Source organism: Pseudomonadota bacterium (assembly GCA_039028155.1).
In the GTDB taxonomy this organism is placed as follows: domain Bacteria; phylum Pseudomonadota; class Alphaproteobacteria; order SP197; family SP197; genus JANQGO01.
This window is the reverse complement of sequence record JBCCIS010000002.1, coordinates 56,419-171,761: the sequence shown is the minus strand read 5'-3', so window position 1 is coordinate 171,761 and position 115,343 is coordinate 56,419. Positions and strand designations below refer to the sequence as shown.

Below are 115,343 nucleotides of genomic sequence, written 5' to 3'. Positions count from 1 at the left end.
CGTAGACGTCGAAGCCGAGCGCACCGGACGGATCGGCCAGATACGCCCGTTCCGGTTTGTCGTAGCCCTGTTCGAACCAGACCGCCTCCTGGCGGAAGTCGTTATGGGACTGGTAGTCAACGTGGGTGTTCGCCTTGTCGCCCAGGAACTCGCCGTCAACGATCGATGCGCGGTATTGGCGACCCACCCCATCCTCGTTGCGGCATTCGTGATATTGAATGACGAAATGGTCCTTGCGTCCGATCAGGTTCATTCTGTCGCGCAACCCGTCGGGACCGTCGATCAGATCCATGCCTTCACCGATGTTGGTGTGCGTCGGGCGCAACAGTACCGGCCACGTGAAGTGGGTTTCGATCTCTTCCACGACTGCGTCCAATGTCTTGGCGTCAGCCGACAACGGCCGGGTCTTGGGAAAAATGAAGTCTGTCTCACTCTCGAACTTACGGTAGTTCTCTTCCCGTCCGCATTCGAGAACCCTATCAATCGGATTGACGACAGGAACACCGTCGAAGTTGTCGATAACGGTTTGGTAATGCTCCTGGGTCTCGTCGTGGACGAGTTCCTTGACCGTCAGGTTGTTGACGATGATGTCCGGACGAAGTCCGGATCTCGCCAAACGCTTGGCCGTCCCCGCTGTAACAGGGGCGTGCACCACGCGCAGGTCCGGCGCCGTCAAGTAGGCAATGAAGTTATGCTCCTGGTACTGAGCAAAGTCCGCGCGCATGAAAAACGCCGCGCTGGCAAATTCGGGCACCAGCACGGTCAGGCCCGATCCGTCATCCAGGCCAGTGGGCGCGCGGACGCTGAACGGCTTGAGGTCAAGCGCGCGTTCGACGTCGACCGTGGCACCGGCACTGTCACCCGCGCCACACCGCGCCACTGACAGCAAGGCCATGGTATCGAAGTGGCCGGGCTCGGATTCATCTGCTTCGTGCAGTATGGGCACCGCTTCACCATACCTTTCCAACTGGCAGAGTGCCGCTCCCAGAAGACGCGCATTCGCTGTCTGGGTCATGCCGAGATCGCGCGCCTGCTGCGCCGCCTCCGCCGCTTCCTCCAGTCGGGCGCTCCTCCAATAGAGACCGGCCAGACGATGATGCAGAGGACCGTCGCCACCATGGCGTGACACCACAGCCTCAAGCTTCGCGATCGCGTTCTCGTAATCTGATTGAGCAGCGCAGATATCGGCGAACAAAAGGGCTGCGAACGTGCTCGTGGGAAACCGTGCTGAGAGCTTGTCGACCGCTTTCCTGGCGGCCTCCAGACGGCCGCGTCTAAGATGGACATAGGCCGTCACATAGCCCGCAGCCAAGCTGTCCGCGTGCTTCGAACGCAGTGCCTTCACGACCGTCTCGGCCGCTTGCTCCTTGTTGCCGCGCAATGCCATGTCGATGGCTAGACGCGCGATCTCGGCCCGGTCCGGGTTCTCAACCGCGAGACTCCGCGCGGCCTTCACCGCATCCGCGATCTTGCCACCGGCCTCAAGCTTCAGGACCTCGTCAACACGCAAGAACAACGCAGGCGACGGTGATGATATGGGTTTCGTGCTTCGCTTCTTCGCCATGTAAGCAGATTTCTGTTGCCGGTGCTTGATACTGCGCCCGTTGACTTCAGTCTGTCGACGCCGCGTTCGCTCTGCTGCGCAGATAGTCGACGACCACGTCGTTCAAGAACTGATAGTGGTCCTGCAGGTAGGGCGACCACGCGGCGTTGGCCTTGTTGAACAAGTTCATCGACGCGTTGACCTCGAACACAATGGGACGGCCATCGCGCGTGATGCTGAAATCGAACCCGAAGATGTCGAGTGGTGTGCGCTCGATGATTGGCGCGAAGACGGTCTTGTAATCAAAACCCAGGGCGCTGTCGGGATCGGCAAGGAAAGCCTGTTCGATCTTGTCGAACCCACGCTTCTGCCAGACGGCTTCGCGGCGCAGGTTGTCGTGAGACTGGAAGTCCAAAAAGCTGTTCACGCGATCGACGTAGGCGATATCGCCAATCACCAGGCCACGGTATTGGTGCCCGACACCCTCCAGGCTGCGGCACTCGTGGTACTGGATGATGAGGCAGTTCTTGAGCTCGATCGCCTCGATCTGTTCGCGCAAGGAGTCCGCATTGTCAACGAGACTCATGCCGATGCCTTCGTCCGTGTAGGGCGGGCGAAGCAGAATAGGCCAATCAAACTCTGTCTCGACCAGAGTTAAGACGTCGTCGAACGCCATGACATCGAGATTGACATGGCGCGTCTTCGGAAAGATGAACCCGCTCTCACCTTCGAACCGTCGGCTGTTCTCCACCCGCTCACAATGGATCACGGCCTCAGGTGGATTGACGACAGGTACGTCGCCATAGAGCTCCATGATGTTGCGGTGATGCTGAAGCACCGCGTCGTCAAAAATCTCGCCGACGACAACATTGTTGACGATGACATCCGGATGCAGTTCCGACGCTGCCAGGCGCGACACGCTATTCGACGTCACCGGCGTATGCGCGATGCGCAAGCCCGGCGATGCGAGATAGGAGATGAAGTTCTGCAGATGGTAGTTGGCGAAGTCGCTGCGTACATAGAGCGCCGGGCTACCGTTCTCCAGCGCAAGCACGGTAAACGGTCGCTGGCCATCGGCCGATGGCGTTTCCCTGATGCTGAACGGTTGAAGGTCCAGCGCGCGCTCGACATCCGCCATCGCGCCATCGACGTCGGCCATGCCGACACGCGCGACTGACAAAAGCGCCAGGGTCTCGAAGTGGTCGGGATCGACGGCATGGGCTTCACGCAAAACATCGACGGCTTCGTCGTGCCGGTTCAGCTGGCTGAGCGCCGCGCCGAGCAGGCGCGTGTTGGCTGCGGCGTCGAGGCCCAGATCCTTTGCCTGCCGCGCGAACGTGACAACCTCCTCGAACTCGCCGGTACGCCAACAGAGACCGGCGAGCTGCTGGTGGATCCGAGCATCCTGACGATGGTGCTGCAGCACGGCCTTGAGAACGTCGATCGCCCCGGCCCAATCGTCCTGTGCGGTAGCAATCTCCGCCAGCAACTGTGCGCCACGCAGGTTCGTCGGAAAACGTTCGATAAGATCCGCGGCCGCCTTGCGCGCCGCGGTTACGCGGTCACGTCGAAAGTGGACATAGGTCGCCGCATAAGCGGCCGCGAGACTATTGGAGCTCTTCGCCCGCAGTGTCTTGACGAGGGTGTCGGCGGCTTGACGTCTGTTGGCGCGCAGTGCGACGTCGATGGCCAGGCGCGCGGCTTCGGCCCGGTCTGGGACTTGCAACGCCAGATGGCGCGATGCGGCAAGCGCGGACGTAACATCACCTGCCTGTTCCAGCCGGCTCACGTCGTTCATGCGCGCAAACAGCTCGTGCGGCTGCAGTGTTTGCTGTGGCGAAGGTTTGGCCTTTTCAGCACGTCTTCTGGCCATATCTGCGTCAACCCTATTCGGCGGCACCGATCCAGTTGGCCGCCGCCCGCTCACCGAAGACCTATCGTGCCGCGCACTATAGGTCACGTTCAGTGACCGTTCCCCCAGGAAGGTCGGCTTACCCCCTATGACCTGGGGTGCGATCAAATCGCTGGACGCGCGCGCGCAACCCGCTAGCCTCTCGTCATGGTTGCGCACGTGACGACGGTGGCCCTGGCGGGCATCCAAGCGGTGCCGGTGGAGGTCCAGGTCTCCGTTGCCGGCGGCATGCCGTCCTTTGCCATCGTCGGGCTGGCCGATAAGGCGGTCGCGGAGAGTCGGGAGAGGGTGCGCGCCGCGCTTGGCGCCGTCGCGTTGGCGCTGCCGCCCAAACGCATCACCGTCAACCTGGCGCCGGCCGATCTGGTCAAGGAAGGCAGCCACTACGATCTGCCCATCGCCGTCGGCCTGATGGTCGCCCTGGGCGCCTTGCCCGCCGATGCCGCGGAGGAACATCTGGTCCTCGGCGAACTGGGTTTGGATGGGCGGATCAGCCCAGTCGCCGGCGTGCTGCCCGCCGCCATCGCCGCCGGCCGGGTCGAGAAGAACCTGATCTGCCCGGCAGCCAACGGCTCGGAAGCCGCCTGGGCAGGGGCCGTCGACGTCGTCGCGCCCGATCACCTGCTGGCCCTGGTCAATCACCTCAAGGGCAACCAGGTTCTGGCGCCGCCGGAACCCCGGCTTGCCGACGACACGGTCGACGTCCCCGACCTCATCGACGTCAAAGGCCAGGAGACGGCCAAGCGGGCGCTGGAGGTTGCGGCTGCCGGCGGCCACAACCTCTTGATGATCGGCCCGCCGGGCGCCGGCAAGTCGATGCTGGCCCAGCGCCTTGCCGGCATTCTGCCGCCGCTGGCCCCGGAAGAGGCGTTGGAAACCAGCCTGATAGCCTCGGTCGCCGGTGAACTGGCGGGCGGGCGTGTCAGCCGGCGCCGGCCATTCCGCGATCCCCACCATTCCGCCAGCATGGCGGCGCTGGTCGGCGGCGGCTTGAAGGCCAAGCCGGGCGAGGCGGCGCTGGCCCATAACGGCGTTTTGTTCCTGGACGAGCTGCCGGAGTTCCAGCGCCAGGTCCTGGACGCGCTGCGCCAGCCGGTCGAGACCGGCCAGTGCGTGGTCGCGCGCGCCAACCATCACGTCACCTACCCCGCGCGGTTCCAGCTGATCGCCGCCATGAACCCCTGCCGCTGCGGCACCGGCATCAACTGCACGCGCGGGCCGCGTTGCGCCGCTGAGTATCAGGCGCGCATCTCCGGTCCCATGCTCGACCGCATCGATCTCTATGTCGAGGTGGCGGAGGTCGCCGCCGCCGACCTCGCCCTGCCGCCGCCCGCCGAAGGCTCGGCCGAGGTCGCCCGCCGCGTCGCCGCCGCGCGCGCCATTCAGGCCAGCCGTTACGCCGACACACCGGAGGTCCGCGTCAACGCGCGCGCCGACGGTCAAGTGTTGGAAGCTGCCGCCAAGCCCGACGACGCGGGCCAGCAGCTCTTGAGCGAGGCCACCGACCGCCTGCGCCTATCCGCGCGCGGCTACCACCGCGTCCTGCGCGTCGCGCGCACCATCGCCGACCTGGCCGGCGCCGATCGGGTCGGCCGCGTGCATCTGGCCGAAGCGCTCAGCTACCGGCGTATTGTGCAGGAGCGGTAGAGCGGTTTGGGCGCCGTCACGGCGCAGGCTTCTTCTTGCGTGGCGGCAGCGTGAACGTGAGCCCGACGGCCAGCGCCACGACGGCGATCCAGACATGGGCGTCGTGCCGCTCGCCGAAGATGACCCAGCCCCAGGCAATGCCGGCGAAGAGCGAGATATAGAGGCTGAAGTTCACAAGCACGCCGCCGGTGCGGCTGATAATGAGGAAGTAGAGCAACACCTCGACGAGCAGGCAGGCGGCGACAACCAGGATGGCGAGTTGGCCGATCGGCCATTCGGGGTCCCACGGTATGGGTTCGCCGAGGACGAGGTGAATCGGCAGCATCGTGAGCAGCGCGACGACCGACTGACCGGCCGCGACCTGCATGGGTGTCAGGTTCTTCGGCCATGCGACCGAGACGTAGACGGACTCGATGCCATAGGTGAGCGGCACAACAAAGACGACCAGCAACCAGATGACGTTGCCCCATTGCGGCAGCTGGCTCTCCGGCACCAGAACCAACAGGGCGGCGGCCATGCCCAGCAGGACGGCGGTCGCGCGCCGCCAGGAGACGTGCTCGCTGCGCAACGCCAGCGCACACGCCACCGACACAACCGGTGTGAACGACGCGATTAACGTCATGATGCCCGCGGGCACATAGGGCGCAGCCCACAGTGCCGCCAGGAGCGGCAGCACGTAGCCCAGCATCGCGATCACGAACAGAAATACGACGACCTCGCGTGTCGGCCGAAACCATGTTCGCTGGATCGTGACGATCGCCGAAAAGACGAGGGCGACAAGGGCAAGGGTGATCAGCAACACGCCGGTACCGGGAAAACCAGCCTCGGCGGCAAGCTTCAGCATCGAGAACTCGAGCCCCCAGGCCGCCCCCATCAACAGCAGCAACCCGATGGTTGCGAGCGAGGCTGGCCCGCTGCGTTGCGCTTTCACGGGTCACAAATCCCGTACGCCGTCACGCCGCCCCGCGCGGCGGTCAGGCCATGGGGGGCGCCGCAGTCGACGCCACGCGTTCAACCATCGACGGCGTCTAGCTCGCCGTCGCGCCGGCTCCGGTGCGCAGTTCGCTGATGAGTTCGTCCGGCAGATCGTTCTCGCCGTAATCCTCAAGCGGCTTCTTCGAGTGAAAGGTCTCCCACACGACGCCTTGCGGATCGGAGACCCAAACCTTGGTCTGCTCGGCGTAACCGCAATTGGATTCGTTATCGTCCTTGGCCAGATAGCCTGCATCGCGCAGACGCGCGCCGGCTTCAGCAACATCGGTGTCGCTCTCAACCTGGATACCGACATGATCGATCCCCGGGGCAGGACCCTGCACATTGATGTTAAAGTTGACGCGCGGATCATCAAGCATCCAGCGCGCGTAGCCGTCCTTCAGCAGCGTCGGTTCGGCATCAAAGAAATCGGTGTAAAACTTGAGCGACTTATCGAAGTCTTCAACGACAACACCCATGTGGATTCGTTTCATGTCACGGTCCTCTCTTTGCTGATGATGACGACGGGCAAGGCCATCTATGAGTTCTTCGATTTTTTCGGTGCGCAGCCGTAGCGCGCACCTTCCGTATCGTCGGGCGCGTAGGCGGGATCCTCGAAGCAACACTCGTGAAGCAGAAACGCGGCGAGTGATTCGATACGGGCGAAGTTGGCGCGGTTGACAACCGTGCGGCCCGACTTCTCCTGCTCGACCAATCCTGCGGACGTTAAGAAGCGCAGGTGGTGCGACAGCGTCGAGCCTGGCATGCCCAGTCGGTTTTGGATGACGCCGATTGACAAACCGTCCTCGCCGGCGCGGATAAGGTCTCTTAGGACCTCCAGCCGCGGCTCCGAGCCTGCGGCCGCAAACGCCTGCGCGGCCTCTTCAAGGGAGAGCTCGTCGTCGCGGGTCGACAGGTGGCGCAGCTTCGCCCATTGGTCAGCCAGAGCACCCATTGCCTCAGTCCCTAACCGCAGCCACAGCCGCGTTTGCCGGAGATAACCTCGCTCCAATCGCCAATGACGTCATGCGTCCAGCAGTCGTCCGCGCCCGCCGCTTCTCGCATCACCAGCGCCAGGATATAGGCGAGGTCATACTCGTTCGCGCCGGCATCAATCGCGCCTTTGAAATGCTTGAGCACACAAGGCTGCGATCGCGCCTTGACCGACAGAGCGAAGCGGATCAGCTCATCCGTCTTGTCGTCGATAGTCCGGTGTTCGTCATAGACCTTGTCGAGTTCGCTGAGCGCACTGGTGAACGCAGGGAAGTGCTGGGACAGAAATGACATTTGTGGAGACCTCTGCTTATCAATGGTGTTCAAGATCGCGGCCCGGACAGGCAGTGCAGCGCGCAAACGCCTACTTCCAGCCGAACCAATGTTTGCTGCCGAACGGATGCACGCGGAAGCCTACGCGCCGAACTGTGATCGACGAGACATCGTCTTTGGCCAATTCGATCTCGGTCGACATCAACTCGTCGGTCGAGAATTGATGACCGGCCTTTGCACCCAGCGCCACGATGTCGTCCGGCGAGGTTGCGGTGCGGATCGCTTCCTTGATCTCATTATCGTCGCGGGCCTGCGCGACAAACGCTTTCAAGCTTTCCACCGTCATGGCCTAACCTTTGGCAAACCAGCCGTTGTCGACATAAAGCGCTGTGCCGTTGACAAAACTGGCCTCGTCCGACGCCAGGAACAGGGCAGCAGCTGCCACTTCATCGGGGTCGCAGATTCGAATCTGTGAATCAGCAAGCGACGCGTCTTCCCAAGTCTCGCCTAGCGCATCCAGTTCTTTGATCTCGCGCAGACCGTGCGCCGTTTCGACAAAGCCCGGACACACGGCGTTGCAACGAATGCCCTGTGTGCGGTACTCGCTGGAGATCGATCGCGCCAGCTGCAGAACGGCGCCTTTCGACACGCAGTAGACGCTCTCCAGGGCGAACCCCTTCTCGCCACCGATCGACGACGTGATAACGATCGAGCCGTGCGTACCGGTGCGTAAGAAGTGCCGAATGGCTTCGCGGCAGCTCAGAAACGACGACTTGGCGTTTATCGCCATCAGGCGGTCATAGTCGGCCTCATCGGTCTCGTGGAGCGGTTGGACGATGATCGTCCCGGCGTGACTGAAAAGAACGCCTATCTCACCAAACGTCGCTACGGCGGCGTCGAAACCGTGTGTGACGTCGTCGGCATTGGACACATCGGCTTCAACGAACGTGGCCTGGCCGCCGCTCTGCTCGATGTCCGCGACTGTCGCGCGACCGTCATCGGCCTGCACGTCAAGGATGGTCACTGCAGCGCCCTCCTTCGCGAACAGCAGGGATGCAGCGCGGCCCATGCCGGCGGCGCCGCCGGTGATGACGGCGTTCTTGCCCGCCAGTCTTCCATTATCTTGAACGTTCGCCATGCCCGGCTCTCGGTTGTCGTGGGTTTGCCTACATCACGTCCAGCAGATGTTCGCGGTCTTCGCCGTAGTCCTGCTCATCGTGGCCGTGCGTAAAGAACGCTTCCCACTTCTCCCCGGCCGGGCCCTTGACCCACGCCTTCTCCATGCTGGCGTAGCAGCAGGTGGTGTTTTCCAGATCCAGATAGGGGCGCCCCGACTCGCGCATGCGGTTCGCAATGGTTTTCAGCTCGTCTTCGGACTCAGCCTGAATGCCCAAATGGTCGACGCGGACGTCGTTGCCCAAGGCTTCGACGACGAAGTTGACGTTCGGGTCGTCGACGTCCCACTTCGCGTAGCTGTCCTTGGATATGGTCGGTTCTTGGCCGAACAGTCCCGAATAGAAGTCGACGGCCTTGTCGAACTCTTCAACCTGCATGGAAATGTGCAGTTTCATGGTCGCTTCTCCCGCGATGACAGGTCTGCCGTTACCGAATACCGGATCTCTATGTATCTAGATATCTAGTGATATAGAGAGAGTCAAGAGCTTTCGAGTCAAGCGCCCGGCTGACGGCCAATGATGCTGAAACAGTAGGCGCCAAACCGCGCCACTGGTTACCGCGGACTAAAACCCCGTCAACTCTTCGGCATCGAACGGTTGCTTCGGTTTGCCGCCCACGATCGTCTTCAAGATGTCGTTCATGGTGTTGGCATCGTTGTCGAAGCCGCCATGGGTCGTACTGGCGCTTTTTTTGCCGTCGCCATCGGAATAGATGAACGTCGGCACCCGCTTGCCGCGCAGTCTCTTTGAATAGACCCGCATGCCCAGGACCGGTTTCTCGCGTGACCTTTCGAGCGCGCGGGAGACGAGGAAGAGCAACGACTTGCGATAGGCCGAGGCGACCGTGTCGTCCTCTTCCAGCTTCTCGCTCAGGTTATAGACCTTCATGACCGGTAGGCGTACGCGACCGGCGTCGCCGCCGCCGAGCCGCGGCCGGAAGTGTTCCTTATAGAAGTCGATCGTGCAGGCCGGCGCCATCAGGCTGCACGAGGCGACGATGTCGGGACGCCCCAGGCGGTCTAGGGCGTCCAGCAGATGGCCGAGTAGGATACCGCCGGTGCTGTGGCCGACCAGGTGGATCGACTTGCCCGTGTCCGCGAGTGCCGTTGCGAACGCGGTGATCGCATCGCTGCCGTCGCCGCCGACCTCGAACGGCAAACGGGCGTCGCGCTTCATCTCTTCCCAGATCGGCGTGACCGGCTTTCGCGCCATGTCTTCGATGATGCCGTCCCAGAAGTCGGAGAAGCCGCCCACCCGTTTCTCGGCAAGACCCAGGGCCCGCTTCACCACGTCCTTCACCTCCTCGACCAGGCCCGTGTCGTACATGATGTGATAGGGATAGATGCCGTTGCGCTTGAATCCGTCCTTCAGCGCGCGCACCCGTCGCGCCGAGGCTTCCGGGCTGTTGAGGCCGCCATGGGCATAGATCATCAGGTGGCCGTACTTGTCGTTTTCCGCCGACGCCAGACGTTCCGCGGTTTGGCGGACATCGTCACTGTTGCTCCAATAGTCGCCTTTGGGCTTGTAATGGCCGTCGTCAAAATGGACGAAGTGGCCGGCGATCTCGTGGCGTTCCGGCGCCGGGCTCTTGGCCTCCTCGGCGGCGCCGGGCAGCTGCTCGCGGCTTGGCTGCAGGTTGAAGATCTGCGCCGTCGGCAGAGCCAGACGGAAGACCCAGCCGTCCATGATGCTGGCAAGCCAATCCTCATAGAGCCAGAGCGCAAACCCCTTATCGCCCCAATCGGGCCCCCACGAGTTCTGTACGATGAAACCGTCGGCCATGTAGCCGACGATGGCGAAGGCGTGGCCGCCGGTCTCGTTGCGGCTTGGCTTGATCAGCGCCAGTTTCTTGCCGTCCTCCGATCGTGGCCGGTTCCAGCCGCTGTGCACCTTGGCGGATACATAGACGGCACCGACTTCATTGATCGCGGCGTGGTAGTCGGTGATCTCCGGCCTGAGGCGGTAATAGGCGCCGAGCGTGTTGTGGCGCGCCTCGCGCGCGCGCTGGACGGTTAAGCGGTTGTCGGCGGTACCCGCTGCATAGGGCCAGCTTCGTTCGCTGCACACGCCCATGTTCATCCAGCCGCGTATGGCGCCGCGGCAGCTTGACCCCGCATAGTCCTCGCCGGGCCAGGCGTCGTGCTTCTTGGCCATTTCGTAGAGCATCCGCGCGCTTGCCTTGAAGCTGGGCGTGCCGCGGCGCTTGTTCAGCAGGTTGATCACCGCGGCAAGCCCGAAACCCGTACAGGCGCCTTCGCGACCTTGATCAAGAACCAGCCTGGGCTCCCGGTTGTCGACCGTGGGATCCAGTTTCACCAGGGCCGGCTCATACATGCGATCCCTAATGTCAGGGAGATCGCCATAAACATTGAGAATGCGCCGCGTGTTGGCGGCCGTCATCGTCGGTTGTTTCTGCTGCGCCATCGGAACCCCCCAATCTTTCGGATGTCACAGTCCGACTCTACGCCTCCAGGCAGATCCGGTTAAGCGCACATGAAAAGATTGTTGCAACTGAGACCCGCAACCAGCCCACGCCGGACCAAATCGACCCCTTCCTTGTACGCTAGAGCGGTTTGAGCGCTGTCGCGTAAAGGACATCGGTGGTGACCTTGTCGATGGCGCGTTCGCGGATCTTGCTGAGGTTGACCTCTTTGACGCGCTCGACCTCGGCAGCCGTCATCTGCTCGACGGTCCAGCGGAACCCGGCACCCAGTATCAAGGTCCACCAGTCCTCTGGGCAGGTCAGCGGTTGGTGGCCGTCTTCGGCGACGACCAGGCCACCGGGGATGTCCGCCTTGTTCATCATGGCGAGCAGCGTCTCCGGCTCGACGATGGAGTCCCAGGGATTGAAGCTGCGGGCGAGGTCGGGCCGAACTTCGCTGATGCTCTGCCACCAGATCGACGCGCCCGGTTCGACGAAACCTCTGGCCCAGGTCGTTATCGCGAGCGTGCCGCCCGGGCGCACAAGACGCCATAGCGCGCTTGCCTGGCGCGCGATATCGGGCACGAAGAAGATCGAGAAGGCACTGACGACCGCATCGAAGCTCTCGTCGTCGAAGGCGAGCGAGGTCATGTCGCCGTAACAAAACGTCGCCTGACCGAGGCCGCGCCAGCGCGCCTTGGTACGCGCCTTGTCCAGCAACCGATCGGCGACATCGACGCCGATCACCCGGCCGCTTGGTCCGACCCTCTCGGCCGCCGGAATGGCTGATGCGCCGGAACCGCATCCGACGTCGAGCACGCGAGCGCCCGGCTTCAAACTGATCCGATCGACGGTGCGGCGCCCGTAACGGTCCCAGAACGCCAGCGGCGTATCATCGAAGTGATCGGCGGCGGCGTTATAGGTGGCGGCCGACCTTGCGCGAGCCGCCTCATAGGGGTTCTGCATCGTGTTGTCCTCTTATCGAGCGAGGTTGGTGGGGCCCGGCCGCCATGACAGGACCGGGCCCCATCCCTTCCGGTGGCGTTCGTCACCCCTCGGCCTCGACGACCACGGGCAGATCGCCCGCCGTGCCCCATTCGGCCCAGGAGCGGTCGTAGCTGCGCACCTGGGGGAATCCGAGCAAACGCAGGGTAAAGTATGTGTGACCGGCCGCCTTGCCATTCTGACAATGGACCGCGACCACCGTGTCCTCGGTAACGCCATGCGCGGCGAAATGCGCGATCAGCTCGTCGGCGGACCGCATGACACCGTCGTCGGTCAGGTTCTGTTTCCACGGAATGTTCTGCGCCCAGGGAATGTGACCCTTGGCGTAAGCGGAAACCGGCCTGACATCGATCACCACGACATCGTCATCATCGCGATGGGACAAGAGCCAGTCGGCGGTCGCAATGCGGCGCGGTGTCAACGTGACGGCAAAGGTTGCGCTTTGGACGTCGGGTGTCTCGGTGCTGACCGCATAACCCTCGCCGAACCACTTGGGCCAGCCACCGTTGAGGACGGCGACGTCGCGGTGACCGAGGTATTCCAGCATCCAAAACAGCCGTGAGGCATGAAAACCGCCGTTGTCGTCATAGAGGATGACGCGGCTGTCTTTGTCGATGCCACGCGCGCCCAGCATGACCGCCAGCGTCGCCGCGTCATAAAGCGCGCCGTCGACATGGCTCGACGGATCGATGACATCGTCGGCGCTCAGATGGATGGCGCCTGGGATATGGCCGTCGGCATAGTCCTCGGCCGGCCTTACATCGATGATGCGTAGATTGTCTGTAACGCCAAGACCCGGCTCGTTGAGCAGGATGGCCAGATCGCCGGTCTCGACCAGCAGGTGGCCGTTGGCGTAGCCGTCGGCCAGCGGCGCGCGTATGCCCCAGCCCGCCACCAAAAGGACGGCAAGGAACAAACGACCGAAGGCGCGTCTATAGGGTGTCATGGGATTTCCCTCCTTCTCCCAAGTGCCGGTTCAAGCCGGCTGCGCGACGACGCGCATGTAGGGTTTCTTGGCGTCCCAGCCTTCGGGGAACTTTTTCTTGGCTTCCTCGTCGGAGACTGCCGGGACGATGATGACGTCTTCGCCCGGCTGCCAGTTCACCGGCGTCGCCACCTGATGGCGGGCGGTCAGCTGGAGAGAATCGATGACGCGCAGGACCTCATCGAAGTTGCGGCCTGTGCTCATCGGGTAGGCGATCATCAGTTTGATGCGTTTGTCGGGACCGATCACGTAAACGTTACGAACCGTCTGGTTGTCGGCGGCTGTTCGGCCCTTCGACGACTTCCCGGCGTCTTCGGGCAGCATGTCGTAGAGCTTCGCAATATCGAGACCGTGATCTCCGATGATCGGAAAGTTCGGCGCATGTCCCGTTAGATCCTTGATGTCGTTGGCCCAGCCCTCGTGGTCGGCGACCGTGTCGACGCTGAGACCGATGATCTTGCAGTCGCGTTTGTCGAACTCGTCCTTGTGGCTGGCGACATGGCCAAGCTCGGTCGAGCAGACCGGCGTGAAGTCCTTGGGGTGCGAAAACAGCACCGCCCAGGAATCGCCGATCCAGTCATGAAAGCGGATCTCGCCTTCGGTCGTCTCGGCAACAAAGTCCGGTGCGAAACTTCCAATTCTAAGAGTCATTTCCATCTACTCCTGTTTAGAGGTTGGACCCGACACCGGTCGTGGTCGCCGGTTCGTGTCGAATGGCGGGTAGATGGGAAGCCTTGTCCCAGGCCGCTTGGCGGCAACCTGGAGATTGCATGGAGAAATCGTGGATTCTTGCTATAACCCGCACATTCCGCCTGATCGGACGCTAGATGGTCTCGATCAGCGCCGCCGCGGCGCGCCGGAAAGATGATTTGCCATGAAGTTCGTTTTTGACGGATGCGTGATCGACACGGACGCCTACGAAGTGCGCCGTGATGGCGACCGTGTCCATGTCGAGCCGCAGGTCTTGGATCTGCTAATCCTGTTGGTCGAGAACCGCGACCGCCTGGTCAGCAAAAGCGAGATCATCGACAAGGTCTGGAACGGCCGCACGGTGTCGGAGACGGCACTGACCAGCCGCGTCAAGTCCGCGCGTCGCGCGATCGGTGACGACGGCACGACCCAGCGCTTTATCCGTACCATCAAAGGGCGCGGTTTCCGTTTTGTCGGCACCATCGATAACGACGTCCCCCACGGGCCGGCCATCATGCCGGCCAGCCCCGTGCAAAAACCGTCGCTGGCGGTTCTGCCGTTCGACACCATGGGCGGTGACCCCGAGCAACGTTACTTCAGCGACGGCATCGTCGAAGACCTGATCACCGAGTTGTCGCGATCGCAGTGCATCACCATTGCGTCGCGCGGCGCATCGTTCGTCTACCGCGATAACGACGTCGACATGAGCGAGGTCGGCAACGCCTTGGGCGTCGACTTCGTGCTCGAAGGCAGCCTGCGCCGCATAGGCGAGCGGATCCGTATCACAGTCCAGTTGATTGAGGCCGCCAACGGCCATCATCTGTGGGCCGAACGCTACGATCGTACGTTGACCGAGATCTTCGATATTCAAGACGAGATCGTCGCCACCATCGTCACCACGCTCTCGGGCGAACTCGCGACCGCGGCACTCGGCCAGGCGCATCAGCGGATGCCGGGCGATTGGCGTGCCTATGATCACTACCTCGTCGCGCGCCACGCCTCGCAGCAGGCACGCACCCTGAAGAACCTGATGACGGTCAAGGCCGCCGCCGAACGTGCGATCGCGATCGACCCGCACTACGCACCTGGTCTGGGCATGCTGGCCAACGCAACGCGCTGGCTTGCCACGCTGACCTGTTTCGGCGACACCGCAGCGATCACCGAGACGTTCCGGCGCGCGCATGCGCTTGCCGAGAAGGCCTACGACATCGAACCGACCGACGCCCAGACTCTGCGCGCGCTCGGCTGGTGTCACATCCTGGATCGCGACTATGCTGAGGCAGAGCGCTGCCTGCAGCGCGCGTACGCCATCAACCCGCACGACGGCGACGTCATCATGGGTTGGGTCACAGCACTCGTTTATCTGGGGCGGCCTGGCGAAGCGCTGGCGCTGGCGCAACAAACCATCCGCCGACTGACCACGTTTCCCGATTACTTCCTGTTCGACCTGGGCGAGGCGCTATTCTTCGCCGGCGAGCCCGAAGCCGCCGCGGCGACATTCGAGTCGATCCCGGAGGATCAGCACGACGAGAACATCACCGTGGTCGTCGCTGCCTTCGCCCATGCCGGCCGATTGTCCAGCGTCGCGCCCTATCGCGACCGCTATGTTCGCGAACTCGAAACACTTTGGGCCGGTGATCCGGCAACCGCCCTGAGCGAACGCATCAACTGGGACTTCCAGTATCGCCACGTCTACCGGCGCATGAAGGATGTCGAGCTACTGCGCGGCGGCCTGCGCAAGGCGGGGTTGCCGGCGTGACACCGCTCGGTCGCGCTGTCACCGAGCCCGCGATGTCGACAGGTAGTGCCTTTCGGACAGGCCGGCCTAATCTACGCTAACCGTCAAACTGCGCCTTGCGCCACTTGAGCGCCGCCCGCAGGCCGTCCTTCTGGGTAATCGCTTCGAACTCGCGGCGAATGTCGGTGTGGATGGCATAAAGCGGTGCGTATCCCTCGACGCTGCCGTGCATGGCATTGTCGAACCCGGCGGCCTCCGCGCCACGGTTCAACACGCGTTTCATGGTCGAGAGCGTTTCCGCGCCAATCAGGCTCAGGCGTTTCGCGTAGGCCATGGTGGCATCCTGCAGTTCATCGAGCGGCACCACCTTGTTGACCATGCCGATATCGAGCGCGCGTTTCGCATCAATGAGGTCGCCGAAATAGAGCAGCTCGCGTGCGCGTTTGTAGCCGATCAGCCACGGCATCACCGCGACAGGCCCGGGTTCGGAGAAGCGCGACTCCGGCTCACCGAACAAGCAGTCATCGGCCGAGATCGTGAGGTCGCAGAACATGGCGAACTGGCAGCCGCCGCCCAGCGTGTGACCCTGAACCGATGCAACAACCGGCTTACTGAGATGCCAGGGCAGCATCTCAAAGGCCAGGCATTCGTCCAGCAGGGCCTGCCATTGCAGGGCGTCCTGGTCGGATACGTCGTCACCGACTTCATCCGCGCCGATGTCGTAACCGACGCAGAAGCTGCGCCCTTCGCCGCGCAGCACGACAACAGAGACGGCGTCATCCTCGTCGGCGCGCAAGAAGGCCTCCTTCGCTTCCGCGCGCACCGCCGCGTTGATGGCGTTCAGCTTCTCCGGCCGGTTCAGGGCGATAACGGCGATCGAACCATCGGTGTCATAGGTCACGCACGCTTCGGCCATGGGAACCTCTCAACGGATGTCATTGCTGGTGGCACACAGTGTCAGCCCCGTCCGACCAACGGCATCTTTGTCGCCATGACGGTCATGAAGAGGACGTTGGAAGCCAGGGGCAGGCCGGCCATGTAGCCCACCGCTTGGGCCACATGCTCCACGTCCATGCGCGGCTCCGGCATGATGTCGCCATTGGGTTGCGGCATGCCGGCGACCATATCGTCCGTCATCTCGGTCGCCGCGTTGCCGATATCGATCTGGCCGCACGCGATATCGTAGGGACGCCCGTCCAGCGCGATCGATTTGGTCAAACCGGTGATCGCGTGTTTCGTCGCTGTATAGGCCGCCGACATGGGTCGCGGCCGGTCCGCCGAGATCGAGCCGTTGTTGATGATTCGCCCGCCCATCGGCGTCTGGCGTTTCATCATGCCGAAGGCATGGCGCGCGCACAGGAACGAACCTGTCAGGTTGACGTCGACGACGGCTTGCCAGACCTCATCAGTGAGTTCGTCAAACTCGACCTCGGCTGCACCCATGCCGGCATTGTTGAAGAGCACGTCAAGTCGACCGAACGTCTCTTGCGTTTTATCGAACAACGCGCGGACGGAGTCGGGCTTGCCGACATCGGTGGGCACCGCCAGGCATCGAACGCCTGCGGCTTCGATCTCGTTGGCGGTTGCGTCGAGCGCCTCCGGCCGGCGCCCTACCAGCACCATGTTGAACCCCTGCTGTGCCAGCGCCCGTGTGGCGGCGCGGCCAATACCGCTGCCCGCGCCCGTCACCATGGCGACCTTCTCCATCGCTACCTCCCCGGTTGATGTGAACCTGATGTGATCCGGCGACCAGCCCTAGAGCAAGTTCGGTTCGAATTGAACCTATCTTGCTCGATGTAAACATGATGAGGTGCCGAACAACGCATCCATACGTTCGACAGACAAGACCCGGGCCCTAAAGCAGCGCCAGGATCAAACCAAGAGCCGTGAATGCAGCGATGACAGCCAGGAAGATCCGCACGCTCCACTCAGAGCGGTGGCGCTCGGCCGGCCGGGCGTCGAGCACTCTAAGCGGCAAACGTTTGGCGTCGGCGACCTCGCGGCGCGCCGCCTCGGCGGTCTCGGCTTCGATGCGATAGGCGCGTCCATCACGGGCTTCGACGGTGAAGAGCGGCATGACGTCGGCTCCGGCCTGTCCGGTTACGTGATCGGCAGGTTGTGGAGTTTCAGAAACGACAGCTTGTCCCAGTAGCCACGCTGAAAGTCGATCCGCCCGTCGCGAACGGTGAAAAAACCGCAGCCGCGCAAACCCAGGGGATCGCGCCATTCTAGAATGGCCACGTCACCGGCTTCATGAAGGGTCTCGGGGATACAGGTCATCTCGGCCGTCGCGAACTCACACGCGAACATTGCCTCGATGGCGCGACGCCCTTCGACCGGCTCCTGCGTGACCTGATGGTTGACCGCGTCATCGTGATAGAGCGCCGCTAGGCCAGCCACATCGGCAGCATTGAATCGTTTCACCCACTCTTCGACGACCTCACGCGGTGTCATGGCGCAATCTCCGCTGAACCCTGTATGGAGTCGGAAGGACAATACGTCTTGCCGGGCTGGCCATCGAGTGTCTAGAGACTGGGTTGCGCACGCCGAAACCGGACCGGGAGACATCTACGATGAACGTCGAAGGCACCTGCGACGACGCGTTCAAAGCCTGCCGCGAGTCGATGGCAGTCAACCTGGCGGACGGCCACGACCTGGGTGCTGCCTTTGCGGTCGTCCACGATGGAAGCCTGGTCGTTGATCTCTATGGCGGCTATGCCGACGCGGCGCGTACGCGGCCGTGGGCGCGCGACACACTGGTCAATGTCTGGTCGACCACCAAGGGCGTCATGGCGCTCGCCATCGCCATGGCGGTCGAGCGCGGCCAGCTTGCCTATGACGCGCCGATTGCTGGCGTCTGGCCCGAGTTTGCGGCAAACGGCAAGGACGACATCACCCTCGACCTCGTGATGTCGCATCGCGCCGGTCTCAATGGCCTCGACCGGGCGATGGATATCGATGGTGTCTACGCTTGGTTTCCCGTGGTCGAGGCGCTTGCCGAGATGGCGCCCTTGTGGCCGCCGGGCAGCCGTTGCGCCTATCACGCGATGACCTATGGACATCTGGCGGGCGAAGTACTGCGCCGGGCCGACGGCCGCATGCCCGGACGTTTCATCGCCGAGGAGATCGCCGGGCCGTTGGAGATGGCGTTCTTTGTCGGCCTGCCGGAGAGCGAAGACCACCGCGTGGCCGAACTGGTGGCGAGCGACGATGCCAGCGACTGGCTCGCGGACATCAAGGAAAACGGTTACCCCCACGCCATGGAGAACCCCACCGTCACCGCGTTGACGCCGAACGAGCGGGCCTGGCGGGCCGCCGACATCCCCGCCGGCAACGGTCAGGCCGATGCGCGGTCGCTCGCCAGACTTTACGGCGCCCTGGCGACCGGCGGCGGCGACTTGATTTCTGCAGACGGCTTGGCCGCCGCCACGGCCGAACGGTATCGCGGCCCCGACGTTTCCATGGGGTTGCCGACCGCGTTTGCCGCCGGTTTCCGGCTGGGCGACGATACCGGCGCGTTTGGACCCAGTCTGAAAGCCTTCGGTCATACCGGCTGGGGCGGCGCCTTCGCTTTTGCCGATCCCGAGGCCAGCCTCGGCGTGGCGTTTGTGATGAACCGCATGCTGGGTTCAGGCGACGACGCGATCACCCGGCACACCCGCCTGATCGACTCCGTCTACAGCGCACTCTAGGCCGCCGCGTGTTGACGGCGACAGCCATGCCCCGAACCGCTAGACTGTCACCTGAGCGCACCAGGAGACCGCCGTCACCGCCGCCGTCCGTTGCGGCGCGCGATGGAAGGCTCCGACATGATAAGGACGTGCAGGCCACTCGCGGCGGCATGGATCTGCCGTGATGGGATTGCGCCAAGGGACGGGGTGTGCAGGCCATGATCCAGTGGATCAGGCAAAGCGTATTGCAGTGATGGGGAAAATTCAGAAACAGCCGGAGATCGGTCAGGTGATGACCTCGATCCGGCAGCGCGTGGATGATCGGCTCGACAGGCTCGTGCCGGACGGCGGCAGCCGTCTGGAGTCGGCCATGCGATACAGTCTCTTGGGCGGTGGCAAGCGCATCCGCCCGGCGGTCACCATGATCGCGGCCTCCAATTTCGGCTGCGACGACGATGCGGCCTTGGATCCAGCCTGCGTCATCGAAATGGTGCATTGCGCCGCGCTGATCATCGACGATCTGCCTTCCATGGACGATGCCCAACTGCGCCGGGGCCAGGCCGCCAACCACTGCGTTTGGGGCGAGGATATCGCGACGCTTGCCGGCATCGGCCTCTTAAACCGCGCCTATGGCGTCATTGGCGCGGCGGCCCTGCCGGCCGAGACCAAGGCGCGGCTGATCACCACCCTGGCCGATGCGGTCGGCGCCGAAGGCCTGGTAGCGGGGCAGGAGCAGGACCTGCACGACACCAAGGATCTGAGCGGCGTCGAACGGCTGGAGGAGCTTCAGCACCTGAAGACTGGCGCGCTGTTCGTCGCCGCCGCCGAATTCGGCGCCATCGTCGCCGGCGTCGACGACGAGAGGTTGGCGGCGGTGCGCGAGTTCAGCCGCTTGTTGGGTCTGGCCTTCCAGATCCTGGACGACCTGCTGGACACGCTGGGCGAGACGGCGGTGATCGGCAAGGATGTCGGCAAGGACGAGGGGCGCGCGTCCTTCACCTCTATCATGCGCCCGGCCGAGGCCCAGGCGCGCGCCGAACGCCATGTCGCGGCGGCGATTTCCGCCGTGGCGCCGTTCGGCTCCGAAGGTCAGGAGTTCGCAGCCCTTGCCGAGATGGTGCTGCACAGCCACCGTGAACGCCTGGGCAGCGCCACCCCAACGGGCGCGACCGCGACGATCAACGCCTGATGGCGTCGGAGGCGATACCGCTTCACGTTGACTCTGCGCGCCTTACCCGGGGCGATCGCCATGTGCTCGACGGTATCGATCTCTCACTTCAGCCCGGATCTATCTATGCCCTTCTGGGCCCCAACGGCGCCGGCAAATCGTCGCTGGTAAGGGCCATCGCCGGTCTCGTGGCGCTCGATTCCGGGACCATACGGCTAAACGGCCGCGACCCGCGCCAAGACCCCGGCGTACGCCGCTCGCTCGGCGTGGTACCGCAGGAGATCGCGCTTTACGAGAACCTGACGGCGATGGAGAACCTGATGCTGTTCGGCCGCATCGCCGGTCTTGGCGCCGCGCCGGCTCGCCAACAGGCCGCCGCGACCTTGCAGGCGGTTGGCTTGGCCGACCGGGCCGACGACCGCATCGCGGTGCTGTCAGGCGGTATGTGCCGGCGCCTCAATATCGGCGCCGCGCTGGTTCACAACCCCGAACTCGTTCTGCTCGACGAGCCGACCGTCGGTGTCGATGCGCCGGCGCGTGGCGCGATCGCTGAGCTTCTGATCAGCGTGCGCGGGCGCGGCGCCACCGTCCTGATCGCCACCCACGATATGGCCGAGGCCGAGACCCTGGCCGACCGCGTCGGCATCATGGTCGACGGACGACTGGTTGCCGAGGGCACGCCCCAGGCACTGACCGCCGAGGTCTTCGGGACCGGCCAGGACGTGCTGCTGCATCTGGCGGCCGCCGCCGACGAGCCAGCGGCAGCCGCGCTGGTGGGCGCCGGCTTGGCGCCCAGTGACCAAGACCCGCTGACCTGGTACGGCACCATCGACGGTGGTCTTGCCGCGCTGGCGGCGCTGTCGAATGAATTGAGCGCGGCGGGCGTCGCGGTCGACGAAGCCCGCCTGCGCGAGCCTGGCCTGGCCGGCGTCTACCTGCATGTGGTCGGACGCGAGTTCGACGCGTGAGCCGCGCGGTCTTTATGGCCCTCTTAAAGGCCCTGGTGCGCGATCGCGGATCTCTCGTCATGGCCTTCGTTCTGCCGGTGACATTCTTCCTCATCTTCGCGCTGATCTTCGCCGATACCGGATCGGACGATCTGGTGCTGAAGGTCGCGATCGCCGATCCCACGGCCAGCGAGGCGAGCGCCCGTCTGGTTGTGGCGCTGGAGACCGACCCGACGATTGAGCGCGTCGACGGTTCCCTGCAGCCGGACGACGTTCGGACTTTGGTCGCCGATGGCGACGCCGATGTCGGGCTGATCCTGCGCGACGATCCGGCGGTTCCCGGCGAGCACGCGCCGCTGTTGTTGATCGTTGAGCCAGCCCGCGGCGTCGCCGCCGGCATGCTGATGGGCCGGGTGCAGGACGTCTGGACCGGGACCATGGGCGATGTCGCCATCGGTCGTTTCATGGCGATGGTCGGCGCCGATTTGATTGACCTCTCCGACACCCAGCAGCGCGACCTCGAACAGCGCCTGGCGCAGATGCGCGATGGCGGTGGCCAGGCGGCGGGCGACGACTTGTTCGACCACGAGGAGGTCGCGGGTACCGGTCGGCCCGAAGGTGGCGGTGTCACCTACTATGCCGGCGCCATCATGGTGATGTTCCTGCTGTTCACGGCCGCCAACGGTGCCGTCGCCATCCACGAGGAGCGCGAGATGGGGATCCTGGCGCGCATCCTGGCCGGCCCCGCCGGCATCGCGCCCTTGATCGACGGGCGCTTTCTGTTCCTGACCGCGCTCGGCTGTGTTCAAGGCGCGGTGATCTTTCTCGTCGCCTGGCTTGGCTTCGGCGTCGACCTGCCGAGCCATTGGGGGCCGTGGGCGGCGACCACCGTGGCGACGGCAGCGGCGGCTAGCGGCGTCGGTCTGGCGCTGGCGGCGCTAACGACAAATCGACGCCAGGCCCAGGGCGTCGCGACCATCACGGTCCTTATCCTATCCGCTCTCGGCGGAAGCATGGTGCCGCGTTTCATGATGCCGCCGGCGATCCGCGAGCTCGGCTGGCTGACGCCCAATGGCTGGGCGGTCGAGGCTTACACGGTCATCTTCTGGCGCGACGGCGTGCTGGACGAACTCTGGCTGCCCTGGGGGGTTCTGGCCGGGACCGCCCTTGTCGGCTGGGCCCTGGCGCGCGGTGCCGCGGCAAAGCGAATGTTGGTATAGTGCCGGCCATGGATGACATCCTCAGACACGCCGCCCTGTTCCTGGTCGCGCTGATCGGCATGGAGGCGGTCGCCTGGGCGACACACCGCTGGGTGATGCACGGCTTCTTGTGGTCCCTGCACAAGTCACATCACACGCCGCGCAAGGGCTGGTTCGAATGGAACGACCTGTTCGCGGTGATCTTCAGCCTGCCCTCGATCGTCCTGATCTGGTTCGGCGTCCACGGCGGCCAACCCGATCTGCTCTGGATCGGCCTCGGCATCGCCGGCTACGGCGTTGTCTACTTCGTCTTCCACGACGTCATCGTGCACCGCCGCGTCAAACACCCCTATCGGGGCAAAAGCGCCTACATGAAACGCATTATTCAAGCCCACCGTCTGCACCACGCAGTGCACACCAAAGAGGGCGCGGTGTCGTTCGGCTTCTTGTGGGCGCCGCCGGTGCGCGTCTTGAAGGATCGGCTTCGGGCCAGCGGCACCACGGTCGGCGAACCGGGCGACTGAGCACAGCTCTTCTCGTCAGCAGATATGCCGGTGTTGTGCGCTTCGCGCTTCCGGCATGGTCCACAGACCGGCTCGCGAGGCGTCGCGGTTGAGCGGCATGGGCGCGCTGGTGCGCGCCGAGATCGCCAGGCCACGCAGCGCCAGATAGATCTTGCGTGGCTTGGGCACGACCGCGCGTTGATCCCACGCTTCCGTGCCTTCGCGGCGCACCCGCCGCCCGATGTCGCGATAGATGCCACGCGCCGCCGCGATAGCCCAGGCCGAGCGGAAGTCGAGCGCCTGCAGACCCAGGACGGCGGAGTCGTAGTAACCGTCGGCTTCGTCGAGCAGATTACAGACAACGCGGTGGACGCCGGCGCGTGACGCCGGATCGGTGACTGTTTCCGGTGTCACGCCTTCGGCGGCGAGCCAATCGGCCGGCAGATAGACCCGGCCGGCGCCGGCATCTTCCATCACGTCGCGGCAGATGTTGGTGAGCTGGAAGCCGATACCCAGATCGGAGGCACGGTTCAGGGTCGGCTGATCACGGACGCCCATGACCATCGACATCATGACACCAACAACGCCGGCCACGTGGTAGCCATAGCTCAGGGTGTCGGCCAGCGTGTCATAGCGGCGCCCTTCGATATCCATCGCGAATCCCTCGAGCAGTTCGAGCGGAAATCGCTTGGGAATGTCATGGCGTCTGACGACGCGGTGGAACGCCGTGAATACGGGATCCTCAGGCGGCGTGTCGCCCATCGCCTGCTCGGTCAGGTGTGTCAGGGTGGCCAGGCGTTCGCGTGCGGTGCTGGCGTCGGCCGGTTTCATGCCGAAACCCAACGTCTGGCCGTCGATCACATCGTCGCAATAGCGGCACCAGGCGTAGAGCATCCACGCGCTTTCACGGGTCTCGAGCGGAAACAGCCGCGCGGCCGATGAAAAACTGCTCGATCCCTGCTGGATCGTCTCCCGGCTGGTTTCGACGACGTGGTCCACTACGCTACCTCCGCATCCAACGTGATGCCGGCATCAGCCAGCATCAAGGATGCCGTTGCGCGGGCCGATCCGACGACGCCGGGAATGCCGGCGCCCGGGTGCGTCCCCGCCCCGACAAGATAGAGCCCCTTTAGCCGGTCGTCACGATTATGCGGCCGGAACCAGGCGCTTTGGGTCAAGACCGGCTCCAGCGAGAACGCCGAGCCCAGGTGGGCGCCGAGTTCGCTCCTGAAATCCGCGGGCGTGAAGATCCGGCTGGTGACGAGTCGCTGTTTCAGCCCCGGCAGACAATGGCGCTCCAGGTGATCGAAGATGCGGTCGCGATAACGCGGCCCCTCTTCTTCCCAATTGATCGCCGCATGACCCAGATGGGGCACCGGCGACAGCACGTAGAAGGCCATGCAACCGTCTGGCGCCAACGACGGATCGGTCACGGAGGGCGCGTGGAGGTAAAGCGAGAAGTCATCGGCCAGTTGCGTTCCGCCATATATCTCCTTCAGCAGACCCTTGTAGCGGGGCCCGAAGACGATGGTGTGGTGCGCCAGATCATCCGCCCGGCCCTCCAAGCCAAAATAGGCCACAAACAAGGATGGACTGAAGCGCCGGCGCTTCAGCTTGTTGGCGACCTCGCGCCCGCGCGCATGGTGACCGAGCAAGCGGTCATAGGTCGTGACGACGTCGCCGTTGCTGGCAACCAGATCGAACCGTTCCTCGCCGCCCGCCGCCGTCGCGACACCGCACACGTTGTCGTCCTCGACCAGGATGCGCTCGACCGGGGTCGCCAGTCGCACCTTACCGCCGAGATCCTCGAACAGGCGCACCAGGCCCTGGACCAGCGCGCCGGTGCCGCCAATCGGGAAGTGGACGCCCCAGCGTCGCTCCAGTGAATGGATGAGGGTATAGATCGCCGAACTGGCAAACGGGTTACCGCCGACCAAGAGCGAATGGAAGCTCATCGCCTGACGCAGCCGCTCGTCCTTGATGAAGTGCGACACCATCGCATAGACGCTGCGAAACGCTTGCAGGCCGATCAGGTCCGGCGCGACCTTGATCATGCTTTTGAAGTCAAGAAATGGCACGTGGCCGAGTTCGATATAGCCTTTCTCGAACACGCGCTCGGCGTAATCCAGGAACCGGCGGTAACCCTCGACATCGGCGGGGCTCATGGCCTCGATCTGCGCCATCAAACGGTCATCGTCGTTGGTGTAGTCGAAGCTTGAGCCGTCCGGCCACAAGAGCCGATAGAACGGCTGGATCGGCACCAAGGTGACGTAGTCGCGGAGCTGGCGTCCGGAGAGCGCGAAGAGAGCCTCCAGGCAGGTCGGATCGGTGATGACCGTGGGCCCGGCGTCAAAGGTGAAACCGGCGTCTTCATAGACATAAGCCCGCCCGCCGGGGCGCTCGCGCGCCTCAAACAGCGTTGTCGCGATGCCCGCCGATTGCAGGCGGATGGCAAGCGCCAGGCCGCCGAAACCACTGCCGATCACCGCCGCGCGCTGGCGTTTGGTCGCCGTCATATTCATCGTGCGGCCTCCGCGGCGGCCGGTTTCAAACACCCCAGCGCCGGCAGGATCGGCACCGGCGGTTTGCCCATCAGAATGCGCAGTTTGTCGCCCATCGTGAGCCGCCCAGCATAAAACCGCTCGATCAGGCCCTCGGAGAGACCATAAAAGCGGCGCAGGACGACCCAGCGCCGCTCCGGCGATGCCGCACGAAACAGCATGCGGTTCAGAAAACGGAAGTACGCCTGTCGGCGCCAAAGGGTGAGCGAGGTCCGGCGTGACAGTTGCGCCAGAGCGGACGCGTCCAGCGTGGGCAGGGCGGCGACCGCGTCGGCGAAACGCACCGCCTCGACCAGGGAGTAGCCCGTGGTCGCGTGAAACAGCAGGGCAGCGATGCCGGAACGCGCAACATTGTCGGGCGCATCGGCCCAATGGCCATGGGGATCGCCAGCCAGTGTGATTGGCAGCGACCCCGTCTCTTCGCGCACGACGCGCTCGATCGTCCAGCCCTGGGCCGCCGCATAGTCGGCGATGGCCTGGCGCGAGGGCGCGGGATCAAGCGACGGCCAGTCGCTGTAATAGGTATCCTCGATCAGCATGCGCCGCTCACCGAACGGCAGCGTGTAGACGAAACGATAACCGTCGGTCTGATCGACCGTGGCATCCATGATGACCGGGCCGCTGCGCCCGTGTGGTGCCGCGAGTTCGACCTCCTGCCCGAGGAACTTCTGATAGCCGAGCAGCAGGTGATCACCGCCCCGGTCGCCCCGTCCATCGATGACCGCACCGGCCTCAATCCGCTCACCGTCACCAAGCGTTACGCCGCCGGCGTCGATCTCGCTCACGGTGACACCATGCCGCACCGTCTCGCCCAAGTCCCCGCCAATGACCGCGTCAAGGCGTTCGGAAGGAATCGAGCGGTATCCGGTTGGCAAACGGCGGTCAAGACCGGGGAATCGCACGTCGTAATGCGGCCAGCGGTGCGCCACCAGGGGATCGATCCAGGCGCGTTGTTCGGGTTCCAGGTCCGTCTCATAGAACGACCAGGTATGGTTGCCGCCCAGCCGATCGCCCTGTTCCAGCACCAATAGCCGCAGCGCGGGGTGCCGCTCCTTGAGCCGCCACGCGACAAGACTGTTGGCCAGCCCGCCCCCGACCAGAATGAGATCCGTTGACACCCAGGCTCCGTATGTGCTGTCGACACCGACCGATAGACCCTACCATGTTCATCGTCCTGTTACGCGCGGACAGGCGAGACGGATTGGCGGACATCTGGACGCGATGGACGAACTGCAAGCATTGGGTGGCCCGGCGGGTTTCGCGATCACCTATGTCGCGCTCGTGGTCATCATCGCGCTCCGGTACTTCGCCATTGCCGGTCTGTTCCACTGGCTCTTGTGGTCGCGCGAGGGGCCACGGGTTAAGACCCGGCGCCTGACCGACGGCCGGCCCCGCCCGGCGACGGTCAGGGCGGAAATCGGCTGGTCGCTCATTTCGGCCCTGATTTACGCGCTGCCCGGCGTCATTGTGATCGAGGCCTGGAAGGACGGCGGTACCTTGCTTTATACGGACTGGCGGCCGATCGACTGGATCTGGATACCCGTCAGCATCTTCATATGCCTGTTCGTCCAGGATACCTGGTTCTATTGGACACACCGGCTGATGCACCATCCGCGCCTGTTCCGCATCGTGCATCTGGTGCACCACCGCTCGCGCCCGCCAAGCCCGTTCGCCGCCTTCTCGTTCCACCCATACGAGAGCCTGGTCTATGCCTGGCTGCTGCCGCTGCTCGTCTTCATCATCCCGATCCACGTCGCCGCGGTACTGTTCATCCTGACGCTGATGACCATCGCTAGCGTCTTGAACCATTCCGGCCAGGAGATCCTGCCGGACCGTTGGCTCAAGGGCCCAATCGGCCATCATCTGATCACCGCCGCCCACCACGACATCCACCACCGCGACTTCACCAAAAACTTCGCGCTTTACTTCCGCTTCTGGGACAAGGTGATGGCGACCGACGTGATGGAGGAGGTCTACCCGTTCCTGGAGACCGGGCGACAGCAGCGCGAAGGCGCGGACTGACATCTGCCTATGGCGGTGATCTGTGCTAGATCGTCAAACCGGTTCATCGTCTCTCCCACCGCCTGCCAGATCCCGCCATGACACGTGTCGCCGTTGCCGCCAGTTCGCAGATTGCCGCCGATGCGGGTGCCGAGATCGCTAGGGCCGGCGGCAATGCCGTCGATGCGGCGATTGCAGCCAATCTCGTCCAGCTGGTGACCGAGCCGGGCGTCGTCTCGCTGGGCGCCGGCGGCTTTATCGTCGTTTCGCCACCAGGAGAAGCAGCCGTGATGATCGACGGCGCGGTCGAGATGCCCGGCCGCGCGGCCTCATCGGAGCAATTCGGCCGAGGCGGCATCGATGTCATGCTGCCCTATGGCGGCGGCGCGCCGACCACGGTCGGCTATGGCTCGGTCGGCACGCCCGGCATGCTCGCGGCCTATGACCTTGCCGCGCGCCGATTCGGGTCGCTGCCCTGGAAGGTGCTGGTCGAGCCGGCCGAGCGGCATGTCAGGGCGGGCTTCCCGTTGCCCAAGGCCTCGCACCAGTACATCGCCAACAACCATGACTGGGTCTATGGCTGGAATCCGGCGAGCCTGAAACCACTGCAGAGAGACGATGGGTCGATCAAGGATGTCGGCGACGTGGTTCATGTCGACGGGCTCGACGACACGCTGGCGACCATCGCCGAGCAAGGTGCCGACGCGTTCTATCGCGGCGACATCGCCAGGGTCATCGCCGACGACATGGCGGCCCATGACGGTCTGCTCGGCCTTGCCGATCTCGAGGCTTACGAAGCGAGGCTCTGCCCGGCACTGGACGTCGCCTTGGACGATTGGCTCGTGGCGACGGTCTCGATACCCAGCGTCGGTGGCGCCGTCCTGGCGGCCATGTTGTTGATGCTGCGCGGTACCACCCACGAAAGCTGGACGCCTGACATGGCGCGCCAGATGATCGACGTCCAGGCTCGCGCCATTGGACACCGCCGCAGTCGGCTCGATATCTCCGACGATCTCGATAGCGATGTCGCGCGGTTCCTGGACATCGCCGCCACGAACCCCACCGGCCTGACGTCACCCTCGACCGTCCATGCGTCGACGGTCGATGCGGCGGGCTTGGCTTGCGCGGTCACCGCGTCATCCGGCTACAACTCCGGCGTCATGACACCAGGCGCGGGGATCTGGATGAACAACAGCCTGGGCGAAGTCGAACTTAATAAGCGCGGCTTTCACACGATGACGCCGGGGACGCGCGTCTCGTCGAACATGGCGCCGACTGTCGGGCGCAGTGGTAGTGGTGCAGTCCTGGCCATCGGCTCGCCGGGGGCCGACCGCATTACGACCGCCATTCTGCAGACGGTTGCCAACATCGTGCACTTGGGTATGCCCTTGCAGGAGGCGGTCAACCATCCGCGCCTGCATGTCGAGTGGTCCGCCGATGAGTCCTGGTGCGTCGCCTATGAAGCCGGCGTGCCGGTCGATCAGTTGGACGTCCCCCAGCGGCGCTTCGATGATGTCGACATGTACTTCGGCGGTGTCAGCGCGGTGCGTTTCTCGCCTGACGGCGGCTTCGAGATGGCGGCGGATATCAGGCGCACCGGCGGTACGGCGGTGAGCGGGACCTGAGCCCTAAGCGACCGCCACCGCGTGCGGGTGAACCATGGCGTAGACGTAGCCGCCGTTGTTGAACGGCTGGTCGAGCGCCTGACTGTCGCCGGCGGCGTCATAGGCGCGGGTCATCAGCGCGTGGTCGCCGGGTGTGGCGTCCCAGGTGAACGCGAACTCCACCCAGGCATAACGATCGCAGGGCGACAACAGCTCGGCGTCCTGCCATGTCGCACCCTTATCGGCGCTCCACGTCACCCGCACGATCGGTTCTTCGGCGCCGCGCGCGTAACCGCGCAGGCGCTGCGGTCCCGGCGTCAGAGTCGCCGGCCAGGGCAACGCCAGCGAACTGCGGAGCGGGTGCTTGGTGATCAGCGGACCCTTGGCCGGCGCGTAGTCATTGGCGTCCCAGGCCTCGCCCATCAGGACATAGCGTTCGGTGTTGCGCTCGACCCAGCGGTGCTCGCGCGTTACCTCGATGCGGTCAAGCCACTTGATCGAATAGGTGCCGACCCAGCCCGGCACGATGGTGCGCGCGGGAAAGCCGTGATCAGGCGGCAGCGTTTCGTCGTTCATGCGAAGCGCGATCAGCGTGTCGGGATGCGTGGCCTTGGCGACCGGCATGGGCATACGAATACCGTCCACGCCTTCCCGGCCTCGGTCGAGGCCGACCGGCATGACGTGATGCGCCTCATCGCTGATGCCCGCCATGGTCAGGACATCGGCAAGCCGCACGCCCTGCCATTCGGCCATGCCCAGACCGCCCAGATGCCAGCGCAGTTCGGTGACGTGCGGCCGGCGGTTGAGCGGTTCGCCCATCACGTCCTCGAAGAGCTGGCGATGGTTGCCCGCGCATTCAATCAGCACTGGCAGGGTGACCTGCTCCATCGCCTCAAGATCGGCGCGCGTCAGACGCAGCGGGCTGGTGACGGCGTCGCCTTCGACCGACAGGCTCCAGCCTTCGCCGGCGATGACCGGCGTCGGCGCGTCATGGCAGATGAAGAAATCCGCGTTGGGCGTGATGATGCCCTGCTGCTTTTCCAGCGGCATCTCCAGGCCGCCGGCCAGGTGCACCAGACCGGAGACGTCCTTGTAGAAGCCGTCACCCATGAGACCCCGACGAACGGTTCACCGAAAGCGGACGAACCCTAGCCGAGCAGTTCGACGGTGTCGCCGGTCCGCACGGTTCCTTCGATCAAAACCGCGGCATAAACGCCGGTGTACCCCTCGTGGTCGTCGGTTACTTTCTTCAACACCGAGGGATCGCGATCGGCGGTATCGGGATCAAGCGTGATCATGGCGCAGCGCGGATCGCGCTCCAACACCTGAACCGTCACCTTGTCGCCGATGCGCAAGCTCTTGCCGACATAGGCGTTCTCGGCGTAACCGGCAGCGTCCCCCAGATCGAGATAGACGTTCGCGCGGAACCGGCGCTTGTCGACATCCTTGCCCAGTTCTTCACCGAGCTGCGCGGCGGTCGCCAGCGAACACAGCGAAACCGGTCGGCAGTCGGTGAAGGCGCGGTCGGAGCGCAGGACGGAGAGTCCGTGCTTGCGGCCGATGTTTTCGTTCAGCTTTTCCATCAAAGCGGGATCGTCGATGGCGAAGGTCTCGCCGTCTGGCGTTTCGATGTCGACCGCCAATTCATCGTGATCGGGATAGACCGCCGTCATGCCCGGCGCGATGCTCTCGGCATCCACCAGGTTGGGTGGCATGACGGCCTTGTCGGGATGGCGGAAACGAGGTGTGTAGAGCACCATCTTGCGCTGTTCGCGGCCGGTCAGATAGGGGAAGCCCTTGTGCGCCTCGTCGCTGCCGATGGCATAAAGACGGTCGCCATAAACGCCGGCGAAGCCCAGGTAGACCGCGTCGACCTCCTCACCGCGCATGCTTTTGACCGGATAGCGCCACAGGCTCTCGACCTTGCCGACCGTGCTCATCACCGTCTCCCCATGTTGACTGTCTTTGGTTTCACCGACACACCAGCACGGCAGCGGTCGTCAGACAACCGGCACGCGGCGCATGGCGGCCTTTTCATGACGCCGGCGCGCACCTAAGCTCCCGTGTTCGGAAGTCCGAGGGAGGACGCCATGGCCGAGCAGGCCTTTCCGCATCTGTTTTCGCCGGTCAAGCTGCGCGACAAGGAGCTGAAGTGCCGGATCGTGTTCGGCGCGCACACCGCAAACATGGCCGAGGACGGCCTGCCGTCCGACCGCCACTTCGGCTATTACCGGGAACGCGCGCGCGGCGGCGCGGCGATGATCGTGGTCGAGCCGACGCCGCCCCACGAGACCGCGATCCTGACCCGCGGCAACCTGCGCCACGACGACAGCGTCATCCCCCACTTCCGCCGCATCACCGACGAATGCCACAGCCACGGCACCGTGATGGTCCACCAGATCTATCATGTCGGGCAGCACGGCGATCAGGACAACTCGTGGACACCCTATTGGTCGCCGTCGGGCGGGCCGAGCTTCCACGACCCCTGGGGCAGCCATGCGATGACCGAGGCGGAGATCGAGGAACTGATCGCGGCCTTCATCGAGCAAGCCCAGCGCGACCAGAACGGCGGCTTCGACGGCGTCGACCTCTTCGCCGGTTACAACTGCCTGATCGATCAGTTCTGGTCGCCCCTGACCAACAAGCGTGACGACCAGTGGGGCGGCAACCTGGAGAACCGCGTGCGCTTCGCCGCGCGCATCGCAGACGGCATCCGCAAGACCTGCGGCGACAACTTCATCATCGGCATGACGATCTCCGGCGCCGAGCCCTATCCGGGCGGCCTGACCATCGAAGACAAGCAGGAGATCATTGCCTGGCTCGATGAACGCGGGCTGATCGATTACTTCTCCTGCGGCACCGGCAGCTATCTGAACCAGTTCACCAAGATCGTGCCGAGCTTTCACTACGGCATGCTGCTGGGCCCACCTGATGCCGCGGCGTTCAAAGAGGTCACCAAGCATGCGCTGGTCACCGCAGAGGCCCGGGTCAAGACACCGGCCAATGCCGAGGCGGTGATTGCCGACGGCAAGGCGGACCTGGTCTCGATCGTGCGCGGCCAGATCGCCGACCCGCATCTGGCCAACAAAGCGCGCGAAGGCCGCGCCGAGGACGTGCGCCCGTGCATCTCCTGCAACCAGCTTTGCATCGGCCGGCGTATGCGCGACTACCACATCTCCTGCCTCGTCAACCCATCGGTCGGGCGCGAGAGCGAATGGGGCGGCGACAAACCGCCGTCATCCGAGAAGCCGCGCCATGTGGTCGTTGTCGGCGGTGGACCGGCCGGTCTGGAGGCGGCGCGCGTTGCCGCCGAACGGGGCCACCGGGTCACGCTGGCCGAACGCCGCGACGAATTGGGCGGCCAGTTCCGGCTCGCCGCCGGCCAGCCGGAACGCGGTGAGATCGGCGGCCTGCTCACTTGGTACCAAGGTCAGCTCGAGAAGCTTCAGGTGCGCGTCATGCTGCGGGCCGATCTGGACGTCGAGGCCATTCGCGGGCTTGAGCCCGACACGGTCGTTTTGGCAACAGGATCAGAACCTGACCGGCGCGGATTCCAGCGCGCCTTTCCGCATATCGAGGCCCTGGAAGGCGCCGACCAGGACAATGTATGCACAATTCATGATGTCCTGGAGGGCGATGTAGTACCGGGGACCAATGTCCTGTTGCTCGATGATCTCAATGGCTGGTGGCCGGCCAGCGGCACCGCGCTGCACCTTGCCGAACAACGCCACATGGTCACCGTGGTCACGGCGGCGGAAAAGGCGGCCGGCGCGCTGGACCTCTCCCAGACTGGCGAAACGGCGCGCGAGCGGTTCATGAAGATGGGCGTCGAGGTGCTGACCGCGACCGGGCTGGTTTCGTGGCAGGGCAACACGGCGACCCTCATCAATCTCTATACGGGCGACCAGGAAACCCGCGACTTCGACAGCCTGGTGCTGGCGACCACCAACCGGCCGGTGAACAGCCTGACCGCGGCGTTCGCCGACGACGGCACCGAGGTACACAGCATCGGCGACACCGTGGCACCGCGCACGGCATCCATGGCGTTCTACGAAGCGCGCAAACTGGCACTGACGCTTTAACCGCAACGGTGGGCGCTTCGGCCCACGTTCGTGATTGGCCATTAAGATCTTTATGGACGAGCGTGCGTCAGCCAAAGGACAATCCGTGCGGTTGCAATCCCAGCGGCTGCTGAAGCATCTGGATCCACCATGACCTCGCTCCTGACACCGCTCGCCCATCCGGTCTATCGCCGATTGCTGGCGGCCCAAATCGTCGCCTTGTTCGGCACCGGGTTGGCGACCGTGGCGCTTGGTCTGCTCGCCTATGAGCTCGCCGGCGCGGACGCGGGTCTGGTGCTGGGTATCGCGCTGGCCATCAAGATGGTCGCCTATGTGATCATCGCGCCTGTCGCCGGCGCCTTCGCGACCACCCTGCCGCGCCGGCGCGTCCTGGTCGCGGCCGACCTGGTGCGCCTGGCCGCCGCGCTAATGCTGCCCTTTGTCGACGCTGTCTGGCAGATCTTCGGCCTGATCTTCGTGCTGCAAGCGGCCTCGGCCGTCTTCACGCCGGTCTTCCAGGCGACCATCCCGGACGTCCTGGAAGACGAAGCGACCTATACCAACGCGCTCTCGCTGTCGCGCCTGGCCTATGATCTGGAGGCTCTGTTGAGCCCGGCGATCGCCGCGCTGCTGCTGCTGGTGGTGAGCTTCCCGTGGCTGTTCGACGGCACCGCGATCGGCTTCCTTGCCTCCGCGCTTCTGGTCTTGTCGGTCCGCCTGCCCGGCGCCGCGCCCAAGGATGACGACACCATCGGTTCAAGACTGAAGCGCGGCCTGGCCATCTTCCGCCACACGCCGCGGCTGAAAGCGCTGCTGTGGATCAACATCGCCGTCGCGGCGGCCGGCGCCATGGTCATTGTCAACACGGTGGTCTTGGTTCGCGCAAGTCTGGACGGCGGCGATGTCAAGGTCGCGGTCGCGCTTGCCGCCGCCGGCGCGGGGTCCATGATCGCCGCATTGGTCTTGCCGCGCGTGCTCGCGCGTTGGTCCGATCGCGCGGTCATGCTGGGCGCTTGTTTCCTGTTGGCCGCCGGCATGGCGGCGGGTTTTCTTCTGTTCCTAAAGGCCGCGCCGACGTTTAGCGCGCTGCTTGTCCTATGGTTCGTGTTGGGCGTGGCCAACGCCGCCGCCTTGACACCAGTCGGCCGGTTGCTGCGCCGCTCGACCCAGGCGGAAGACCGACCGCCGGTCTTCGCCGCGCAGTTTGCCTTGAGCCATGCCTGCTGGCTGATCACCTATCCGCTTGCCGGATGGCTCGGCGTGGCGGTGGGACTGGACGTTTGTTTTGTCGTCCTCGGCGGCCTGGCCCTGATCGCAAGCCTTGCCGCCTGGCGCCAATGGCCGGTCAGTGATCAAGGCGCTCTATGGCACCACCACGAGGCCGTCCGCCATCAGCATCAGCACGTGCATGACGAACACCATCAGCACGAGCACGAGGGCTGGGAAGGACCGGAGCCGCATAGCCATCCCCATCGCCATGGGCGGATACGCCATCGCCACGCCTATGTGATCGACCGCCACCATCCCCTATGGCCACAGGCGGATTAGCGGTGATGCCGCCCGGCGCCTGAAAAGCGCCAAACAATCAGTTGGGCAGGACCAGACAGCCCGGGTCGGCGGGAAGGGTGCCCAGGTTTTCGATCACCTCGATGGAGCCCTCATCGATCCGGGCGATGAACATGGGCAAAGCACAGTGATGGGTATTGCTGCCGATCTCAGCCTGACCAGTGGGAAGCGCATAGGTCAGCCCCGGCAGCCCGCCCGCGATCCCCTCGCGTGACACGGCGCCGCCCTCCTCCAGAACCGTTCGAAGCGCCGTCATCGCACCGTAGTGGGTCATCGCGTAGGAGGTGACGACCGTATCGTCGCCACCGATGCCGCGCACCGCCTCGACGAAGTCCTGAACGTCGGGATCGGTCTCGACAAAGGGCACGCAGCCATAAAGTGGGGCGGCGTACTGGCGATGGTCCTTGTCCAGATAGGTCGCCAGACCGCCCAGGTCGGCCAGTGTCAAGGTCTCGAGCAGCCCGGCACGGTCGGCGGCATCGACGAAACCCCAGTGTTTGGCACCCGGCAGCGCGAGCACGACCACATCGGCTCCGACGGCGGCGACCGCCTCGACAACAGGCGCGAAGTCGACATCACCCGTGAGCGGTACAAAAAGCTTACCCAGCATGGTGCCGCCTTCGGCCTCGATAGTCGCCTCGGCCACGTCGAACAATCCGCGCGGCCACGCGTAGTCGGCACCGACCAGATAGAACCTTTGGCCGATGTTGCTGTTCAGATAAGTGATCAACGGCACCGCGTTCTGGTTCGGCACGGTGCTGAAGTAGAACCAATAGCGGCCGCAATCGCCGCCTTCGTAGTCGGTCGCGTAGAGCAGCGGGATCTGGGCAGCGGCCACGGTGTCGGCCATGGCATCGCGCGATGCGGACGTGATCGGCCCGGCGATCGCCAGGACATGCTGGCGGGCTGCCAAACGCTGGGCCGCGGCCGCCGCAAGTTCCGGATCGCCCTTGTCATCCTCGTAGAGCACGGCGACTCTCCTGTCGCGCAGCCCACCGCTCTCATTGATCTCGTTCGCGGCGAGCTCCAGACCAAGCTTGGCCTGGCGCCCGAAAACGGCGAGATCGCCGGACAGGGGAAGGATCGCGCCTATCTCGATAACCTCGCCCGTGGCATGGGCCGGCGCGCCCAGACATAGGCCGCCGGCGGCAAGCGTGGACGACGCCAGGAAGCGGCGCCGGCTGAGCCGTGTCACATTGATATCCTCACCGTTCACCCGCGGTCTTGTGCCGCGATGATGGCGACATCGCTTCTTCGGCGCGCCGCCCTACACAGTAGACTACCGCATCGGTGTGACAACGCATGCAGAGAATAGGTGGGTCAGCCTATCCCAAGGGAGCATGAACAAACCGCAATCAAGGCCCGGGTGGCGGCACCGAAGGCCCATGGGCCCAACGGCGAGTCAGCAAAGAGGCCGAAACGACGAGCCCGGCGATCATGCCCCACCACAGGCCGGCCGGGCCCAGATCGGCGGCGAAGGCCAGCAGAACAGCGGCCGGGAACGCAATAAGCCACGCCCCGGCGGCGGAGATCCACATGGGGATCCAGGTATCTTGGCGCCCGCGCAGCGAGCGCGCGGCGACGATGTGGACGGCCTCCAGCAAGATAAGCGGCGCGGCGATCAGCCCCAAGATTCCGACCAGTGCAAGCGTCGACGCATTCTGGGGGTCATCGATGTCCAGGAAGATGAACGCCGCGCCATCGGGTGCAAGCCACAGGAAGAGAGCGACCGGTGCGGCCAGGCAAAGTGCCACGGCCATGGCGACCCATCCGGCGCGGCGCGCGCTTGCCGGTTGGCCGCCGCCGATTTCCTGGGACACGCGCACGATCGAGGTGTGCGCGATGGCGATGACCAGGGTGGTGCTGAGGCCCGCGATCGCAGAGACGACATGGTGGGCGGCAAGCGCCGAGGCGCCGAACAGACCCATCAGGATCATCACCACCTGATAGGACGAGCCTTCGATGAGACGTACACCGGCAACCGGCAGGCCGAGGCGGAAAATGCGCTTCCACAGGACCGCGTCCATGACCATCAGGTCTGCGAACGGCCGGTAGAAGCGGTAGGTGTGAACCCGGGCAACCCATAGCGTCAGCGCGATGAAGGAAAGCCAGGTCGTGATCGCCGTTGCCCAGCCGGCGCCGGCGACGCCCATGGCGGGAAGGCCCAGGCCGCCGAACACGAACCACCAGGTCATACCGGCGTTCACCGGCAGCATGACGATCGAGATGGCCGTGATGATGGCCGGCCTGGAGAGCGCCGTCACCAGATTGCGCATGACGCCGAACCAAAGGGTTGGCAGCACAGACCACAAGACCGCGTGGATATAGGCTCTGCCCTCGGTGATCACACCGGGGTCCTGACCGGTTAATGCCAAGAGATCGGCCATGTACCAACTGAACGCCATCATCGGCACGCCGAACAGCGTCGCCAGCCACAGCCCGTGGCGGAAGGCCCGTTGGATCAGGCCGGAATCGCCGGCGCCATAACCGCTGCCCATGAAGACACCGGTGATCGACAGGACGGCGAAGCCGACGAACAGAAGCTCCCAGAAAATTCCGCCCAGCAGACCGACCGCCGCCAGCGGCGTGGTGCCCAGACGCCCGACGATGATGGCGTCGGTGTACCACATGCCCAGCTCGACCAGGAACGTGGCCACGATCGGCACGGCGATGCGCCGGTGCAGCCTGAGTTCGTCCTTCAGGCTGCCGGCTAGCTCGGCGCGCGGCGCTTGGGTGGCTTCGCTCATAATGCCGACCTGGGCGTTGGCGTGGCCCAGGCGTGACACCTGAGACCAGGATGGGACAAAAGTGTCTCACACCCTAGAGCAGATCCTGTCTCGGTGGAATCGCTTCGCGATGACATTAAGGCAGGTGAACCTGCCCTACGCATAGATAGAGAGCGGATTCACATGGTTAGGTCGATCAGTCAGACGGTTCTACCTAACCATGATCCGCTCTAGCGCAAGTGCGCCATCACTTGCACGCTTGTCGCGAACGTTTTGGCGTAACGAGACTCGGCAAGTCTGCGGCTGGTCTCGCTACCTTGCCTTCTCGGTTGTCGGATCAATCATCTTACGGACTTCCGTGATCGTGTTGGCCGGAAAGCCGCTCATCTCGGCGTGCTTCTTGATGACGCCCTCGTCCTTGGCGAGGTAGACACAGAAGGTCTTGTCGTTGGCGACGAAGCTCTCGACCCACTGAATGTCGGGCGCGAGCTCGGCCAACACCTCGTTGGATTTCGCGGCAGCGCCTTTGAGTTGCTCGCGTTCAAAACTCCCGACGTCGGGGATCTCACGTTCGATGATGAACCGTCTCAGTGCCATCTTCGCCTCCCATGTTCCTAAGACGCTTACCGCCCGACACACGAGACACGGGCACCCCACAATCGGGGAGACGCCTTGGTGGCGGGCGCTCGCTGCTCAACGCAACGCATGACACGATACGCCGCCTTGCGGTGTTGGCAAGGCAGCGGTCATCACTGCGTTAGGCTACCATCCTCGCAGCGCCCAGCGTGTTCTGACGTAGGCGGTGCGCCGGCCGCGCGGGTGTTCGCTCAGGCTTCGCCGAGCGCCCGGCGCACCTTGTGCTGGAAGTCGTGCACCGCGTGCTCGCTGATCTCGCTTCTCTCGCCGTCGACGATGAAGCGGCCCTGGCGGTAACCCAGGCTATGCAGACCTTTTTGCACGCTTTCGCATAGCGGGATGTCTTCCAACCTGACCTCGTGGACGAAGTTGATGACTTCCATCTCCTCCTTGGTCGGCGTGTCGCCCGCGAAGTAGTACTCGCAGTGCTGCATGGTGGTTTCCGGACCGGTCGGCTCGTGGTGGAAGACGGTCAGGTTGCCGCCGGGATAGGCTTCGATGCACCAGTTCGGGAACAGCATGAAGCTGCCGAACTCATCCTGCTTTTCGGCGCCGTCGGTCGCGGTCGAGTAACCCTGCGCCTCGCCGACGCCGACCGAGTAATGGCTGTGGTGATGCTCGAACGTCGTGATGCGGTATGAACCGTAGTCGATCGCGTTTTGCATCAGGGTCGGGTGCTGGTTCGGGCAGTGGAAGCACTCACTGTAGTTCTCGACCGAGTTCTTCCAGTTGGCGTTCAGTGCATAGTCGGCACGGTGCGCGCACTTCAGTTCGGCGGCGTGCGGCGAGAACGCCGCGACCTCATCGGCAAGCGGTCCGGCGACGTCGGCAAGCGGTGGCGCCGAGCCGTCCAGGTTGACGAACAGGAAGCCCAGAATGCTGTCGAGCCTGACCGGCTCCAGGCAGAGTGCGTCCGCGTCGAAGGACTCGACCTTCTCGCTGCCGCGCGCGCGGCGCAACGAGCCGTCGGTGCCATAAGCCCAGCTGTGATAGGGACAGGTGATAACGCCGCCGACCCGGCCTTCGCCTTCCAAAAGGCGATGGGCGCGGTGCTGGCAGACGTTGAAGAACGCGCGCAACTGGCCCTTGGTGTCGCGGATCACCAACACGCTTTGATCGAAGATGTCGCGCACCAGATAGGCGCCGGGCTTGTCGACCATCGAAACGTGGCCGACATACTGCCAAGTCTTATAGAAGATCGACTTCTTCTCGCGATCGTAGACCTCGGGATCGAAGTAGTACGTGCGGTCGAGCGTTTGCGACCGCTCGGGATCGATATCGAAACCGGTGATCTTTTCAGCTGCAAGCGCGGCCATGATCCAGTCTCCTCACCAGCTAGGCGTTTATTGAATGAGCGTACAATAACCCGCCGAGCGCCGTCAAGACGCCGAACGCACGGTTACTCCGCCGCCAGCTTCACGCCCGGGCCTTCCAACGGTACGAAGTCCAACACGTTCGCCTGGAAGAAGGTGAGCGAGGTCTCGCCGCTGTCGGCGAGCGCACCGACCTTGAACAGCGGTGACTGCAACGCTTTTTGCTGCTGCTCGCAGACCCACATGTCCTCGATCTGGAAGTCCAGCGACTCCATGGCCGGACACCCCAGTGTCTCCAGCGAAATGTAGCGCTTACCGTCTGGCATGATGTGGCCGTGACCCGACGTGCCCGATGGTCGGGTTGGCGCCTTGCTGGAATCCCGGGTTTCCTTCGGCATCATCCAGGTCCTGAGTTCCAGGTAACACTGCTCGGGCCCGACCGGCACGATGGTGTACGCGGAAAAGAATATCGATGACGCCAGGATGCCGCTGTTGGGGAAGAGCTGCCAGACGACCGGATGGCGGCCGGACGTGTCGATGCCGGGGATCGGTGTGAAGTGCGTGTTGGCGCGGCTGGGCGATTCGCCATGGCTGATGAAGACCCAGTGGCGGCCGACATCGTCCCAGTCCTGGTTCTCGACATCCGGGCCCATCAGCGTTTTGTCGTGCAGGTACGACAGGTGATAGCCGTCCATGGCGTTCTCGCAGAACGCCTTCCAGTTCGCCATGATGTCGTAGCGGACCGGCCGTTTCTCCGAAAGCATCGAGATATCGTGCGGCCACATGTGTGTCTTCTCGACGCCGGCACACCACGTCTGGAAGTCCTCGTCGGGTCGCTCCTGGGGATTGACGAAAACGAGATCGCCAATCTGACCGATGCCGCCCTTGTGCAGACCGAGCTGGTCCATGTCGAGATCAGGGAAACACAGGTCCTTCTTCGGCAGACCGCGCAACCCGCCGTCGTCCACGTTGTAGGTCCAGGCGTGGTAGGGACAGACGATACCGTGCCGGGCATTCGCCTTTTCCTCGATCATCTTGGTGCCGCGATGCCGGCAGGTGTTGTGATAGGCCTTGAGCGCACCGTCCTTGCCGCGCACGACCAGCATCGGATAACGGCCGATCTGCACCGGCATGGTATCGCCGGCGTCCGGCACGTCCTGAGCGACGCAGGCGAAGGTCCAGGCGCGGCCGAACAACTCCTGCTGCTCACGCTCGAACCACTCGGGCGACATGTAGCAGTCCTTGGGAAGCAGCTGTTCGGCCCGCTTTGGCCTGGGCGGCGTGGTAAGCGTCATCCTGGTTCTCCTGACCGGGCGGCGTAGACTTGTCAGGGAAGTCTACGATGGAATCGGGTCCATCGATCAAGAGCCGTGACCCGGTGGGCCCGAGTAGCCTAGGGGGAGGGAGCGATGACCCGGATCGACGAGAAGCTGGCGCAAGGCGGCACTCTGCTGCTGGATGGCGCGATCGGCACCGAGTTGCAGCGCCGCGGTGTGCCGATGGATGACGACGCCTGGTGTGGCCGCGCCAACCTGTCGCACCCCGATGCTGTGCGCGACATGCACCGCGACTACATCGCCGCCGGCGCCGATATCATTACGACCAACACCTTCGGCACCAACCGCTACACCCTGGAACCGGCGGGCCTGGCCGACCGGTTCGAGGAAATCAACAGCGCCGCCGTCAGCCTGGCGCGGAAAGCGCGCGATGACGCCGGTCGCGACGTCGCGCTTGCCGGCTCCATGTCGACCATGCCGCCGCTAGCCCATGTCGACGAAACGCCGTCGGCCGAGGCAGCAGCGGATGACTATCGGCGGCTTGCGGAGACGCTGGCCGAGGGCGGCTGCGACGTCATCCTGTGCGAGATGATGATGACGGCCGGCCACGCGGAGGCTTGTGTCGACGCTGCCCGCGCGACCGGCCTGCCGGTTTGGGTCGGGTTCAGCGTCCACGAAAAGGCGGGCCGCATGATCACCTTTCCGAATGAGCGCAGCATGGAGGGCCCTTCTAGTACACCACTGCGCGAGGCGGATAGGAAACGTCAGCCATTCATCCCGTTCGCCGAACGCGTCATGGCCAACGGCGGTGCCGCCGCCGGCATCATGCATTCAGAGGTCGAGGACACGGCGCCAGGCCTGGATGCGTTGAAGACCGTGTGGTCTGGACCGCTGCTGGCCTATGCCCACAGTGGCACGTTCACGCCGCCGGACTGGACGTTCCGCGGCGTTATCGAGCCCGCGCCTTATGCCGAGGCGGCCGCCGGCTGGATCACCGAGCAAGGCGTCCAGATCGTCGGCGGCTGCTGCGGCCTGACACCCGACCACATCCGCGCACTGAAGGAACGGCTGAACTAGTGCTGGTCCGCTTACGCGGAGACGGCACCGGCCCACTCCCCTCCTGGCCACCCCGAGGATGCTGCCATGGGTGGCCTCGGCGAAAACGCCTCTCGGCGTTTTGCCCCGGTGGAGGGGCAGTGGGGCGGTGATGCCAACCGAACAGCGAACGCGCCGTGACGCCTAGCGCAGGATCGTGAGGTCATTCACCATGAGACTACCGTTGTCCATGGCCCAGGTCAGACCGACCGATTGACCGGGCTGGACGAGCGGAACATCGAGGCCTCTGGCGAGGTGGTAGATGACGCCGGTGTCCAGCGTAAGGGTACCGGCCTTCACGTCGATGGCCGTCACGGTGCCGGTTTCCGTTTCGCCCGCATAGGCCCAAGACGACACCGCCAGCGACGCCGAACAGGCGGCTGGGAGAACGAGATCACGCATGGTCTTTTCAATCCTTGCTGCGCATCGGCGGTTTCTAGGCCCGCCTGACGACAATCGGTTAGACGCTCGTGCGGGCGCCCACAGCCCGCCGTTTCAAGCGTCCTATCTGGGACCGAAAAGCCGCCGTTCAATCGTCTGGATCAAGGTCTTTTCGTGGCAATCCAACCGCTTTACGCAACCCTGCCATGCTTCCGGAGCGCAAGGCCCGCGGCCAGATACATGATGATGTAGACGATGACGCGATAGACCACAGCACTGCCCGGCGGAATGCAGATGAAGCTCATGCCGGTCAGGCCGCGCCGGCCGATTTCGTGCGCGATGCGGATGACCTCGTAATCGGTCATGCCGACCGGCTCGGCGAGCTCGCCCAGGATGTCGCCAGGTGCGGGACCGGCGCCGCCGATGCAGTCCATGTCGAAGTGGATGTACTGGCCCTTGGTGCCGTCATAGGCCTGGTCGAGCGCCTTCACCAACCCCTCGATGCCGAGGCCGGAACGCAGCTCCCACGAGCTGATGAACCGCGCGCCATCGTTCAGGTAGCGCCTGACGATGCGCTTGTCCTCCAGCATGCCGCGCTCGCCGATCTCGACCAGATGTTTGGGATGCATGTTGTCCAGGAACTCGTACATCTTGTGTTTCCACGACGACGACCCGGCGATGCGCGGGTCGCCGGTCAGGTAGTCGAGTTCGTGGGCGTCCCAGTGCGTATCCAGGCTGATGCAGCCGACTGGACCGTCGGTGTGCTCGGCGACCGGCTTGGCGATGGCATAGCTGCCGCATGGGCTGTTCTGGCCGATGACGATGGGCACGGCGCCGGCGTCAAGCGCGTCGTTGACCTTGGCCTCGACCGCGGCCTGGGCGGCCAGGACGTTCTCCGCCGTCGGGTTCTCCATGGCTTCGGCCGGGATATCGGCATCGCCATAGTCGACCAGCTTGATCGTCTCGAAGACGTCGAGGTCGAAATCCTGGATATAGCCGGACGGGTAGCGCGCCGACTGCTGGCGCACCCGTTTCGGCGCGGCGATCCAGTCCTCCATCGGCACGCCCGCATAGGTGCCGCCAGAGGCCGCGACATAGGGCGCGCCGATCACCGCGATGTCGGCGCCCTTCAGATCCGCCGGCGTCTTGGCGACCGGCTGGCTCATGAAGCTCGGTGTTTCCGGCGCAAGGAGCGGATAGTCGCGTCCGGCGGCGAAGCTTGTCGAGGTAAAGGTCTTCCAATCCGGATAAGTCATGGCGTTGCGTCTTCCTTTTCTCTGTGGCCCAGCAGTTCGTCTTGCCGGCGGTGTTCGTCGCGGTCCCAGGTTCGACAACGCTGATCGACATCCATGTCGTCGTTATCGAGCAGCGGAAACAATCGATCGATCATGTCTTGCAACAAGCGTCGTTCATCTTTGTCGAAGTTGGCGGTCAGCATGGCGAGAACGTTCTGTCGTGCGGTCAACAACCGTTCGCAGCAATCCTCGCCCAACGCCGAGAGGAAGAGGGCGAGCTCGCGTTTGTCGCGACCCTGTCGGCGCACAACGTGACCGGCCGCCTGCAGCCGGTCGACGAGGCGAACCGTCGCCGACTGGGATAGACCAAGCTGGCGCTCGAGCCCGCGCACCGTCATGCCCGGCGCGCTGCCGAGTATCACCAGGGCCTGATTATCGGACGGACCGAGACCGGACGTGCGCGTTAATGCGGCGTCGACCCTTTCGTGAACAAGTGTGGCGAACACCCCCAGGTGGTTCGCCAATACCCGGCGCTTTCTACCTTTGGCCATACCTCCCTCACACACTGCTTCTTTTCGTTCAGCCTACACCACAATGTATGCGACATGCAGCCGAGAGGCCCCGGCCGACCTTTTCGTTCCCCGTGGGTCCGCGCAATGACGCCACACAAACAGCGTTGCAGTTGATAGACTTCGTGACAACGCGAAGGGGGAGAAGCGCCATGACGGCCAAGCTGATCAAAGGCAAATGGGTGATCACCGATGCCGCGAGCCCGGCGATCAGTGACGGCGCCGTTCTGGTCGAGGGCGACCGGATTGCCGCGACAGGAACTTTCGACGATCTGGCGGCCGCCCATCCCGACGCTGCGGTCATTGGCTCCGGCGACCACGCGGTAATGCCCGGCCTGATCAACGCCCACCATCATCACGGTGGCATCACCGGCATTCAGCACGGCGTCCCCGATATGTTGCTGGAAAGCTGGATCCGCGCGCTGGACGCCGGCCGAGCAGGTGATGAACGCCTGGACGTCCTGCTATCGTGCGCGCGCCTCTTACGATCGGGCGTCACCAGTGTCGTCGATATGGCGTCGGGGCGCGGCACGCCCGAAGCCTGGCGTGACACCATGTCGCGCGCGCTCGACGCCTATCGCGAAACCGGCATCCGCGCGGCCTTCACGCCGGGCGCCAACGATCAGGGCTGGCTCGGTGTCGGTCCCGGCGCGTGCGACGACGATTTCTTGAAGACCCTGCCGGGCGACCTCGCCAACGCGGTGCGGCCCGAACTGCCCAATCAAAACTCCATCATGCCGGACGACTATCTGGCCATCATGGACAATCTGATCGCAGGCGTCGGCGACGATGACCGGGTCACCGTCTGGTACGGACCGCCGGGTGTGCCGTGGATCACCGATCGCTTCTATGGCGATATCGCCGACGCCGCGCGACGCCACGATACCGGCCTGCAGACCCATGTCTCGGAGTCCTATTACGAGGGACTGATGGGGCCAAAGTTTCACGGCGCGCCGATGATGCGGCACCTGCACGGCCTGGGCGTCAGCGGGCCAAATGTGTCGATCGCCCACGGCGTCTGGGTCACCGAGGACGAGATGGCGTTGATGGCCGAGACCGGCACCGCGGTCAGCCACAACCCCAGTTCCAACCTGCGCCTGCGCGCCGGGACAGCGCCGCTGAATGCCTATCTGGCCGCAGGGGTGACGACCGGCATCGGCCTCGACAACACGGCGATCGGCGACGACGACGATATGTTCGCGGAAATGCGCTTGGCGCTGCGCCTGGCGCGCAGCCCGACTTACCGCGAGCCGGCGCCTTCGAACGGCGACGTCCTGGCGCTCGCCACAACCGGCGGCGCAAAGCTGATGCGCCGCGACCACGAGCTCGGCCGTTTGGCCGAAGGTTACCTCGCCGACATCGTGCTGGTGCGCCTCGACCGCATCGCCTGGCCCTGGATCGCGCCGGAAGCCGATCCGCGCGACCTCGTTCTGCTGCGCGCCCGCGCCGATGATGTCGACAAGGTTCTGATCTCAGGCGAGCTGGTGCTGGACGACGGCCGTCCGACCCGGTTCGACATCGACGAGGTCGGCCTCGAGGCCGCCGCGCTGATGGCCGAGACCGCCTATCCCGACGACGCCGCACGGGTTGCCGCCGCGCTGATCCCCCACATCGAAGCCTGGTACGCCGGCTGGGACCACAAGGACCGCGTCGCCTATCAGCCGATGAACTCGCGGGTTTGATTTAGACGGTTGCGGCACCGGCCCACTCCCCCTCCCGACCACCCCGAGGATGCTGCCATGGGTGGTCGGGAGGGGGAGTGGGCGGGCGGTGGCAGCTACCGCACAGACCGCGTTAGCCGCCATGTCTTGATATGGAAGCGCCAGATCAAGAGCAGCGCCGACACGCCGAGACCAAGCGCCAGGCCCCACCACAGGCCCTGCGGACCCCAGCCGGCGACGAAGCCCAGAAGGTAGCCGCCGGTGACACCGAAACCCCACAGGCCGAAGCAGGCGAGCAGCATGGGTACCAGCGTGTCCTTTAGGCCACGCAGGGATTGGACGGCGATCATCTGCAGGCCGTCGAAGATCTGAAAGATGGCGGCGACCGCGAACAAGCTGATGGCGAGCGCGGCGACGTCTGCGTCCGCATACTCCAGCGCGCCGAGGAACAAACCGATGATCGGTTCCGGCACCGTCCAGACGATGGTGGCGACGATCAAGATGATGACCGAGCCCATGGCGAGCGCCAGGAAGCCAGCATTGCGCGACTGCTGCGGCCGGCCCGCGCCGATGCCGTAGGCGACCCGGATCGCCGCCGCCTCGGCGATCGCGAAGGCCAGCACCAAACCGATATCGATAACGCCAAAGACGATTTGGCTCGCCGCCAGCGCAACAGCGCCGAACAGGCCCATCAAGATCGCGACGACCGAGAACATGCCACTTTCGGCCAGCGTGATGCCGGCGATTGGCAGCCCGTGGCGCAGGATGTCGCCCCACACCTTGGGTTCCGGTCGCTGCAGGCCGGGGAAGATCATGTAGTCCTCGATCGCCGTCGACCACCGGACATAGCCCGACAGGCAGGCCAACGTGAAGAAACTGACAATGACGCTGCCATAGCCGGCACCGGCGACACCGAGTGCCGGGAAACCGAAATTGCCGAACACCAGGGTGTAATTGACGACCATATTCAGGCCGACCGCCAGGATGGCGACGACCATGATGACGTGGGCGCGCCCAAGTGCGGCCAGGAAGTTGGCGAGCACCGCGTAAATCATGGTCGGCGGGAACGACCACATGAACGCGTAGACGTACTCTTCCGCCGACGCCATCACCGCGGGATCCTGGCCTGTCAACGTCAGCACCGGGATCAGCGCCAGGCAAAAGCCGATGCCGACCACCGACATCATGGCCGCCATCCACATGCCCTGGCGCACGCATAGGCTCGCCTCGGCCTTGTCGCCTTTGCCGTGGGCCTGGGCGACCAGGACGCCAACGATGGAAATGACGCCGATCGAGATCGACAGCGCGTCCCACATCAAGTTGCCGGAAAGGCCGACCGCCGCCAATTCTACCGTGCCCAGCCGCCCGACGAACATCATGTCGGTCAAGTAGATGCCGAACTCCGCCAGATAGGCGGCCGCCAGCGGCGCGGCGATGGCGATCAGCGTGCCGATCTCGCGACCCTTGGTGGGCTTGGCCGGTGCCGGTGACGTTGATGACGTCATGGCTGGATAGCCTGGCCAACAACGGGCGTCCTGATGGGCGCCTCCGCCTTTATCCGCATGGTTTTTGGTCCCCTGGCCGTCGGGCGGCGGCCGCGCGGATTATGGGCTTTGTCCGTCACGCACGGCAAGCCCCGGCCGGCAGTGGTCCGGCGGGTGGCGCGGTCCGACACTTGCGATGACCGCAAAAAACACCTAGGTCCACTGGATGCCGATGCGCCCCGCAGGACGCCACCTTCATCACTTGGTCTTGGCCGCCGCCTTGGCTGTTGGGCTGGCATGGGCGGCGCCGGCCGCCGCCGATATCGAGGCCGACATCAACGCGGCCTTCGCCGCCGCCGAGGCCGGGGACATCACCGGCGCCCACGAAAAACTGACGGCGATCATCCGCTCCGGCGAACTGCCGTCCGAGCGCCTCGCGATCATGTACTTTAACCGCGGCGTCGCCCGCCAGCTGATGGGTCAGCTTGGCGACGCGGTGGATGACTTCGATCAGGCGATCGCGCTTGCGCCGGCTTACGCGGACGCACTCTATAACCGGGGTGAGACGCTGCTGGTCCTGGGTCAGCCGGAAGCCGCCTTCGGCGATTTCGAGCGCGTCATCCTGCTGCAGCCCAATGCGCTGGACGCGCGCATTTCGCGCGCCGATGCCATGCTGGCCATGGGCCAACCCAAGGAAGCGCTCGACGCCTACACCGAGGTGCTCGAGTACGACCCCACGCTGCTTTACGCATATGTCGGGCGTGCGCGCGCCTGGCGTTCCGTCGGCAATCTCCAGCGCGCCGTGGTCGACTATATCGCCGCGTTGAACATCACGCCCGGCGATCCCGATCTTCTGGCCGAACGCGGCACAGTCCTGGCCGAACTGGGTGACCATGAAAGTGCGCTCAGCGACTTCAACAAGGTGCTCGCGATCTATCCCGACCAGGCCGGCGCGCTCTACGGGCGCGGCGTCGTCTATGGCCAGCAGGGTAGTTACGAATTGGCGCTTGCCGACTTCAATCACCTGATCGAGATCGCGCCGGAACTGGGCGATGCCTATTTCATGCGCGGCATGGCCAGGCTCGCCATGGGCGATGAACTCGGCGCCGAAGACGACTTCATGAGCGCCTACGCTAACGGCGCCCAGAACGACCGCCTCGACGCGATCCTCAGGGAACGCGGAATTATCGAATAGCAGCCTCGTCCGATCGGACAATGCCGGGGCGTGGGCTGGCGATGCGACTTCTCAGTCAGCCTATCAGCGTAAGAGACGCCGCAGCACCGGCGGCAGCTTTCCCTCCAGCGCCAGAATGGCAACGATGACGAGCGCCGCGCCGGCGAGCTGCGCCGGCGTCATCACCTCGCCCAACAACAAGGCGGCGAGCGCCAGTGTCGAGACCGGACCTATGGTCGATACCAGCGCGGAGCGCGACGCACCGACCCGGCGGATACCCTCGGTGATCAAGAGGAACGGCATGACCGAGCAGAACAGCGCCATGGCCGCGATCATGATGAAGGCGCTCCACGACATGGCCAGCGCTTCGACAGGCGTCGACACCAGAAACTGGGTCGTCGTGCCGATGACCGCGCCGGTCACGGCACCCATCGCCATGCGCGCCGATCCAAGTTTGGGACCGAGCGCCTGGTTGATCATGAAGTAGATGGCAAAGGCGAACGCCGAACCGATCGCCCAAAGGCCGCCGACAAGGTTCGTGTGAAAGAGCTCGCCGTTGGCCACACCCATGACGAGGATGATGCCCGCCTCGGCACCGACCAACGCGATGAGCTGGCGCGCCGGCGGCCAGCGCCGACGCCGGATCGAATCGAAGGCGAGCACGAAAATTGGGAAGCTGAACAACAGCACGCGCTCGACCGAGACGTCGATCAGCGCCAGAGCGGTGAAGTCGAGGTAACCGGCAAGCCAGTAGCCGATCAGCCCGCCACCGATGGCGTAGAGAAAATCCCGCGGCGCCATGGCGAGGTTTCGGAATCCGCCGCGCAGCGCCGTCGCCGCCAGCACCATCATCGGAAACGCCAGGCCATAGCGCACCGCCATCAGCGTCACGACATCGACGCCCTCGGCATAGATGTACTTCGCCAGTATCCCCTTCAGCGACAGCGCAAGCGCGGAGATGACGACACACGCGATACCGATCAGCTCGGTGCGTCGCGTCGTTTGCGCGGTGTCATCCGCGGACGTTGTGGAATCGTGACCACTCATGACGAGGGTCTTTAGCCCGCGTTACCGGTGTGCGTCCAACGCCGCTTACACACCGTCAGCCCTTCGGACCATCCGGCCGGGTGGCGACATAGATCCCCGCGGGGATCATGCAGGCGGCCTGGATGGCGAGGATCCACCAGGCGAGGCCGACAACAAGACTGACGATGAAGGTCAGCGCCATGACCGTGCAGGCCATGATCTTGTAGGGCCGGGCGATCGCACCATAGGTCTCCCAATCGTGGATCATGGGACCGAACCGGGCGTGACTGACCAGCCAGTGGCGCAGGCGCGGCGAGCCCTTGCCGAACGCGAAGGCGGCAAGAATGACGAACGGCGTGGTCGGCAACACCGGAAGGAAGATACCGACCGCGCCCAGCACAAGCGCCGCCCAACCCAGCGTCAACCACAAGAGGTCGCGATGGCGGCGACGTCGCGTCTCGACGACTGCGTTGACTTCATCGGGCATGGTGTCGACCGGCGGCCGGTGTGACCATGGCGCGCCGTCAGCCGTCGGGCGCGATCAGCGGACCGAGCGGCTTGCCGGCCATGATGTGGACGTGAAAATGGGGCACCAGCTGACCGCTGGCGGCACCCTGGTTCGCGATCAGGCGATGGCCTTCAGTGGTGACGCCCAGGTCGTCGCAAATCTTGGCGACGGCGCGCCAGAACCCGACGATCTCCGCGTCGCTCGCCGTGGCGTGAAAGTCGTCATGGGCAATGTACTTGCCCTTCGGGATCACCAACACATGCACCGGCGCTTGCGGCGCGATGTCGTGGAACGCCAGCACGAAGTCGTCTTCATAGACCGTCTTGTTGGGCAACTCGCCGCGCAGAATCTTGGCGAAGATGTTGTCGTCGTCATAGGTCTCGAAGTCGATCGCCATGGTCTGGGCCTCCGCCGGATGTCACGAAATCGCCTAACACAGGGCCGCGAAACTGTCACGAAGGGGTGGCAGGTTCCGCACAGCGATGACCGACCACCTTCGGGAGTTCGAGACCGTGACCATCACGACCGATGAACCGACGGCGCGACGCCGGAGGGTAGCCGACACCCGACGCTGCGATGTGAGTTGCGCATCAAGGGAACGCGCGCCGGCCCTCAAGCTGATACCTGGACCGCTCGTTTACGTGTCGTTGGCCACGCGCCGAATTTTCGATTAGGCGGCGATACCGCCGCGCAGGTTCCAGGCTAGCCCGCTCCCCCTCCCGGCCACCCATGGCAGCATCCTAAGGGTGGCCGGGAGGGGGAGCGGGCCGGCTATGGAGCCAAATCAGAAAGCTCTAGGCGGCGGCGCGCTCGCGCTTTTCGACCAGTTCGAGCCAGCGCGACGAGACCGCATTGCAGAAGGCGCGCGAGTTCGCCTCGTTCTCGGCGAAGTCGGCCTGCCAGCGCTCGAGGTACCAGGGATGGTGGGCCTCCAGATCGGCCTTCACGCCGACCATCCACTGGTGCCACAGTTCAGTGCTGACCTCGAAGTGGCACTGGAAGCCGTAGCTGGCGCCCTTGCGGAAAGCCTGGTTGGGACATTTCTCGCCGGTCATCAGCACGTCGGCGCCAGGCGGAATGTCGAACGTGTCCTCGTGGTACTGCATCAGATGCTGGGAGGGCGCGAGTCCGCTCAGCAGCGGATCGTCCTTGGCGCTCTCGGTCGCCGTCAACTCGGTGAAGCCGAGCTCGGTCCAGCCCTGCTTGTGGACCCGGGCGCCGAGCGCGCGCGCCAACACCTGAGAGCCCAGGCAGACGCCCAGGATCGGCTTGCCGTGCTCGTGCACCGCGCGGGCAAAGATCGCGGCATCCGCCAGATAGGGATGGTTGCCGTCGTCCTCGGCATACTGGGCGCCGCCCAGCATGACCAGGCCATCGAAGCCGGCATCGGTGGCCGGCAGGGCCTCGCGCTTGTCGGGACGCACGGTCAGGGTTCGAACGCCCGCCGCCTCGAAGGACTCAGCGATGACGCCCAAATGGCAGCCGGGATAGAACTGCAATACCAGGATCTCGGTCATGACCCTGGTTATCGTGTCCCGCGCGCGGCGACAAGATGGAAAGCGGCGGCACCGGGGTGACGAAACCATGACCCGCCATGCAGAAAACGCATGGTCACTGTGCATGTGCAGCAATTGTAAAATTCAATAAATTCACCACATTAGCTTTGTCGAAAGCACGAAGCTTTCGCACTGCAGCAAGACCGGGCGATGGGCTTTTGATCCCACCGAATGGTCTTGCTGACGACTTTGATTGAGGAGAAACACCATGTTGCGAGATGTGATGAACAGCTATCGCAGCTGGCGGCGCCAGGCCCAGACCCGTCGGGAAGTGGCCCGTCTCGATCCTCGCCTGCGGGCCGATATCGGCCTGCCGGATCAGGGTGACCCGACGCTGGTTGGCACCAGCTGGTTCGCCCAGCCGCGCGACCGGTTCTAACCGGGAGGCGGCAGGGATCGCGATGGAACAGCCCGCTTGCTGTGACAACGCTTCAGGCCGGGACTGAACCACCGTCTTCCGCGCGCATGCCGGGAGTGGTGTTCGGTCCCGGCCCTTTCTTTTCTTCATACACAGTCGAATTCCGCTGCCGGCTTGACAGTTTGAGCCGGCCCGGCGATGAGGCGCCATGGAGACCATGACGCTTGACCGCCTGCCTTTGCGCGCCCGCGGCAAGGTGCGCGACATCTATGATCTCGACGACGCCCGCCTGCTGCTGGTCGCCAGCGACCGGCTGAGCGCGTTCGACGTCGTCCTACCGACGCCGATCCCGGACAAGGGGCGGCTTTTGACTGGGTTGAGCCTGTTCTGGTTCGATTTTCTGAAAGGCGTGGTCCCCAACCACATCATCGGCACCGATCTGAGCGAGCTGGACGTCAGCGACGACGAACGCGCTTGGCTCAACGGGCGCGCCGTCATCGTGCGCAAGGCTGAGGTTCTGCCCGTCGAATGCATCGCGCGCGGTTATCTGGCCGGCAGCGGCTGGAAGGACTATGGCGCGACCGGCGCGATCAGCGGTGTCACTTTGCCCGACGGCCTGAGGTTGGCCGATCGCCTGCCGGAGCCGATCTTCACACCGTCGACCAAGGCGGAGGTCGGCACCCATGACGAAAACATCAGCTTCGAGACCGCCGCTGCCCAGGCCGGCGACGCGTTGATGGCCGAGGTGCGCGATATCACGCTTGCGCTTTATGGCCGCGCCCGCGATCACGCCGCCGAACGCGGCATCATCATCGCCGATACCAAGTTCGAGTTTGGCCTGATCGATGGCGAACTCACCCTGGTCGACGAATGCCTGACATCCGACAGTTCGCGCTTCTGGCCGGCAGATTCCTGGATGCCCGGAGCCTCGCCGCCATCGTTCGATAAACAGTTCGTGCGCGACTGGCTGGAGAACGAGTCGGACTGGGACAAAACACCGCCCGGACCAGCACTGCCGGCGGATATCGTCGAACGCACGAGGGCGAAGTATGTCGAGGCCTATGAAAGGCTCTCAAACCGGCAGTTTTCCTAGCGTTTGAGCTATGCTGGCGACGCATGCCAGCATTGATCTTCGACCAATTGTCGCCGTCTCCCGAAATCCCCACCTTTTCCGCCAGTAAGGGCCGGTCCAAAGGATCGGTCTAACGCCTGCATAGGAAAGGGCGAGACAATGAATCAGATTACAAAAACCGTCCGTCGCTTGCGCGACCGTTCCATCCTTCGCCGTGAGATGGGCCTGCTTTCCGACCATCAGCTGCGCGATATCGGCATGGAGCGTATCGACGTGCCGAACACCGGGTTCGTTTACCGGCACACCGCCGGTTGATCACGATATAGGGCGCACCACTTTTGGGTCTTTGCCTGAAAGCGGTGCGCGGCCTATAAACCACCCGGCTTCGGTGACCGTAAGTAACGGCAACACACGAACGTAAGAGGCCTAGGGATTTGGTCGGCAAGTGTGCCCGAAAGGGTCACGATCGAACCCTATCGAGACCTGCGAAGACACCATGGGATCGTGATGATCCCAACGTTCTGCTGTTCTTGGCCAAAAGACGTCCGAACCTGGTGGTTAAATGAAGTCGTCACATATCCTTGCCGTCGTTTTGGCGGTCGCGGTCATCGCATGGGTGCTGTCGGGTCAACTGGCCGACGAAACACCCGCGACGGCTGACGTCACGACGGAAGCCAACACCGATGACGCCGCCGAGACGGCGCCGCCCGCTGAGGTGCGCGTCAGCACCGTCACGGCAGCCCCCTACGACCTGGAACTTGTCGTGACCGGCCGCACCGCGGCAAGCCGCGACGTTGAGCTTGAGGTCGAGACAACCGGCCGCATCGTCGAGATCACCGTTTCGGAAGGCGACCGTGTGGCCGAGGGCGATGTCATCGCGCGCATTGCCCAGGACGACCGGCCCGAACGGTTGGCCCAGGCGCGCGCCCTGGTCGAACAGCGCCAGATCCAGTACGACGCATCGCAAGAGCTGATGGCAAGCGGTTGGCGCGAAAAGACCACCAACGCGCAGGACAAGGCCGAGCTGGACGCGGCGCTGGCCGATCTTGCCGCCATCCGCCTGGACATCGCGCGCACCGAAGTCACCGCGCCCTTCGACGGCGTTCTCGACGAGTTGATGATCGAAGTCGGCGACGTCGTCGACATCAACGAAACGATCGGCATGCTTTACGATCTGGATCCGGTGATCGTCGTGGCCTCGGTCAGCGAGCGCGAGATCGGCCATATCGAGGTCGGCGACACCGGACGTGCCCGCCTGATCACCGGCGGGGAGGTCGACGGCGTCATTCGGTTCGTCTCTAAGGTCGCCGAGGCCGAGACGCGGACCTTCCGTGTTGAATTGGAATTGGCCAACCCCGACAGCACCATTCCCGATGGCCTGACCGCCGATGTCGTCTTGCCCCTGGACACCGTGCCAGCGCATCTGATTTCACCGTCGGTTCTGGCGTTGGCCGATGACGGCACCATCGGCGTCAAGGTCGTCGACGCCGACAACACCGTCGCGTTCGTGCCGATCACCATCGTCGCCGATACGCCAAACGGCATCTGGGTCGCCGGCCTGCCACAAACCGCGACCTTGATCACGGTCGGCCAGGAGTTTGTCGCGGCGGGTCAGAAGGTCACGCCGGTAACCGTCGCCGAGGCACAATGAACGGCATCATCAAGGCGGCGTTCAGTCGGCCGCGCACGATGTTGTCCCTGCTGGTGCTGATCCTGATCGCCGGCACCGTCTCCTATATCACCATCCCTAAGGAGTCGGATCCCGACATCGACATCCCGATCATCTATGTCTCGATGCATCACGAGGGTATCTCGCCCGACGACTCCGAACGCCTGTTGGTGCGCCCGATGGAGCAGGAGCTGAAGAGCATCGAGGGCGTCAAGACGATGACGTCGACGGCTTACGAAGGTGGCGCCAACGTGATCCTGGAGTTCGATGCCGGTTTCAATCCGGATATCGCCCTGGAAGACGTTCGCACCCAGGTCGATCAGGCGCGCCCGGAATTGCCCGACGAGACCGACGAGCCGACCGTTAGCGAGGTGAACCTCTCGCTCTTCCCGATCCTGGTGGTCACCCTTTCCGGCAATCTGCCGGAACGGACATTGCTTGGCCTGGCCCAGGATCTCGAAGAGGACATCGAGAGCATACCCGCGGTCCTGGAAGCGACGATCGGGGGTGAACGCGAGGAGCTGGTCGAGATCATCATCGACCCGATGAAGGTCGAAAGCTACGGCCTGAACGTCGCCGAGATCGCCGACTTCATCAGCCGGTCGAACATGCTGGTCGCCGCCGGTTCGCTCGACACCGGCTCCGGCCGTTTCGCGATCAAGGTGCCGGGACTCTTGGAAAGCCTGCAGGATATCCTGGAGCTGCCGCTGAAGATCGAGGGCGATGCGGTGACGCGCGTGCGCGACATCGCCGAGGTCCGTTCGACGTTCAAGGACCCGGAAGGCTTCGCGCGGGTTGGTGGCGAAAGCGCGTTCACGTTGGAAGTCTCGAAACGCACCGGCGAAAACATCATCGACACGATTGAGCAGGTGCGCGCGGTGGTGACCCAGGCATCCGCCCTGTGGCCCGAGGGCGTCGACGTCGCCTATTCGCAGGATCGCTCGACCGACATCCGGCTCATGTTGAGCGACCTGCAGAACAACGTCTTAAGCGCGGTCCTGCTCGTCATGATCGTCATCGTCTGGGCGCTTGGTTGGCGCTCGGCGGGTCTTGTCGGCGTTGCCATCCCCGGCTCGTTCCTGGCCGGCATCCTGGTCTTGAACGCGTTCGGGCTGACCATGAACATCGTCGTTCTGTTCAGCCTGATCCTGGCGGTCGGCATGCTGGTCGACGGCGCCATCGTGGTCACCGAATACGCCGACCGCAAGATGATCGAGGGCGTGCACCGGCGCGATGCCTATCGCATGGCGGCCGAGCGCATGGCGTGGCCGATCACCGCGTCGACCATGACGACGCTGGCCGCCTTCGCGCCGCTTCTGTTCTGGCCCGACATCGTCGGCGAGTTCATGAAGTTCCTGCCGATTACCTTGATCGCGACCTTGACCGCCTCGCTCTTCATGGCGCTCTTGTTCGTGCCGACCTTGGGCAGCCTGATCGGCAAGGCGAGTTCGGGCGATTCGCAAAAGATGCAGGCGCTGGCCGCCGATTCCGGCAGCCTGGACGATCTCAAAGGATTCACCGGCACCTATGTCGGTGTGCTGCGCTGGGCGTTGCGCCGTCCCGGATGGATCCTGTTCGCCGCCGTCGCCTGCCTTGTCGGCGCCCAGGTCCTCTATGGCACGTTCGGCAAGGGCATCGAGTTTTTCCCGGAGGTCGAACCGGAACAGGCGGCGCTTCAGATCCACGCCCGCGGCAATCTGTCGGTGTGGGAAAAGGACGCCCTGGTCTATGAGGTCGAGCGGCGCATCCTGGACATGGACGAGCTGGAGACGATCTACGCGCGCACCGGTTCGTCGGAAGGCGCCGATGACCAGGCCGAGGACGTTATCGGCACGATCCAGATCGAGTTCGTCGACTGGGATCAGCGCCGCACGGCCGACGAGATCTTCGCCGACATCCGCGAACGCACCGCCGATCTGGCCGGCATAGTCGTCGAACCACGCAAGCAGGAGTCAGGACCGCCGGGCGGCAAGGCCATTCAGATCGAGATCGGCTCCAGCTATCCCGAGCTGATCGCACCCGTGGTGGCGGACGTGCGCGCGCATCTGGAACAGATGAACGGCTTGATCGATATCGAGGACAGCCGCCCGCTGCCGGGCATCGAGTGGGAGATCGAAATCGACCGCGCCCAGGCCGCCAAATTCGGCGCCGACGTGCAGCTTCTGGGATCGATGGTGCAACTCGTCACCAACGGCCTGTTGCTCAGCACCTACCGTCCCGACGGTTCGCGCGACGAGATCGATATTCGCGCACGCTTCCCGGTCGACTGGCGCACGCTCGATCAGTTGGACCGCCTGCGTATTCAGACCAACCAGGGCCTGATACCGGTTAGCAACTTCGTCATCCGTTCGCCGCAGCCGAAGATCGGCATCATCGAGCGAATCGACAGTCGCCGCGTCATGACCGTTCAGGCCGACGTCGCACCCGGCGTCCTGGCCGATGCCAAGGTGCGCGAGATTCGAGCCTGGATGGAAGAGCAGGAATTCGACTCGCACATCACCATTGAGTTCAAAGGCGAGGACGAAGATCAGAAGAACGCGCAGGCATTCTTGATGAAGGCATTCGCCATCGCGCTCTTCATGATGGCGATCATCCTTGTCACCCAGTTCAACAGTTTCTACAGCGCCTTCCTGATCCTCTCCGCCGTCGTCATGTCGACCATCGGTGTCATGATCGGCCTTCTGGTCACCGGTCAGCCGTTCGGCATCGTCATGTCGGGCATCGGCGTCATCGCACTAGCCGGCATCGTGGTGAACAACAACATCGTCTTGATCGACACGTTCGATCGGCTCGCCAAGACGACGCCGGATGTCATGGAGGCGATCCTGAAGACAGGCGCACAGCGCTTCCGCCCGGTGCTGTTGACCACGATAACGACGATCCTGGGCTTGATGCCCATGGTGCTGTCGACAAACATCGACTTCTTCTCGCGCCAGGTCTCGGTCGGCGCGCCGTCGACCCAGTGGTGGACCCAGCTGGCGACCGCCATCGTCTTCGGCCTGGCGTTCGCCACCATGCTGACGCTGATCGTGACACCCAGCGCCTTGATGGCGCGCGCCAACGTGCGCGCCTGGCGCCAGCGCCGCCGCGACCGCCGCGCCGCGCGCCGCGCCGAGAAAGAGGCGGCGGCCACACCTGCCGAGTAGCCAGCGGCAAAGTTGCGCTAGTATCGGTTTATGACAAATGCCGATCTGCGTGAGCGTTTCATCGACCTGGCGCTCGCCAATCCCGCCAACGCCGCCATTCTGGAACGGCTGCCCGCGCTGGGCGCGCCTGATGCCTGGCTCGTCGCCGGGTGCCTTTACCAGGCGGTGTGGAACGACAAAGCCGGGCGTGCGCCGGACGAAAACGTCAAGGACTACGACATCTTCTATTGCGACCGGTCCGACCTGGGCTGGGACGCCGAAGACGCTGTCATCAAGCGCGCCGACAGCCTGTTCGCCGATCTCGGTATCGAGCACGAGGTCAGGAACCAGGCGCGCGTCCATCTTTGGTACGAAAAGAAGTTCGGCGAACCGGGCACGGTCCTGACGTCAAGCCGTGACGGCATTGAACGGTTCCTGGTCGCCTGCACCTGCGTCGGCTTGCGTACCGGGCCGGAAGGCCTGGAGCTGTGCGCACCACATGGTCTTCAGGAACTCTTCGATGGACGGTTGGCGCCCAACCCGCTTCAGCCCAGTGGCAACTTTCGCGCCAAAGCGCTTTCCTATCAGGCGCGCTGGCCATGGCTGAAGATCGTCGACGAGGTAGCGAACGATGTGCCGACGGCGCCGGTGGGCATGGAAAGCTTGCCGGGCGGTCGATGACGGGCTACAGCGCCGCATAACCCGTCGCAGGGTGTTGGGGACAGACGCGCCGCCACCGCCGGAACATGGCGCAAGCGGCGCCAGATTGGGTGCGATGACAGAGCCTTACGTCTATCTGGAGGATCAGGTCGCCGGCCGCGAGCGCTTCTACGGCGCGCCGGTGCGCTGCCTAACGGCCGATCGCCTTGAGGATGTCGAGCCCTGCTTCGCGGCCATGGCCGAGTGCCTGGACCAGGGCCTGCATCTGGCCGGGTATGCCAGCTACGAGCTCGGCTATGGCCTGGAGCCGAAGTTGACGGCGCTGTTGCCGGCGGGCCGGATGACGCCGCTGCTTGCCTTCGGCGCCTTCGAAACGGTCCAGCACCAGCCGCCGTTGACGTTCGACACCGGCTGCAATTTAGGCGGCCTCGATCCGGCATGGTCGCTGCAAGACTATGTCAGCCGCTTCGATCGCGTAATGGATTACATCCGGTCGGGCGATGTCTATCAGATCAATCTGACCTTCCCGATGACGGGCACCGTCGATGGCAACGCGATGGGCCTTTATGGCGATCTGCGGCAGCGCCAGCCGGTGCGTTACGGCGGCGTGGTCAGCCTGGGCGAACCGACGGTCGTGACCGTGTCGCCGGAACTGTTCTTTCAGTTGGACGGACGCCGCATTCGCGTGCGGCCGATGAAGGGCACGGCCGGACGCGGCGCGACCCAGGCCGACGACGACGCGATCGCGCGCGCCATGCAGGCCGACGACAAGTCACGAGCCGAGAACCTGATGATCGTCGACCTCTTGCGCAACGATGTCGGCCGGGTCAGCGAGATCGGGTCGGTCGAGGTCACCGACCTTTTCACGGTAGAGACGTTTCCAACGCTGCACCAAATGACCTCGGGCATCGAGGCCCGGTTATGCGAGGGCATCGATGTGCCGCAGATCTTTCGAAGCCTGTTTCCATGCGGCTCGGTCACGGGCGCGCCGAAGATCCGGGCCATGGAAATCATCCGCGAGATCGAGAGTGGACCGCGAGGCGCCTATTGCGGCGCCATCGGATACATCGAGCCCGGCGGCGCGGCATGTTTTAATGTCGCGATCCGAACCCTAAGTCTCTTTGGTAACGATCAGATCGTCTACAACGTGGGCAGCGCGATCGTGTCGGATTCGCGCCCGCAATCGGAGTACGAGGAATGTCTGCTGAAAGCGAGAGTCATGACAAGCACGCTTGAACCATCGGTCACGGTCGGAGCGTTGTCGGCATGATCCGTCATATCGTTCTGTTCCGCGCCGAGGACCCGGCCAACGTCGAGGCGGTCAAGAACGGGCTCAGGCGCCTGTGCGAGATCCCGGCGGCAACTGTCCTGGAGGTCGAATTGAACAGCCGCAAGGATGCGCTGTCCGACGAGATCGATGTCGTCGTCTATGGCGAGTTCGAGGATGAGGCAGCGCTCGAGGCGTTCAAGGCGCATCCGATCTATCACGAGACCATCCAGGTGGTCCGGCCGATGCGCGATCTGCGCATTGCCGTCGATTTCGAGTCGCCGTCGAAAGCGCCCGGTTCGCTGCGCGACGGAGACGCTGCGTGACGTCGCTGACGTTGGCTACGTGGAACATCAACTCGGTGCGTCTCAGGATCGACACGGTGATCGCCTATTTGAAGGAACACCAGCCGGACGTCCTGGCGCTGCAGGAAATCAAGGCGACCGACGAACAGTTCCCCGCCGACGCCATTCGCGATGTCGGCTGGGAACACATAGCCGTCAACGGTTTCAAGGGATACAACGGCGTCGCGATCGTCAGCCGCGTGCCGTTCTCCGATAGCGGCAAGAAGGACTGGTGCGGCAAGACCGACGGGCGCCACGTCTGGGCCGTGCTGCCCGGCAAGATCGAACTCAACAACTTCTATGTGCCCGCCGGCGGTGACGTACCGGATCCCGACCTGAACCCGAAGTTTGCCCATAAGCTGCAGTTCGTCGATGACATGACATCGTGGTTCGCCGCGCGCAAGAAACCAAGGAACCGCTTTGTCATGGTCGGCGATCTGAACATCGCGCCGCTCGAGACCGATGTCTGGTCGCACAAGCAGCTCCTGAAGGTGGTCAGCCACACGCCGGTCGAGGTCGCCGCCATGGAACGGCTGCGCAAGGCGCACGACTGGGTCGACGCGGTCCGCTACTTCGTCCCCGAGGACGAAAAGCTCTATTCGTGGTGGAGTTACCGCGCGAAGGATTGGGAAGCCGCCGACAAGGGGCGGCGGCTTGATCACGTCTGGGTGACGCCGCCGCTGCGGCGACATCTGAAAGGCGCGGAGGTGCAGAAGCATGTGCGCGGCTGGGATCTGCCCAGCGACCACGCACCGGTCAGCGTGACCCTGGACGTGCCCTCGTGAGCGCCAGCGACGTCCTGAAGCTCGACGTCGACGGCGTTATCGCGACGATCACCTTGAGCCGGCCGGCCAAGCACAATCTGTTGGAAATCTCCGACATGGGCGCGTTCACCACCCTGCTCGAGGATATCGATAGCCGCGACGATCTGCGCGTCCTTTTGCTGACAGGTGCCGGCGAACGCAGTTTCTGCGCCGGTGTCGACCTGGGCGCGGTGCAGGAAACCGACTGGTCGAACAATCCCTTGGAGCGCCTGTGCGATCGCATGGAAGCGATGGCATTACCCACGGTCTGCGCGCTTAACGGCAGCGTCTATGGCGGCGCCTGTGATCTGGCACTGGCTTGCGACTTCCGCATCGGCGTCGATGGCATGAAGCTGGTCATGCCGCCGGCGCGCCTGGGCGTCATCTATCACGAGACCGGCCTTAGACGTTTTGTCGAGCGCCTGGGACCCCAGGTCGCGCGCCGCCTGTTCCTGGCCAGCGAAGTCATGCCGTCGGACGAACTCCTCCAAATCGGCTTTCTTGATCGTGTCGTCGCGCGCGGCGATCTCGCGCGGACCGTCGAGACCTTTGTCGACGAACTCGCCGGTATGTCGCCGTTGGCCGTGCGCGGCATGAAACGGGCGATCAACGAGATCAGCCGCGGCACACTCGATGCGGCGCGCCTGAAGGAAGAGACGCTCGCCTGCTTCGCCTCCGACGATCTTGCCGAAGGGCTTGCCGCCAGCAGGCAGAAACGCAAGCCGGACTTTCGCGGCAGCTGATCGGGAACGTCAGGCCCGGTACATGAAGTAGCGCCCGGGCGCCACGCCATCGGGCAGAGCAAGCGTCCGCCACGGCGATCCGATGAGTTCCTGATCGGCCAATGCGACGCCGTTCGTGGCGAGCAGGTCTTTCGTCGCGCCGGCCATCCACGACGCCAGTTCAGCGTTGGCCGCCGCGTCACCGGAGCCGATATCGAAGTGGATCATCGCCGCGGGCGCGCCAACGCGCTCAAGCGCCTGCGGCACGGTGTCGCGGAAATCGCCGAGGATCATGTGATCGTCGTCGGGAATGCAGTCGGGATGCGCGGCTACCTGGCGGTCGAACTCGAAGATCTCGCGGTCCGGCAGAATCTGCCGCAGGTGATCAAACGTGCGCCCATTGCCCAGACCGAACTCCAGGACAGGTCCTGGTACTTCCGCGATCATGGCAGCGGCGGTTTCCAAACAGGTGCGCTGGGCTTCAAGGCGGCGGATTGCGCTATCGAGACGACTCATCGATGTCGGTCGATCTAGTGTTTTTGTTGCGAGACGGCTTCGCGCAGTTGCGCGGTCGTGCGTTCGACGCGGCGCGCCAGCTCACGCATGATCTCGATTGACATCGATGGGAACTGGGTCACCAGCTGGAAGAACAGATCCTTCGAAATCATCAGCGCCGTCAGGTCCGACTTCGCCTTGACCGTCGCGGTACGCGGCACATCGCACAGGATCGCCGTTTCGCCCAGGAAGTCGTTCGTCTTCAGCGTCGCGACGGTGACCGGGCCGGTTTCGGTATCGACGATGACGTCGGCTTCGCCGTCGATGATGATATAGGCTGAATCGCCCTGCTCGCCTTGGTGGCAGAGCACGTCGCCGGACGTGAAGCTCAGGCGTTCGGCGGTAAAGGCCAGGAGCTTGAGTTTGCTCGGCTCGATCTTGGCGAACAACGGGATGTTGCGCAGCAGATCGACATCTTGCTGAAGACTCATGGTCAGGTGCTCCCTTCGTCCTTCTTCATTCAGCCGCCATCAGGTCGGCCAAGGTTGACTGGCCCTCGGCCAGATCCTCAAAACGACCTCTCTCGACGATCTTGCCGCCCTTCATGACGACAACCTGGTCGAATTCGCGCGCCTGGCTTGGCCGGTGCAGGATCCAGATCAACGCCCGGCCCTCGCACTCCTTGCGAATGTTTCTCAATATGGTGCTTTGGGCGGCGCCGTCCAACGCGGCGGTGGCTTCGGATAGAATCATGATGTCCGGGCGTTTCAGGATCGCGCGCGCAATCGCGACCTTCTGGCGCTGGGCCGGCGACAGCCGCGAGCCGCCGACGCCGACCTCAAAGTCGAGCCCGACCTCGATGACCGTCGGTCTGAGGTTAAGTTGGGCGATCACCTCGGACATCAGCTCGCCGACCTTGGTCTGCGCCTGGGCGCGGCCATAGGCGAGCTTGCCGAACAGGATGTTGTCCTGCAGCGAGGACGCGGCGTTGTAGAGCGTGCGCTCGAAGAACTCGACCGAGCCCTTCAGGTCGTCCGGCAGGTTCTCGGCGAACAGCGCGCGGGCTTTGAGGATGCGCGACTGGATGTCGTCGTCGATCAGGCCCAGGCGATGACGTGACGGAATCAGCTTGAACGGCAGCGACAAGAGCTTCAGCCGCTCGTCGCCTTCCAGCGCCTTGACGCCATCGCGTTCGGCGCGCCGCACGATCGCCTGATAGTCCGGCAGATCGTCGAGCGAGATGAAGGCGAACTGGGCGAAAAACTCGTGCTCGGGCGGCAGATCGGCGAACAGCTCGATCATGGTCTGGGCGACTTCGAAACCCATGTCGAGCAGCTCGTCTTCCAGCCCGACCTTGCCCAGCGTCTCCATGACATAGGGGTTCTCGGCCAGGCGCTCCAGATCGAACGCGTCACCGACCGGCGTGCCGAACAGCAGGTTTTCGGCCAACGTCGCGTTGGTGTTGTACTTCAGGGCGTCGAACGGCTCGACCAGGCCGCGATAAGCCGGATCGTCCAGGCGCTGCTGCAGCATACGGCGCGCCTCCAGCAGCATCTCGGCTGCTTCCGGGCGTGCTTCCGGGTCAAGCGTCCCGCGCAAGCCAAGGCCATAGACATCCTCGGTCATGTCGGCGACCTCGAGCGCGCGCAGCACCGCCTGGTTCAAGCCTTGGGCATCGCTGACGCCGGCCGCCGCATAGTCGATCCACTCGCCATGACGGTCTTCGGTGGTGTTGCCGGTGCGCTCGGCCTCTGCCTTAGAGCGCGCCATCGCACGTTTCTCATCGGGATCGTCGGGCTCGCGCGGCGCGAGTTCGGCGTGCTTAAGGCCATAGAGCAGGTTATCAGCCAGGCTGGCGGAGATCAGATGGGTCGAGCCGCCGACAAAGCCGACCCGCTGGCCGGTCGAGGCCTCAGGCAAATGCGTGGCATCCTCGCCGCTCACGCGCAAGGTGCCACCGGTGCTGTCGATCAGGTGCGCCAACAAGAGCGCGGTTTCCGTCTTGCCGCTTGAGGCGTCGCCGACGATGGCGATGTGGCTGGTGGCGCCGACCTCAAGCGTCAGCCCATCGATGATCGAATCACCGTCTTCGGCGTATTGCAGATTGCTGGCGGAAAGCCCCTGGGTGAACGGTTTGACCTGATGGTCGTTGCCGAAAACGATGTCTTCGTCGCGCATGCCGGGCGGCGCGAACTGGGTGACGACCTGGTCGTACTTGATCTTCGAATCTTCCTTGATCTGATAGAAGTTCAACAGCTCTTTCCATGGCGGCTGCAGGTCCTTGTAGGCTGCCAGAACCGCGACCAGGCCGCCCAACGACAGATCGCCCTGAATCACCAGATAGCCGCCGACCGCGTAAAAGAAGAACGGCGTCAGCTGGGCCAGGAAGTTGTTCAGGAACTTGATGAAGAACTTCTTCCTGAAGATGTCGTAGCGGATCTCGAAGATGCGCTGCATGCGCCACGCGAAGTCGGCCAGCTCGAAACGCATGGTATCGTTGGCATGCATCTCCTGGCTCGACTGGACGGTCTCGGAGATGCGCTCGGAGAGCTTGCGCACCTCCTTCACCCGCGCCTTGCCGAGCAGGTTCACCTGGCGCTGCAGCTTCGGAATGATCCAGCCCTGGATCGGATAGAGCGAGATGGCCGCCGCGCCCATCCAGGGGTCCTGCATGAAGATGAAGACCAGCGCGGTGATCAAAAGGCCGCCCTGATAGAGCGGCAGGGCGATCGAATCACCGATAAAGCCGCCCAATGGCTCGACCTCCTGGGTGATCATCGGAATGATCTCGCCCGAACCGACCCGGCGGAAATGGGGCAGCGGGAAGCGCAAGACGCGGCTGAAGAGCTGATAACGCAGGCGGCGCAGCATGCGCTCGCCAAGGAGGCCCTTATAGACGTTGATGAACCACTTGAAGCCGCCGTTGACGAGCACCAGGAACAGGAAGAGGCCGCAATAGACCGCCAGCAGGTGCAACCGGTCGACATCGCCGAGCTGGATGCCCATGACCTCCAGATAACGCGGCACCGACTCCGCCGTTGCCGCTTCCCGCATGTCGACTGGCACGTATTCGGGAATATCGGTAAGGACGTTGTTGACGATTAACTTGGGGATATCGAGCGAGGCATAATAAAACGGCAGCGAAAGCAGCGTGAAACACAGAATGAAAATCTGTTGCCGCTTCGAATAGCGAAAGATGAACTTGTAAATTGTACGTTCCATGAAACGGCACTAAGCGGCCTTGCCCCCCAATTTGGCCATATTTGGCGGCCAGAAAGACTATAGAAGCGACGTGGGCCGGTAAACGGGTTCCCAACGCCACGTCCTCGGGGCCGCAAGCCGGTCAAATCTCAGGCTTTTCGGCGCTTGCCCCCCTGTGCCATAGTTCCACGCAACTGGGGATGGGGTGATTCGGGAGGCGCCATGACGAGGGCAGCCAACAGGCCGCGTGTCCTGATCTATAGTCACGACAGCTTTGGTCTCGGTCATCTGCGGCGTTGCCGCGCGCTGGCCCACGCGATGGTCGGCGATATCGACAACCTGACGGTCTTGATCCTCTCAGGCTCGCCCATCATCGGCAGCTTCGACTTCCGCGCCCGCGTCGACTTCGTGCGCGTGCCCGGTGTCATTAAGCTGCGCAATGGCGAGTACACGGCGCTGAACCTGCTGCTCGACACCGAGCAGACCATGGCGATGCGCGCATCGATCATCAAGCACACCGCCGATATCTTCGATCCCGACATCCTGCTGGTCGACAAGGAACCGCTGGGCCTGCGCGGCGAGGTCAAAGAGACGATGGAGATGCTGAAGGCGCGCGGCACAAAGCTGATTCTGGGCCTGCGCGACGTCATGGACGATGCCACCCTGCTGGCGCCGGAATGGGAGCGCAAAGGCGCCATGCCGGCACTGCGTGATATCTACGACGAGATCTGGGTCTATGGCCTGCCCCAGATCCACGATCCCCTGGAACACCTCAGCGTCCCGCAATCGGTGCGTCACAAGATGGTCTATACCGGCTATCTCGAACGCTCGGTGCCCCAGGCGCTGCCCGACCCTGGCCTGCCCGACGGTGTCGAGGAGCCATTCATCCTGGTCACCACCGGCGGCGGTGGCGACGGCGACCAACTGGTCGATTGGGTGCTGAAGGCCTACGAGAGTGAGATGGCGCCGCCGACCCACGCGCTGATCGTCTTTGGTCCCTTCATGCAGCCGGAGCTGAAGTCGGACTTCCAGGACCGCGTCGACAAGCTGGATAACGTCACGGCGATTACCTTTGACGCTCATCTGGAGACGCTGATGGCGCAAGCCTCCGGTGTCGTTGCCATGGGTGGCTACAACACGTTCTGCGAGATCCTGTCGTTCGACAAACCGGCGCTGATCGTGCCGCGACAGGTGCCGCGCCGCGAGCAGCTGATCCGCGCCTCGCGCGCGCAGGAGCTGGGCCTGGTTTCCATGCTGACCGAGGACAGTGCCGAAAACCCGTCGGTCATGGCGACCGCCATGCGGCAGCTGACGCAGCAGCGCCGCCCCAGCAAGGTCGTCGTTCCGGGCCTGCTCGACGGGCTGGAGAACGTCAACCGCCTGGTCAAGATGCACCTGGCCGAGGGCCGGCACGCTGCGCGCAAGACCAATGTCGCGCGCCAGCGCAAACTGACCGTCGCACAGGACAGCGCCGTTTCGTGAGTGGTGCCGGCAACGGCCGAGTTGCCTTTTTGCTGAAGGGCTACCCCAGGCTCAGCGAGACGTTTATCGCCCAGGAGATCCTGGCGCTGGAGCAGCGCGGCCTCGATATCGAGATCGTGTCGCTGCGTCATCCGACCGACACCAGCACCCATCCGGTGCATGACGAGATCAGCGCGCCCGTCACCTACCTGCCCGAATACCTCTATCAGGAACCGCGGCGGGTTTTCGCGGCTTGGCTGAGGGCGCGACGCCTGCCCGGGTACCGCCGGGCGTTCCGCACCTGGATCCGTGACCTCCGGCGCGACAGGACACCGAACCGGATCCGGCGCTTTGGCCAGGCATGCGTCGTCGCCGCCGAGGTCGCGCCAGGGGTCAGTCACCTGCATGCCCACTTTCTGCATACGCCCGCTTCGGTCGCGCGCTACGCCGCCATGATGACCAGTCTGCCCTGGACCTGCTCGGCGCACGCCAAGGATATCTACACGAGCCCCGACTGGGAGATCAGCGAGAAGCTTAACGACTGCGGCTGGCTGGTCACCTGCACCGCGGCGAACTGCGATCATCTGCGAAACCTGGCGCCCGATCCCGACAAGGTGGCGCTGGTCTATCACGGGCTTGACCTCACACGCTGGCCGGAACCGGGGGACCGCAACGGTATGCGTGACGGAACCGATACCGCCGATCCCGTCCGCTTGGTGTCGGTCGGACGGGCGGTCGAGAAGAAGGGTTACGACGACCTGTTGGCCGCACTGGCCCAACTGCCGAAGGATCTTGCCTGGCACCTCGATCACATCGGCGGCGGACCGCTGCGCGACAAGCTCAAACACCAGGCCGAGCAGAGTGGTCTTCAAGACCGCATCACCTGGCATGGCGCCCAGGCGCAAGACGCCGTCCGGCGCGCCTACCAGGACGCCGATATGTTCGTCCTGGCGCCAAAGATCGCCGCCGACGGTGACCGTGACGGGCTGCCCAACGTGATGATGGAGGCGCAGAGCCAGGGGCTCGCCATTGTCACGACCGCTGTCTCGGCGGTACCCGAACTGATCAGCGACGGTGTCAATGGGATCTTGAACCCACCCGGCGATCCCGCGGCGCTGGCCGCGTCGTTGGCGCGTTTGATCAGCGATCCCGCGATGCGGCGACGCATGGGGGACGCCGGCCGCGAACGGGTACTTCATGACTTCGCGATGGAACGCGGCATCGACGATCTGGCTGTCCGCTTTGGTCTGGATCGGTAGGATCGCGCCATGCGCATCGCCTTTTACGCCCCGATGAAATCGCCGACCCATCGCGTGCCGTCGGGTGACCGGGCGGTGGCGCGCCTGCTGATCCGCGCCCTCAAACAACAGGGGCACGATGTCTTTCTGGCCTCATCCTTTCGCGCCTATGACGGCACCGGTGACCACCGGCGCCAGTTGAGTCTCGCCAAGCGTGGCGCCGCGCGTGCTCAGGGCCTGATTGCCGATTGGCGTGATGCGCCGCCCGACCTGTGGTTCACCTATCACCTCTATCACAAGGCACCGGACTATCTGGGGCCGCGCATCGCCGACGCCTTCGGCGTGCCCTACCTGGTCGCCGAACCCTCGGTCGCGATGAAGCAACAGAATGGACCGTGGTCGCTGGGCTTTGCGGTTGCCGCCGCCGCCTTGCGCCGCGCCGACGGCCTCTACACCATGACGCCGGAGGACGAGGCGGGGTTGGCCGATATCGAGATCGATCCCGCACGTTGTCATCGCCTGCCACCGTTTCTCGACATCCGGCCCTTCGACGTGCAGCGGCACAAGGCCGCGCGGCGCGAGTTGGCGCGACGCTACGGTCTTGATCCGCGCAAGACCTGGCTATTGGCTGTCGCCATGATGCGGCCGGGCGACAAGCTTGCCAGTTACAGGCGGCTTGCGGCGGCTGTCGACCTGCTGAAGGACGACGATTGGAGCCTGCTGATCGTTGGCGACGGATCATGCCGCGCCGAGGTCGAGGCCTTGTTCGCGGGCCGCGCGATGTTCGTCGGTGCGCTGCCGGAGCGATCGCTGCCGCTCCACTATGCGGCGGCCGATCTGTTCGTCTGGCCGGCGGTTAACGAAGCCTATGGCATGGCGCTCTTGTCAGCCCAGGCCGCCGGCGTGCCGGTCGTTGCCGGACGCGAGCGGGGCGTGCCGGAGGTCGTCTCAGACGGCGCGACCGGCATCTTGACCACGCCGGGCGACGATCAGGCCTTTGCCGATGCGATGGCTGGCCTGATCGCGGATACGGAACGCCGGTCCGCGATGGCATCCCTGGCGACCGCGACCGTACGCCGCGATCACAGCCTGGAAAGCGCCGGCACGATCCTGTCGCACGTCATCGATAAGGTCAGTTGTTCATGACCCTCGTCGCCTTGATCCGCCACGCCCCGACGACCTGGAATGACGAAAAACTGATCCAGGGACGCAGCGACACCGCGTTGTCGAAGGCGGGCATTGCCCTCGCCCGTTCCTGGCGTGTGCCGGAAACCTTGACCGGCATGCCATGGGTCACCAGCACACTCAGCCGCACCCGCGACACCGCGCGCCATATGGGGCTCGAACCGCTGACCACCGAGCCACGTCTGGACGAGATGGATTGGGGACACTGGGCCGGCCGCAGCTTGGCCGATTTGCGCGCCGAGCACGGCGCGGCGATGGCCGAGAATGAAGCGCTCGGCCTCGACTTTCGCCCATCCGGCGGCGAGACACCGCGCGAGGTGCAGCGAAGGCTGGGCGCCTGGCTGAAGGATATCGCCGAAGCCGGTGCCGATATCGGCGCCATCACCCATCGCGGCGTGCAGCGCGCGGCAATCGGCTTGGCGACCGGTTGGGATTTTCTGGACAAACCGCCCGTGAAGCTTGGCCGCAGCGCCATACTTCTGCTGGCGCTCGATGAATTCGGACGACCGAGGCTGGAGCGCTCCGACTTGAGCCTGGACGGCCCTTGACCGGCCGCGTCGTCCTTTGGGTCCAGCACCTGCTCGGCACCGGTCATCTGCGCCGCAGCGCCGCGATAGCGCGGGCGACGGCGGCCCAGGGGTTGGATGTCACCCTGCTTTCCGGCGGCATGCCGGTACCCCATCTGGACCTTGGCGCGGCCCGGCTGGTGCAGCTGACGCCGCTGCGCGCGATCGACGAGAGCTTCTCGGGCCTGGCGCTGGCTTCCGGCGACGCGGCAACGCCGCGTGACTTGGACACGCGCCGCGATGAAGCACGCGCCCTGATGGAGACAACCAAGCCTGATCTCTTGATCACTGAGACGTTTCCGTTCGGCCGCCGCCAGCTGCGCGACGAAGCCCTGGCGCTGATCGAGCGGGCGCGCGCCGGAGGCGCAACGACCGCCGTCTCGGTGCGCGACATCCTGCAACGTCAAACAAAGCCCGGCCGCTATGAGGAGATGCTGGCCCTGGCCCTCAGACACATCGACCACGTCATGGTGCACGGCGACCCCCGCCTGGTCCCCTTTGACCTCACTTTTCCGCTGGCCGGACAGCTGGGCGAACGTCTCCGCTACACCGGCTACATCGCCGGGAAAACCGCGCGGCGCGAAGCGGGCGGACCGGGTGATGGCGAGATCATTGTCTCGGTCGGTGGCGGTGCGACCGGCGCGCCGCTGCTGGCCGCCGCGCTCGACGCCAGGGCCGCCGCAGCGGCGGCTGGCAATCGGGTGTGGCGGCTTCTGGTCGGCCACGATCTTATGGCCGGCGACCTGGCGTCGCGCCTGACCGATCCGCCGTCCGGTGTCGTCGTCGAGGAAGCGCGGCCCGATTTTGCCGCGCTGTTGGCCAACTGCGCTGTCTCCGTCTCTCAGGCCGGCTATAATACGGCCGTCGACATCCTGGCTGCCGGCGCGCGCTCGGTTCTCGTGCCCTTCGCGCGTGGCGGCGAAACAGAACAACGGGACCGGGCAGAGCGGCTTGCCGATCTGGGAGTGGCCATCATGGTTGAAGAAGCGGCGCTGTCGCCTGAACGGTTGGCCGCAGCGGTCGATGACGCCTTGGCCGGTGCGCCGCCGGACCCCGCCGGTTTTGATCTGGACGGCGCCGCCAAGAGTGCCGCGTTGATAACCGAGTGGGCCAGCCGTGGCTGATTGGACCGACCTGACCACGGAACTCGATCGCTGGGCTAGGGCAGACCAACGCGCGACATTCTGGTGGCGCGACGACGACGCTGGTTCCGATGATGAGCGGCTGAAGGACTTCCTGGATCAACGGCGGCGGCTTGAGGCGCCCCTGGCGCTCGCTACGGTACCGGCGTGGCTTGCCGCGCCGACCATTCGGCGGGTACGGGCCGATTCCGGCACAAGCGTGCTGCAGCACGGCTGGGCGCACCGCAACAACGCCCGGCCACCGGCCAAAAAGACCGAGCTGGTCGATGGGACAGAAAACCTCGAAAAGGACCTCCAGAGGGGCCGTGAGACGCTGCAGGAGGCCTTTGACGGGCAGTTTCAGCTGGTCATGGTACCGCCGTGGAACCGAATCGGACCCAAGATCGAGACGCGGCTCGCGACATTGGGGTATTCAGGCCTCAGCACACACGGCCCGCGTGCAGCAACGCCCGAAGCCCGCGTTCACACGGTCAATGTTCACATCGACATCATCGATTGGCGCGCCCGCGCCTTCTGCGGCGATACGGTGGCGCTGGCGCAAGCCATCAGCCACCTGCAGGCCCGCCGGACCGGCCAGGCCGACGCCCTGGAGCCAACCGGGCTGATGACCCACCACCGTGACCACGACGCCGCCTGCGAGCACTTTGTCGACCGTTTTGTCACGGCCATCAAGGACCACGAAGCCGGCCATTGGCTGGACGCGCGCAGCCTGTTTGGCGCGCGCCAGGAGGCGGCATGAGCGAGCATCACTACGAAACCAGTGTGTTGACAGGCGATTACATCCGATCCGGCGCCGGCGTGCTCCTGACCTGGGGGCCACTGTTGATCGTTGAGGCCGCGCCCATCATGGTTTACATCCTTGGTGCGCTGGGGGGCGTATTTGCGGTCTTCGGGATCAGAACCCTGATCCGTCAGATGACCACCATTGAAGTTTCCGAGGACGGGATCCGTGCCAGAGGTCCTGCCGGGAAATCTGTGTCGTGGGATGACTTGAACAGTATGAAGCTCGCTTACTACTCCACCCGGCGAGATCGACAGCGAGGTTGGATGCACCTGACCGTCAAGGACGGTGCGAAGAAGCTCGGCGTCGATTCATCGATCAGCGATTTCGATACGATTGCCAGCGCCGCGCTACAGGCCGCCACAGCGCGACGGCTGACCCTGTCGGAGGTCACGCGCGCGAACTTCGACGCCCTGGGCCTGACACCCGATCCCCACGGCTTGCCGGACGACCACCTGTGAACAGCCTGGTCGACATCCTTAACCTGGGAATCGAGTTCGAGGTCGGCGATGGCCGAGTCCAAGCGGTCCGCGGCGCCAGCTTCACCATCCGACAGGGCCGGACCCTGGCGCTGGTCGGCGAGTCCGGTTCCGGCAAGACGGTGATCTCGCAGGCGATCATGCGCATCCTGCCGCAGAACGCCCACATCACCCGCGGACAGATCCTGTTCAATGACCCGAACTTGGACGGCCAGGTCACCGACATCGCCGCCCTGCCACCCGACGGCAAACGCATGCGCGGTATTCGCGGCGGCCGCATCTCGATCATCTTCCAGGAGCCGATGACCTCGCTGTCGCCGCTCCACACGGTCGGCGACCAGGTCTCCGAGGCCCTGCATCTCCATCGCAACTGCGATCGCCAGGAAGGCAAGGAGCTGACCATATCGATGCTGCGTCTGGTCGGTTTTCCCGATGCCGAGAAGGCGTGGCGCAGCTACCCATTCGAACTCTCCGGCGGACTGCGCCAACGCGCCATGATCGCCATGGCCCTGGTGTGCCGGCCCGCGCTCCTGGTCGCCGACGAGCCGACCACGGCTTTGGATGTCACGATCCAGGCGCAGATTTTGAAACTGTTGGACGATCTGCAGGACGAACTCGGCATGGCGGTCCTGATGATCACCCATGATCTGGGCGTTGTGGCGAACGTCGCCGAGGAAGTGGTCGTCATGTACCACGGCGAAGTGATGGAGAAGGGCTCGCTGGACGACATTTTCCGCCACGCAGAGCACCCCTACCTCAAGGCCCTCTTACGGGCCGTGCCGCGCTTTGACATGAAGCCGGGCGAACGCCTGGTGCCGCTGCGCGAGGTCAAGCATGCGCACGCCGAACGCCATCAACATCGCAAACCCTGGCCGGAGAACGATGACCGGCCTCTGTTGAAGGTGCGTCACCTGACCAAGACCTTCAGCATCCGCAAGTCGGAATGGTTGGGCGGCAAGAAGATCGATCATCTGGCGGTCGACGACATCAGCTTCGATGTACGCCGCGGCGAATGCCTGGGGCTGGTCGGCGAGTCCGGCTGCGGCAAGACGACCACCAGCAAGATGATCATGAAGGCGCTGACGCCCGACAGCGGTGAACTGATCTATAACAATCGTGGCAGCGAGATCGACATCCGGACGTTGTCCGGACCCGCTCTCTTCGACTTCCGACGCGACGTTCAGTTCATCTTCCAGGATCCCTTTGGGTCGTTGAACCCGCGCATGACCGTCATGGATATCATCTCCGAACCACTGATGATCCATAATGTCTGCAGCGGTCAGGAACGCGCGGACCGGGTGATGGAGCTGATGCGCCTGGTCGGCCTGGACGTACGCCATCTGCGCCGTTATCCGCACAGTTTTTCCGGCGGGCAGCGGCAGCGCATCGGGATCGCGCGCGCGCTGGCGCTGGAGCCGGATCTTCTGATCTGCGACGAGCCCGTGTCGGCACTGGATGTGTCGATCCAAGCGCAGATCCTGAATCTGTTGAAGGACCTGCAGGACGAACTGGGCCTGACCTACCTCTTCATTTCGCACAATCTGGCGGTGATCGACTACATGGCTGACCGCATCGCCGTGATGTGCGCTGGCCGGCTGGTCGAACAGGCGGACCGGCGCGAGCTCTTCGAGAACCCCGTGCACCCCTACACCCGCGCGCTTCTGGCCGCCGTGCCAAAACCCGATCCCGATCACAAACTGAACCTGACAGCGCTGATGGCCGGGCGCGCCAGCAAACCTGACGCCTGGCCGGAGCCGTTCACCGTCTCACCCGATGCCAAGCTCGACATGATCGATCTGGGCAACGGTCATCTGGTGCGCGCCAGCCGCGCGCCGAATGCCGCGGAGCTTGCCGCGTGATCCGCTGCCTGGCCGCCCTTCTCTGTCTCGTGTCGTTCGCCGTGTCACCGGCGGTCGCCGAGACCCTGATCGAGCCGCCCTATTGGGCTGAAGCCGTCGAGGCCGGCGACCTGCCGCCGGTCGCCGAGCGGGTCACCGACACGCCGCTGGTCGTCACCCTGGACGGCGAGCGCAGTGTCGGCACCTATGGCGGTGACTGGCAGATGTTGGTCAACCGGGTCAAGGACACGCGCCTCTTGGTCGTGTTCGGCTACGCGCGGCTGATCGTCTACAACACCGACCTTGAGCTCGTGCCGGATATCCTGGAGAGCTTCGAGGTCGAGGACGGCCGCATCTTCACCTTCCACCTGCGGCCCAACCATCACTGGTCGAACGGCGATCCGTTCACCGCCGAGGACTTTCGTTACTGGTGGCAGGATGTCGCCACCCATCCCGATCTGTCGCCCGCCGGCCCGCCGAAGATCCTGACCGTCGACGACGAGCTGCCGGTGTTCGAGGTGATCGACGAGCTCACCGTGCGCTACACGTGGTCGAAGCCTAATCCCGACTTTCTGCCAGCCCTGGCCAGCGCCGCGCCGCTCTTCATCTACCGGCCTGCCGAATACATGAAGCAGTACCATCCCGACTACGGCGACATCGACTGGATTAACGCCCAGGTCGACGAGGCCGGCAAGTCAAGCTGGGCGTCGCTGCACAACGGGATGGACAATCTCTACAAGTTCGACAATCCGGAGCTGCCGACGTTGCAGCCGTGGATGATCACCAACGCGGCGCCGGCGCAGCGCTTTATCGGCGTGCGCAATCCCTTTTTCCACAAGGTCGATCAGGCCGGCCACCAGCTGCCCTACATCGATCGCGTCATCATGAACGTGGTTGACAGCAAGCTGATACCGCTGAAGACCTGGGCAGGCGAGTCTGATCTGCAGGCGCGCGGCCTGTCGTTCAACGACTACACGTTCCTGAAAGAAGGCGAAGGCCACAACAGTTATCAAGTTCGCCTGTGGCGCACCGTGCGCGGCTCGCAACTGGCGCTTTATCCGAACCTGAATGTCAACGATCCGGTTTGGCGGGACCTCTTGCGCGATGTCCGGTTCCGCCGCGCCCTGTCGCTCGCCGTTAACCGGCACGAGATCAACCAGGTCATCTATTATGGCCTCGGCATCGAGGGCAACAACACGGTCCTGCCGCTAAGCCCGCTCTATGACGAGGCCTATCGCAGCCAATGGGCCAACTTTGATCTTGCCGAGGCAAACCGCCTGCTCGACGAGATCGGGCTTACCGAACGCGACAGTCAGGGCTACCGGCTGTTGCCCGACGGCAGGCCGCTCCAGATCATCGTCGAGACCGCGGGCGAGGACCCCCAGGAGTCGGACATTCTGGAACTGATCCACGACAGTTGGCGCGACGCCGGCATCAAGCTTTTCACCAAGCCCATGCAGCGCGAGGTCTTGCGCAACCGTGTGTTCGCCGGCGAGACCGTCATGTCGATCTGGTTCGGGCTGGAGAACGGTGTCCCGACGCCGAAGATGACCCCGGCCGAGTTCGCGCCGACCAGCCAGCAGCTATTGCAGTGGCCCAAGTGGGGCCAGTACTACGAGACCTCCGGCGCCAGCGGCGAGCCCATCGACATGGCCGATGCCGAACGGCTGATGGAACTGGCGCACAGGTGGCAAGGCGCCGGCAGCGAAGCCGAGCAGGAACAGATCTGGGAAGAGATTCTGGAAACCTATGCCGACGGCGTTTTTTCGATCGGCTTGATCGCCGGGATCTTCCAGCCGGTCGTCGTCTCCGACCGGCTGCACAACGTGCCCGAAGAGGCGATGTTCAACTGGGATCCCGGCAGTCAGTTCGGCATCTATGAACCCGAGACTTTCTGGTTCACCGACGGCAGCAACGGGCGGTAGGGCATGATCAACTACATCGCCCAGCGCCTGTTGATCATGGTGCCGACGCTGATCGGCATCAGCCTGATCACCTTCATCATCATTCAGCTGCCGCCGGGCGATTTCCTGTCGACCATGATCGCGGAATGCGAGGCCCAGGGCGAAAGCTCGTGTGCCGATCAGATCGAGATCTACCGCCAGGAGTTCGGCCTGGATAAGCCGGTCTGGCAGCAGTACCTGTTCTGGGTCGGTGGTCTGCTGCAAGGCGATCTGGGGCTTAGCTTCGAGTACAACAAGCCGGTCAATCAGGTCATCGGCGAAAGCCTGCTGCTGACCATCATCGTGTCGGCCGCGACCATCATCTTCACCTGGGTCGTCGCGTTTCCGATCGGTGTTTATTCGGCGACGCACCAGTATTCCTGGGGCGATCACGGCCTGACCTTCATCGGCTTTCTGGGCCTGGCGACGCCGAACTTCCTGTTGGCGCTGGTCCTCTTATTCCTGGCCAATGTCTGGTTCGGCACCTCGATCGGCGGCCTGATGGATCCGGAGTATCTCGACCAGCCATGGAGCTGGGGGAAGTTCCTGTCCGTGCTCGAACATCTCTGGATCCCGGTCGTCGTCATCGGCACCTCCGGCACAGCCGGGCTGATCCGGCGCCTGCGCGCCAACCTGCTGGACGAGTTGCAAAAACAATACGTCGTCACCGCGCGCGCCAAGGGCCTGTCGCCGGGCAAGGCGTTGTTGAAGTATCCGCTCAGGATGGCGCTGAATCCGTTCATCGCCGATATCGGCAACCTGCTGCCCCAGGTTATCTCCGGCGCGGTCATCGTCTCGGTCGTGTTGTCGTTGCCGACCACCGGCCCGATCCTGTTGCGCGCTTTGCAGACCCAAGACATGTACCTGGCCGGCTCGTTCCTGATGTGCCTGGCGCTTTTGACCGTAATCGGTGTTCTGGTCTCCGATCTTCTGCTCGCCGTGCTTGATCCGCGTATCCGCTTGGCCGGGGGGGCCGGTCACTGATGACCGACACGACCCGCAGGGACGACGATACGATCGAGCGGTTTGTCTCCGACAAACCCTTCGATCCCTATTCCGTCGAGCAGCTGACGCCGGAACAGGAACGCTTCTATATGGCGTCCCAGTGGAAGCTGATGTGGTGGAAGTTCCGCCGCCATCAGCTTGCGGTGATTTCAGGCGCCCTGCTGCTCGCGACCTTCATTTCGATCCTAATCTCCGAAATTCTGGCGCCCTACAATCTGGCGACACGCCACACCGACTTCATCTATGCGCCACCCCAGGCAGTCAACTTCTTCCACGACGGCGAGTTCGTCGGGCCCTTCGTCTACGGCCTCAACTACGAGCTCGACATGGATACGCTGCAGCGCGTCTACACGCCCAACACCGACGATGTGCAGCCGATCCGCTTCTTCTGCCTGGGTGATGAGTATGAGTTCTGGGGCGCCATTCCCATGCGCTTCCACATCATCTGTCCGGCCGAGGACGGCCAGATGTTTCTGTTCGGCACCGACCGGCTGGGCCGCGACATGCTGTCGCGCATCATCTATGGCGCGCGCATCTCGCTCACCGTCGGCTTGATCGGCATTACCATCAGCTTCGTGCTGGGTGTCATCCTGGGCGGCCTGTCCGGTTACTACGGCGGCTGGATCGACACCATGGTCCAGCGGCTGATCGAGATCATCCGCAGTTTCCCGGAGCTGCCGTTGTGGATGGCGTTATCCGCCGCGCTCCCGGTGACGTGGAGTCCCCTGCTGATCTATTTCGGCATCACCATCATTCTGGGCCTGTTCGACTGGACAGGCCTGGCGCGCGCCGTGCGCTCAAAACTCCTGTCTTTGCGCGAGGAGGATTTCGCCACCGCCGCCGTCTTGATGGGCGCGACGCCGAAGCGCGTCATCTTCCGGCATCTGCTGCCCAGCTTCACCAGTCACCTGATCGCCAGCGCCACGCTGTCGATCCCGGCCATGATCCTGGGCGAGACGGCGCTGTCGTTCCTGGGCCTGGGCCTGCGCCCGCCGATCACCAGTTGGGGCGTGCTGCTGAACGAAGCGCAGAACATCAACGTCGTCGCGCTCTACCCGTGGCTGATGCTGCCGGTGGTGCCGGTGATTATCGTGGTGCTCGCCTTCAACTTCCTGGGCGACGGCCTGCGCGACGCCGCCGATCCCTACAAGTAGGTGAACGTTAAGCACGTTCACGGTTTAGTCGGCATTACCGGCCCACTCCCCCGCCCTCCGGGGCAAAACGCCGAGAGGCGTTTTCGCCGAGGCCACCCCGAGGATGCTGCCATGGGTGGCCGGGCGGGGGAGTGGGCCGGTGCCGTCTCCGCGTGAGCGGAAAATCTCTTAGCGCATCTTCCAGACGGCGAGGACGGCGAAGATCAGGAGCGCGATCGGCCAGTGGTAGAAGGACATGCCGCCTTCCATCACGCCGAGCGCCAGCATCGAGCCGATCGGCAGGAAAAAACAGCCGGCCCAGCCGCCGTAATCCTTGAGCCACTGATTGAAGACTTCGAGCGTCGCGCGGGTGACACCGCGAGGCAATCCGGCCGGAATCGGCAGCCGGGCGCGGAAAAACAGCATCCAGACGCTGCCGACGATCATCGCGACGGATATGGCGAAGACGTGGCCCGCCCCGGTAGTGAAAAAGTCGATCATGGGCACCATTTTGGGCCAAGAAGCGCAGTTTGCAACATCAGGGGCCCCGCGAAACCCCGCGATAGCGCGGTCGAGCCGTCACATCAGCGTGTTCGCCACGCCGCAACGACGGGAATCAGAACAAACCCAGCGAAAAAGGCAACGGCGCCCAGCCCAACCTCCCAAAACGTCAGCACGTAGGCCATGATCATGTAGCCGACGATGACGAGGCTGACGCCCAGAAGCGTCATCCCGTCGAGGTCATCATCACCTTGCCGAGCCTTGCGCGCTCTGGTGGTTGGCATGCCCGGCCATGTCGGCTGGGGCATCGGCTTGACGGCCAGGTAGCGGCGCAAACAAACCAGGACACCAATCCAGAAAGCGAGCAAGCCGAGAAGGAAGACCGAGGTGATATCGCCGCCGGGCATGCTTTTGTCCTACACCGGCTGCGAATAGGCGTCGCGCGCGACGTCCTCGAGCAGCGGCATGGAGGGGTAGTCCAGGATCATCAGGCCGCCGTCGACAATCAGGGTCTGGCCGGTGATGAAGCTTGCCTCGTCGGAGGCCAGGAACAGCACGGCGGCGGCGATTTCCTGGGGTGTGCCCATGCGGTTCATCAAGGACGGCGGCATCGCCCAGCTGCCGTCCGTGGTGCCCGAGGGCGGTGCCGCGGCATCGTTCTCGGTGGCGATCCAGCCCGGGCTGACGCCGTTGACGCGCACGCCCATGGGCCCACCTTCAGCGGCGAACGAGCGCGTCAGGCCCTCCACCGCCGCCTTGGCGATTCCGTAGAGACCCCAGTTGCCGTGCCAGGTCGCGGTCGAGGAGATGTTGACCATGGCGCCTTTGGTCTTGGCCAGGTGAGGTAGCGCGTAGGCCGAGACGAAGTAGGGCGCGTCGAGATTGGGGCCGCGCAGCTTGCTCCACCGCACGCCAGGCCCATCCGCATCCTGAACGCCGGCACGCCGGCCGCCGACACCGGCGTTGTTGATCACCACGTCGAGCCGGCCGTAGTCGGCGACGACGCGATCGATCAGGTCGGCGACCGCGTCCTCGTTAGCCAGCTCGACCGGGTAGAAACCGCCTTCGCCGCCACGTTCATTTATCTCTGCCTCGACATTCGCGCCCTTCGCGGTGTCGCGGCCGACAAACGGCACCCGGGCGCCCTCTTCGATCAGCCGGTGGACCATGCCGCGGCCGATGCCAGAGTTGCCGCCGGTGACGAGCACCACCTTGTCCTTGAAACGCATGGCCCCTGCCCTTTGCCGCAAGCCGTTCGGTAGGAAACAACAGCCTACGCCGGCTTATCCGCATCGCAAGAGTTGTCCTTCAAGACGGCGACCGCCAGCGGTTCGGCGACGCCGTCGATTGCGCGTGCCGTGAGCTGCGCGAATGCCGGCGCCGGCGCACCCTGCTGGGCCGCAAGCGCCAGGGCGGCCGCAGAGGCGGTGGCGCGCACGCCTTCTGTCTTGCAGTGCTTCTCGAGCTTGGCCGCCAGGTTCACCGCATCGCCGATGACCGTGTATTCCAGCCGACTGTCGTCGCCGACGGCGCCGAACACGACCTGGCCGGTGGCAAGCCCCATGCCGTAGCCCAGAGGCGCCAAGCCTTCGGTTCGGCGGCGTTCGTTCCAAGCCGCCATGCCGGCGTCGATGCGCACGACGGCGGCCATGGCGTCGCGCGCATAGGTCTCGCTGGGCGCCGCGGCGCCGAATGTCGCCATGACTCCGTCGCCCAGGAACTTGTCGATGGAGCCGCCGTTCTCCTGCACCGCCGGCACAACAATCGCCTGATACTCAGACAGCATCGCCACGGTCTCGGTCGGCCCGACGGTCCGCGACATCGGCGTGAAGCCGCGGATGTCGACAAACAGAATGGCCGCGTCGCGCACCACGCCTTCGCCCGGGTTCACCATGTCGTCGGCGCGCACGATCTGCTCGGCGATCTCCGGCGCGAAAAAGCGCGAGAGATCGGCGGCCGCCTGGCTTTCGGCGACCGAGCGGATCAGCTGGCGCCGCGCACGGGTCAGCGCGATGAACAAGACACCGGTGACCAACAGGATCGAGATGATCTTGTCGATCTCGCCGCCGAGCAGCACGTCGCTGGACTGCAGATAGTGGATATAGTCCTGGGTGATCGGGCTGGTCTGCTCGGAGAAGACGACGGCATAGAGCAGCAGCGCGGTCCAACCGATCACCGCGGCGATACCAGCCATGGCGACATAGCGAGGATCAAATCTGAGCGTCCTGAGCGCGATCAGACCGAACAGGTAGAGCATGGTCGGGCCTTTGAGCGAGAAACCCGGCGGCTGCATGTACTGGATGTGAAAACTCCAGATCGTCACCAGCAGCACGCAGACGTCGACCACGATCGACAGCACGATCATCCATGACGGCAGCCGCCGGAGATGGGCCAGCAGCAGCCTGATGACCGTGAAGACCGTATAGGCGCCGAGCGCCCAGGGTACCGGCTCCAGCATGGCATCGGCGGGAAAGGTCTTGCGGGTCAGGCTATAGAGCACGGCGAAAAAGGCGATGCCGCAGATCTGCACCCAGCCGATCAGGATTTCGCTATCGGCCTGGTCGCGGGCGATCTGCGCCTGCACGCGTTCCGGCAAGCGACCTTCAACAGGCGCGCCGAACAAGAGCCTTGCCAGACGTTTCAGCACCCGATCCTCCAAAACCCTGCCATGGTCATTATACGCAGGCCGCGCGATAGCGCGCCGTCAAACGCCCGTGTCGGGCTCGTGAGGCTGCGCGTTCGCGACATCGCTGGCATTACCGGCCCACTCCCCCTCCTCCGGGGCAAAACGCCGAGAGGCGTTTTCGCCGAGACCACCCATGGCAGCATCCTCGGGGTGGCCGGGAGGGGGAGTGGGCCGGCCACGGTTTCGCACAAGCAAGCAGTGTGTTCAGCGTCGGCGTAGCCACAGGCTGGTCTCGAACGCGCCGTCGGGTAACGGAAGCCGCGATATCACGGAACGGCTCAGCAAATCGGCCCGGCGCGTTACCATGTAACGGCTGGCAAACAGGGGCTGCCACGCACCGCTGGTGATCGGCCCGACCAACGCCAGCTGCTCGCCATAGCCCCGCCAGGCCCAGGCCGTTGGATAGTCGTCCGGCAGGAAGATGTCGTGGATGTGAACCAGGACGCCCTGGGGCAGCTCCGGCAGCACATGATTGAAGAGATAGTCCACGTCGCTGCCCGGCATCAGGATGTGGCTGGAATCGATGAACAGGATGTCGCCGTCGCCCAGCTGCCGGAACAACGCCTGATCGGCGCGGTGTACGGGCTCAGCGATCCATTCGACGTCGAGGTCGCGGATTACCGCGCGCGGCGCCGGGTCGATTGCCGCCAACCGCGTGCTGAGGCCACCATCGGCGATGGCGCGGGCCATGAACCGGGTCGAGTGACCGGACCCCACCTCCAGGATGCGCGACGGCTCGGCGGCGCGCACCATGGCGTAGGCGACCGCGGCGTCGAGCCGTGGGAACCAGTCCTGGTGCCAGCGCGGACCGGGCGCGGGATCGTCAGCGCCGATTGCTTCCAACGCCGCGGCCTGATCGTCGACCCGGTCAAGCGTCGCCTGAAACAACGCCTCGTGGGCGGCAAACAAGCGCTCGACCGTGTCGTAGACAGGCCGGTGACCCGGGCCCGGCAATTGATCGGCATAGCGGTAGGGCACGAAGTAGCCGCGCGGCTTCAGGCCAAGCACGGTCGACAGGGCGAACCACAAACGCCGCAAGCGCGTTTTGAGGTTCACGGCCGCAGCACCAGACCTTCGCGCGCCACAATCGTGCCGGGACGCGCCGCCTCGGCGTCGCCGGCTACTGCGTCCATGAAGTCATCGTCGTGGCTGGGGTCGTGGTGAAAGAGCACCAAGGTCTTGGCGCCGGCGCTGTCGCACAAGCGAATACCCTCCTGCCACGTCGAGTGGCCCCATGTAATGAAATTCGGAAACTCCTCATCCGTGTAGGTGGCGTCATAGATCACGATATCCGCGCCGTCGATCAACCCGAGCACGTTGGTGTCCGGTTGGTCGGGCACATGTTCGGTATCGGTGACATAGCAGATCGTCTGGCCGCCATAGTTGATGCGATAGCCGGTCGCGCCATTGGGATGATTGAGCGGCGCGGTGTCGACCGTGATGCCGTCGCCCAGATCAAGCGTGTCGCCCTGGGCGAACGGGCGCCAGTCGATGGACGCGCGCACATTGCCGTCATGGACCGGCGTTGCCTCGTCTTCCAGGAAACGGCCCATCACCGTTTCAAGCGTGTGCGGCGGCTTCAGATGGCCGGACCAGGCAATGAGCTCTGTGGTCGGTACCGCAAGCGCGCGAAAGTAGGGCCAGCCGCAGACATGGTCGAGATGGGTGTGGGTCATCAGCAGGTCCGCGTGAAGCGGGACACTGTCATCAAGCGATTCATCAAGCAGGCGAAGGCCGGTTCCGGCATCCATGATCAGCAGCCGGTCGCCACAACGCACTTCCAAGCAGCTCGTGTTACCGCCATAACGCACCGTGGCCGGTCCGGGACTGGCTATGCTGCCCCTGACGCCCCAAAAACGGACGTAAAACTCGCCGTGACCACTCAAAAGACGTTAGCCTCACAATCTGCCGCCGGCGATGCGCCCGGTCGGTCCCAAGTGTGCCCCACGGTCCGCAGGCGTCAATGGCCGGGGGAACACCGCTCATAGGCGAAACGCCGCCATCTGTCGATTCACGTACAAGGAGTGCCGGTTTGAACGACTTGAAGACCCCGGATGCCGCCAAAGCGCGGCTTCTCGAGCTGATCCGTGAGCATGCGCTTCTGAAAGGCGGCGATTTTGTCTTGGCATCGGGCGCCCATGCCTCGACCTATGTCGATCTGCGCCGGGTCACCATGCATCCCGAGGGCGCCCGGCTGATCGGCCGGATGCTGGCGCCGCGCCTGGCCGAGGCCGGCGTCACGGCGGTCGGCGGCATGGCGACGGCGGCGATCCCCGTGGTCAGTGCCGTCGTCATGGCAAGCGCCGAGAGCGACCATCCGATCCGCGGATTCTATGTCCGCGACAAGGCGAAGACCCGGGGTACGCAGCGCCAGATCGAAGGCCAGCTTGAGACCGGCGACACGGTCGCGCTATTGGAAGACACCATGACCACCGGCGGCTCGACCATGACAGCGGTCGAGGCGGTGCGCGAAGCCGGCTCGACCGTTGCCCAGGTCATCACCGTGGTCGACCGCCAGCAAGGCGGCGCCGACCTCTATCGCGACGCCGGTATCCCGTTCGACGCCCTGATCACCCTTGACGACATCAACGCCGGCTGAGCACACCGGAACCGATTGGACCGGGGTCGCGCTGGGTCTGGCGCTGGCCGTTCTGTCGGCGTTTCAGATGTTGAAGCTGGCGCCGGCACTGCCGCTGATGATCGCCGCCTATGACTATTCCTACATCCTGTCGGGCGCGCTGATGGCGATCTTCGCGGCTGCCGGACTGGTGCTGACGGCGCCGCTGGGGCGGCTGATGGAGCGTTGGCCGGGGCTGATCCTGGGCGTCGGTTTCGCCACCATGGCGCTGGGCAACCTGATCCTGCTGGCGGACGCGGAACAGGGCGCGGTCGCGCTTGTAGGACGCGGTTTTGGCGGTGTCGGTTACGCCGTCCTGGCGTTGGCCGGTCCGGTCATCACCAACCGCAGCGCCAGCACCGATCACCTGCCGATCGTCGCCGGCCTGGTCGCGGCCTGGGTGCCGGCTGGTCAGATCGTCGCGCTCGCCATCGCCTGGCCGTTTCTGGACGCCGGCCATTGGCAGGCGATCTGGTGGGCCGCCCTGGTGCTAACGGGCCTAGTCGCCGTCTGCGTCTGGATGCGGCGCGACGCGACACTGCCACTGATCAGCCGGTCACCGGACAATCCCAATCAGACGCCCCCCAACCGCAGCGAATGGATCGTCCTGATGACGGCGGCCGGCGTGTTCGGAATATGGGCGGGCCAGTATCTCGCCTTCATGACCTGGCTGCCCAAGAACCTGGTCAGCGAACACGGGCTGGATCCCGATACGGCTGCGCTGATCAACCTGATACCGGTGCTGGGCGTTCTCGCGACGAGCATCTTGTCCGGATTTTTGTTGCGCGCCGGCCTTTCGTATACGGCGCTGTTCTTCGGCGCGACCGCGCTACAGGTGCCGATCTGGCTCTATGCGCACGCCCTTGATCCCGTTCCGGCGCTGGTCGCGATCGCCGTTTACGGCATTGCCTGCGGGATCACGCCAGCCTGCCTCTTCGCCGTTCCCGGCCGGTTGTTGGGCGGCGATCGGGTCAGCCCGTGGGCCTTTGCGCCCATCATGTCGGGCCGCAATATCGGCAGCCTTGCCGCGCCGGTCCTTCTGGGCGCGCTGATTGGTAACGACGACTGGACCGCTGTGTGGCCGGTCTTCGCGGCAATCACCGCGGCTTCGGCGTTGGGCGCGTTATGGATCGGCCTGACGCTGGCGCGCGCCGAGCGGAACGCGACGTGACGCGCGTTAGGGATTGAGGCGGTAGCCGCCGGGCTCTGTGATCAAGAGCCGGGCCTGGGACGGATCTTCCTCGATCTTCTGGCGCAGGCGGTAGATGTGCGTCTCCAGCGTATGTGTCGCGACACCGGCGTTATAGCCCCAGACCTTGTCGAGCAGTTCCTCACGCCCGACCGCCTTGGCGCCGGAGCGGTAGAGGAACTTCAGGATCGCCGCTTCCTTTTCGGTCAGGCGGATCTTCTGGTTCTTCTCGTCATGGACCAGGAGCTTGGCTGCCGGACGGAACGTGTAGGGGCCGATGGTGAAGACGGCGTCTTCGCTTTGCTCGTGCTGGCGAAGTTGCGCGCGCACCCGCGCCATGAGGACACCCAGCTTGAACGGCTTGGTGACATAGTCGTTGGCGCCCGATTCCAGGCCCAGAATAGTGTCGGCCTCGCCGTCCGCGGCGGTCAGCATGATGATCGGCATCTTGTGGCCGGACCGGCGCATCAGACGGCACAACTCGCGCCCGTCCATGTCGGGTAGGCCGACATCCAGCAGCAGCAGGTCGAAACGGTCGTCCTTGACGATATCCATCGCCTCCGATCCGCTGCCGACCTCCTCGACGTCGAATTCTTCGTGCAAATGGAGCTGCTCGGCGAGCGAATGGCGCAACGCGTCGTCGTCGTCGACGATCAGAATGGATCGGCCAGTGGACATGGGCGAGTTCCCCTTCGGGCATGAACAAATCGGGATCGAAGCCCGAAGGCTTCGTCATATGCTGCTCTATATAGTGTCGTTTTCGCGCTGTGCATCAGCCTGGATCATTTGAATGAAACGGCTGGAAAGCGCGCTATTCGGCTCCGCGAGCTCCTCGATAATAGAAAAGTGATGATGTCCGGGCATGGTTTGCGCCGTAACCGGCACGCCCGCGCTGTCCAGGGCATCCGCATATTGCGCGAGATTACGGTGAAACTCGTCGGTTTCGTCGATACCGACGGCAAGGTGCACCGGTACATGCGGTCTGGGCATGAAGGGCGCCAATCGGACCGGGCTGTTGCGCGCGGCCGCATGCGCATCCAGCCGCAGATCGGCGTTTAAGAATGTCGAACGCAGGACGTCCAGATCGTACAGGCCGCTGATCGCCACCATGCCGCGCACAAATCCCGGATGGATCCGGTTTTCCGTGAAACCCGACCAGTCGGTCGCCAGGATCATGGCTGCCAGATGCCCGCCGGCCGAGTGTCCGCTGAGATAGAGCCGCTGGCCGTCACCGTTCCAGTTGGACGCGTTGTCGTGCAGCCAAACGGCGGCCTCGCGGCACTGGCGGACAATGACATCCATGTCGACAGATGGCGCCAAATCGTAGTTGATGACCGCCACCGTCGCGCTGGCGGGCGCCAGACCCATGGCGACAAAGCTGAAATTGCCCTTGTCGAGTGAACGCCAGTAACCGCCGTGGATGAACATGACAACGGGCGCGCCGGGTTCGGACGCTGGGAAGATATCCAGTTTCTGGCCGGAATCGGGGCCATAAGACACATTGTAGTTGCCGCGAAAGCCATTGCGCGTCTGCTCGCTCAAGGCGTCGTAGCTGTCAAAGAAAGCTTGGTGGTCAGTGACCCGGCCACGCAGATCGTATTGTGCGTCAAGCTCCTCGCGGCTGAGGCCGCGGAACGTGTCTGATGGCATAGGCGCCTTCTATCCCCGAGTTGGTGGGAGCGAGGTTAGGGTGGGCGCCCCTCGCGCCGCAAGGGGCCATGCGGAGGCAATCCATGGCGGGCCGCTCACAGCGGCCTGACGGACATGTGAAGGCGCGCGCTGTCTGGCAGCCCGGCCATCAACGGCCTTGGACGCCGCCTCGCCAAGGGCTTTGTCGTTTTCCCGGAACCGTTGCCGGCCCCCTCCCCGCCCTCTGGGGCAAAACGCCGAGAGGCGTTTTCGCTGAGGCCACCCCGAGGATGCTGCCATGGGTGGCCGGGCGGGGGAGCGGGCCGGCGATGCCGTTTGAATGGGAAATGCTCTAGCTTACATACTGTCAGGTCGCCGCATCGTCTTGCCGGCCTCTCGCCACGGAGAAACGCGCCCATCATGACCGCAAAAGCCCTGCGCGCCGACCAGGTCGGCAAACCGTCGTTCGCTGACCGCTTCACCTTGCCCGAAGCCGATGACGACGATATCCGCCTGTTCGATCTGCCGAGTCACAAGCGCGCCCGCGAAGCCCTGGACTTCGCCCTGCCGATCAAGGACATCGGTTACAACATCTTCGTGCTGGGCGAGGACCGTACCGGCCGCATGGATGCAACGCTGACCTATGTGAAGGACCACATCGAAGGCCAGGATCCGTCAGACGACTGGATCTATCTGAACAACTTCCGTCGCCCTCACAAACCGCGCCCGATCCGCCTGCCCGCCGGTAAGGGCCGCCGCTTCCGCGACGACATGAGCGAGCTGGTGCCGGCCATCACCGAGGCGCTTCGCAAGGCATTCACCGGCGATGCCTATGCCGACGAGGTGCGTACCGAGCAGGAACGCACCAAAAAACACTTGGACGAGGCCTATGGCGGGCTGCGTGAACAGGCGCGGGCCGAGGGACTGGATGTGTGGTCCAGCCAACAGGGTCTGTCGCTGGTCGTCTTGGGCGAAGACGGCAAGCCGCGCAGTCAGGAAGAGCTGATGGCGTTGCCGGATGACGAGCGCAAGCGCCTGGAGCAGGCGATCGATCGGCTGAATCCGGCCATGGTAGAGATGCGCGCGACGGCCCGGCGCGCCGAGGTCGACCTGGCGCGCAACATCCGCGAGATAAACCGCCGCATCGCCGATGAGACGACGGGCACGCTGCTGACCGACTTGGAAGAGGAATATGCCGCCCATCCCGGTCTGCGCCGTTGGCTGGTCGAGCTGAGGAACGACATCCTGGACAACCTGCATCTGTTTCAGGTGCACGAAGCGCCGGAAAGCCAGGTCCAGCAGGACCCGATGACGCGCTATGCGGTCAACCTGTTGGTCGACAACGGCGACACCAAACATCCAAACGTCGTGCTGGAAGCCAACCCGACCTATCAGAACATTTTCGGCTCGATCGAGTACCGGCCGGTCAGCGGCACGCTGCAGACCGATTTCACGATGATCCGCGGCGGCGCCCTGCACCGCGCCAATGGCGGCATTCTTGTCCTGCGCGCCGAGGCGATCGCCGCCGAAGCGGCGACGTGGCACTTCTTGAAAGGCGCGCTTCGCGACAACGAGATTCGGATCGAGGAGCTCTATCGTTTCGGCGGCGTGCCTATGACCGGCACACCGCAACCCAAGCCGATACCGTTGGACGTGAAGGTCATCTTGATCGGCGCGCCGATATGGTATCGGCGTTTCCTGACCCTTGATTCGGACTTCCGAACCTTTTTCAAGATCAAGGCCGAGATCGACGGCGAGGTCGAAGCCGATAGCGACAACGTCAACATTCAGACGTTCGCGCGCCTGATCCAAAGGGCGGCCAGAAGAGCCGGGAAGGTCTGCGACGCCGGCGCCATCGATAACCTGATGGGCCACGCCGCGCGCTGGGCGTCCGACCGGGACAAACTCTCGGCACGGTTCGAACTGGTCGAAGACGTCCTGACCGAGGCCTGCCTGTTGTGCGGCAAAGACCAGCCCTTGACCGCCGAGCAGGTCGAAAAGGCGCTCAACGAGCGCCTCAGGCGCAATAGCCGGCCCGAAGACCGCAGCCAGGAGCAGATCGAAAAAGGCTCGGTCATGATCGATACCGACGGCGCCACGCCGGGCCAGGTCAACGGCCTGGTCTATCTGGACGTGGGCGATCACACCTTCGGTCTGCCGTCACGCATAACCGCGCGCGCCTCGGTCGGCTCCTACGGCGTCGTGAACATCGAACGCATGGTCAACATGGGCGGGCCAATCCAGCAGAAGGGCGCGTTGATCGTCGAGGGTTTTTTGTCGGGCCTGTTCGCCCGGCGCTTCCCTCTCTCCTTTTCGTGCTCCATCACGTTCGAGCAGTCCTATGGCGGCGTCGAGGGCGACAGCGCGTCGCTTGCCGAGGTCTGCGCGATCCTGTCGGCGCTCTCGGGCCTGCCGTTGCGCCAGGACATCGCCATGACCGGATCGATCAACCAGGCCGGCGACGTTCAGACGATCGGTGGTGCCATCGAAAAGATCGAAGGTTTCTACAGGATCTGTTCGGAACGTGGCTTGACCGGTAACCAGGGTGCGCTGGTACCGGCGGCCAACGAACGCAACCTGATACTGAAACCGGAGATCGTCGATGCGGTGTCCGAAGGCCGGTTCCATATCTGGAGCGCGACACGGGTGAGCGACGCCATAGAGATTTTGACCGGCCGGCCCGCCGGCGAACCGGATGCCGACGGCAACTACCTGCCAGACAGCGTGTTCGGTCTTGCCATGGCGCAGCTTGAGGCGTTCGACCAAGCGCTGACCGAACGCGGCGCCGTGCGCCTGGCCGGGCGCTGATGGCGACGGGTGACCTGGTTGTCTCGCCGGACGGCCACGCCAAGCTCGGACGGCGCCGATTTCGCTGTGCCGTCGGCCGCGGCGGCGTTCGGCGTTTCAAGCTGGAAGGAGACGGCGCGACACCGGCGGGTGATTTCCCGTTGCGCCGTCTTTACTACCGCCCCGACCGCATCCGCGATCCGCAGACCGGCCTGCCCCGCATCACCCTGACGCCGGCCGACGGCTGGTGCGACGACCCGAGCGACCCCGACTACAACCGTCCGGTCAAACGGCCGTTCTGGAAGGGTCATGAGGTCATGTGGCGCGGCGATCATCTCTACGATCTCGTCGTCGATGTCGGCTACAACGACAACCCGCCAGTCCCAGGACGGGGCAGCGCGATTTTTCTGCATCTGGCGCGCCCCGACTACAGCGCGACGGAAGGCTGCGTCGCCTTTTCGCGCGACGACTTCCTTTGGATCCTGTCGCGGCTGACACCGCAGTCACGCCTGGTGGTCGAACCCCGGTGACCTGACCGTCAGGCGGACGGCAACGGCGGTCGATGGCCGAAGATCGCCGTTCCGACGCGCACATGGGTCGCGCCAAAGGTGACGGCGACCGGATAGTCGCCGCTCATCCCCATCGAGAGCCGGTCAAGTCCGTTGCGCACCGCGATCTCGCGCAGCAGCGCGAAGTGCATGGATGGCTCCTCGTCGAACGGCGGAATGCACATCAGGCCGACCACGTTCAGCCCGGCATCGCGGGCGACGGTGACCAGCCCGTCGGTATCATCGGGCAGCACGCCGGCCTTCTGCGGTTCTTCGCCGGTGTTGACCTGCACAAAGCAGGCGGGATGGCGATCCTGCTTGGTCATCTCCTTGACGAGCGCATGGACCAGCTTTTCGCGGTCGATGGTCTGGATGACATCGAACAGGGCGACGGCGTTCTTGGCCTTGTTGGTCTGCAGCGGGCCTATCAGATGCAGTTCGATATCGGTGAATTGTTGCTTCAGGGCCGGCCACTTTGTCTCCGCCTCCTGCACGCGGTTCTCGCCGAACACACGATGACCGGCTTCGATGACCGGGAGAATGTGATCGGCGTCGTGGGTCTTGCTGACCGCGATCAAGGTTATGTCGCCGCCCTCTCTTCCGGCATCGCGCGCGGCAACCGCGATCGCCGCGTGCACGTCCGCAAGGTTTGCCGCAACGTCTATCTCATCACCCGTCATGTCCGCCGTTTCCATAACCGAACCGTGCCATCTGCGCGCCGTGATCCGCCACAATACGGGCAGACTGTTCATCGGTCAGCACTTGACGCCACGCGCCGGATTGTCCGGCGCGAAAGAACTGGTCCTGGCGATGCGAGCGTTCGATGAAGCCGCTATCCCTTTCCTGGCGGCTGAGCTGGTCAAAGGACGTGTTGGCGAGCGCGTGGCGAAACACCTGATCGTCGGATTTGATGCCGAGAAACTGCATGATGCCCGCAAAGGTCGTCTCGGGGTCGCCAAGCAGGTCCTCGTAGCGAACGGCATGGACACGGTCGTTGCCCGATGCCGTCCACGTCGCGACGTTCTGCGACCAGCTGCCGGGGAACTCCGTAACATGGGTGTCATCGAGCCGGGTGTGGGCATGTTCGGTCGCCATGATCTCGATGATCCGATCAATGGTCACCGCCAGATGATCGGCATAGGAAACGGCGACGTCGCGCGGATCGCGCACCAGATAGACGGCGCCCGCCGTGACGTCGGTCGCGTGGCTTGGCTTGCCACCGACGCGGGTTAGCGCCGAATGGGTCTTGACCAGCATGGTGGCAGCGCCTGATCCGGCAAGCGAGCGCTGCACCGGTGCCCTGAGCGCGGCGATACCCGCATCGCCCAATTCGTCGAGCGGCTGGTCGGCAACCCGTTCGAAATCGGGACGCCATGCATCGCTGCGCGACGACTTCGACAGGGCATTAAGATCAAGCGGTCCGCCCTTGTCGTGCAACACGTTGTGCAGGAAGGCACGCAGCCACGTGTTGCCGGATTTCGGATAGCTGGCAATCCAGACAATGGAACCCATCGCGCAGCCTATGGCCCGTCCGGTAGATAGCCGAAGCGCGCCATCTGCTGGTGATGTGCCTCGACGATCCTCTGCACCTGAGACTCGCTCAACACCTCGCGCCATTCCGCTACGCGGCCCGACCGGAAGAAGTGATCCTGCACCGGCGTGCGTTCGACGAAGCCCGTCTTCGCTTCCATCTTTCTGGCCGTGTCGAACGCCGCGTGCTGTACCGAGCGTTCGATCTTCTCCGGCGTCGTCTGGACACGCATGAAAGCCGCGAGGTCGCTGAAGGCAGAGCCCGCATCGGCGACCATGTCTTCGTAACGCATGACATGGACCATGGGACTCTCTGACGCCGTCCAGCTCGCCACATGCTGTGACCAACTGCCCATGACTTCATAGACATTGGTCGCATTGGTCGGCGTGCGGAACATGTCGGTCGCCATGATGTCGATCATCGCGTCGATATCGATGCCCTGGTGATGAGCGTAGGAAATGACGACGTCGAGCGGATTCCTGACGACATAGACCGCGCCATGGGTCACAGCCATGTTGATCGTCGGCACACCGCCCACTTTGACAAAGGCGCTATGTGTCTTGGCGGGAATGACACCCTCACGCGTCTGACTGATGCGTTCCTGGACTTGAGGCCTTAGACGCGCGATGTCGGCATCCGACCATTCCTGCCACGGCCGTTGATCAAACAGCGCAAATCCCGCGGTACCCGGTTCGGCCAGCGTTACCTCACCGATCCGATTGATGTCGAACGGTGTCGCGCTATCGGCCAGGAGATTGCTGATGAATAGACGCAGCCACGTGTTGCCGGATTTCGGATAGCTGGCGAGCCACAGAATCTTGCCCATAGGACGACCTTACATGCCGTCGGGCACGTAGCCGAAACGCGCCATCTGCACACGGTGCCGTTCGACGAACCGCGCGACCTGGTCATCACTGAGAACGTCACGCCACCCACCGCTGCGGCCTTCACCGAAGAAACGCTCCTGGTTCTTCGTGCGCTCATGAAAGCCGTCCTCGTCTTCAAGACGGCGCAAAACAGCGATTTGCGAGTGTGAGACAGCGCGCGACAGATGCTCCGGCGTCACGTCAAGCGTCAGGTATTGGCATACCTTGCCGAACGTCCCCTCCGTATCCTCGATCATGTCTTCGTAGCGCAGGACATGGACTGCCGGGTTGGGTTGCGTCCAGCTCGCCACGTTCTGCGACCAACCGCCTTGCACGAACTCCGTCAGGTCATCGGTCCGCGGCAGCATGTGGCCGGGCGTCGACATCAAAGTGATGGTCTCGTCGTGATCAAGGCCCGCATGTCGAGCGTAAGAGTCGACGATGTCGAGTGGATTGCGAACGATGTAGATGGCACCGGCGCTGACCGACATGTCGAAAGCCGGCTGACCACACATGGGCATCAGTGCGGCATGTGTTTTGACAAAAATGCTGTCATCACGCAGCCCCGCCAGATGGCGTTGCACCTTGAGCCGCAAATGGGCGATGTCGTCGGTCGACCACGACTTGGGCGGCCGATCGTCAACCTCGCGGAACCAGCGCATTACGGTGTCGCTGGTCGACATACGGCTGACATCATTCAAGCGAGCCGGATCGTCCGATCCGGAAAAGAGGTTCAACAGAAACATCCTGAGCCAGGTGTTGCCGGACTTCGGATAGCTGGCGAGCCAGACGATGTTGCCCACGGGTACCCGGCCGCTCCTAAGACCGAACCAATCCGACGGACACTACGTCAAAGACGCTAGAGAAGTTCCCGTTCTCTCGGACTCTGTGCCGGCCCACTCGCCCACCCGGCCATCCCGAGTATGCTGCCATGGGTGGTCGGGTGGCGGAGTGGACTGGAGATGCCGTTCGAACGGAAAGCACCCTAGAAACCGTCGGGTACATAATTGAACCGCTCCATCTGCTGGCGGTGCGCAGCTACCACCGTGCGTGCCTCGTCATCGGTCAGTTCGTCGCGCCACGACCCGGACTTGCCCGACCGAAAGAAACGACGCTGCGCCATCGTTCGTTCGCGAAAGCCATCCCGTTCCTCCAGTGCGCGAAGAACATTGAAGGACGCGTTCTCGACGGCGCGTTCGATGCGTTCCGGCGTTGCATCCAAGCGAAGAAACCCGACGAGGCCGGAGAACACCTTCAGTGGATCCGCCAGCATGTCTTCATAACCCATGACGTGCAGTGCGGAATTGGCGTGTCCCGTCCAGCTCTCAACGTTCTGCGACCAGCTGCCCCAGGGCTCACCCGCCATCGTCTGCGTTGTTGGCGTCTCGTAGTTGGTGAGGTTCATCATCTCGATCGCCTTGGCCGTCGTCAGGCCTTGATGATCCGCCAGTGAGGAAACGATATCCAGCGGGTTTCGCACGATATAGACCGCGCCGGCGGTGACGGACATGTTGATCGTCGGATGACCGCGCACCTGGAGAACCGACATATGTGTCTTGCAGAACGTCATGTGCTGTTGACGGTCGCTTAGTCGTTTCTGCACAGCCGGCCGCATGGCCGCGACATCGTCGGGTGTCCATTCCTGCCACGGTCGACCGTCGGCTGCCGTGAAGTTCGGCAGTGCCGCTTCGTTGCCAGTCAACGCATCCATCTTATTGATATCAAACGGTGATTTGGGATCTCGGAACAGGTTGTGCAAAAAAGCCCGGACCCACGTGTTGCCCGATTTTGGATAGCTCGCAAGCCATATGATGCCGCCCATCGTCTGATCTAGAAGCCGTCGGGGACGTAACCGAAGCGTTCCATTTGCACCCGGTTCGTCTCGACAATCGCCGCGATTTGATCGTCGGTCAGCGTCTCCCGCCAGCCGCCGGACTTGCCGCTACGGAAGAAGCGCTCCTGATGGGGCGAGCGCTCGACAAAACCGAACTTATCCTCTTGCGCCTTCAACACCTTGAACGACGAATTTTTGATCGCGCGTTCAAGCCGGCCTCGCGGCACATCAAGCTGCAGGAACTTGGTCACCGCACCGAAGGTCTTGACCGGAGACGACTTGAGATCCTCATAGCGGACAGTCGTCAGCATGTGTCCCTGGGTGGCAGTCCAGCTGGCCACATGCTGGCTCCAACTTCCCAGTGACTCCGTCACGTTTGAGCCGCCGACCGGCGTTTCAAAATTCTCCGTCGCCATCATCTTGGTCGCCATGTCGATATCGACGCCCAAAAAGTCGGCAAACGAAATCACGACATCCAAAGGATTGCGGATGATGTAGATGGCGCCGGCCGACACCTGCATGTTTACTGTCGGAAAACCACGAACCGACAACAACGCACAGTGAGTCTTGCAGAACACGGATCCGGGTTGCGACTGGGCAATCATCTCGTGGGCCCGCGGGCGCATGCGCGCGATGTCGTCGTGCGTCCACTCTTCAGGAGGCCGTGAATCAATCAGCCGATACCAGCCCGTCGATGACTCGCCCTGGCTCAGGCTGCCGGTCATCTGATTGATGTTCATCGCCTGTTTGGGATCGCGGAATAGATTGTGGAGGAAGGCACGCATCCAGGTGTTGCCGGATTTCGGATAGCTGGCGAGCCAAACAATGTTTCCCATGGGATTGTCTCCGCCGCCTAAAAGCCGGCCGGCACGTAGTCGAAACGCTGCATCTGTTCACGATGGTCGCTAACCACCTTTGCGATCTGCTCGTCGTCGAGTTCGTCCTTCCAGTGCCCGGCCGTACCCTTGCGGAAGAAGCGATCCTGGGCTGGCGAGCGTTCGGCGAAACCGTGCTTGTCTTCTTGTGCGCGCAAGACCTTGAACGACGAGCTCTTCACGGCCCGCTCGATCCGGTCGCGCGGTGCATTGACGTTCAGGAACTTTGCGACACCAGAGAATGTTTTCACTGGCGCTTTCAACATGTCCTCATAGCGCACGATGAGAAGACGGGGATTTGGCTTGCCGGTCCAGGTTTCGACATTCTGTGTCCAGGAGCCCAGCGGTTCGGAGACGCTTTCGCGATCGTTCGGCAACTCGCAGTTTGTCGTGCCCAGGACTGTGATGGCCCTGTCGACGTCGACGCCTTGAAAGTCAGCGAACGACAGGGCGACATCCAACGGATTGCGCACGATGTAGATGGCACCGACCGTGACGTCCAGGTTCACCGTCGAGTGGCCGCGCAGCTCGAGCAATGCGCAATGCGTCTTGCAGAAGATCGTACCGGGATAGTTATCGGCGATGAGCTGATGGACCTTGGGCCGCATGGCGTCGATGTCGGGGCGGGTCCATTCCTCCGGCGGTCGGGAGTCGAGCATCTTGTACCACTTCATGACGGCCTCGCCGGTCGAGATCAGCCCACCGCCAATCTCGTTTATGTCGAGCGGCTCGCCTGGATTGCGAAACAGGTTGTGCAAGAAAGCGCGCATCCAGGTATTGCCGGACTTGGGATAGCTTGCCAGCCAGATGATATTGCCCACGCCCTACACCCGTTCCGCTAGTAGCCCTGAGGAATGTAATCAAACCGGGCCATCTGCTCACGATGGACCTGGATGATCGATCGAGCTTGGTCGTCGTTCAGTTCATCTCGCCATCCGCCGACCTTGCCGGCACGAAAAAAACGTTTCTGGTTGATGGCGCGTTCGGCGAAACCGTGTTTTTGCTCCATCGTCTTTAACGTGTCGAACGACGAAAACGAGAGGGCGCGCTCCAGTCGGTCAGGTGGTGGATTGAGACCCAGAAACCGGACCAGGCCACCAAACGTTTCGTCGGGCCGTTCCACCAGATCCTCATAGCGCATGATGTGCAAGGCAGGATTGGGGCGCGCGGTCCAGCTTTGGACATGCTCGCTCCAGCTACCAATGAGGTGCGCAACCTGGTCGGGTTGCTCCGGCAGCACGTGGCCGGAATCGTTCATGACGTTGATGATGTGATCGGGGCCCGAGCCGGAGTGCGCGGCATAGGATGCGACGATGTCGAGCGGATTGCGCACGATGTAGATGGCGCCGGCGGTCAGCGCAAAATCGATCACCGCGTAGCCGTGCCACTGCATAAGGGCGCAGTGTGTTTTGACGAATATGTTGTCTGGCGCGTACTTGGCGATTTCTTCCTGGATGCCTGGTCGTAGACTGGCCACCCGTTTCTCGTCCCATGTTGCCGGCGCCTCGCCTGCTGCCTTTTCAAACCAGTAGCGCGCCGTGTCGTGAGGCGACATCGCGCTTATGTCGTCGGGTGAGAACGGTTCTTTTGGGTTCATGAAGAGGTGCAAGAGAAACGCGCGCGTCCAGGTGTTGCCGGACTTCGGATAGGAAGCGAGCCAGATGATCTTGCCTTTCGTCACGCGTCAGTGACCCCGCGGCACATAGCCAAAGCGTTCCATGTCCGCACGATGGCTTTCTACCACACGCGCCACCTGGTCATCAGAGAGCACGTCGCACCATTGGCCTTTCTCTCCGACACGAAAGAAGCGTTCGGCATGCTCACTGCGCTCGACAAAGCCGTCCGTTTCTTCCTGTTTGCGCAAGACCTTGAACGAAGCGTGGCGCACGGCGCGTTCGATGTGCTGACGCGGAACATCAAGACCGAGGAACTTCACAACGCCGGCGAAGGTCCGATGGGTCTCATCAAGCATGTCTTCATAGCGGACCACGTGAAGGCCGGGGTTGGGTCTGCCCGTCCAGCTCTCGACGTGCTGGGACCAACTGCCGATAAAGTCGATCATCAAGGTCTCGGACATCGATGTATGGCTGTTTTGGGTCGCCATCAGATCAATGACGTCATCAACCGGGCGACCGAGGTGATGGCTGAACGAGACCACAACGTCAAGCGGGTTGCGGATGATGTAAATGGCACCGGCCGTCACCGCCACGTTGATCGTCGGATGACCGGCGAACTCGAGCACCGCGCTGTGCGTTTTGATGAATCGCGTGCCATTCGCTTGATCGGCAAGCGCCGCCTGGACCGGCGCTCTGAGGGCGGCGATGTCGCTGGCCGTCATCCCGTCGAGAGGTCGCCCCGCGATCGCCGCGTAGTGCTCCGGCGTGACATCACCGGTCGTCAGGTCATCCAGGCGGTTGATGCCATGGGGGCGCTGGTTCTTGAGCATCACGTTGTGCAGAAAGGCGCGCATCCAGGTGTTGCCGGACTTTGGATAACTGGCAAGCCAGATCAGGTTTCCCATTTTTTGTCGCCGACATGCTCGCTGCAGAAGCGATTACCATTGCTGGCCGGGTCTAGCATAAGAACAACGGACAAAAAAAGGGGCGGCCGAAGCCGCCCCTTCTCGACATGTCCTGAACTGAGGACAGATCAGAAGCTGATCAACAGACCGGCACCACCGAAGTAGGTGTCGTAGTCGCGGTTGACCACACCGTCTTCGAACTGATCGAAGCCGACAGCGCCGGTAACGGCGATGCCCGGACCCAGGTCGTACTGACCCATGAGACGGTAGGCGTCGAACTCGTCGGTTACACCACCAGCGGCAGAAAGTGTGCCGGGAGCGAAGTCGGTTTCTGAATGCAGCCAGTAGATACCAGCGCTCCAGGGACCGTCCGCGTAGTACGACAGACCGAGATCGAAGGTTTCGATGTCGGTACCGGCGACGTTGGCGTTATCGGTTGTGTTCATGTACGAACCACCGAGACCCCAGTTGCCGTAGTAGAGCACAAGACCAGCGTTCCAGGAGTTGGAGTCCGTGGTGCCGATGTTGGCAGGCAAGTTCTGGATGGCCTTGCTGGACACATCCAAATAGCCACCAGCCACGGTCAGACCGACATCGCCGATCTCGCCGTCGTAACGCGCGCCGACCGACCAGGTCTCACCATGCGTACCGGCCGGCGTCGTGGCCGTAGGACCGATCTGGACCGGCAGCGTGTACGTACCGCCAGGCAGCGCTTCCTTGTTGTCCGGGGCATAAGAGGCGCCGAACTGGAAGCCGTTGAACACCGGCGAGAAGTACATCACGCGCGCATCGTCACCCGTCTGATTGGGGAACGTGGCGAACGTAACGCTGGCACCGGCCGCGAAACGCGAACGGGCAAGACCGGTCGTCTGACCAAAGAACTGCGACAGACCGTTCGCCCACACCGTCGGGGTGTTGGCGCCGAACACGTAGTTAATGTACGGAGCAGCCGTCGCCATGATGTAGGACGCCGGGTCATCGTTACCGATGCGGAACTGGCCGAACGAACCTTCGATGTAGGCATAGTTCTCGTCCAGCTGATCGCCCTGGGTCTCACCCTCGATCTCGATGCGAACACCGACTTCAAGGCCGTTATCCAGAACGGTCTTACCGCGAACCTGCAACTCGCCATCAAACTTGATGTCGTGGTCGCCTTTGTTGAAACCGGGCTCGTTCGGAATCGAAACGCCGTTACCTGCCGAATCGTCGTTACTGGCAAGGAACACCGCCCAGTTGTGGTAACCACCGAAGCTCAGCTCGATCGGCTCGGCAGCGGACGCCTGTCCGGCTACCAGGCCAACCGAGACCATCGCGGTGGTCCCAAGCAGCACTTTCTTCATTGCGCAAACCTCCTAAGGGACTAACTCTTCAAAACGCCTTTCCGGAACGGAAAGAAAAATCAGGTTCTGGTTTGACCGGCACCTGACTTTCGCCAGGGCCTCAACGCCGGCCAAGGGACCGCGCCCGATCTACGGTGGCAAAATTACTGGAGCTAAGAAGCAAACCCAAGCCTTTTGGGGTACCGCTTGTGGCTTTTCCAACCCAGTGTGACAAGAATGCCGCAGTAGGTATTGGAAACAACAGGCAATCCCCGCTTGCCGAGGCCCGGCCAATAAGCCAATGTGCGCCATCTTACAAAGGTCACAAACGGGTGTTTTCGTTGCGCGTGACAATGAGAAAAACGACCAATCTCTACCACTTTAGAGTAGTCCTGCTGATGCTGGCCGGCGCCACGCTGGTGGCCTGTGGTCCGTCCGAGGGTGTCGGCGTGGCCGACACCGTGGAGACCCCCCAGGGCCGGTTCGAAAAGGACGTCGACGACCCGACCCGCGAGACCATTTTCGGTCCGGGCGGCCTTAGCGCGGCGCTGTTTGACGATGCCGGCGGTACCAGCGACACCAGCGGCGGCGGCATCGGGGTCAACGCGTTTCTGTGGCGCGCGTCGCTCGACACGTTCGCGTTCCTGCCGCCGTTTTCCGCCGATCCGATTGGCGGCGTGATCATCTACGACTGGTATTCACCGCCGGAAACACCGGGTGAGCGTTTCAAGGTCACGGTCTATATCCTCGACACGCGACTTCGCGCCGACGGCATAAAAGTCGCCGTTTTCCGCCAGGTTCGCGATGTCTATGGCGAGTGGGTCGAGGCCCAGGTCGACCCGTCGATGGAAACTCAGCTGGAAAACGCTGTACTGACGCGCGCCCGCCAGATCAGGATCGCCCAGCTCGGGCAATAGCCTTGCGCCATCGCTTGGTGGCGAACGGGAGCCTTTAGAAACCCCGGCGGTCTGCCTTGGAGCGGATCATGGCTTGACGGAACCGCAAAGCGATTCCATCAAAACAGGATCTGCTCTAGCGTGCGCCACCGGCCGGAACCACGGTTCTCGGCCCGATAGAAAACGAGATACATGGCCCAGCAACGGTACAATTTTCGCGATGCCGAGCCGCGATGGCAGCGCATTTGGGACGAACGCGGCACGTTTCGCCCCGATAACGACGACGATCGGCCGAAAGCCTATGTTCTTGAGATGTTTCCCTATCCGTCGGGCCGCATCCACATGGGCCACGTGCGCAACTACACGATGGGCGATCTGGTGGCGCGCTACCGCCGCGCCCAGGGCTTCAACGTCCTGCATCCCATGGGTTGGGATGCGTTCGGCCTGCCGGCGGAAAACGCCGCCATGGCCAAGGGCGTTCACCCGCGCGACTGGACCTACCAGAACATCGCGACCATGCGCGGCCAGCTCAAAAAGATGGGGCTGTCGCTTGACTGGAGCCGGGAGATCGCGACCTGTCACCCCGAGTACTACCGTCATCAGCAGCATCTGTTTCTGGACATGATGGACGCTGGCCTGGTCGACCGGCGCGAAGCCTGGGTCAACTGGGATCCGGTCGATCAGACGGTGCTGGCGAACGAGCAGGTAATCGAAGGACGCGGTTGGCGTTCCGGTGCCCCAGTCGAAAAACGCCAATTGAATCAATGGGTTTTCAAGATCACATCGTTCGCCGACGAGCTGGCGGACGCGCTGGAGGGGCTCGATCGCTGGCCCGACAAGGTCAAGCTGATGCAACGCAACTGGATCGGCCGATCCGAGGGCTTGCGCATGGCCTTCGCGCTGGTCGGCCGCGACGATCTGCTGGAGGTCTTCACCACCCGCCACGACACGATCTTTGGCGCCAGTTTCATGGCGATTTCGCCGGAGCACCCGCTGGCCGGCGCCCTGGCCCAGGATGATGAGGGTCTCAGCGCCTTCATCGCCGAATGCGGCCGATTGGGCACCAGCGAGGAAGCGATCGAGCGGGCCGAGAAGAAAGGCTACGATACCGGCCTCAGAGCGCGCCATCCATTCGTCCAAGGCGTCGAACTCCCCGTCTACGTCGCCAATTTTGTCCTGATGGAGTACGGCACCGGCGCGATCTTCGGCTGTCCGGCCCATGATCAGCGCGACCTGGACTTCGCGCGCAAGTACGGTTTGAAGGTTATTCCCGTCGTGGTGCCCGCCGATGCCGACGCCGCGACATTCGAGGTCGGTGACGAGGCCTATAAGGGCGACGGGCTGATCGCCAATTCGGCCTTCCTGGACGGGATGAGCGTCGAGGATGCCAAACGAGCGGTCGCCGATCGCATGGAACAGACCAATCGCGGCAAACGAGAAATCAACTATCGGTTGCGTGATTGGGGGGTGTCCCGGCAGCGTTATTGGGGGTGTCCGATCCCCGTCGTGCATTGTCCGGATTGCGGCATCGTGCCCGTGCCAAAGGCCGAACTGCCGGTGCGTCTGCCCGATGATGTCGAGCTCGATAAGCCCGGCAATCTGCTGGAACACCATCCGACTTGGAAACACACGACCTGTCCGCGCTGTGGTGGTGAGGCCGTTCGCGACACCGATACGCTCGACACCTTCGTCGACAGCTCCTGGTACTTCATGCGGTTTTGTTCGCCACGCGACGATACACCGATGGACAGAGCGGCGACGGCCTATTGGATGCCGGTTGACCAGTACATCGGCGGCGTCGAACACGCGGTGTTGCATCTGCTTTATTCGCGCTTCTTCGCCCGCGCGCTCAGGCGTTGCGGCTATGTCGATTTTGACGAGCCGTTCGCCGGCCTGTTCACCCAGGGCATGGTCGGCCACGAAATTTATCAGGCCGAAGACGGCACCTATCTGGAGCCGGCCGAGATCGTGAAGAGCGCCGACGGCACGGCCAAGGTCGCCGCCACCGGCGCGCCGGTCACCATCGGCCGTTCGGAAAAGATGTCGAAGTCGAAGAAGAACGTCATCGATCCCGACGACATCATCGCCGAATACGGTGCCGACACGGCGCGCTGGTTCATGCTGTCCGATTCGCCGCCCGCCCGCGATCTCGAGTGGACATCGGAAGGCGTCGCCGGCGCCTATCGATTTGTGCAGCGCATCGCACGTCTGGTGTTATTGGCCGCGCCCGACTTGCCGGACCCGACCACGGCACGTCCGGAAACCATGAGCGATGCGGCGACGGCACTAAGGCAGGCGACCCACGGCGCGATCGATGGCATCACGACGGATATCGAGGCGTTTCACTTCAACCGAGCGGTCGCGCGCATTCACGAGCTGACGAACGCGATTGCCGACTTCAAGGCGACCGACGACGCCGACATGTGGGCGCTGCGCGAGGCCTTGGACGTCATGATCACGTTGGTCGGCCCGATGATGCCGCATCTGGGCGAGGAGATGTGGCAGGCGTTGGGCCATGACACGCTGTTGGCGGATGCGCCGTGGCCGGTCGCGGATCCGTCGCTTTTGATCCGCGACAGTGTCACCATTCCGGTTCAGGTGAACGGCAAGCTGCGCGCCAAGGTGACCATGCCGCGCGGTGTCGCCAACGATGACATGGAGGCCGCCGCCCTGGCCGACGACAACGTTCAGCGGGCGATCGACGGCAAGGCCGTGCGCAAGGTCATCGTCGTGCCCGACAAGATCGTCAACATCGTCGTCGCATGAAGACGGCATTCGACCGACGCGGACTTGTCACCGGGGTATTGGGTACCGTCGGACTGGTCGTGACCGGCTGCGGCTTTAAGCCGCTCTACGGTACACCGGAGAATGGCGCGGGTGCGTCGCTTGAGATGGCATCCGTGCGGGTCGATCCCATCCCGGACCGGATTGGGCAGATCTTGCGCAACGAACTGACCGACCGCTTGACCGCGGGCGTCGGTCCGCAGCCGACGCGTTACAGACTGTTCGTCGAGATTGAGGAGTCGACGGCACCGCTGCAGATCCAAACGACGGATACCATCACCCGCTACAACTTTACTCTTTCGGCGAGTTTTCAATTGCTCGACAGCACGACCGGGAATGTCGTCTATGACGACAGTGCGCGCGCGGTCGGCAGTTATGACGTTGTAGAATCCGAGTTCGCGACGCTCGTCGCCGAACAGGAGACTGGCCGCGAAGCTGCGCGCGATCTCTCCTCCTCAATCGCCGCATTGCTGGCGCTCTATTTCTCTCGTGACACAGGTTAGGGATTTGGGCGAACCGTGAAGATCTCGGCGCGCCAGGCGGACGGCTTCGTCAAGAGTCCCGACCCAAAGGTACGCGCGGTTCTGGTCTTCGGTCCCGATAGCGGTCTGGCGCGTGAGCGTGCCGAGACACTGGCGCGCGGTGTGGTCGACGATCTCTCCGATCCCTTCCGGGTGGCCGAGCTCGACCCTGCCGCGGTCGCCAAGGATGCTGCCATGCTGAATGACGAGGCCGCGGCGATCGCCTTGACCGGCGGGCGGCGCGTCATTCGTTTGAAGGACGCCGGCGACCGTCTGGCCGGTGTGATGAAGACGTTTCTGGCCGACCCGCCGGGTGATGCGCTGGTCATCGTCGAGGGTGGCGACCTGAGCGCGTCATCTAAACTTCGCAAGGTGTTCGAGGCCGCCGGTCTGGGCGCCGCCCTGCCCTGCTACCGCGACGAAGGCCGGGATCTCGAGCGGTTTGTGGGCGCCGCTCTGGCTGATCAGGGCCTGCGGGCGTCGTCAGACGCGGTCGGCTTACTGGCGGAGCTCTTGGGTGGCGACCGCCTTTTGACGCGTTCGGAAATCGCCAAGCTCGCCGTTTACATGGGCGACGATAAGGACGTCCGCGTCGAGGATGTGCTCGCGGTGGTCGCTGACAGTTCCTATCTGACTTTTGAAACCATAGCGCGAGCCGTCATGGCCGGCGATACGATGGCTTTGGGCCGGGGTCTCGATCGTGCATTCGCAGAGCGCGAGAGCCCGGTCGCCGTTCTCGGCGCGGTTCGTCGTGAGATGCAACGCTTGGCGCTGTTTGTTGCGCTTGTGTCTGAGAACGGCTCGCCCGATGCCGCCTTGAAGGCGATGCGCCTGGATCCCCGTCGTCACTTCCGCATTGTCGAACCGCTACGTGGCGCAGCCAGGCGTTGGCGCCCCGACGATGTGGCGATGGCGTTAACGTGGCTTGCCGAAGCGGATCTTCATTGCAAGTCGACCGGATTTCCCGATGTCACGATCTGCCGGGAGGTCCTGATGCGCATGACCAGCGGCCTGAAAGAGACGCACGTCTTCGCATGACGATGCTGGGCATCGATCACGTGCAGATCGCCATGCCCCCGGGCTGCGAGACGCAAGCGCGCGATTTCTATGGCCGGATCCTTGGTTTCGATGAGATCGCCAAACCGGCTGCGCTCGCCAAGCGGGGCGGTGTTTGGTTTGTCGTCGGTCCGGTTGGGGTTCATCTCGGTGTCGATGACGAATTCAAGGCGGGCGCAAAGGCCCATGTCGCCTTCCTGATCAAGGGCCTTGGCGCGTTTCTGGCACGGCTCGAAGCGGCGGAAGTCGCAACAGAGCGCGGGGTCGACCACTTGGGTCGAGCCAGGGCTTACGCGAGGGACCCGTTCGGCAATCGGCTGGAGTTTATCGAAGCGATGTCTGACTGACGGCCGGCGCCGGCCGTCACGAACCCACCAGTCTTGGGCGAGACGGGCTTTCGAGTTTGGTGATCACGTCGTCAAGCTGCTCCACGGTCGTGTAGTGGACGACGAGACGCCCCTTTTCGCCGCTTCCGCGCACCTCGACCTTAAGACCGAGGGCGTCGCTAAGCCGGCGCTCCAAGTCCAACGTATTGGGGTCAACCGGTCCGCTCGCGCGGGGCGCCGCAGGAGTTGCGACGGGTGCCGGGGGTTCTTCCGCGTCCTCTATCTCAACACCGCCGGCGCGAACCAACGCCTCGGTCTGGCGGACGTTGAGGCCCTTATCGATCACGATTTCCGCCAGTTCCGTGGGCTCATCGGCGCCAAGAAGCGCCCTGGCGTGTCCGGCGCTCAGGCGGCCCTCGTCCAGCATCGCCTGAACCGCGCCGGGCAGATCGAGAAGCCTTATCATATTGGCAACATGCGGGCGGCTGCGCCCAACCGCTTCGGCAATGTCGTTTTGGCTGAGGCCAAACTCGTCGCCCAGGCGCTTGTATGCGGCGGCTTCTTCCAACGGGTCGAGATCGGCGCGCTGGAGGTTCTCGATCAGCGCGATCTCCAGGACCTCGATGTCGGAGAACTCGCGGACAATGACCGGGACGTCATGCAGCATGGCGATCTGGGCGGCGCGCCAGCGCCGTTCGCCGGCGACGATCTCCAGATCGCCGTCGGATCCAGCAAGCACGGGTCTGGCGAGGATCGGCTGCAGCATACCCTGATTGCGCAGGGAGTCCGCGAGGTGGGCGATCTCCTCGTCGTCGAAGTTGGTGCGCGGCTGAAACCGTCCGGGCCGAAGATCGCCGACGGGCACCTGTCGCAAGCCGTCTCTGGGACGAGCCTGGTTGGGCTCGCTGATCAAGGACGAGAGGCCCCGTCCGAGGCCGCGTGTTTCACTCATGATCCCATTCCTTCGACCGTGGTTGGCGTCGCGTCGCCAGGCCGGTGGCGTTCGCGCCGCAACATTTCGCCGGCTAGATGCACATAAGCTTGGGCGCCAGCGCTCTTAAAAGCATAGAACATAACGGGTTTGCCATGGGAAGGCGCTTCGGACACTCTCACGTTTCTTGGGATGATTGTATCATACACCTGTTCCGGAAGCACCTTTCTAACGTCTGCTACCACCTCGCGCGACAAGCGGTTTCGTCTATCGAACATCGTCAAAACGATGCCCGTCATTTCTAGCTTGTCATTATATGCATCACGCACGCATTCGATGGTGTGCAGCAACTGAGATAAACCTTCCAAAGCGAAGAATTCACATTGCAGAGGCACCAAGACCTCGTCGGCCGCAACGAGCGCGTTGATGGTCAGGAGGCCAAGCGCGGGCGGGCAGTCGATCAGGACCAGATCATAGGCGCGCTTGAAGGTGTTGATCACCCGCTTCAGGCGCGATTCGCGCTGGTCAGCGTTGACCAGCTCCACTTCCGCGCCGCTCAGGTCCATTGTGGCGGGGACGATATAGAGGTGTGGTACGTCGGTTGCGACGGCGGCAGCACCTCCCCAATGGCGCTCTGGTGCGATCAGAAGGTCATAGGTGGTGATGCGGCGTTCGTCGGGCGGGATGCCCAGGCCGGTGCTGGCGTTTCCCTGGGGATCGATGTCGACGACCAGGACCCGCTTGCCGACGGCAGCCAGGGCGGTTGCCAGATTGATGGTGGTGGTTGTCTTACCGACGCCACCCTTCTGGTTGGCGACGGCGATAACGCGGCCGGGCCGGTCATACACAAAATCTAGACCTTGTTTCTCCTGCCTCACGACCGTCCTACCCGACTTTGAGGCTGACATGTGCTTTTCCCACAACCTGTTGACGAAGCCCTGAGGCCCATCTGGCGTGTCTGTCTGTGTCCTACAGCTGTCCGACAAAGACCGCTAAATTTGCCTCTTCTGTAGTACCCATATCTTGTATCTTTTGCAACGTCAACACCAGGGAATACAGTATATTGCGTTACTTTCGACCTCCATACCACACGTTGTTGATGACTAGTATGGTACTACAGCTGTCTGTCATACTTGTATGACACGTGTAGGACAGGTGGCATACCAAGCTAGCCCTAGCCAATTCGGCGGCGACGTCCGCACCCTTTGGTACGAGGCCTATACTGCCCTCACCCATGAACCTGGACATCATCGGTACGAGCCGATCAAGCGGCGCCAGCGCACGCGCGGTCACCACATCAGCGGATTTTTTCGCCAGTTCCTCGATGCGGCAGGCGTGGACCACGACGCCCGCCCCTGTTTCACGTGAAACCTCACGCAAAAAGACCGCCTTTTTCTGGTCACTCTCGACCAGTTCTACGCCCCTCACACCCAGGATGGCCAGCACCAGCCCCGGAAAGCCCGCCCCGCTGCCCAGATCCAGCAGACTCCGAGTCTCCTCAGGGATAAAGCGGAGCAATTGTGCCGAATCCTGCATGTGGCGACGCCACAGGTCGTCGAGGGTCGACGGCCCCACCAAATTTAGCGATTTCTGCCATTTCACCAGAAGATCGGCATAGATCTGAAGCCGATCGAGCGTTTCACGTGAAACCGCCATCGCCGCCTGGAACCCGTCGGGACCCAACGGCGTGGTGTCGGCCATGGCGCGTCTTACGCCGCGCGCCGGCGCACGTGACCCAACAGCGCCGTCAGCGCGGCTGGTGTCATACCCGACAGGCGCGACGCCTGGCCAAGTGTCTCGGGCTTTGCCGTTTCCAGCTTTTCGCAAAGTTCGGCCGAAAGGCCGCCGATCTGCCGATAATCGAGATTGGCTGGCAGAGCCAGACCTTCGTCACGGCGAAACGCCGCCACATCAGACTCCATGCGGCCGAGATAGCCGGCATACCGACCTTCGATCTCGACCTGCTCGCGGACGTCCGGCGCCAACGCGCCAAGGTCCGGCCAGATCCCTGTCAGACGCTCGTAGGTCACGTCCTTCAGCGCCAGCAAGTCAAGCACGCTGCGGTGACGGCCGTCGCGGTTCACGGTCAGCCCGTGGCGATGGGCTTCGTCGGGTGTCAGACGACAACGGCGCGCAAGATCGAGCCCGGCCTCGACACGCGTCCGGCGTGCCTCAAACTGTCGGACACGGGTCGTACCCACCAGGCCGGCATGAACGCCTTTTGGTGTCAGTCGCAGATCGGCGTTGTCGGCACGCAAGATCAGGCGATACTCGGCGCGCGATGTAAACATCCTGTAGGGCTCGCTCGTGCCGCGGCCGATCAGGTCGTCGATCATGACCCCGATGTAAGCCTCCGCGCGGTCAAGGGTAAACCACGCGCGGTCCGACGCCTGTAGCGCCGCGTTGGCGCCGGCCACCAGGCCCTGGCCGGCCGCCTCCTCGTAACCGGTCGTCCCGTTGATCTGGCCAGCCAGAAAAAGTCCAGGGATTCTGCGGGTTTCAAGGGTCTTTGACAGTTCACGGGGATCGACGAAATCATACTCGATGGCATACCCGTGCTGCTCTATCTTCGCATGCTCCAGGCCCGGAATGCTGGCCACGACGGCGTCCTGGACGTCACGGGGCAGGGAGGTCGAAATCCCGTTCGGATAGACCGTGTGGGTGTCGAGGCCCTCGGGTTCCAGGAAGATCTGATGGCGCGTCTTGTCGGCAAAGCGCACGACCTTGTCCTCGATCGACGGGCAGTAGCGCGGCCCCGTGCCGTCGATTTGACCGGAAAACACCGGCGCCCGGTCGAGATTGCCGCGAATGATCTCGTGGGCCAATGCGCCCGTTTCGGTGATGTGGCAGGGCACCTGCGGGACCCGAATGACATCGGTCATCCACGAGAAGGGCACCGGCGGATCGTCGCCCGGCTGGACCTCGGCCGCCCGCCAGTCGATGGTGCGGCCATCCAACCGCGGCGGCGTGCCGGTCTTGAGCCGGCCCATGCGAAAGCCCAGGCGTTCCAGGGTCAGCGCCAGACCGATCGCCGGTCCATCACCGATGCGGCCCGCGGGCCAGGTCTCCTCGCCCAGATGTATCTTGCCACGCAGAAACGTCCCGCTGGTGATCACGACGGCCCCGGCGCTGACTAGACTTCCGTCATCCAGGACGACACCCGCGACCCGGCCTTGGTCATCCAGCGCGATATCATCGACACCAGCCTCGCGTATGGTGAGGTTCTCGTATTCGGCTAGGATCGCCTGAATGGCCGCCGCGTAGAGCTTCCGGTCAGCCTGCGCACGTGGACCGCGAACCGCGGGACCCTTGCTGCGGTTGAGCACCCGGAACTGAATGCCGGCGGCATCGATGGCGCGGCCCATGATGCCGTCCAGCGCGTCGATCTCTCTGACAAGGTGGCCCTTCCCAAGACCACCGATCGCGGGGTTGCAGGACATGGCGCCGATGGTCGAGGCCTTGTGGGTGACCAACAGAGTCGACGCGCCAAGACGCGCGGCGGCGGCCGCCGCCTCGCTGCCGGCGTGGCCGCCGCCGACCACGATCACGTCATATGCCGTCACCTCTGCCATGGCGCGGAATGTAGGGATCGGACACCGCCAAGTCAAAGTGCCTGGGGCCGATGTTTCACGTGAAACACACCGGCCTCATTTTCCGATGCAGAAATCCCGGAAGATCACGTCAAGCAGCGCCTCGACATCGGTGTGTCCGGTCAGGCGATCGATGGCCCGCAACGCCATCCTTAGATCCTCGCCACGCAGCTCCGCATCCCCTGCGTCACGTGCCCGCCGCAGCGCCTCGATGGCGGCGGCAACGCCAGCTCGGTGGCGCGCCCGGGACGGTCCGGGCTGGTCGCGGTTGGGCCAAAGCGCCCATAACGTCTCCTTGAGCCCGCCGATCAGGGGATCCAGCCCCTCACCGGTCGCGCAGGAAATCGGCCAAGCCGCCTGATCCAGAATCCTCTTATCCGGTGCGATAGGGGCGAGATCGCACTTGTTGGCGACCACAAGGCTCCGCGCATCGACCAAGTCCTCCACATCGACTGTGGTCTCCGCCAGCCGGGTGGCGTCGACGACGACAAGCCTCAGGTCCGCCTCGACGGCCCGCTCGCGGGCGCGGCGAATACCCTCGGCCTCGACCGCCTGGTCGCTTTCTCTCAATCCCGCCGTATCGGCCAGCAGGACCTCGAAGCCGCCGACCTCCATGTCGATTTCAACGATGTCGCGGGTCGTGCCGGCCTGTTCTGAGACGATAACGGCGTCACGCTGCGCCAACCGGTTCATCAAACTGGATTTGCCGACATTCGGCGCGCCGACGATCGCCACACTGATCCCTTCACGCAGGCGCTCGGCGCGCTGGTGGTCGTCCAGATGGTCATCCATGGCGGTGATCAATTCGGCGAGATCACAATCGACGAGCGCCACCACGTCGTCGGGTAGGTCTTCATCGGGAAAATCGATCGCCGCCTCGACATGGGCCAGGACGCGCTTCAGGCGCTCGCTCCAGCCGCTGTAGAGTACGTCCAAGGATCCAGAGAACTGGGAGAGGGCCTGTCGGCGCTGTTCGCCTGTCGCGGCGTCGACCAGGTCCGCGACTGCCTCCGCGCGAGTCAAATCCATGCGGCCATGGGTCACCGCGCGCCGTGTGAATTCGCCCGGCTCCGCCGGCCGCAGGCCGGGCTGGCGGGCGAGGGCGTCCATCACCGCGTCGAGAACGGCGCGGCCGCCATGCACATGGAGCTCTGCTGCATCCTCACCGGTGTAGCTGGCCGGCGCCGGGAACCAGAGCACCAAGGCATCATCCAGCACCTCGCCGCGGGAGGGATCGCTCAGACGGCGCACGCTGGCCTGGCGCGGCGGTGGCAGGCCGCACCCTGTCAGCGCCTCGATCGCGTCACCGCTGGCCGGTCCCGACAACCGGATGACGGCGATCGCCGCACGGCCTGGCGCGCTGGCCAACGCATAGATGGTCATGGTCTTAGCTCAACCGATCGCCGCTGCATGTTTCACGTGAAACAACCGAGGCGGACTTAAAGCGGATCATGGTTAGGTGGCTTTCTCGGGATCATCGCCTGGCTTCAGCATCAGACGCTCGACCCGCCGGCCGCCGGCGATGTGCTCGCGCAGGATCTCCTCCAGGTCGTCCTCGCCGTCATAGCGGTACCAGACGCCCTCGGGATAGATCACCATGGTCGGGCCCAGCTCGCAGCGGTCCAGACAGCCGGCTGCGTTGACTCGGATGCCGTTCAGGCCGAGGTCCTTGGCGCGGGTCTTTAAGTAGTTGCGTAGCGCTTCCGCGCCCTTGGCCTTGCAGCAGCCGCGAGGATGGCCCTCGGCGCGCTCGTTCGTGCAGCAGAAGACGTGACGCCGGTAAAAGAGTTCGGGATCGCCGGCAACGGTCATGACTTCGCGCCTTTGGCAAGGTCGGACCAGAAACGCATCATCTGCTCCATGCCTTCCGTGCCGGCCGCGGTCCAGCTCTTGAGCAGGTTCTCAGGATCCATGTCGCCAACCGCGGCCATCATCCGATCGCGCAAGGCGGCCATCATCTCTTCCTGCAGGGGCTGCACATCCGGCAGCCCGAGAAACGTGCGCGCCTCCTCCGGCGTGCAATCGACGTTGATCGTCACCTTCATCAAGAAACCCCAGTCCGTCTATGGTTGCGCCGACCGGCAGCGTGCTCCACGTTAAGGCCCTGCGCGCCCCCAATGCAATCTCTTCACCGCCAGGAGCCCCGATGGACCGCAACAATCTCGACCGGGAATCGAGCCCCTATCTGCTGCAGCACAGGGACAACCCCGTGCATTGGCAGGCCTGGGGGCCTGAGGCCCTGGCGCACGCCAAGGCGGAAAACAAACCGGTCCTGCTTTCAGTCGGCTACGCCGCCTGTCACTGGTGTCACGTCATGGCGCACGAGAGCTTCGAGGATCCCGAGGTCGCGGCGGTCATGAACGAGCTTTTCGTCAACATCAAGGTCGACCGGGAGGAGCGCCCGGACATCGATTCGATCTACCAGGCCGCGCTCGCCATGCTGGGCCAGCAGGGCGGCTGGCCGCTCACCATGTTCCTGACGGCCGACGGCGAGCCGTTTTGGGGCGGGACTTATTTTCCGACCCCGTCGCGTTACGGCCGACCGGCCTTCACCGACGTCCTGAAAGGCGTGCACGAGACCTATCTAACGGCGCGCGACAAGGTGGATCAAAACCGCGCGGCCCTGACCGATGCGCTGCAACGCATGTCGGTCAAGGAATCGGTCGGCGATCTCAGTCCCAATCTCGGCGATGTGGCCGCTAAGTCATTGATTCAACAAGTGGACTTCCGGTTTGGTGGAATCGGCCAGGCGCCCAAGTTCCCCCATGTGCCGGATCTCGAGCTCTTGTGGCGCGCCCATTTACGCGGCCTTGACGACGACTGCGGGCGCGCGGTCATGATCAGTGCGGGCGCCATGGCCCAGGGCGGTATCTATGACCACCTGCGTGGCGGTTGGGCACGCTACTCCGTCGATTCCTATTGGCTGGTGCCGCATTTCGAGAAGATGCTGTACGACAATGCCCAGCTCATCGATCTCTGCACCATGCTGTGGCAGAGCTCCCGATCGGATCTTTTCCGCCGCCGCATCGCCGAGACTGTCGGCTGGGTCTTCGCCGAGATGACGACTGCCGATGGCGCATTCTGCTCCAGCCTGGATGCAGACTCCGACGATGGCAGCGGCCATGCGGAGGAGGGCGCCTTCTATGTCTGGACGGCCGAGGAAATAGAACGGCTGCTCGGCGACGATGCCGCATTCTTCAAGCAGTGGTACGACGTCACGCCCGGCGGCAATTGGGAAGGCAAGACGATCCTAAACCGCAGTGCGTCGGGGGCCGCTGACGATGCCGAGGAAGAGCGCTTGGCCGCCCTGCGCCAGGTCCTTCTTGAGGAGCGGGCAAAGCGCCCGCGGCCGGGGCTGGATGACAAGGTCCTCGCGGATTGGAATGGATTAATGATTCATGCATTGATCAAGTCCGGCCTAGCTTTCAACGAAGCCGCCTGGATTGATGCCGCGGAACGCGCCTTCCGCTGGATCGCCGAGACCATGGCCGACGGCGACCGGCTCTGGCACAGCGCGCGCGAGGGACGTTACGTCAAGATCGCCATGATCGACGACTACGCCGCCATGGCGCGCGCTGGCCTGGCGCTTTTCGAAGCGACCGGTGACCCGGCCTATCTGGCGCGGGCCCGCGCCTGGGTCGCCACCGCGGACAAGCACTACTGGGATGACGAGCAGGGCGGCTACTTCTTTACCGCCGATGATGCCGAAGCACTCATCGTGCGCACCAAGACCGCCCTCGACAACGCGACCCCCTCAGGCAACGCCGTCATGGTGGGCGTGCTGGGCAGGCTCTATCACCTGACCGGCGAAGTTGCCTATCGCGACCGAGCCGAGGCGATCGCGCGCACCTTCGCCGGCGATGTCACGAAGAACCCGTTCGCCCATGCGGTCCTGATCAACAATCTGGAACTCCTGCACCAGGCCCACCAGGTCGTGCTGATCGGCGCGCGCGACGATGACGGCATCCGCGCCATGTTAAGAACCGTTCATGAAAGCTGCGTCCCCAATCTCTTGCTCTCTGTCATCGAGCCGGGCGAGGATCTCCCCAAGGGCCATCCGGCATCCGGCAAGACACAAGTCGACGGCAAACCGACCGCCTATGTGTGCGAGGGTCCGGTCTGCTCGCTGCCCATGACGGCACTGGGTGACCTGAGCGACACGCTGCGTTCGTCCGCAGAGTAAATCGACCGTGCATACACGAGTCCCACGCGAGAAGGAAAAACACCATGGTAGAGGTCGTCCGCATACACGAAGCCGGTGGACCGGAGGTCCTCACGCTCGATGATGTCGAGCTGGCGCCGCCCGGGCCCGGCGAAATCCGCCTGGCCCAATCGGCGATCGGCTTGAACTTCATCGACACCTATCAGCGCTCCGGCCTCTATCCGATCGAGCTTCCGGCGGTACTCGGCATGGAAGCGGTCGGTGTGGTCGAGGCTGTCGGCGACGGCGTCGACAGCGTCAAGGAGGGCGACCGCGTCGCCTATCCCATGCAGCCCGGCGCCTATGCGGTCGCGCGCAACGTCCCGGCGGACCGGGTCGTTGCGGTGCCCGCCACGGTCGACGATCAGACCGCTGCGGCGATGATGCTGAAGGGCATGACCGTCGAATACCTGTTGGAGCGTTGTTTCACGGTCAGGAAGGGTCAGACCATTCTGTTCCACGCCGCGGCCGGCGGCGTCGGCCTGATCGCGTGTCAATGGGCCAAGGCGCTGGGCGCCACGGTCATCGGTACGGTCAGCACCGACGCGAAGGCGGAGTTGGCGAGCGCGCATGGATGCGACCATGCCGTTGTCACCTCGCGTGACGATATCGCCGAACGGGTCAAGGAGATTACAGGCGGCAAGGGCGTGCCGGTGGTTTACGATTCCATCGGCAAGGACACGTTCGAAGCCTCGATGGCGTCGCTCGCGCCGCGCGGCATGTTCGTCAGCTTCGGCCAATCCTCGGGATCGGTGGCGTCCTTCAACCCGGGCCTTTTGGCCCAGGGCGGCTCGCTCTATTACACCCGCCCCAGCCTCGCCAACTACATCGCGACCCGTGGCGATCTCGAGATGTCCGGCCGCCGCCTGATGGAGATGGTCGGCTCCGGCAAGCTCAAGATCAACGTCAACCAGACCTATCCGCTCAGCGAGATCGTCCAGGCCCATCGTGACCTCGAGGCGCGCAAGACAACCGGCTCGACCGTGTTGTTGCCCTGACATCCTAACGCCCGGAGGATCCGACAATGGTGAAGGTGGTTAAGCTCTACGAGCTCGGCGGTCCCGAGAAATTCGTCATCGAGGATGTCGACCCGCCGATGCCCGGCCCCGGCGAGGTCCTGCTGAGGAACCACGCGGTCGGCCTCAATTTCTACGACGTCTACGAACGCAGTGGCGTCTATCCCGCTGAGCTGCCAGCGGTCCTGGGCATGGAGTCCGCCGGTGTCGTCGAGCAGCTGGGGGAGGGTGTCAGTCATCTAGACGTCGGCGACCGGGTCGCGCACGGCACTGTCGGTGGATCCTATGCAGACGTCATGCTCGCGCCGGCCGACCAACTGCTCCGCCTGCCCGACGGCATCGCCTTTGACACCGCCGCCGCCATGATGGGCAAGGGGATGACGGTCGAGCCTCTGGTCACCCGTACCTATGCCGTCCAGCCGGGCGACGTCGTCCTGTTCCATGCCGCGGCCGGCGGCGTCGGGCTCATCGCCTGTCAGTGGCTGAAAGCGATCGGCGCCACGGTGATCGGCACGGTCTCCAGCGACGAGAAGGCCGAGCTTGCGCGCGCCCACGGCTGTGACCATCCAGTGGTGACACCGCGCGAGAGCTTCGTCGATAAGGTGATGGAGCTGACCGGCGGCGAGGGCTGTCCGGTGGTCTACGATTCCATCGGCCGCGACACTTATGACGATTCCATGAAGTGCGTGCGACGGCGCGGCCTTCTGGTCAGCTTCGGCCAGTCGTCGGGCCTGGTCGAACCGCACCGTCCCAACGTTCTGACCGGCGCCGGTTCGATCTATCTGACGCGCCCCACCATGGGTGACTACGTGGTGACCCGCGCCGAGCTCGAGCAGACCGCCCAGAACCTGTTCGACATGGTGCTGGCAGGCAAGGTCAGGATCGAGATCGGCCAGACCTACCCGCTCACCGATATCGGCCAGGCCCACCGCGATCTCGAGGCGCGTAAGACCAAGGGATCGACGGTCCTGTTGCCCCAGCCCTAACGCATCGAGGCCTGGCCGGTCACCCGGCGCAGGCCTCTTACTGCTGCGGTTGATGCTTGCTGAACGTGTTCAGGTCGCCGGCGCTTCGGGCTGCGTCACCAGGCCGAGTTCCTGGAACAGGTCGAACTTGTCCCAGTTCACCCAGCTCTCGACAATCTGACCGTCTTTGACGCGGTCGATCGAGATGCCGCTGTAGGTGTACTGCTTGCCGGTCGGCGCGACACCCATGAACTCACTGCGAAGCGTCACGGTGCTCTCCCAGACCGTCGACACCAGGTCACCTTCGGCGACCTGCGAATGGATGGTGACGTCGATCGGCGAGAACGCGGTCCGGAACTGGTTGAGCATCTGGATGTATTCACCGCGGTC

111 protein-coding genes (2 of these 111 only partly in view) are annotated in these 115,343 nt (G+C 63.8%); 47 read left to right on the top strand and 64 right to left on the bottom strand.

Annotation, left to right across the window (positions count from 1 at the left end):
• A protein-coding gene (locus AAF563_02085) for a tetratricopeptide repeat protein (GenBank protein MEM7120035.1) crosses the window boundary here: on the bottom strand, positions 1-1,510 show its 5' portion. The gene continues 212 nt to the left of window position 1, outside the view; 1,510 of the gene's 1,722 nt are visible here — the first part of the coding sequence; its start codon is at positions 1,508-1,510; the stop codon falls past the left edge of the window.
• 100 nt (positions 1,511-1,610) lie between these two features.
• Entirely contained in the window at positions 1,611-3,341 is a 1,731-nt protein-coding gene (locus AAF563_02080; GenBank protein ID MEM7120034.1) for a tetratricopeptide repeat protein, read from the bottom strand.
• A 261-nt stretch (positions 3,342-3,602) separates the two neighbouring features.
• Between AAF563_02080 and AAF563_02075 the strand changes: the two genes are divergently transcribed.
• Positions 3,603-5,102 carry a YifB family Mg chelatase-like AAA ATPase gene (locus AAF563_02075; protein ID MEM7120033.1) on the top strand — a complete coding sequence of 500 codons (1,500 nt, stop codon included), beginning with the start codon at positions 3,603-3,605 and terminating at the stop codon, positions 5,100-5,102.
• Positions 5,103-5,118: 16 nt separating this feature from the next.
• Here the strand turns inward: AAF563_02075 and AAF563_02070 are convergent, their stop codons facing one another.
• From AAF563_02070 to AAF563_02020, 11 genes are all read right to left on the bottom strand, one after another.
• A complete protein-coding gene (locus AAF563_02070) occupies positions 5,119-6,033 on the bottom strand; it encodes a DMT family transporter (protein ID MEM7120032.1) in 915 nt (304 codons plus the stop codon).
• 97 nt (positions 6,034-6,130) lie between these two features.
• Positions 6,131-6,568, bottom strand: coding sequence for a VOC family protein (locus AAF563_02065; protein ID MEM7120031.1), 438 nt, complete (start codon positions 6,566-6,568; stop codon positions 6,131-6,133).
• Positions 6,569-6,612: 44 nt separating this feature from the next.
• The gene (locus AAF563_02060) at positions 6,613-7,029 is read right to left on the bottom strand and encodes a metalloregulator ArsR/SmtB family transcription factor (protein MEM7120030.1); all 417 of its coding nucleotides are present in this window, start codon (positions 7,027-7,029) and stop codon (positions 6,613-6,615) included.
• 11 nt (positions 7,030-7,040) lie between these two features.
• Positions 7,041-7,361, bottom strand: a complete 321-nt coding sequence (locus AAF563_02055; GenBank protein MEM7120029.1) for a carboxymuconolactone decarboxylase family protein — start codon at positions 7,359-7,361, stop codon at positions 7,041-7,043.
• Positions 7,362-7,431: 70 nt separating this feature from the next.
• Positions 7,432-7,686, bottom strand: a complete 255-nt coding sequence (locus AAF563_02050; protein MEM7120028.1) for a Nif11-like leader peptide family RiPP precursor — start codon at positions 7,684-7,686, stop codon at positions 7,432-7,434.
• 3 nt (positions 7,687-7,689) lie between these two features.
• On the bottom strand, positions 7,690-8,478 hold the full coding sequence (locus AAF563_02045; GenBank protein MEM7120027.1) for an SDR family oxidoreductase: 789 nt from the start codon (positions 8,476-8,478) through the stop codon (positions 7,690-7,692).
• Between the two features lie 28 nt (positions 8,479-8,506).
• On the bottom strand, positions 8,507-8,911 hold the full coding sequence (locus tag AAF563_02040; GenBank protein MEM7120026.1) for an ArsI/CadI family heavy metal resistance metalloenzyme: 405 nt from the start codon (positions 8,909-8,911) through the stop codon (positions 8,507-8,509).
• A gap of 168 nt (positions 8,912-9,079) precedes the next feature.
• On the bottom strand, positions 9,080-10,939 hold the full coding sequence (locus AAF563_02035; GenBank protein ID MEM7120025.1) for a C1 family peptidase: 1,860 nt from the start codon (positions 10,937-10,939) through the stop codon (positions 9,080-9,082).
• A gap of 139 nt (positions 10,940-11,078) precedes the next feature.
• Positions 11,079-11,903: a methyltransferase domain-containing protein gene (locus tag AAF563_02030; GenBank protein MEM7120024.1), complete on the bottom strand. Its 825-nt coding sequence runs from the start codon at positions 11,901-11,903 to the stop codon at positions 11,079-11,081.
• An 82-nt stretch (positions 11,904-11,985) separates the two neighbouring features.
• On the bottom strand, positions 11,986-12,888 hold the full coding sequence (locus AAF563_02025) for a sulfurtransferase (GenBank protein ID MEM7120023.1): 903 nt from the start codon (positions 12,886-12,888) through the stop codon (positions 11,986-11,988).
• 30 nt (positions 12,889-12,918) lie between these two features.
• The gene (locus tag AAF563_02020; protein ID MEM7120022.1) at positions 12,919-13,578 is read right to left on the bottom strand and encodes a peroxiredoxin; all 660 of its coding nucleotides are present in this window, start codon (positions 13,576-13,578) and stop codon (positions 12,919-12,921) included.
• Between the two features lie 223 nt (positions 13,579-13,801).
• Here AAF563_02020 and AAF563_02015 point away from each other — a divergent pair, with 223 nt between their 5' ends.
• Positions 13,802-15,376 carry a winged helix-turn-helix domain-containing protein gene (locus tag AAF563_02015; GenBank protein MEM7120021.1) on the top strand — a complete coding sequence of 525 codons (1,575 nt, stop codon included), beginning with the start codon at positions 13,802-13,804 and terminating at the stop codon, positions 15,374-15,376.
• Positions 15,377-15,452: 76 nt separating this feature from the next.
• On the opposite strand, the gene AAF563_02010 is transcribed toward AAF563_02015, so the two are convergent.
• From AAF563_02010 to AAF563_01995, 4 genes are all read right to left on the bottom strand, one after another.
• Complete coding sequence (locus tag AAF563_02010) at positions 15,453-16,271, bottom strand: enoyl-CoA hydratase/isomerase family protein (GenBank protein MEM7120020.1); 819 nt, start codon at positions 16,269-16,271, stop codon at positions 15,453-15,455.
• A 41-nt stretch (positions 16,272-16,312) separates the two neighbouring features.
• Complete coding sequence (locus AAF563_02005; GenBank protein MEM7120019.1) at positions 16,313-17,062, bottom strand: SDR family oxidoreductase; 750 nt, start codon at positions 17,060-17,062, stop codon at positions 16,313-16,315.
• 148 nt (positions 17,063-17,210) lie between these two features.
• Positions 17,211-17,432 carry a hypothetical protein gene (locus AAF563_02000; GenBank protein MEM7120018.1) on the bottom strand — a complete coding sequence of 74 codons (222 nt, stop codon included), beginning with the start codon at positions 17,430-17,432 and terminating at the stop codon, positions 17,211-17,213.
• 23 nt (positions 17,433-17,455) lie between these two features.
• Entirely contained in the window at positions 17,456-17,809 is a 354-nt protein-coding gene (locus tag AAF563_01995; protein MEM7120017.1) for a nuclear transport factor 2 family protein, read from the bottom strand.
• 119 nt (positions 17,810-17,928) lie between these two features.
• On the opposite strand from AAF563_01995, the gene AAF563_01990 reads away from it, so the two are divergent.
• From AAF563_01990 to AAF563_01970, 5 genes are all read left to right on the top strand, one after another.
• Positions 17,929-19,047: a serine hydrolase domain-containing protein gene (locus AAF563_01990; GenBank protein MEM7120016.1), complete on the top strand. Its 1,119-nt coding sequence runs from the start codon at positions 17,929-17,931 to the stop codon at positions 19,045-19,047.
• Between the two features lie 232 nt (positions 19,048-19,279).
• A complete protein-coding gene (locus tag AAF563_01985; GenBank protein ID MEM7120015.1) occupies positions 19,280-20,215 on the top strand; it encodes a polyprenyl synthetase family protein in 936 nt (311 codons plus the stop codon).
• A complete protein-coding gene (locus AAF563_01980; GenBank protein ID MEM7120014.1) occupies positions 20,215-21,162 on the top strand; it encodes an ABC transporter ATP-binding protein in 948 nt (315 codons plus the stop codon). Before AAF563_01985 ends, AAF563_01980 begins: the two co-directional genes overlap by 1 nt.
• 14 nt (positions 21,163-21,176) lie before the next feature.
• Positions 21,177-22,361: an ABC transporter permease gene (locus AAF563_01975; GenBank protein MEM7120013.1), complete on the top strand. Its 1,185-nt coding sequence runs from the start codon at positions 21,177-21,179 to the stop codon at positions 22,359-22,361.
• A gap of 8 nt (positions 22,362-22,369) precedes the next feature.
• Positions 22,370-22,864, top strand: a complete 495-nt coding sequence (locus AAF563_01970) for a beta-carotene hydroxylase (GenBank protein ID MEM7120012.1) — start codon at positions 22,370-22,372, stop codon at positions 22,862-22,864.
• Between the two features lie 15 nt (positions 22,865-22,879).
• Here AAF563_01970 and AAF563_01965 read toward each other — a convergent pair whose 3' ends face one another.
• The 3 genes from AAF563_01965 to crtY are packed head-to-tail and all read right to left on the bottom strand — an operon-like array spanning position 22,880 to position 26,522.
• On the bottom strand, positions 22,880-23,842 hold the full coding sequence (locus AAF563_01965) for a phytoene/squalene synthase family protein (GenBank protein MEM7120011.1): 963 nt from the start codon (positions 23,840-23,842) through the stop codon (positions 22,880-22,882).
• Positions 23,842-25,365 carry a phytoene desaturase gene (locus tag AAF563_01960; protein MEM7120010.1) on the bottom strand — a complete coding sequence of 508 codons (1,524 nt, stop codon included), beginning with the start codon at positions 25,363-25,365 and terminating at the stop codon, positions 23,842-23,844. Before AAF563_01960 ends, AAF563_01965 begins: the two co-directional genes overlap by 1 nt.
• Positions 25,362-26,522: a lycopene beta-cyclase CrtY gene (gene crtY, locus AAF563_01955; protein MEM7120009.1), complete on the bottom strand. Its 1,161-nt coding sequence runs from the start codon at positions 26,520-26,522 to the stop codon at positions 25,362-25,364. The genes AAF563_01960 and crtY overlap by 4 nt, the downstream gene beginning before the upstream one ends.
• Positions 26,523-26,625: 103 nt before the next feature.
• Between crtY and AAF563_01950 the strand changes: the two genes are divergently transcribed.
• Positions 26,626-27,426 (top strand): sterol desaturase family protein, encoded by an 801-nt coding sequence (locus AAF563_01950; GenBank protein MEM7120008.1) that lies wholly within the window; start codon positions 26,626-26,628, stop codon positions 27,424-27,426.
• Between the two features lie 77 nt (positions 27,427-27,503).
• A complete protein-coding gene (locus AAF563_01945; GenBank protein ID MEM7120007.1) occupies positions 27,504-29,030 on the top strand; it encodes a gamma-glutamyltransferase in 1,527 nt (508 codons plus the stop codon).
• A 3-nt stretch (positions 29,031-29,033) separates the two neighbouring features.
• Here AAF563_01945 and AAF563_01940 read toward each other — a convergent pair whose 3' ends face one another.
• Together AAF563_01940 and AAF563_01935 are read right to left on the bottom strand one after the other, a co-directional pair.
• Positions 29,034-30,119: a molybdopterin-dependent oxidoreductase gene (locus AAF563_01940; protein ID MEM7120006.1), complete on the bottom strand. Its 1,086-nt coding sequence runs from the start codon at positions 30,117-30,119 to the stop codon at positions 29,034-29,036.
• A gap of 38 nt (positions 30,120-30,157) precedes the next feature.
• A complete protein-coding gene (locus tag AAF563_01935; protein ID MEM7120005.1) occupies positions 30,158-30,949 on the bottom strand; it encodes an MOSC domain-containing protein in 792 nt (263 codons plus the stop codon).
• A 150-nt stretch (positions 30,950-31,099) separates the two neighbouring features.
• Between AAF563_01935 and AAF563_01930 the strand changes: the two genes are divergently transcribed.
• Positions 31,100-33,091, top strand: a complete 1,992-nt coding sequence (locus AAF563_01930; protein MEM7120004.1) for an FAD-dependent oxidoreductase — start codon at positions 31,100-31,102, stop codon at positions 33,089-33,091.
• Positions 33,092-33,220: 129 nt separating this feature from the next.
• Positions 33,221-34,618 (top strand): MFS transporter, encoded by a 1,398-nt coding sequence (locus AAF563_01925; protein MEM7120003.1) that lies wholly within the window; start codon positions 33,221-33,223, stop codon positions 34,616-34,618.
• 37 nt (positions 34,619-34,655) lie between these two features.
• Here AAF563_01925 and AAF563_01920 read toward each other — a convergent pair whose 3' ends face one another.
• The 5 genes from AAF563_01920 to AAF563_01900 form a co-directional block, all read right to left on the bottom strand.
• Positions 34,656-35,831 (bottom strand): ABC transporter substrate-binding protein, encoded by a 1,176-nt coding sequence (locus tag AAF563_01920; GenBank protein ID MEM7120002.1) that lies wholly within the window; start codon positions 35,829-35,831, stop codon positions 34,656-34,658.
• Positions 35,832-35,991: 160 nt separating this feature from the next.
• Complete coding sequence (locus AAF563_01915; protein MEM7120001.1) at positions 35,992-37,383, bottom strand: MATE family efflux transporter; 1,392 nt, start codon at positions 37,381-37,383, stop codon at positions 35,992-35,994.
• 291 nt (positions 37,384-37,674) lie between these two features.
• Positions 37,675-37,959, bottom strand: coding sequence for a DUF4242 domain-containing protein (locus AAF563_01910; GenBank protein ID MEM7120000.1), 285 nt, complete (start codon positions 37,957-37,959; stop codon positions 37,675-37,677).
• 230 nt (positions 37,960-38,189) lie between these two features.
• A complete protein-coding gene (locus AAF563_01905) occupies positions 38,190-39,314 on the bottom strand; it encodes an aromatic ring-hydroxylating dioxygenase subunit alpha (GenBank protein ID MEM7119999.1) in 1,125 nt (374 codons plus the stop codon).
• A gap of 83 nt (positions 39,315-39,397) precedes the next feature.
• Positions 39,398-40,606 carry an SRPBCC family protein gene (locus tag AAF563_01900; GenBank protein MEM7119998.1) on the bottom strand — a complete coding sequence of 403 codons (1,209 nt, stop codon included), beginning with the start codon at positions 40,604-40,606 and terminating at the stop codon, positions 39,398-39,400.
• Between the two features lie 114 nt (positions 40,607-40,720).
• Here AAF563_01900 and AAF563_01895 point away from each other — a divergent pair, with 114 nt between their 5' ends.
• Complete coding sequence (locus AAF563_01895; protein MEM7119997.1) at positions 40,721-41,665, top strand: homocysteine S-methyltransferase family protein; 945 nt, start codon at positions 40,721-40,723, stop codon at positions 41,663-41,665.
• 162 nt (positions 41,666-41,827) lie between these two features.
• Here the strand turns inward: AAF563_01895 and AAF563_01890 are convergent, their stop codons facing one another.
• The 3 genes from AAF563_01890 to AAF563_01880 all read right to left on the bottom strand — a co-directional run bounded on the left by AAF563_01890 (position 41,828) and on the right by AAF563_01880 (position 43,850).
• On the bottom strand, positions 41,828-42,085 hold the full coding sequence (locus AAF563_01890) for a DUF1344 domain-containing protein (protein MEM7119996.1): 258 nt from the start codon (positions 42,083-42,085) through the stop codon (positions 41,828-41,830).
• Positions 42,086-42,255: 170 nt separating this feature from the next.
• A complete protein-coding gene (locus tag AAF563_01885) occupies positions 42,256-43,320 on the bottom strand; it encodes an arginase family protein (GenBank protein ID MEM7119995.1) in 1,065 nt (354 codons plus the stop codon).
• Positions 43,317-43,850 carry a MarR family transcriptional regulator gene (locus tag AAF563_01880; protein ID MEM7119994.1) on the bottom strand — a complete coding sequence of 178 codons (534 nt, stop codon included), beginning with the start codon at positions 43,848-43,850 and terminating at the stop codon, positions 43,317-43,319. The genes AAF563_01885 and AAF563_01880 overlap by 4 nt, the downstream gene beginning before the upstream one ends.
• Before the next feature lie 170 nt (positions 43,851-44,020).
• Between AAF563_01880 and AAF563_01875 the strand changes: the two genes are divergently transcribed.
• Positions 44,021-45,550 carry an amidohydrolase family protein gene (locus AAF563_01875; protein MEM7119993.1) on the top strand — a complete coding sequence of 510 codons (1,530 nt, stop codon included), beginning with the start codon at positions 44,021-44,023 and terminating at the stop codon, positions 45,548-45,550.
• Between the two features lie 95 nt (positions 45,551-45,645).
• Here AAF563_01875 and AAF563_01870 read toward each other — a convergent pair whose 3' ends face one another.
• Positions 45,646-47,034 carry an MATE family efflux transporter gene (locus AAF563_01870; protein MEM7119992.1) on the bottom strand — a complete coding sequence of 463 codons (1,389 nt, stop codon included), beginning with the start codon at positions 47,032-47,034 and terminating at the stop codon, positions 45,646-45,648.
• Positions 47,035-47,293: 259 nt separating this feature from the next.
• Between AAF563_01870 and AAF563_01865 the strand changes: the two genes are divergently transcribed.
• Entirely contained in the window at positions 47,294-48,208 is a 915-nt protein-coding gene (locus tag AAF563_01865) for a tetratricopeptide repeat protein (GenBank protein ID MEM7119991.1), read from the top strand.
• A 63-nt stretch (positions 48,209-48,271) separates the two neighbouring features.
• On the opposite strand, the gene AAF563_01860 is transcribed toward AAF563_01865, so the two are convergent.
• The 4 genes from AAF563_01860 to AAF563_01845 all read right to left on the bottom strand — a co-directional run bounded on the left by AAF563_01860 (position 48,272) and on the right by AAF563_01845 (position 51,238).
• Positions 48,272-49,234, bottom strand: a complete 963-nt coding sequence (locus AAF563_01860) for a DMT family transporter (protein MEM7119990.1) — start codon at positions 49,232-49,234, stop codon at positions 48,272-48,274.
• 55 nt (positions 49,235-49,289) lie between these two features.
• A complete protein-coding gene (locus AAF563_01855) occupies positions 49,290-49,700 on the bottom strand; it encodes a YbaN family protein (protein MEM7119989.1) in 411 nt (136 codons plus the stop codon).
• 37 nt (positions 49,701-49,737) lie between these two features.
• Positions 49,738-50,118: an HIT domain-containing protein gene (locus AAF563_01850; protein ID MEM7119988.1), complete on the bottom strand. Its 381-nt coding sequence runs from the start codon at positions 50,116-50,118 to the stop codon at positions 49,738-49,740.
• 397 nt (positions 50,119-50,515) lie between these two features.
• Positions 50,516-51,238, bottom strand: coding sequence for a type 1 glutamine amidotransferase (locus AAF563_01845; GenBank protein MEM7119987.1), 723 nt, complete (start codon positions 51,236-51,238; stop codon positions 50,516-50,518).
• Between the two features lie 247 nt (positions 51,239-51,485).
• On the opposite strand from AAF563_01845, the gene AAF563_01840 reads away from it, so the two are divergent.
• The 10 genes from AAF563_01840 to AAF563_01795 all read left to right on the top strand — a co-directional run bounded on the left by AAF563_01840 (position 51,486) and on the right by AAF563_01795 (position 61,318).
• A complete protein-coding gene (locus AAF563_01840) occupies positions 51,486-51,656 on the top strand; it encodes a DUF1127 domain-containing protein (protein MEM7119986.1) in 171 nt (56 codons plus the stop codon).
• Positions 51,657-51,843: 187 nt separating this feature from the next.
• Positions 51,844-52,728 carry a phosphoribosylaminoimidazolesuccinocarboxamide synthase gene (locus AAF563_01835; GenBank protein ID MEM7119985.1) on the top strand — a complete coding sequence of 295 codons (885 nt, stop codon included), beginning with the start codon at positions 51,844-51,846 and terminating at the stop codon, positions 52,726-52,728.
• A gap of 138 nt (positions 52,729-52,866) precedes the next feature.
• A complete protein-coding gene (locus AAF563_01830; GenBank protein MEM7119984.1) occupies positions 52,867-53,022 on the top strand; it encodes a DUF1127 domain-containing protein in 156 nt (51 codons plus the stop codon).
• A 247-nt stretch (positions 53,023-53,269) separates the two neighbouring features.
• Complete coding sequence (locus tag AAF563_01825) at positions 53,270-54,358, top strand: efflux RND transporter periplasmic adaptor subunit (GenBank protein MEM7119983.1); 1,089 nt, start codon at positions 53,270-53,272, stop codon at positions 54,356-54,358.
• Positions 54,355-57,522 (top strand): efflux RND transporter permease subunit, encoded by a 3,168-nt coding sequence (locus AAF563_01820; protein ID MEM7119982.1) that lies wholly within the window; start codon positions 54,355-54,357, stop codon positions 57,520-57,522. Before AAF563_01825 ends, AAF563_01820 begins: the two co-directional genes overlap by 4 nt.
• Before the next feature lie 30 nt (positions 57,523-57,552).
• Positions 57,553-58,182, top strand: coding sequence for a nucleotidyltransferase family protein (locus AAF563_01815; GenBank protein ID MEM7119981.1), 630 nt, complete (start codon positions 57,553-57,555; stop codon positions 58,180-58,182).
• A gap of 94 nt (positions 58,183-58,276) precedes the next feature.
• On the top strand, positions 58,277-59,431 hold the full coding sequence (locus tag AAF563_01810; protein MEM7119980.1) for an aminodeoxychorismate synthase component I: 1,155 nt from the start codon (positions 58,277-58,279) through the stop codon (positions 59,429-59,431).
• Complete coding sequence (locus AAF563_01805; protein MEM7119979.1) at positions 59,428-59,754, top strand: Dabb family protein; 327 nt, start codon at positions 59,428-59,430, stop codon at positions 59,752-59,754. Before AAF563_01810 ends, AAF563_01805 begins: the two co-directional genes overlap by 4 nt.
• Positions 59,751-60,557, top strand: a complete 807-nt coding sequence (gene xth, locus AAF563_01800) for an exodeoxyribonuclease III (GenBank protein MEM7119978.1) — start codon at positions 59,751-59,753, stop codon at positions 60,555-60,557. Before AAF563_01805 ends, xth begins: the two co-directional genes overlap by 4 nt.
• Positions 60,554-61,318: an enoyl-CoA hydratase-related protein gene (locus AAF563_01795; protein MEM7119977.1), complete on the top strand. Its 765-nt coding sequence runs from the start codon at positions 60,554-60,556 to the stop codon at positions 61,316-61,318. Before xth ends, AAF563_01795 begins: the two co-directional genes overlap by 4 nt.
• 9 nt (positions 61,319-61,327) lie before the next feature.
• On the opposite strand, the gene AAF563_01790 is transcribed toward AAF563_01795, so the two are convergent.
• The 3 genes from AAF563_01790 to AAF563_01780 are packed head-to-tail and all read right to left on the bottom strand — an operon-like array spanning position 61,328 to position 65,014.
• Positions 61,328-61,813, bottom strand: coding sequence for a class I SAM-dependent methyltransferase (locus AAF563_01790; protein MEM7119976.1), 486 nt, complete (start codon positions 61,811-61,813; stop codon positions 61,328-61,330).
• Positions 61,814-61,827: 14 nt separating this feature from the next.
• Positions 61,828-62,283, bottom strand: coding sequence for a cyclic nucleotide-binding domain-containing protein (locus AAF563_01785; GenBank protein ID MEM7119975.1), 456 nt, complete (start codon positions 62,281-62,283; stop codon positions 61,828-61,830).
• 25 nt (positions 62,284-62,308) lie between these two features.
• Positions 62,309-65,014 (bottom strand): ABC transporter ATP-binding protein, encoded by a 2,706-nt coding sequence (locus AAF563_01780; protein ID MEM7119974.1) that lies wholly within the window; start codon positions 65,012-65,014, stop codon positions 62,309-62,311.
• A 201-nt stretch (positions 65,015-65,215) separates the two neighbouring features.
• Between AAF563_01780 and AAF563_01775 the strand changes: the two genes are divergently transcribed.
• The 11 genes from AAF563_01775 to AAF563_01725 are packed head-to-tail and all read left to right on the top strand — an operon-like array spanning position 65,216 to position 77,785.
• Positions 65,216-66,475, top strand: coding sequence for a glycosyltransferase (locus AAF563_01775; GenBank protein MEM7119973.1), 1,260 nt, complete (start codon positions 65,216-65,218; stop codon positions 66,473-66,475).
• Positions 66,472-67,713 (top strand): glycosyltransferase family 4 protein, encoded by a 1,242-nt coding sequence (locus tag AAF563_01770; GenBank protein MEM7119972.1) that lies wholly within the window; start codon positions 66,472-66,474, stop codon positions 67,711-67,713. The genes AAF563_01775 and AAF563_01770 overlap by 4 nt, the downstream gene beginning before the upstream one ends.
• A 9-nt stretch (positions 67,714-67,722) precedes the next feature.
• Positions 67,723-68,838 (top strand): glycosyltransferase family 4 protein, encoded by a 1,116-nt coding sequence (locus AAF563_01765; protein MEM7119971.1) that lies wholly within the window; start codon positions 67,723-67,725, stop codon positions 68,836-68,838.
• Positions 68,835-69,425, top strand: coding sequence for a histidine phosphatase family protein (locus AAF563_01760; GenBank protein ID MEM7119970.1), 591 nt, complete (start codon positions 68,835-68,837; stop codon positions 69,423-69,425). The genes AAF563_01765 and AAF563_01760 overlap by 4 nt, the downstream gene beginning before the upstream one ends.
• A complete protein-coding gene (locus AAF563_01755) occupies positions 69,422-70,567 on the top strand; it encodes a glycosyltransferase (GenBank protein ID MEM7119969.1) in 1,146 nt (381 codons plus the stop codon). Before AAF563_01760 ends, AAF563_01755 begins: the two co-directional genes overlap by 4 nt.
• Positions 70,560-71,324, top strand: coding sequence for a hypothetical protein (locus AAF563_01750; GenBank protein MEM7119968.1), 765 nt, complete (start codon positions 70,560-70,562; stop codon positions 71,322-71,324). The genes AAF563_01755 and AAF563_01750 overlap by 8 nt, the downstream gene beginning before the upstream one ends.
• Entirely contained in the window at positions 71,321-71,827 is a 507-nt protein-coding gene (locus AAF563_01745; protein ID MEM7119967.1) for a hypothetical protein, read from the top strand. Before AAF563_01750 ends, AAF563_01745 begins: the two co-directional genes overlap by 4 nt.
• Positions 71,824-73,704 (top strand): ABC transporter ATP-binding protein, encoded by a 1,881-nt coding sequence (locus AAF563_01740; protein ID MEM7119966.1) that lies wholly within the window; start codon positions 71,824-71,826, stop codon positions 73,702-73,704. Before AAF563_01745 ends, AAF563_01740 begins: the two co-directional genes overlap by 4 nt.
• Positions 73,701-75,608 carry an ABC transporter substrate-binding protein gene (locus AAF563_01735; GenBank protein MEM7119965.1) on the top strand — a complete coding sequence of 636 codons (1,908 nt, stop codon included), beginning with the start codon at positions 73,701-73,703 and terminating at the stop codon, positions 75,606-75,608. The genes AAF563_01740 and AAF563_01735 overlap by 4 nt, the downstream gene beginning before the upstream one ends.
• A gap of 3 nt (positions 75,609-75,611) precedes the next feature.
• Positions 75,612-76,610 (top strand): ABC transporter permease, encoded by a 999-nt coding sequence (locus tag AAF563_01730; protein ID MEM7119964.1) that lies wholly within the window; start codon positions 75,612-75,614, stop codon positions 76,608-76,610.
• On the top strand, positions 76,610-77,785 hold the full coding sequence (locus AAF563_01725) for an ABC transporter permease (protein MEM7119963.1): 1,176 nt from the start codon (positions 76,610-76,612) through the stop codon (positions 77,783-77,785). The genes AAF563_01730 and AAF563_01725 overlap by 1 nt, the downstream gene beginning before the upstream one ends.
• Positions 77,786-77,953: 168 nt before the next feature.
• Here AAF563_01725 and AAF563_01720 read toward each other — a convergent pair whose 3' ends face one another.
• The 6 genes from AAF563_01720 to AAF563_01695 form a co-directional block, all read right to left on the bottom strand.
• A complete protein-coding gene (locus AAF563_01720) occupies positions 77,954-78,265 on the bottom strand; it encodes a hypothetical protein (GenBank protein MEM7119962.1) in 312 nt (103 codons plus the stop codon).
• An 83-nt stretch (positions 78,266-78,348) separates the two neighbouring features.
• On the bottom strand, positions 78,349-78,672 hold the full coding sequence (locus tag AAF563_01715; GenBank protein MEM7119961.1) for a hypothetical protein: 324 nt from the start codon (positions 78,670-78,672) through the stop codon (positions 78,349-78,351).
• A gap of 9 nt (positions 78,673-78,681) precedes the next feature.
• Positions 78,682-79,494, bottom strand: a complete 813-nt coding sequence (locus tag AAF563_01710; GenBank protein ID MEM7119960.1) for an SDR family NAD(P)-dependent oxidoreductase — start codon at positions 79,492-79,494, stop codon at positions 78,682-78,684.
• 44 nt (positions 79,495-79,538) lie between these two features.
• On the bottom strand, positions 79,539-80,912 hold the full coding sequence (locus AAF563_01705) for an adenylate/guanylate cyclase domain-containing protein (GenBank protein ID MEM7119959.1): 1,374 nt from the start codon (positions 80,910-80,912) through the stop codon (positions 79,539-79,541).
• 243 nt (positions 80,913-81,155) lie between these two features.
• Positions 81,156-82,007, bottom strand: coding sequence for a class I SAM-dependent methyltransferase (locus AAF563_01700; protein ID MEM7119958.1), 852 nt, complete (start codon positions 82,005-82,007; stop codon positions 81,156-81,158).
• Positions 82,004-82,837: an MBL fold metallo-hydrolase gene (locus AAF563_01695; protein MEM7119957.1), complete on the bottom strand. Its 834-nt coding sequence runs from the start codon at positions 82,835-82,837 to the stop codon at positions 82,004-82,006. Before AAF563_01695 ends, AAF563_01700 begins: the two co-directional genes overlap by 4 nt.
• Before the next feature lie 146 nt (positions 82,838-82,983).
• Here AAF563_01695 and pyrE point away from each other — a divergent pair, with 146 nt between their 5' ends.
• On the top strand, positions 82,984-83,550 hold the full coding sequence (pyrE, locus tag AAF563_01690) for an orotate phosphoribosyltransferase (GenBank protein ID MEM7119956.1): 567 nt from the start codon (positions 82,984-82,986) through the stop codon (positions 83,548-83,550).
• Entirely contained in the window at positions 83,528-84,739 is a 1,212-nt protein-coding gene (locus tag AAF563_01685; GenBank protein MEM7119955.1) for an MFS transporter, read from the top strand. Before pyrE ends, AAF563_01685 begins: the two co-directional genes overlap by 23 nt.
• 6 nt (positions 84,740-84,745) lie before the next feature.
• Here AAF563_01685 and AAF563_01680 read toward each other — a convergent pair whose 3' ends face one another.
• Together AAF563_01680 and AAF563_01675 are read right to left on the bottom strand one after the other, a co-directional pair.
• Positions 84,746-85,435, bottom strand: a complete 690-nt coding sequence (locus AAF563_01680) for a response regulator transcription factor (protein ID MEM7119954.1) — start codon at positions 85,433-85,435, stop codon at positions 84,746-84,748.
• 66 nt (positions 85,436-85,501) lie between these two features.
• Entirely contained in the window at positions 85,502-86,407 is a 906-nt protein-coding gene (locus AAF563_01675; protein ID MEM7119953.1) for an alpha/beta hydrolase, read from the bottom strand.
• Between the two features lie 399 nt (positions 86,408-86,806).
• Here AAF563_01675 and AAF563_01670 point away from each other — a divergent pair, with 399 nt between their 5' ends.
• A complete protein-coding gene (locus tag AAF563_01670) occupies positions 86,807-89,194 on the top strand; it encodes an AAA family ATPase (protein ID MEM7119952.1) in 2,388 nt (795 codons plus the stop codon).
• Positions 89,194-89,703 (top strand): L,D-transpeptidase family protein, encoded by a 510-nt coding sequence (locus AAF563_01665; protein ID MEM7119951.1) that lies wholly within the window; start codon positions 89,194-89,196, stop codon positions 89,701-89,703. The genes AAF563_01670 and AAF563_01665 overlap by 1 nt, the downstream gene beginning before the upstream one ends.
• An 8-nt stretch (positions 89,704-89,711) precedes the next feature.
• Here the strand turns inward: AAF563_01665 and AAF563_01660 are convergent, their stop codons facing one another.
• The 10 genes from AAF563_01660 to AAF563_01615 form a co-directional block, all read right to left on the bottom strand.
• A complete protein-coding gene (locus AAF563_01660) occupies positions 89,712-90,401 on the bottom strand; it encodes a YggS family pyridoxal phosphate-dependent enzyme (GenBank protein ID MEM7119950.1) in 690 nt (229 codons plus the stop codon).
• Positions 90,391-91,233 carry a sulfotransferase domain-containing protein gene (locus AAF563_01655; protein MEM7119949.1) on the bottom strand — a complete coding sequence of 281 codons (843 nt, stop codon included), beginning with the start codon at positions 91,231-91,233 and terminating at the stop codon, positions 90,391-90,393. Before AAF563_01655 ends, AAF563_01660 begins: the two co-directional genes overlap by 11 nt.
• Before the next feature lie 8 nt (positions 91,234-91,241).
• Positions 91,242-92,078, bottom strand: coding sequence for a sulfotransferase domain-containing protein (locus tag AAF563_01650; protein ID MEM7119948.1), 837 nt, complete (start codon positions 92,076-92,078; stop codon positions 91,242-91,244).
• Between the two features lie 9 nt (positions 92,079-92,087).
• Complete coding sequence (locus tag AAF563_01645) at positions 92,088-92,921, bottom strand: sulfotransferase domain-containing protein (protein ID MEM7119947.1); 834 nt, start codon at positions 92,919-92,921, stop codon at positions 92,088-92,090.
• A 182-nt stretch (positions 92,922-93,103) separates the two neighbouring features.
• A complete protein-coding gene (locus AAF563_01640; protein ID MEM7119946.1) occupies positions 93,104-93,940 on the bottom strand; it encodes a sulfotransferase domain-containing protein in 837 nt (278 codons plus the stop codon).
• An 8-nt stretch (positions 93,941-93,948) separates the two neighbouring features.
• Positions 93,949-94,788 carry a sulfotransferase domain-containing protein gene (locus AAF563_01635; GenBank protein MEM7119945.1) on the bottom strand — a complete coding sequence of 280 codons (840 nt, stop codon included), beginning with the start codon at positions 94,786-94,788 and terminating at the stop codon, positions 93,949-93,951.
• 17 nt (positions 94,789-94,805) lie between these two features.
• Positions 94,806-95,648 (bottom strand): sulfotransferase domain-containing protein, encoded by an 843-nt coding sequence (locus AAF563_01630; GenBank protein MEM7119944.1) that lies wholly within the window; start codon positions 95,646-95,648, stop codon positions 94,806-94,808.
• A gap of 17 nt (positions 95,649-95,665) precedes the next feature.
• On the bottom strand, positions 95,666-96,508 hold the full coding sequence (locus AAF563_01625) for a sulfotransferase domain-containing protein (protein MEM7119943.1): 843 nt from the start codon (positions 96,506-96,508) through the stop codon (positions 95,666-95,668).
• 3 nt (positions 96,509-96,511) lie between these two features.
• Positions 96,512-97,348 (bottom strand): sulfotransferase domain-containing protein, encoded by an 837-nt coding sequence (locus tag AAF563_01620; protein ID MEM7119942.1) that lies wholly within the window; start codon positions 97,346-97,348, stop codon positions 96,512-96,514.
• A 128-nt stretch (positions 97,349-97,476) separates the two neighbouring features.
• A complete protein-coding gene (locus tag AAF563_01615; protein ID MEM7119941.1) occupies positions 97,477-98,688 on the bottom strand; it encodes a porin in 1,212 nt (403 codons plus the stop codon).
• A gap of 332 nt (positions 98,689-99,020) precedes the next feature.
• Between AAF563_01615 and AAF563_01610 the strand changes: the two genes are divergently transcribed.
• From AAF563_01610 to AAF563_01590, 5 genes are all read left to right on the top strand, one after another.
• On the top strand, positions 99,021-99,584 hold the full coding sequence (locus tag AAF563_01610) for a DUF3576 domain-containing protein (protein MEM7119940.1): 564 nt from the start codon (positions 99,021-99,023) through the stop codon (positions 99,582-99,584).
• Between the two features lie 171 nt (positions 99,585-99,755).
• On the top strand, positions 99,756-102,329 hold the full coding sequence (gene leuS, locus AAF563_01605) for a leucine--tRNA ligase (GenBank protein MEM7119939.1): 2,574 nt from the start codon (positions 99,756-99,758) through the stop codon (positions 102,327-102,329).
• Positions 102,326-102,850, top strand: a complete 525-nt coding sequence (lptE, locus tag AAF563_01600; GenBank protein ID MEM7119938.1) for an LPS assembly lipoprotein LptE — start codon at positions 102,326-102,328, stop codon at positions 102,848-102,850. The genes leuS and lptE overlap by 4 nt, the downstream gene beginning before the upstream one ends.
• Positions 102,851-102,865: 15 nt before the next feature.
• Positions 102,866-103,906, top strand: a complete 1,041-nt coding sequence (gene holA / locus AAF563_01595) for a DNA polymerase III subunit delta (GenBank protein MEM7119937.1) — start codon at positions 102,866-102,868, stop codon at positions 103,904-103,906.
• Complete coding sequence (locus AAF563_01590; protein MEM7119936.1) at positions 103,903-104,271, top strand: VOC family protein; 369 nt, start codon at positions 103,903-103,905, stop codon at positions 104,269-104,271. The genes holA and AAF563_01590 overlap by 4 nt, the downstream gene beginning before the upstream one ends.
• A gap of 16 nt (positions 104,272-104,287) precedes the next feature.
• On the opposite strand, the gene AAF563_01585 is transcribed toward AAF563_01590, so the two are convergent.
• The 7 genes from AAF563_01585 to AAF563_01555 all read right to left on the bottom strand — a co-directional run bounded on the left by AAF563_01585 (position 104,288) and on the right by AAF563_01555 (position 110,816).
• A complete protein-coding gene (locus AAF563_01585) occupies positions 104,288-105,202 on the bottom strand; it encodes a ParB/RepB/Spo0J family partition protein (protein ID MEM7119935.1) in 915 nt (304 codons plus the stop codon).
• The gene (locus AAF563_01580; protein MEM7119934.1) at positions 105,199-106,059 is read right to left on the bottom strand and encodes a ParA family protein; all 861 of its coding nucleotides are present in this window, start codon (positions 106,057-106,059) and stop codon (positions 105,199-105,201) included. The genes AAF563_01585 and AAF563_01580 overlap by 4 nt, the downstream gene beginning before the upstream one ends.
• Positions 106,060-106,249: 190 nt before the next feature.
• A complete protein-coding gene (rsmG, locus tag AAF563_01575) occupies positions 106,250-106,882 on the bottom strand; it encodes a 16S rRNA (guanine(527)-N(7))-methyltransferase RsmG (GenBank protein MEM7119933.1) in 633 nt (210 codons plus the stop codon).
• Between the two features lie 8 nt (positions 106,883-106,890).
• Positions 106,891-108,753, bottom strand: coding sequence for a tRNA uridine-5-carboxymethylaminomethyl(34) synthesis enzyme MnmG (gene mnmG / locus AAF563_01570; protein MEM7119932.1), 1,863 nt, complete (start codon positions 108,751-108,753; stop codon positions 106,891-106,893).
• 75 nt (positions 108,754-108,828) lie between these two features.
• Positions 108,829-110,154, bottom strand: coding sequence for a tRNA uridine-5-carboxymethylaminomethyl(34) synthesis GTPase MnmE (gene mnmE, locus AAF563_01565; protein ID MEM7119931.1), 1,326 nt, complete (start codon positions 110,152-110,154; stop codon positions 108,829-108,831).
• Positions 110,155-110,226: 72 nt separating this feature from the next.
• Positions 110,227-110,583, bottom strand: coding sequence for a (2Fe-2S) ferredoxin domain-containing protein (locus tag AAF563_01560; GenBank protein MEM7119930.1), 357 nt, complete (start codon positions 110,581-110,583; stop codon positions 110,227-110,229).
• Positions 110,580-110,816 (bottom strand): DUF6489 family protein, encoded by a 237-nt coding sequence (locus tag AAF563_01555; protein MEM7119929.1) that lies wholly within the window; start codon positions 110,814-110,816, stop codon positions 110,580-110,582. Before AAF563_01555 ends, AAF563_01560 begins: the two co-directional genes overlap by 4 nt.
• Positions 110,817-110,917: 101 nt before the next feature.
• Between AAF563_01555 and AAF563_01550 the strand changes: the two genes are divergently transcribed.
• Genes AAF563_01550 through AAF563_01540 form a run of 3 tightly spaced genes read left to right on the top strand, consistent with a single transcriptional unit; the run spans position 110,918 to position 114,974 of the window.
• Positions 110,918-112,954 (top strand): thioredoxin domain-containing protein, encoded by a 2,037-nt coding sequence (locus AAF563_01550; GenBank protein ID MEM7119928.1) that lies wholly within the window; start codon positions 110,918-110,920, stop codon positions 112,952-112,954.
• Positions 112,955-112,998: 44 nt separating this feature from the next.
• Positions 112,999-113,970: a quinone oxidoreductase gene (locus tag AAF563_01545; protein ID MEM7119927.1), complete on the top strand. Its 972-nt coding sequence runs from the start codon at positions 112,999-113,001 to the stop codon at positions 113,968-113,970.
• Positions 113,971-113,996: 26 nt separating this feature from the next.
• Complete coding sequence (locus AAF563_01540; protein ID MEM7119926.1) at positions 113,997-114,974, top strand: quinone oxidoreductase; 978 nt, start codon at positions 113,997-113,999, stop codon at positions 114,972-114,974.
• Positions 114,975-115,043: 69 nt separating this feature from the next.
• On the opposite strand, the gene AAF563_01535 is transcribed toward AAF563_01540, so the two are convergent.
• Positions 115,044-115,343 carry the 3' portion of an ester cyclase gene (locus AAF563_01535; GenBank protein MEM7119925.1) on the bottom strand. 237 nt of this gene lie beyond the right edge of the window, so 300 of the gene's 537 nt are visible here — the last part of the coding sequence; the start codon falls outside the window, past its right edge — the gene reads right to left on this strand; the stop codon is at positions 115,044-115,046.

Excerpts from the sequence above, each read along its gene's own strand:
- AAF563_02075 (MEM7120033.1), top strand. The coding sequence starts at position 3,603 with ATGGTTGCGCACGTGACGACGGTGGCCCTGGCGGGCATCCAAGCGGTG.
- AAF563_01660 (MEM7119950.1), bottom strand. The coding sequence starts at position 90,401 with ATGACGGGTGATGAGATAGACGTTGCGGCAAACCTTGCGGACGTGCAC.
- AAF563_01975 (MEM7120013.1), top strand. The coding sequence starts at position 21,177 with ATGGCCCTCTTAAAGGCCCTGGTGCGCGATCGCGGATCTCTCGTCATG.
- AAF563_01675 (MEM7119953.1), bottom strand. The coding sequence starts at position 86,407 with ATGCCATCAGACACGTTCCGCGGCCTCAGCCGCGAGGAGCTTGACGCA.
- lptE (MEM7119938.1), top strand. The coding sequence starts at position 102,326 with ATGAAGACGGCATTCGACCGACGCGGACTTGTCACCGGGGTATTGGGT.
- rsmG (MEM7119933.1), bottom strand. The coding sequence starts at position 106,882 with ATGGCCGACACCACGCCGTTGGGTCCCGACGGGTTCCAGGCGGCGATG.
- AAF563_01760 (MEM7119970.1), top strand. The coding sequence starts at position 68,835 with ATGACCCTCGTCGCCTTGATCCGCCACGCCCCGACGACCTGGAATGAC.
- AAF563_02040 (MEM7120026.1), bottom strand. The coding sequence starts at position 8,911 with ATGAAACTGCACATTTCCATGCAGGTTGAAGAGTTCGACAAGGCCGTC.
- AAF563_02025 (MEM7120023.1), bottom strand. The coding sequence starts at position 12,888 with ATGACACCCTATAGACGCGCCTTCGGTCGTTTGTTCCTTGCCGTCCTT.
- AAF563_01615 (MEM7119941.1), bottom strand. The coding sequence starts at position 98,688 with ATGAAGAAAGTGCTGCTTGGGACCACCGCGATGGTCTCGGTTGGCCTG.
- AAF563_01655 (MEM7119949.1), bottom strand. The coding sequence starts at position 91,233 with ATGGGTTCCATTGTCTGGATTGCCAGCTATCCGAAATCCGGCAACACG.
- AAF563_01915 (MEM7120001.1), bottom strand. The coding sequence starts at position 37,383 with ATGAGCGAAGCCACCCAAGCGCCGCGCGCCGAGCTAGCCGGCAGCCTG.
- AAF563_01880 (MEM7119994.1), bottom strand. The coding sequence starts at position 43,850 with ATGGCCAAAGGTAGAAAGCGCCGGGTATTGGCGAACCACCTGGGGGTG.
- AAF563_01540 (MEM7119926.1), top strand. The coding sequence starts at position 113,997 with ATGGTGAAGGTGGTTAAGCTCTACGAGCTCGGCGGTCCCGAGAAATTC.
- AAF563_01905 (MEM7119999.1), bottom strand. The coding sequence starts at position 39,314 with ATGGCCGCGCTTGCAGCTGAAAAGATCACCGGTTTCGATATCGATCCC.
- AAF563_01995 (MEM7120017.1), bottom strand. The coding sequence starts at position 17,809 with ATGACACCGCGTGAGGTCGTCGAAGAGTGGGTGAAACGATTCAATGCT.
- AAF563_02015 (MEM7120021.1), top strand. The coding sequence starts at position 13,802 with ATGAAGTTCGTTTTTGACGGATGCGTGATCGACACGGACGCCTACGAA.
- AAF563_01875 (MEM7119993.1), top strand. The coding sequence starts at position 44,021 with ATGACGGCCAAGCTGATCAAAGGCAAATGGGTGATCACCGATGCCGCG.
- AAF563_01940 (MEM7120006.1), bottom strand. The coding sequence starts at position 30,119 with ATGGGTGACGGCTTCTACAAGGACGTCTCCGGTCTGGTGCACCTGGCC.
- AAF563_01680 (MEM7119954.1), bottom strand. The coding sequence starts at position 85,435 with ATGTCCACTGGCCGATCCATTCTGATCGTCGACGACGACGACGCGTTG.
- AAF563_01775 (MEM7119973.1), top strand. The coding sequence starts at position 65,216 with ATGACGAGGGCAGCCAACAGGCCGCGTGTCCTGATCTATAGTCACGAC.
- AAF563_01860 (MEM7119990.1), bottom strand. The coding sequence starts at position 49,234 with ATGAGTGGTCACGATTCCACAACGTCCGCGGATGACACCGCGCAAACG.
- mnmE (MEM7119931.1), bottom strand. The coding sequence starts at position 110,154 with ATGACCATCTATGCGTTGGCCAGCGCGCCAGGCCGTGCGGCGATCGCC.
- AAF563_01925 (MEM7120003.1), top strand. The coding sequence starts at position 33,221 with ATGACCTCGCTCCTGACACCGCTCGCCCATCCGGTCTATCGCCGATTG.
- AAF563_01665 (MEM7119951.1), top strand. The coding sequence starts at position 89,194 with ATGGCGACGGGTGACCTGGTTGTCTCGCCGGACGGCCACGCCAAGCTC.
- AAF563_01545 (MEM7119927.1), top strand. The coding sequence starts at position 112,999 with ATGGTAGAGGTCGTCCGCATACACGAAGCCGGTGGACCGGAGGTCCTC.
- AAF563_02000 (MEM7120018.1), bottom strand. The coding sequence starts at position 17,432 with ATGCCGCTCTTCACCGTCGAAGCCCGTGATGGACGCGCCTATCGCATC.
- AAF563_01930 (MEM7120004.1), top strand. The coding sequence starts at position 31,100 with ATGGCCGAGCAGGCCTTTCCGCATCTGTTTTCGCCGGTCAAGCTGCGC.
- AAF563_01950 (MEM7120008.1), top strand. The coding sequence starts at position 26,626 with ATGGACGAACTGCAAGCATTGGGTGGCCCGGCGGGTTTCGCGATCACC.
- AAF563_02080 (MEM7120034.1), bottom strand. The coding sequence starts at position 3,341 with ATGAACGACGTGAGCCGGCTGGAACAGGCAGGTGATGTTACGTCCGCG.
- AAF563_01710 (MEM7119960.1), bottom strand. The coding sequence starts at position 79,494 with ATGCGTTTCAAGGACAAGGTGGTGCTCGTCACCGGCGGCAACTCTGGC.
- AAF563_01790 (MEM7119976.1), bottom strand. The coding sequence starts at position 61,813 with ATGAGTCGTCTCGATAGCGCAATCCGCCGCCTTGAAGCCCAGCGCACC.
- AAF563_01870 (MEM7119992.1), bottom strand. The coding sequence starts at position 47,034 with ATGACGTCATCAACGTCACCGGCACCGGCCAAGCCCACCAAGGGTCGC.
- AAF563_02020 (MEM7120022.1), bottom strand. The coding sequence starts at position 13,578 with ATGACTCTTAGAATTGGAAGTTTCGCACCGGACTTTGTTGCCGAGACG.
- AAF563_01835 (MEM7119985.1), top strand. The coding sequence starts at position 51,844 with ATGGAGACCATGACGCTTGACCGCCTGCCTTTGCGCGCCCGCGGCAAG.
- AAF563_01890 (MEM7119996.1), bottom strand. The coding sequence starts at position 42,085 with ATGCGTGATCTCGTTCTCCCAGCCGCCTGTTCGGCGTCGCTGGCGGTG.
- AAF563_01730 (MEM7119964.1), top strand. The coding sequence starts at position 75,612 with ATGATCAACTACATCGCCCAGCGCCTGTTGATCATGGTGCCGACGCTG.
- AAF563_01895 (MEM7119997.1), top strand. The coding sequence starts at position 40,721 with ATGACCCGGATCGACGAGAAGCTGGCGCAAGGCGGCACTCTGCTGCTG.
- AAF563_02045 (MEM7120027.1), bottom strand. The coding sequence starts at position 8,478 with ATGGCGAACGTTCAAGATAATGGAAGACTGGCGGGCAAGAACGCCGTC.
- AAF563_02010 (MEM7120020.1), bottom strand. The coding sequence starts at position 16,271 with ATGGCCGAAGCGTGCGTGACCTATGACACCGATGGTTCGATCGCCGTT.
- AAF563_02060 (MEM7120030.1), bottom strand. The coding sequence starts at position 7,029 with ATGGGTGCTCTGGCTGACCAATGGGCGAAGCTGCGCCACCTGTCGACC.
- AAF563_01780 (MEM7119974.1), bottom strand. The coding sequence starts at position 65,014 with ATGGAACGTACAATTTACAAGTTCATCTTTCGCTATTCGAAGCGGCAA.
- AAF563_01725 (MEM7119963.1), top strand. The coding sequence starts at position 76,610 with ATGACCGACACGACCCGCAGGGACGACGATACGATCGAGCGGTTTGTC.
- AAF563_01960 (MEM7120010.1), bottom strand. The coding sequence starts at position 25,365 with ATGAATATGACGGCGACCAAACGCCAGCGCGCGGCGGTGATCGGCAGT.
- AAF563_02050 (MEM7120028.1), bottom strand. The coding sequence starts at position 7,686 with ATGACGGTGGAAAGCTTGAAAGCGTTTGTCGCGCAGGCCCGCGACGAT.
- AAF563_01720 (MEM7119962.1), bottom strand. The coding sequence starts at position 78,265 with ATGATCGACTTTTTCACTACCGGGGCGGGCCACGTCTTCGCCATATCC.
- AAF563_01590 (MEM7119936.1), top strand. The coding sequence starts at position 103,903 with ATGACGATGCTGGGCATCGATCACGTGCAGATCGCCATGCCCCCGGGC.
- AAF563_01945 (MEM7120007.1), top strand. The coding sequence starts at position 27,504 with ATGACACGTGTCGCCGTTGCCGCCAGTTCGCAGATTGCCGCCGATGCG.
- AAF563_02005 (MEM7120019.1), bottom strand. The coding sequence starts at position 17,062 with ATGGAGAAGGTCGCCATGGTGACGGGCGCGGGCAGCGGTATTGGCCGC.
- AAF563_01815 (MEM7119981.1), top strand. The coding sequence starts at position 57,553 with ATGACAAATGCCGATCTGCGTGAGCGTTTCATCGACCTGGCGCTCGCC.
- AAF563_01610 (MEM7119940.1), top strand. The coding sequence starts at position 99,021 with ATGAGAAAAACGACCAATCTCTACCACTTTAGAGTAGTCCTGCTGATG.
- AAF563_01855 (MEM7119989.1), bottom strand. The coding sequence starts at position 49,700 with ATGCCCGATGAAGTCAACGCAGTCGTCGAGACGCGACGTCGCCGCCAT.
- AAF563_01990 (MEM7120016.1), top strand. The coding sequence starts at position 17,929 with ATGAACGTCGAAGGCACCTGCGACGACGCGTTCAAAGCCTGCCGCGAG.
- AAF563_01765 (MEM7119971.1), top strand. The coding sequence starts at position 67,723 with ATGCGCATCGCCTTTTACGCCCCGATGAAATCGCCGACCCATCGCGTG.
- AAF563_01825 (MEM7119983.1), top strand. The coding sequence starts at position 53,270 with ATGAAGTCGTCACATATCCTTGCCGTCGTTTTGGCGGTCGCGGTCATC.
- AAF563_01830 (MEM7119984.1), top strand. The coding sequence starts at position 52,867 with ATGAATCAGATTACAAAAACCGTCCGTCGCTTGCGCGACCGTTCCATC.
- AAF563_01810 (MEM7119980.1), top strand. The coding sequence starts at position 58,277 with ATGACAGAGCCTTACGTCTATCTGGAGGATCAGGTCGCCGGCCGCGAG.
- AAF563_01935 (MEM7120005.1), bottom strand. The coding sequence starts at position 30,949 with ATGAGCACGGTCGGCAAGGTCGAGAGCCTGTGGCGCTATCCGGTCAAA.
- AAF563_01840 (MEM7119986.1), top strand. The coding sequence starts at position 51,486 with ATGTTGCGAGATGTGATGAACAGCTATCGCAGCTGGCGGCGCCAGGCC.
- AAF563_01670 (MEM7119952.1), top strand. The coding sequence starts at position 86,807 with ATGACCGCAAAAGCCCTGCGCGCCGACCAGGTCGGCAAACCGTCGTTC.
- AAF563_01650 (MEM7119948.1), bottom strand. The coding sequence starts at position 92,078 with ATGGGCAAGATTCTGTGGCTCGCCAGCTATCCGAAATCCGGCAACACG.
- leuS (MEM7119939.1), top strand. The coding sequence starts at position 99,756 with ATGGCCCAGCAACGGTACAATTTTCGCGATGCCGAGCCGCGATGGCAG.
- AAF563_01560 (MEM7119930.1), bottom strand. The coding sequence starts at position 110,583 with ATGACCGTTGCCGGCGATCCCGAACTCTTTTACCGGCGTCACGTCTTC.
- AAF563_01640 (MEM7119946.1), bottom strand. The coding sequence starts at position 93,940 with ATGGGCGGCATCATATGGCTTGCGAGCTATCCAAAATCGGGCAACACG.
- AAF563_02035 (MEM7120025.1), bottom strand. The coding sequence starts at position 10,939 with ATGGCGCAGCAGAAACAACCGACGATGACGGCCGCCAACACGCGGCGC.
- AAF563_01555 (MEM7119929.1), bottom strand. The coding sequence starts at position 110,816 with ATGAAGGTGACGATCAACGTCGATTGCACGCCGGAGGAGGCGCGCACG.
- AAF563_01805 (MEM7119979.1), top strand. The coding sequence starts at position 59,428 with ATGATCCGTCATATCGTTCTGTTCCGCGCCGAGGACCCGGCCAACGTC.
- AAF563_01850 (MEM7119988.1), bottom strand. The coding sequence starts at position 50,118 with ATGGCGATCGACTTCGAGACCTATGACGACGACAACATCTTCGCCAAG.
- AAF563_01845 (MEM7119987.1), bottom strand. The coding sequence starts at position 51,238 with ATGACCGAGATCCTGGTATTGCAGTTCTATCCCGGCTGCCATTTGGGC.
- AAF563_01820 (MEM7119982.1), top strand. The coding sequence starts at position 54,355 with ATGAACGGCATCATCAAGGCGGCGTTCAGTCGGCCGCGCACGATGTTG.
- AAF563_01745 (MEM7119967.1), top strand. The coding sequence starts at position 71,321 with ATGAGCGAGCATCACTACGAAACCAGTGTGTTGACAGGCGATTACATC.
- AAF563_01620 (MEM7119942.1), bottom strand. The coding sequence starts at position 97,348 with ATGGGAAACCTGATCTGGCTTGCCAGTTATCCAAAGTCCGGCAACACC.
- AAF563_01585 (MEM7119935.1), bottom strand. The coding sequence starts at position 105,202 with ATGAGTGAAACACGCGGCCTCGGACGGGGCCTCTCGTCCTTGATCAGC.
- AAF563_01550 (MEM7119928.1), top strand. The coding sequence starts at position 110,918 with ATGGACCGCAACAATCTCGACCGGGAATCGAGCCCCTATCTGCTGCAG.
- AAF563_02030 (MEM7120024.1), bottom strand. The coding sequence starts at position 11,903 with ATGCAGAACCCCTATGAGGCGGCTCGCGCAAGGTCGGCCGCCACCTAT.
- AAF563_02065 (MEM7120031.1), bottom strand. The coding sequence starts at position 6,568 with ATGAAACGAATCCACATGGGTGTTGTCGTTGAAGACTTCGATAAGTCG.
- AAF563_01970 (MEM7120012.1), top strand. The coding sequence starts at position 22,370 with ATGGATGACATCCTCAGACACGCCGCCCTGTTCCTGGTCGCGCTGATC.
- AAF563_01980 (MEM7120014.1), top strand. The coding sequence starts at position 20,215 with ATGGCGTCGGAGGCGATACCGCTTCACGTTGACTCTGCGCGCCTTACC.
- AAF563_01715 (MEM7119961.1), bottom strand. The coding sequence starts at position 78,672 with ATGCCCGGCGGCGATATCACCTCGGTCTTCCTTCTCGGCTTGCTCGCT.
- AAF563_01785 (MEM7119975.1), bottom strand. The coding sequence starts at position 62,283 with ATGAGTCTTCAGCAAGATGTCGATCTGCTGCGCAACATCCCGTTGTTC.
- AAF563_01900 (MEM7119998.1), bottom strand. The coding sequence starts at position 40,606 with ATGACGCTTACCACGCCGCCCAGGCCAAAGCGGGCCGAACAGCTGCTT.
- mnmG (MEM7119932.1), bottom strand. The coding sequence starts at position 108,753 with ATGGCAGAGGTGACGGCATATGACGTGATCGTGGTCGGCGGCGGCCAC.
- AAF563_01635 (MEM7119945.1), bottom strand. The coding sequence starts at position 94,788 with ATGGGAAACATTGTTTGGCTCGCCAGCTATCCGAAATCCGGCAACACC.
- AAF563_02055 (MEM7120029.1), bottom strand. The coding sequence starts at position 7,361 with ATGTCATTTCTGTCCCAGCACTTCCCTGCGTTCACCAGTGCGCTCAGC.
- AAF563_01910 (MEM7120000.1), bottom strand. The coding sequence starts at position 37,959 with ATGGCACTGAGACGGTTCATCATCGAACGTGAGATCCCCGACGTCGGG.
- AAF563_01885 (MEM7119995.1), bottom strand. The coding sequence starts at position 43,320 with ATGACTTATCCGGATTGGAAGACCTTTACCTCGACAAGCTTCGCCGCC.
- AAF563_01985 (MEM7120015.1), top strand. The coding sequence starts at position 19,280 with ATGGGGAAAATTCAGAAACAGCCGGAGATCGGTCAGGTGATGACCTCG.